Raw genomic sequence first — 96,614 nt, 5'->3', positions numbered from 1 at the left:
GAGTAGGGGGGGGTTGGTCTCCCTCGAGGGGGAGGACAGAGGGAAGAAAGGGGGGGTCTTGGGGGGGGGGGGGGGGGGGGGGGGGGGGGGGGGAACCCCCTCCCCCCCCCCCCCCGGCCGTCGGTGTCCTGCTCAGCGCCGTCCGGAACGCCGGTCCTTCGAGGCACCGTCGCCGCCACCGCCGGTCAGGCCGGCCCGGCGCAGCGCGTCCGCCATGGCGCTGTTGGCCAGCGGGGCGTTGCCACCGCCGGAGCCGGAGCCGCCGCCGCGCCGGTCCTGGCCGCCGCGGCCGCCCTGACCGCCCTGGCCTGCGCCCCGGTCGCCGCCCCGGTCGCCGCCCCGGCGCTCCTGGCGCGGCGGGCGGGCCTGCCGCTCGCCCCGGTCGCCACCGCGGTCACCACGGTCGCCGCCCCGCTCCCGGCCGACCTCGTCGTCCAGCCGCAGGGTCAGCCCGATCCGCTTGCGCGGCACGTCCACCGTGAGCACCCGGACCTTGACGATGTCGCCGGGCTTGACCACCTCGCGCGGGTCCTTGACGAAGTTCCTGGACAGCGCCGAGACGTGCACCAGCCCGTCCTGGTGGACGCCCACGTCGACGAAGGCGCCGAAGGCGGCCACATTGGTGACCACGCCCTCCAGCACCATGCCGACCTCCAGGTCGCCGATCTTGTCGACGCCCTCCTTGAACACCGCGGTGCGGAAGGCCGGGCGCGGGTCACGGCCCGGCTTGTCCAGCTCGCCCAGGATGTCGGTGACGGTCGGGACGCCGAAGGTGTCGTCGGCGAAGTCGGCCGGGCGCAGCGCCCGCAGCCGCTCCCCGTTGCCGATCAGCTCGCGCAGCTCGCCGCCGGTGGAGGCGAGGATCCGGCGCACCACCGGGTAGGCCTCGGGGTGCACGCTGGAGGCGTCCAGCGGGTCCTCGCCGCCGGGGATGCGCAGGAAGCCCGCGCACTGCTCGAAGGCCTTGGGGCCGAGCCGGGAGACGTCCTTGAGCTGCCTGCGGGTGCGGAACGGGCCGTTGGCGTCGCGGTGCGACACGATGTTGTCGGCCAGCGTGGCGGTGATGCCGGAGACCCGGGTGAGCAGCGGCGCTGAGGCGGTGTTGACATCCACGCCGACGGCGTTGACGCAGTCCTCGACCACGGCGTCCAGCGAGCGCGAGAGCTTCACCTCGCTCAGGTCGTGCTGGTACTGGCCGACGCCGATCGACTTGGGGTCGATCTTGACCAGTTCGGCCAGCGGGTCCTGGAGCCGGCGGGCGATCGACACCGCGCCGCGGATCGACACGTCGAGCTCCGGCAGCTCCTGCGAGGCGAACGCGGAGGCCGAGTAGACGGAGGCACCGGCCTCGCTGACCATCGCCTTGGTGAGCCCCAGCTCGGGGTGGCGCTTGAGCAGGTCCTCGGCGAGCTTGTCGGTCTCCCGGGAGGCGGTGCCGTTGCCGATCGCCACCAGGTCGACGTCGTGCTTCTTCGCCAGTGCGGCGAGGGTGTGCAGCGCCGCGTCCCACTTGTTGGCGGGCTGGTGCGGGTAGATGGTCTCGTACGCGACCACCTTGCCGGTGGCGTCGACCACGGCGACCTTCACCCCGGTGCGGAAGCCCGGGTCCAGGCCCATGGTGGCGCGGGTGCCGGCCGGGGCGGCGAGCAGCAGGTCGCGCAGGTTGGCGGCGAAGACCCGTACCGCCTCGTCCTCGGCCTCGGCGCGCAGCCGGCCCCGCAGGTCGATGCCGAGCCGCACCAGGATCCGGGTGCGCCAGGCCCAACGCACCGTGTCGCCCAGCCACTTGTCGGCCGGGCGGCCGCGGTCGGCGATGCCGAAGCGGGCCGCGATGCGCTGCTCGTAGTCGCTCTCGCCGGGCAGGTCGCCCTCGGACTCGCCGTTGTAGGGGGAGAGTTCGAGGTCCAGCACCTCCTCCTTCTCGCCGCGCAGCATCGCCAGGATGCGGTGCGAGGGGAGCTTGGTGTACGGCTCGGAGAAGTCGAAGTAGTCGGCGAACTTGGCGCCGTCGCCCTCCTTGCCGTCCCGGACCTTGGCGACCAGCCGGCCGCGGCCCCACATCCGCTCGCGCAGCGAGCCGACCAGGTCCGCGTCCTCGCCGAAGCGCTCGACCAGGATCGACCTGGCGCCCTCCAGCGCGGCCGCGCCGTCCGCCACCGACTCGTTCAGGTACTGCGCGGCGAGCGCGGCAGGGTCCTGCGTCGGGTCGGCGAGCAGGGTGTCGGCCAGCGGCTCCAGCCCGGCCTCCCGGGCGATCTGCGCCTTGGTGCGCCGCTTGGGCTTGAACGGCAGGTAGATGTCCTCCAGGCGTGCCTTGGAGTCGGCGGCCAGCACCTGGGTGCGCAGCGCGTCGTCCAGCTTGCCCTGGGAGTCGATCGACTCCAGGACGGCCGCCCGGCGCTCCTCCAGCTCCCGCAGGTAGCGCAGCCGCTCCTCCAGGGTGCGCAGCTGGGCGTCGTCCAGCGAGCCGGTGACCTCCTTGCGGTAGCGGGCCACGAACGGCACGGTCGCGCCGCCGTCGAGCAACTCGACCGCGGACGTCACCTGCCCCTCGCGAACGCCCAGTTCCTCGGCGATCTTGCGCTCGATCGCCTGCTGGGCCTGCCGGGCCACCTGTTCGACTGGCGTGGTCACGAAGCCGGTCACCTTCTCCTTCAGTGCTTTCGCCGTACCCCCCGCATTCTGGCAGGTGCCGGTGACACCGCACGGCCGCACCCGGGGCGGCGGGCGTGGCGTGCGCCCCGCCCGGGCCCAGGGCGGCTCGGGCGGCGCCCAGTTGGGGCCGACCGGACAGGCGAATGCGGCGGCCCGGCGGCGGCCCGGCGGTCGGACCGGCGTGCGGGTGGCGCCGGGGCGGCCGTCGGCGGCGCGCTCGACCACGGTGGTGCGGGCGCCGGAGCGCCGGCCGGCCGGCCCGGTCACGCCCAGCAGGGTGAGCAGGGCGAGTGCGCCCAGGGCCGCGCGCAGGGCCCGGCGTTCTCCGTCCGTCCGCCGACTGATCACCATCTCCTCACCTCGTCGGACCCGGCAGTTCTCCGATCCGCCGGTAGGGCGGCGGTCCGCGCTGTACGCTGCCGGGCATGTGCGCTGCCGCCCGGATGCACCCCGATGAACCGGTCGTCGACGCGGCCCTGGTACGGCGGTTGCTCTCCGCCCAGTTCCCGCAGTGGGTGGGGCTCCCGGTCACGCCCGTCGGGTCCGCCGGGACGGACAACGCCATGTTCCGGCTCGGGCCCGAACTCGCCGTCCGGCTGCCCCGGGTCGAGTGGGCCGCCGGGGACGTCCGGCGCGAGCACCAGTGGCTGCCCCGACTGGCACCGCAGTTGCCGTGGCCCGTCCCCGCCCCGCTGGCCGTCGGCCGCCCCGCCGCCGGCTACCCCTGGCAGTGGTCGGTGCTGCGCTGGCTCGACGGCGTCAACCCGGCGGTCGGCGTGCTCGCCGCCCCCGAGGGCCTCGCCCGCGACCTGGCCGGCTTCGTCAACGCCCTGCGCGACCTCAACCCGGCCGGCGCCCCGGCCGGCCACCGCAGCGTGCCGCTCGCCTCCCGGGACGGCGCCACCCGCGCGGCGATCGCCCAACTCACCGGCGCGATCGACACCGCCGCCGCAACCGCCCTGTGGGACAAGGCACTCCGCCTCCCCGAGTACGCCGGACCGCCGGCCTGGATGCACGGCGACCTCACTCCCGGAAACCTGCTGCTCGACCGCTCCGGCCGGCTCGCCGCCGTCATCGACTTCGCCCTGATGGGCGTCGGCGACCCCACCACCGACCTGATGCCCGCCTGGAACCTGCTGCCCGCCGCCGCCAGACCCGCCTTCCGCGCCGCCCTGCGCGCCGACGACGCGATGTGGGCCCGCGGCCGCGCCTGGGCCCTCTCCATAGCCCTGGTGACGATCCCCTACTACCGCCACACCGACCCGGCCCGGACCGCCAACGCCCGTCACATCGTCCGCGAGGTGCTCGCCGACCGCAGCGTCTGAGCCCGCCGCAGTGCCGGAGCCGCCGCAGCGCCCGAGCCGACCGCGGCGTCTACGGAGTGCCGTCCGACCCGGTGATCGCCAGCAGCCGGTGCACCAGCGGGCTGCGGTCGTCGGCCCGCCAGGCCACCGCGACCCGGGTGCGGGCCGCGCCGGGGTCGATCCGACGGAAGGCGACGCCGCGCAGCCGGATCCGCCGGATGCCGGCCGGGGCCAGCGAGACCCCGAGGCCCGCCCCCACCAGGGCGCACACCGTCTGCCACTCCACCGCCTGCTGCCCGATCCGCGGGGCGAAACCCGCCTCCGCGCACAGACCGGCGATCCGGTCGTACAGCTGCGGCCCCTCCTCCCGGGGCAGCAGCACGAACGGTTCCGCCGCCAACTGCCCGAGCCGGACGACCCGTTGGGCGGCGAGCGGATGGTCCGCCGGGAGCACGGCGACGAAGGGCTCGCTGAGCACCGTCCGGAACCGCAGCTCCGGATCGTCGGCGGGCGGCTCGCGCAGCAGGCCGACGTCGATGCCCCGGTCACGCAGGGCGGCGAGCTGGGGCGCACTGGTCATCTCCCGGACGTCCAGCCGCACCCCCGGGTGGCGCTCCCGGAAGGCGTGCAGCAGCCCGGGCAGGACGGTCAGGGCGAGCGAGGCGGAGAAGCCGATCCGCAGCCGCCCCGCCTCCCCGTCGCCCACCGCCCGGGCGGCCGCCAGCCCGTCCGCGAGCTCGGCCAGCACCCGGCGCGCCACCGGCAGCAGCTCCTGCCCGGCCGGGGTGAGGGTGACGCCGCCCGGCTCGCGCCGGAACAGCGGGTGGCCGACCTTCTCCTCCAGCCGGCGGATCTGCTGGGACAGCGGCGGCTGGGCGATGCCGAGGCGGGCGGCGGCCCGGCCGAAGTGCAGCTCCCCGGCGAGCACGGTGAAGGCGTGCAGCTGCGGGAGGGGGAGTTCGGGGCGGTGCTCCATACCTCCAGGGATATCAGATCGGCTCCCGAGCAGTATTGGACGTATCCCCGCAGGCCACCTAGCGTTCGGCGCATGACAGAGCGAACCGAGCGACGCGCCGTGCTCAGCGGCTCCACCTTCGAGGAACAGATCGGCTACGCCCGCGCCGTGGTGGACGGCGACTGGGTGCACGTGTCCGGGACGACCGGGTTCGACTACGCCACGATGACCATCTCCCCGGACGTGGTGGAGCAGGCCGAGCAGTGCCTGCGCAACATCGCGGCCGCCCTGGCCGAGGCCGGCTCCGGCTTCGCGGACGTGGTGCGGGTGCGCTACCTGCTGCCCGAGCGCGCGGACTTCGAACCCTGCTGGCCGGTGCTGCGGCGCTGCTTCGGCGAGGTCCGACCGGCCGCGACGATGCAGGTGTGCGGCCTGGCCGACCCCCGGATGCGGATCGAGATCGAGGTGACCGCCCGGCGCCGGGCCGGGTGAGCGGCAGCTGATTCACCGCCAGTGCCCCCGCTGTCCCCGGCCGTTGCTATGGTTCTCCCCGCACGAGCGGCAGGGGGAGCGGACTTGGCACGGAACGTGATCGACGTCAGGGTGAGCCGACGGGTGCTGTGGATCGGCGGCGACGCCTACCCGCTGCAGCACATCGCCCGGGCCCGGCAGTTGGTGTGGTGGCCGCCCAAGCGCTCGCGGACGATCATCAGGTTCGTCCGGCAGCTGCTCGGCCTGGTGTTCGCCGTGAGCTTCCTCGGCACACTCACCCACAACGCGACCGACCGGGCGCAGGCCGTCTCCGTGCCGAGCGTGCTGCTGCTGGCCGGCCTGGTGTTCATCGTCTACCGGCTCGTCACCCGGCTCCGGCAGAAGCCGCTGTACAAGCTGGTCCTCGAAACCTCGAACGCCGCCACCACGGCCGTGGTGAGCCACAACGAGTGGCAGATCACCAGCCTGATCCAGATGATCATGGAGGCGATCGACAACCCCCAGGCCGAGTTCGCCTTCCAGGTGGAGAACCTCCACGTCGGCGACAAGATCACCCAGTACGGCGACCACAACACCGGAAAGCGGGTCGGACTGTGAGCAACTCCTTCCACTTCGGCGACTCGGTCACCCAGCACGGTGACCACAACATCGGCATCGTCAAGAACCAGGGCCCGGTGGACCCCCAGGCAGCACTGCGCGAACTCGTCACCGCCGTCCAGCAGTTGCGCGACCACGTGCCGGCCGAGGACCGCGAGGTGCTGGACGAGTCGCTGGAGGCCATCGGCGACGGCGCCGGAGCCTCGCCGTCCGCCCTGCGCCGGGCGCTGCGCAACATCTCCGGGGTGGCCTCGCTGGTGCGGGCGGGCGCGCCGGTGGTGGAGTCGGTCCGCCGGATCCTGGACTCGCTCAGCTCCTGATCCGCGGCCCTGATCTTCCGGCCCCTGATCTTCCGGCCCCGATCTTCCGACCCTGATTTTCGTACCGGGTCAGAAAACTGCCCCGGTCAATCCCGGCTGCTAGCCTGGACCGCATGACTGGACTGCGGGAGCGCAAGAAGGAACGGACCCGGCGGGCCATCTCCGAGGCGGCCATCACGCTCTTCCTGGAGCACGGCTTCGACCAGGTCTCGGTGGCCGACGTCGCCGCCGCCGCCGAGGTCTCCAAGCCCACCCTGTTCAGCTACTTCGCCAGCAAGGAGGACCTGGTCGTCCACCGCTTCGCCGACCACCAGGAGCAGGCGGCGGACGTGGTCCGGAACCGGGCCGGGGACGAGACCGTGCTGGACGCCCTGCACCGGGACTTCCTGGACGGCCTCGCCCGGCACGACCCGGTCACCGGCCTCAACGACCACCCCCAGGTACTGGCCTTCACCGCCCTCGTCCACGGCACCCCCAGCCTGGCCGCCCGGGTCAGCGCGTACGTCGCCCGCGCCGAGCGGTCCCTCGCCGAGGCGCTGCGCGAGGCCCCCGACCTCGCCCCGCCGCACGCGCTCACCGCCCCCCTGCTCGCCGCCCAGGCCACCGCCACCCAGCGGGTCCTGGCCCTGCACAACTGGCAGCTCCTCCGGGACGGCGGCCGCACCGCCGACGACCTCCACCCCGAGGCCGTCGGCCACGCCGACCGCGCCTTCGAACTGCTCGCCCGGGGCTACTCCGACGCCTGACGCCGTGGTTGGATTGCCGCCCATGACGACCCGCCGCCTCGCCTTCGACGCCCTGCACAACTTCCGTGACCTGGGCGGCTATCCGGCCGCAGACGGACGGACCGTCCGGTGGGGCCTGCTCTACCGCTCCGACTCGCTCGGCAAGCTCTCCTCCCCCGCCGACCTGGAGCGGCTTCGGGCCCTCGGCGTCCGGACGGTGATCGACCTGCGCTACGACTGGGAGATCGCCGCCAAGGGCCGGGTCCGCGACTTCGACGGCCTGGACTTCCGCAACCACTCGATCGAGCACCGCCCGTACGACCAGGCCGCGATCGACCCGGAACTCGACCCGTGGCGCTACCTCGCCGACCGCTTCGCCGAGGTCGCCGAGGACGGCGTCAAGGAGATCCGCCAGACCCTGGACGCGATCACCGACGCCGAGGCCCCGGTGGTCTTCCACTGCATGTCCGGCAAGGACCGCACCGGCCTGATCGCCGCCCTGGTGCTCACCCTGCTCGGCGTCTCCGAGGACGACATCGCCGCCGACTTCGCCCTCACCGAGCTCGCCACCCCGCACCTGGTCGCCGAGTGGCACGCCGCCCACCCCGGCGAAACCCTCCGCTGGCCCGGCTACGGCCGCGCCCCGGAGACCGTCATCCGCCTCACCCTCGCCGACCTCGCCGACCGCTACGGCTCCGTCGAGGCCTACCTCACCGGCACCGTCGGCATCGACCGCGCCCGGATCGACGCCCTGCGGTCACGGTTGCTCACGCCCTGACCACCTGTGGCGGCGCGGGGAACTCGAGCGCCCCCGTGGCCTCCCCCCGTACGGATCGCCGCGGTCGCGCCCGAGGACGGGCGCCGCCGCTAGCGGCGGCGCGGCCGGCCGGAGCGGGTGCCGTTCTGCGGCCGGGAGCCGCCGCGGGGCTTGCGGTCGCCGGGGGCCGGGCCCGTCGGGGCGGTGGCGGGCCAGTGGGTGGGGCGGGTGAGGGTGGCCGGGAGGCGGGTGGTGGCGTCGCCGCGGGCGGCGTTGAGCTGGGCCTGGGTGAGGAAGAGGGCGGTGCTGAGGTCGGCGCCGGCGAGGTTGGCGTCGCGGAGGTCGGCGCCGATCAGGTCGGCGAGGCGCAGGTCGGCGCCGGAGAGGTCGGCGGCGACCAGGAGGGCGCCGCGCAGGTTGGCGCCCTGGAGGTCGGCGCCGCGCAGGCGGGCGCCGAAGAGGTCGGCGCCGCGGTGCTCGCGGCGGCGGGGGACGGCGGCACGGACGAGTTCACCGGCCCGCAGCAGGAGCTCGCTGATCCGCCCGCGGTGGGCCGCGACGTCGACGGCCATGAGTTCCTCGGGGGTACCGGCGGCGAGGCGGTCGGTCTCCTCCAGGGCCTGCCGCAGCTCGGCGTGGACGGGCCGGGCGGGGGCGAAGGTGAGCGCCTCGGTGAGGTACCAGAGCAGTTCGTGGAGCTGCCGGACGATCGGGAAGACGTCGAACATCGGCTTGGCGGTGGCGGGTTCCTCCCGCCAGCTGACTCCGCCGAAGGTGACCTGGGAGACCCGCTGACCGGCGCCGAAGCAGTCGTAGACGGTGCAGCCCTGGAAGCCGCTGTCGCGGAGCCGGGCGTGGATCCCGCAGGTGAAGTCCGTCTGCAGGTTGCGGCAGGGGGTGCCGGCGGCCTTGTCGACCGCGAAGTCGGCGGTGGCCGCGAAGGGCAGGGCGACGCAGCACAGCCCGAAGCAGCTGCCGCAGTCGGAGCGGAGCGGGGTCGGCACGGCCGCCGTGGGGTCCTGCGGCGACTCGGTCTCGCTCACGTCCGGGGTCCTTCCAGCTGTTGGGCACCGGCGGGAGCCGGCACGTCGAACCCGTCAAGATTACTGGGCAGGCCCCCCTTCCTCCGAGTAAGGTATGCAGGCAGGCAGAGACCATTACATACGGGGGATCCGAACGATGCCGGAGTCGAACGTGACCGAGCTGGTCCGGATGTGGATCAGCGGCTGGACCGTCTCCCGGGGCGCCGCCGACCCGGTGGAGCGGCCCTGGGGCTGGAGCATCGACGTCGGCGCGCCGGCCGGGGAGGTGGGGCGGTACGTGCTGCCCGAGCCGACCGAGGAGGCCGTCCGCGAGCTCGCCGGGGCGACCACCGCGCCGACCACCTGGCTCAAGCTGTTCGCCGAGGACGGGACGGTGCGGCCCTGGCTGGGCCCGCAGTGGCGGCTGGACCGTCCGGGCTTCCTGATGACCGCCCCGCTCACCCCCGAGCGGGCGCAGCCGCCGTCCGGCTACACCCTGACCACCTGGAGCAGGGGCGGTGTGCTGCGCGCCCTGGTGCGCAGCACGGACGGGCACCTCGCCGCCCGCGGCCAGGTGGGCCTGGCCGGACCGGTGGCCGTGCCGGACCAGATCGCCACCGCCCCCGAGCACCGCCGCCGGGGCCTGGGCTCGGTGGTGATGCGGGCCGTGCTGTCCGGCGCGTACGAGGCGGGCGCCCGCACCGGCGTCCTGGTCGGCACGGCGGACGGCCAGGGGCTCTACCGGGCCCTCGGCTGGACCACCCGCGCCCCGATGGCGAGCCTGGTCCTGGAGCCGGAGAAGCCCGGCCCCAGCTGGGTGGACTAGCCGGGACGTCCGGAACTAGGGGAACGGCAGCAGTTCCGGCCGCTTCGGCGGGCGGCCGTCGCCGGAGGAGCGGCCGGTGAGGCGGCGGCCGATCCAGGGGCCGAGGTGGGTGCCCAGCCAGCGGGCGTCGGAGCGCAGCCGCTCGGCGCGGCCGGGCGGGGCGACGGCGGGCAGCGGGGCGCGCCAGTCGAAGGCGGCCGGGCGCCCGAGGGCCTCCAGGACGCCTTCGGCGACCCGGCGGTGGCCCTCGGGCGACAGGTGCAGCCGGTCCTCGGCCCAGAGCCGGCGGTCGTCGAAGCAGGGCGCGGAGAACAGGTCGACGACGGCGTAGCCGTCCTGCCGCCCGAGCTCCTGGACGAAGGCCTTCATCCGCAGGATGGCGGGCAGCAGCCGGGCGCCGCCGGCCATCCGGCGGCTGGGGTCGGTGCTGGTGAACAGGACGACGGTGGCGCCGGTGGCGCGCAGCTCGGCGGCGCAGCGGCCGAGCTGCCGCTCGACCCGGTCGATGTCGCAGCCGGGGCGCAGCACGTCGTTGAGGCCGCCGGCCAGGGTGACGAGGTCGGCGCCCATCCCGGCGGCGGCGGGGAGCTGTTCGTCGTGGATCTGGCCGATGAGCTTGCCGCGGACGGCGAGGTTGGCGTACCGGAAGCCGTCGGCCCCGTCCTCGGCGGCGAGCGCGGAGGCGACCCGGTCGGCCCAGCCGCGGTAGTGGCCGTCGGGGTGGAGGTCGTCGCACATACCCTCGGTGAAGGAGTCCCCGACGGCGACGTAGCTGGTGTAACTGCGGCTGGTGGTGGGCACGGGCTGCTTCCGCTCTCCTGAGTTGGCTCCGCGATCCGACGATCGTACGTGTGCACTTGCCAACCAGTGTCGCGGGGGCCCGGCCGCTCATTCGGCGTCCAGTGTTCGTTTATCGCCCTGCGCCATCCTGGGTCCGCGGGGCGGCGGCCGGCGACGGGGGCCTTGCCGCCGCCCCCGCTCCGGCCCCGTGCGGCGAGGCACTCAGCCCCCGACGGCCGCTTCCGCCCCGACGGCCGCTTCCGCCGCGCCGCCCACGCCCCCGACGCCCACGCCCGCGCCCGCGCCCGGAGCCGTGAACCAGTGCTCGCGCACCGCGTCCGTGGGCCGCTGGTCGCCGAGGGCGCCGAGCCCCCACTCCCCCAGGGCCTCGATCACCGGTCGCAGTTCGCGCCCGCGGTCGGTCAGCTCGTACACCGTGGCATTGGCGGGCCGTTCCAGCCGCCGCCGTTCCGCGAGCCCTTCGCCCTCCAGCTGCTTGAGCCGGGCGGCCAGGATGTCGGTGGAGACGCCGGGCAGGTCGGCGTGCAGGTCGGTGTAGCGGCGCGGGCCGCGCAGGAGTTCACGGACGATCAGGAGGCTCCAGCGCTCCCCCACCGCGTCCAGGGCGCGGGCGACGGCGCAGTACTGGTCGTAGCTTCGGCGTGACATGTGGATCAGCATAGCCAAAAGGTTGGACTTTCCAAGTGCCTACTTGGTAGAACAAAGCGGAAGCAACGGCGCGGTGGTGACGGTCGGGAGGCCGCAGATGGAGTTTCGGCAGTCCAGCAAGCTGAACGACGTGTGCTACGAGATCCGGGGTCCGGTGGTCGACCAGGCCAACGCCCTGGAGGAGGCCGGGCACAGCGTGCTGCGGCTGAACACCGGCAACCCGGCGCCGTTCGGCTTCGAGGCGCCCGAGGAGATCATCCAGGACATCATCCGCAACCTGCCCTCGGCGCACGGCTACAGCGACTCGCGCGGCATCCTGCCGGCCCGCCGCGCCGTGGTGCAGTACTACCAGCAGCGCGGGGTCCAGGGCGTCGGCGTCAACGACGTCTACCTCGGCAACGGGGTCTCCGAGCTGATCCAGATGGCGGTCACCGCGCTGGTGGACGACGGCGACGAGGTGCTCGTCCCGATGCCGGACTACCCGCTGTGGACGGCCTCCGTCCGGCTGGCCGGCGGCAAGGCCGTGCACTACCTGTGCGACGAGGCCGCCGAGTGGTACCCGGACCTCGACGACATCGCCGCCAAGATCACCGCCCGCACCAAGGCGATCGTCGTCATCAACCCCAACAACCCGACCGGCGCGGTCTACCCGGAGGAGCTGCTGGAGGGGATCCTCGACCTGGCCCGCCGCCACCAGCTGATGGTGCTGGCCGACGAGATCTACGACAAGATCCTCTACGACGGCACCGAGCACCACTGCCTGGCCGCGCTCGCCGAGGACGTGCTCACCCTCACCTTCAACGGCCTCTCCAAGGCCTACCGGGTGGCCGGCTTCCGCAGCGGCTGGCTGGTCGTCTCCGGCCCCAAGCAGCACGCCACCGACTACCTGGAGGGCCTGACCATGCTCTCCGGGATGCGGCTGTGCCCCAACGTGCCCGCGCAGTACGCCGTCCAGGCCGCGCTCGGCGGCCACCAGTCCATCGACGACCTGGTCCTGCCGAACGGCCGGCTCACCGAGCAGCGCGACATCGCGGTCAAGGCGCTCAACGAGATCCCCGGGGTCAGCTGCGTCAAGCCCAAGGGCGCGCTGTACGCCTTCGCCAAGCTCGACCCGGCGGTGCACCGGATCGTCGACGACGAGCGCTTCGTGCTGGACCTGCTGCTGCGCGAGAAGATCCACGTCGTCCAGGGCACCGGCTTCAACTGGCCCCGCCCGGACCACTTCCGCTTCGTCACCCTGCCGCGCGCCGACGACCTGGAGACGGCGATCAACCGGATCGGGCGCTTCCTGGCCACGTACCGGCAGGTCTGAACCCGTACGCTCACGGACCATGACCGTTCTGCGCTCCGTCGTCCTGTTCGCCCTCGCGGCCGTCGCCGAGATCGGCGGCTGCTGGCTGGTCTGGCAGAGCGTGCGGGAGCAACGGCCGTGGTGGCTGGCCGGGTTGGGCGTGGTGGCGCTGGGCGTGTACGGCTTCGTGGCGGCACTGCAGCCGGACGCCGAGTTCGGCCGGGTGCTGGCCGCCTACGGCGGGGTGTTCGTGGCCGGCTCGCTGCTGTGGGGCATGGCCGTGGACGGCTTCCGGCCGACCCGCTACGACGTGCTGGGCGCGGTGATCTGCCTGGCCGGGGTCGGCGTGATCATGTACGGGCCCCGGCGCTGAGGTCCTCGCTCCTCGGCACCGGGGCCCGACACGGGGGTTCGGGGACTACCAGCCCCAGCCGCCGCCCTGGCCGTCGTCGTCGCTGTTGGAGTCCCAGCCCTCGCCGACGTTGCGCAGGATCGTGTAGTGGTCGATCTGGGTGCCGTTCTCGGCCAGCGCGGTGACCTTCATGGACGACTTCTGGCCCAGGTGGGCCGGGGTGACGTCGACCTTGATGAAGGAGTAGCCGGTGTAGCGGACCCGCGACCACTGGATGGTCTCGGGGGTCTTCACCCGGCCCTTGCTCCAGTAGTAGCTCTGCACCTCGTCCTGGTGGTTCTCGTGCCCCTCGTAGGTGTCCGGGGTCGCGAAGTTGTAGAGGCTGCGGCCGGCCGCGCCCGCGGTCACGTAGACCACGCCGTCCTTGGCCGGCTCGATGGTGGCGCCGCTCGGCACCTGCTTGGAGACCTTGTTGCCGAGGATGGCGTCGGTGCGCTCGTAGATGTGGTTGTGGCCGTTGATGACCAGGTCCACCCGGTACTTCTCGAACAGCGGCACCCAGGCCTCGCGCACGCCGCCCTCGGAGGCGTGGGCGACGGTGGTGGAGAAGGCGCAGTGGTGGAAGAAGACCACGACGAAGTCGACGGTCTCGTCGCCCCGCAGGTCCTTGAGGGTGCGCTCCAGCCACTTGGTCTGCTTGTTCGCCGAGACGCCCAGGTTGGCCGGGATCTCGTAGGAGACGTCGTTGGCGTCCAGCGAGATGACGCCGACGTTCTTGTACCGGAAGGTGTAGACGCCGGGGACCTGGCGCGGGTCCGGGCCGTTGTCCGGCAGGAAGAAGCGGGCGTTCTCGCCACCGTAGCCGTTCGGCGAGTACCAGGCCTCGATGTCGTGGTTGCCGTACGCGACCATCCACGGGATGTCGGCGGCGACCGTCTCGGTCTGGACCAGGAAGTCGTCCCAGGTCTTGGCGTTGAAGACGGACTTGTCCGGGTCGGTGCCGGAACCGGCCGGGTCGGCGTAGCAGATGTCGCCGGCGTGCAGGTGGAAGGCCGGCTTCTGGGCCTTGATGATGTTGTCGTTGCCGGCCGCGTGGGCGCTGACGCCCTGGTCGCCGAAGGCGGTGAAGGTGAACGGCTCGTACACCTTGCCCCAGCGGTGGTCGCGGGAGGGCGCCGTGCGGAAGGTGTGCAGGGTGGAGATCTGCTGCTGCGAGGCCGGGTCGAAGCCCTCGTGGCCGACGCCGTAGTAGTAGGTGGTGTCGGGCTGGAGGTCCTCCAGCGCCACGTGCAGGTAGTACTGGTCCACCGGCTTGCCGGTCGGGGTCAGCGCCGGGGTGTGCAGCGCGCGGACCTCGGCCTGGATCTTGTGGCTCAGCTCCCACGGGTGCTTGCCGAAGCGCAGGAACGGCTTCTTGACCGGCGCGGGCACCTGCCAGGAGATGCGGAACTGGGTGTCCGGCTCGGCGCCGAACTGGAGGTGACGCCCGACCGGCGCGACCAGCGCGCCGTCGATGCCGGCCGTCGTGGCACCCGTCAGGAGCTGGGGGCTCGCCGGGGCGGCGAAGGCCGGCGCACTGCCCAGTGCACCGCCGACGGCGACGGCGCCCACGGTGACGGCACCGGCGCGCAGCATCCGGCGGCGGGAGAAGCGGGCCCGCAGGTACTCGTGCTGCTCGGCCATGCTCATGCGGTCGGCAAGCTTGGCCGGCACGCCCATGTTGGGGATATCCATGCGCGGGACTCTGTCAGCGGCGCGTTGACCGCGCACGGACTTCCGGTGAACGGGGGTCAGCGCCTCGGCCACTCGAACACCAACGTTCGACCATGGTTGGGCAAAGAGCATGTCCACATCGAAGTGATGCCGGATCATCGGCCCCGGCCGGGCGGGCGGTTCGGGCGGAGTGGCTCAGGAGGACGGTTCGTCCCAGAGGTTCCCGGACCGGTTGCCGGTGCCGTCGCAGGTGCGGCAGATCTCGTCCCGGTATGCCTGCTTGGCGCCGGTCGCGTCCACCCGGTAGCGCACGTACACCCCGGTGCCGTCACAGAGGAAGCAGTTGCCGCCCCCGCCGCCCACCTCGGTGGTGCCGGTGCCCTGGCAGGTGCGGCAGTTGAGGCCGGCGGTCCGGCCGGTGCCCGCGCAGATGCGGCAGACCGTCGTCATCGTCTTCCTCCCGTTGCGCGGAACCGCTCGACGCCACCGGTCATGGTAGTGGGCCGATCCGGGAGCCGTGCCGGGTCGCCGATCTGACGGATCGTCAGCACTTCGTGGCCCCGGCGGTCCCGGCGGTCCCCGCGATCGCCGCGGTCCCCGCCGTCACTCCGGCAGGCCCTCGCGGACCCGGCGGGAGACCGAGATCAGCTGGAGGTCGAGCAGCCCCGGCGGATCGGCGAGACCCGGCCCGCCCGCCCGCACCCAGGCGGCTATGTCGTCGATCATCTCGTCCATCAGCACGAAGCCGAGCCAGACCGGGCGACCGCCCGCCGCCCGCCCCTCGCTGGACGGCCCGACCACCACCACATTGGACTGGGAGCAGACGTCCAGGCACTTGACCGCCCGGACCCGGCCCGCCGGACCGACCGCCGTCCGCAACCGCTCGTACTGCCCCGCGTGGTCCACCCCGGGGTGCTTCGCCTCGGTGCCGCAGCAGCAGCCCCGGCAGACGGTCACGGTCACCGGGGAACCGGCACCCCGCTTGCCGTCGCGGTCGCGGTCACGCTCTCGGCGGCTCATCCGCGCTGGTCCCCCTCCTGGTCGGCGGCCCGGTTCGCCGGCACGCTCTGCACCGGAACTGTACCTGTCAGGCCACCGGGCATCGAGGGCGGCCGGGGCCCGGAGGCGCCGGGCGGCCTGAACTAGGATCCGGCCGACCGGCGGGACGGCACCTGCGCCCACGACTTCGACGTCACCGTCGCCCCCGGCCGGGCCTTCCTGATGGGCGACCGGCGCGACACCGCGGTCAACTCCCGGCAGCACGTCGAGGACGACCGGCAGGGGACGGTCGACCTGGCCCGGCCGACCGGCCACCGGGTGGTCCGGCACTCCGGCGGGGACTCCCCCCTCCTGCCCGGCAAGCTGATCGGCGCCGCGGCGCTGATGGTGCCCGGGGCCCTGGTCACCGTGTTCGGGGTGCTCGCGGCGGTCGTCACCGCCTCCTTCGCCGCGGCCCGCCGGCGGACCCCGGCCACCCCCCGCCGAGTGAACCGAATTCCCTTCCCGCACGTATCGGCGGCAATTCCGAAACGCGGTGGAGCGGAATTCGAAATGGCACCCGGTGTCACCTGACGGGATTTCCGGAAATTCCGCCGTAACCTATGGACGGCCGCGAAACCTGGAAGTAACTTACCTGCGAGTAGTACGAGTAGCAGCTGTGGCCCGGCTCGGCACGACCCCCCACCCGTCGTTTCTCTCCCCCAGGAGGAACCGTGCTCCGCCCTGCCCGGAATTCCCGGCGACTCCGCAATTCCAGCGCCCTCGCGGCCGTCGCCGTCGGCGCCGCCCTCGCGCTCACCTCCACCACCGCCCAGGCGGCCACCCCCGCGCCGAAGCACTACGTGGCCCTCGGCGACTCCTACGCCGCCGGCGCCGGCGTCCCCGGCCAGTCGGCCGGCCTGTGCCTGCGCTCCGACCACAACTACGGCCACCTGGTCGCCGCCTCGCTCAAGGCCGGCGCGTACACCGACGTCACCTGCGCGGCCGCCAAGGTCAAGGCCATGACGCAGCCCCAGTACGACGCCTTCATCCGGGTCAACGACCCGCAACTGGACTCGGTGACCGCCGACACCGACCTGGTCACCCTCGGGATCGGCGGCAACGACCTCGCCAGCAGCGACCTCGGCCTCGGCGAACTCGTCGCCACCTGCATCGCCGGCGCGGTCGTCAACCCGCTCGGCACGCCCTGCAAGGACGTCTACCACCACGGCTACTTCGACTGGCGGACGTGGTCCTGGCAGTACGGCAACGACGACCTGGCCGAGCGGATCACCACCACCATCGGCCCGCAGATCGCCACCACCCTCCAGCAGATCCACGCCAAGGCCCCCAAGGCCCGGGTGCTGCTGGTCGGTTACCCGTCCGTGCTGCCCGCCGACGGCTCGACCTGCGTCCTGCGCCAGCCGGTGACCCCGGGCGACGTGGAGTACATGTACGGCGTGCTCAACACGCTGAACACCGCCCTCAAGTCCACCGCGGCCGCCAACGGCGCGACCTACGTGGACACCGCGACGCCGACCCGCGGGCACGACGTCTGCTCGGACGACCGCTGGATCGAGGGCGCCCTGCCCGGCTCGCCCGCCGTACCGTTCCACCCGAACGCGACCGGCGAGAAGGTGATGGCGGACGCGGTGCTCGCCGCGCTCAAGTAGCCGCCCGCACCGGGGGGTTCCCCACGCGCCCGCGCACCCGCGCACCCGCGCCCGCGCCCGCGCCCGCGTGCACCCGTGCCCGTGCCCGCGCGGCCGCGCGCCCGCTGCGGAGAACCACGAGGGGCCGGCGACCGTGCTCTGGTCACCGGCCCCTCGGCCGTCCTCGGTCCGCCTGCGGGCCGCGCTACTCCCCCTCGGTCGCGGAACCCGCCGCCAGCCCCGCCGACCACTTCTCCTCGACCCGGCCGAACTTCCAGAACGCGATCGCCCCGGCCCAGGTCAGCACGAACAGGCCGACGATCGCGTAACCGACGAAGTTGAGGTCCAGCCCGCCGATCCAGGCGATCGGCCCGCTGGTGATGTCCAGCTTCTCGCCGAGCAGGCCGATCAGCTCGACCAGGCCGATGACCAGCGCGACCAGCACCGACAGGCCGGTCACGGTCAGGTTGTAGTAGATCTTGCGGACCGGCTTGGAGAACGCCCACTCGTAGGCGAAGTTCATGAACGAGCCGTCGATGGTGTCCAGCAGGCTCATCCCGGCCGCGAACAGGATCGGCAGCGTCAGCAGCGCGTACCAGGGCAGCGAGAACGCCGCCGCGCCGCCGGCCAGCACCAGCAGCGACACCTCGGTCGCGGTGTCGAAGCCCAGCCCGAACAGCAGGCCCACCGGGTACATGTGCCAGGGCTTGGTGACCGCCCGGGTGACCTTGCCGAGGATCCGGTTCATCAGCCCGCGCCGCTCCAACTGGCGCTCCAGCTCAGCCTCGTCGTACTCGCCGACGCGCATCCGGCGGAACACCTTGAGGATGCCGTTGAAGGCGCCCAGGTTGATCAGGCCGAGCAGCAGCAGGAAGGTGCCGGAGACCGTGGTGCCGATCAGGCCGGTCATCCTGTGCAGGGCCGAGTCGTCCGCCTCGACCTGGTCCGCGAGCGTGCGGATGCCGAAGGCCAGCAGCGCGCAGAGGCCGAAGACGATCGAGGAGTGCCCGAGCGAGAACCAGAAGCCGACCGACAGCGGCCGCTTGCCCTGGCCCATCAGCTTGCGGGTGGTGTTGTCGATCGCCGCGATGTGGTCCGCGTCGAAGGCGTGCCGCATCCCGAGGGTGTAGGCGGTCAGGCCCATGCCCGCGCCGAAGACCTGGCCGCCGACGTCGTAGTGCTCGGGCGCCACCAGCGCGAGCAGGGTGAACCAGCCGATGACGTGCAGCGCGAGGATGAAGCCGCCCATCCCGGCCAGCCGGATCCACTCCTCGCGGGTGAGCCGGTCGCGCCATCTGACGGCTGGGGCACCTGCCGGGGCGGCTGTGGCGGCGCTGGGCATCGTGTGGTCCTTTCGAGGGTCGAGCTGGGCTGAGCCGGGCTGGGCTGGGCCGAGCTGGGGCGAAGCTGGGCCATCTTTCCCCCCTCGGGCGAGCAGTTGCAAGTCATGTGCAAATGCCGGACGACAGCGAACCGATCCACGACGGCGCAGGCAGAGGGCGCGCGGCACACCACCACACGCCTCCGCGGCGTCACCACTGCGGGGCCTTCATCAGGAAATCACCCGATTCCTCCCCTAGGGTCGGAGGGGCCGAGCCCGCGGCGCGGCCCCCGAACGCGCCGCGGGCCGCTCGGCGCTCACCGGCCCGGGACCCCGATGGGAGCGGCCATGCCGTCGTACCCCTTCCACACCACCCGCGAGGACCTGCGCATCCCGCTGCCCGACGGCACGGAACTCGCCGCCCGACTCTGGCGCCCGGTCAGCGACGAGCCCGTCCCCGTCCTGCTGGAGTACTCGGCCGACCGCCTCGGCGACCGCACCGCCGCCCAGGACGCCCGCCGCCACCCCTGGTACGCGGGCCACGGCTACGCCGCCGTCCGGGTCGACACCCGCGGCCACGGCAACTCCGGCGGCCTGCCCGGCGAACCCGGCGGCGAGCAGGAACTCACCGACGGCGCCGCCGCCGTCGACTGGCTCGCCCGCCGCCCCTGGGCGAACGGCCGGGTCGGCCTGCTCGGCGTCGGCGCGGCCGGCACCACCGCGCTGCGCCTGGCCGCCCGGGTGCCCGAGACCGTCGGCGCGGCCGTCACCGCCTGCCCCGAAGGCGGCCACCGGCTCGGCGGCGCCGTCCTCGCCGCCGACCTGCACACCCGGCTCACCACCCTGATCGCCGACGCCGCGCTCCCCCCGGACCCGCGCGGGCTCGGCGACGCCTGGCGGTCCGGCTGGCTGGCCCGGCTCGAATCCCTGGAACCCCCCGTCGACACCTGGCTCGCCGCCGGTGACACCACCGTGCCGGTGTCCGTCCCGGTCCTCGCCGTGGCCGGCTGGGGCGACCCGTCCTGCTCCTTCGTGCTGCGCCTGCTCGCCGAGTCCCCCACCGCACGCGCCCTGCTCGGCCCCTGGCCGCACGGCCTGCCCGAGGCCGCCCTGCCCGAGACCCTGCGCTGGTGGGACCACTGGCTGCGCGGCGTCGACACCGGCGCCGGCACGGAACCCGCCCTGCGCAGCTGGATCAGCACCCGCTGGACCGGCGAGGACGCCTGGCCCTCCCCCGACGTCCGGGAGATCCACTACGACCTCGACGGCCAGCTGCGCACCGCCGGCACCGCCTCCCACGACCGGTACGTCCCCGTCCGCTCCCCGCAGCACACCGGCCTCAACGCCGGCGCCTACGTCCCGCACGGCCGCCCCGCCGACCAGCCGCCGGACCAGCGCGAGGAGGACGGCCGCTCGGTCTGCTTCGACTCCCAACCGCTGCCCGAACCCGTCGAACTGCTCGGCGCACCCACCGCCCGGCTGCGGCTGCGCTCCGGCGGCGGCCCCGCCCAGGTGGTCGCCCGGCTGTGCGCGGTCGGCCCCGACGGCACCTCCGCCCTGCTCACCCGCGGCGTGCTGACCGCCGCCGGCCCGGACGTCGAGGTCGAACTCGCCGCCTGCGCGGCCACCGTCCCGGCCGGGCACCGGCTGCGGCTCGCACTCTCCTCCGTCTACTGGCCCTGGGTGTGGCCGAACGCGGACGACACCGGGTACGCCGTCGACCCGTCCCACTCCACCCTCGTCCTGCCCGTCCGCCACCTCGCCGCGGACGCCGGCGCCGCACCCGTCACCCTCGCGGCCCCCACCCTGCCCGACCCGCTGGACATCCACCTCACCGAACCGCTCACCGCCCGGCCCGAACACGTCACCGTGCACGACATCGGCCGCCACGAGTGGCGCACCGAACTCTCCCCCGCCACCGACGGCACCCGCACCCACCCCGACGGCCTGGTCCGCGACGAGCACACCGTCACCGCCTACCGCATCCTCACCGGCGCCCCGCTCAGCGCCCAGGCCCGCACCGACCGCACCGTACGGCTGGAACGGCCGGACATCGGCTGGGACGTGACCGTCCAGACCCGCACCCAACTGCGCTGCGACGCCGGGCACTTCCTCAGCGTGGTACAGGTGCGGGCACTGGAGGCGGGGTCGGTGGTGTTCGCCCGGGAATGGCAGCACCGGGTGGCCCGGGAGAGCTCCTCAAAGTAGTTCTTATACAATTGCCATTCTTACCCCTGCTGCCTTATAACTAGCCCCATGAAAACCCTCGGCCTGATCGGCGGCATGAGCTGGGAATCCACCGCCGAGTACTACCGCACCCTCAACGAACTCACCCGCGACCGGCTCGGCGGCCTCCACTCCGCCCGCCTGGTGCTCCACTCCGTCGACTTCGCCGACATCGAACGGCTCCAGGCGGCCGGGCAGTGGGAGGAGGCCGGGGCGATCCTCGCCGACGCCGCCCGCGGCCTGGAAGCCGCCGGCGCCGACCTGCTGCTGATCTGCACCAACACCATGCACAAGGTCGCCGACCAGGTCGCCGAGGCCGTCTCCATCCCCCTGCTGCACCTCGCCGACGCCACCGCCGACGCCGTCCACGCCGCCGGCCTGCGCCGGGTCGGCCTCCTGGGCACCGCCTTCACCATGGAACAGGACTTCTACCGCGGCCGCCTGACCGCCCGCGGCCTGGACGTCCTCGTCCCCGGGCCCGAATCCCGCGCCCTGGTCCACCGGGTGATCTACCAGGAACTGTGCCTCGGCCTCGCCCACGAGGAATCCCGCACCGCCTACCGCCGGATCATCGCCGACCTGGTCGCCGCAGGCGCCGAAGGCATCATCCTCGGCTGCACCGAGATCGAACTCCTCGTCCACCCCGAGGACAGCCCCGTCCCCCTCTTCCCCACCGCCCACCTCCACGCCGAGGCCGCCGTCACCGCCGCCCTGGCCGACGACTGACCCACCCCAGCAGACGGGTCCCTCACTTCGCCGACCAACACGGATATCCACACCCGAAGTCCGGCCTGCCCGTCCGCTCTGGCCCCCGGCCCGCAGGCCGAACGGGCCCCACCGCTCGCCGCCGTGGCGCTGAACACCCGCCAGGACAGCGGAAGTTCGAACCAGTGCACCGCCCGAAGCGGGCCACCTCCGCCTCCCCCACCGGCGGATCCGGCCCGTACCGGCGGCGACCCCGCGCCGAACCGCCCGCAGACCTCAGGCACCGCCCTGCGAGAACGCCCCCACCGCGGTCAACACACCCACCAACAGCGTCATCGCCACCGCGAACGCCCCACCACCGCGCAGCACCGACGCCCGCAGACTCGTCCCGTCGCCCCGCGCCAGCAACCCCGCCACGACGGCGACGAGGACGGAGACCAGCGCCGCGATGACCACCATCGCGATGCGCATCCCGAGTGTCAGGCCCACTGCGCCAACTCCTCTTCCCGGCCGGCCGGCTGTCCGGCGGTGTGTCCGATACCGCCGGACAGTAGGGGTCGGACGGAGGTACCGTCAAACTCGTCAACATGCCTGCTGCGGAGGCACTTTGACGGTTACGTGTTAGCTGGCCTATCCCGGCTTAAGCGGCACAAAGTGCTTAGTAAAAAGGAGTAAGCGACACTATGGGGCGTCATCTACCGCCGCTCTCTTCCGGCAGTCCGCTCAACGAGTTCGCAGCCGACCTCCGGGCTCTCCGCGACCGCGCGTCGGTCGCGGCGGCTTCGGTCGACGAACTGGTGACCTCCTACGGCGTCGCCGCCTCCACGGTCTACGCCGCCCTCAACGGCAAGCGCCTGCCGAGCCGCAAGACCCTGGCGAAGATCGTCACCGCCTGGGAAGGGGACCAGGCAGAATGGATGGCACACCGCAGCCGCACCGAGAGCGCGTTGCACACGAGGGCACACGTCAACAGCTCGACGGACGAGAGGCACGAGGACGTGGCCGTACGGCAGGCCCTCTACGAGCTCGAATCGATCACGCCCGCATACCCCGCAACCCCGTACCTCACGCGGCGAACCTGGAGCGCCCTGAGGTTCGCCGCCACCCTCAAGGTGCTGCGGACCAGCGCAGGGAACTCGTCGCTGCGCGAGCTCGCGATACGGAGCGGAGTCAGCCGATCATCACTGTCCGAGATCCTCTCCGGCCACCGGGTCCCCTCGGCTGAAACGGGGAACAGGATCATCACCGCGCTCGAATCGGAGGCTTCCAGCGGCCGTGCCGACTCCGATTCGATCGAGTACCTCGCCCGAACGGCCATGCGGTACTTGATCCACAGCCAGCAAGGACACCTCCCGCCCGAATGACAGGACAGGTCACTGACACGATGAACCCGTCGAGAGATCGCGGCGCCTCCATGCACGACGCGACCCCGTACTGGAACACCAATGTGGCGCGGCACCACGGGATCCTGCGGGCGGTGCCGCCCGGGTGCGGGGCGGCGCTGGATGTGGGGTGCGGGGACGGGTTGTTGGCGGCGAAGCTCGCGCGGCGGTGCGGGCGGGTGGTCGGGGTGGACAGCGATCCGGGGATGGTCGCGCGGGCGCGGGCGGCCTACGGTGAAGTCACTTTTCTGGAAGGGGACTTCCTCACGCTCGATCTACCGGACGGCGGCTTCGGCTTCGTCTGCTCGGTGACGGCCGTACACCACATGGACTTCACGGCCGCCCTCACCCGGATGCGGGAACTGCTGCGCCCCGGCGGGGTGTTGGTGGTGGTCGGCCTGGCCCGCGAGGAGACGGCGGCGGACTGGGCCCGGCGGATCGCAGCCGCGCCGCTGGTGCGCGCCGCGAAGGCGCTGCGCCGGGCGTCCGGCCCGGAGGGCATGCCGACGGCCGCGCCCGTGATGGGCTACCGGGAGGTGCGGGAGACCGCGGGCCGGATACTGCCCGGGGCGCGCTACCGGTGGCACGTCCTGCGGCGCTACTCGCTGACCTGGCAGAAGCCCTGAGGCCTCCGGGCCGTGCTGGACCTGCTGCGGTCGGCCGCCACCGACGGTGCCGGGCGCCGGTGGCCGAGCCCCGCGCCCAAGTCCCCTGCTGTGGTGGACGGGTCCTGCTGAGGCCCGACACCGGTCAGCGCTGGGCGAGCGCTGCGGCCAGCAGCATCGCGGCGGGGAGGGGCGCGATCGCGATGAGGAGGAGGCCGATCAGCCGGGCTCCGGAGGCGTACCACCGGGTCGGCTCGAGGCCCAGGAGCGCCTTGGCCCACGGTGAGATGTAGCCCGCGCCGTGGCGGCGCACCGCGTCGGTGATGAGGTGGCTGTGCTCGTCGGCGACGGTCAGGATCACCCACCCGCCGGAGCGGTCGGACAGGGAGACCAGGGTCGCCGAGCCGGTCCTCGACATCACCTCCCAGCCGCGCACCGTCCTGAGTTCCGTCAGGTCGACTTCCCGCGCACCCGACCAGGTACGGGCCCGGACCACCCCGCCGGCCACCCGCCACCCCGTCCGCCGCGCGGTGCCCGCGTCCGTCAGGATCGCGGGGCCGATCGTGGCGACCAGCCCGGGCACGATCAGCGCCGCCGAGCGGGCGAAGGCCGGCCCGACCACGAGCGGCGGCACGACGATCGCCAGCAGCAGCACGGCCCAGCCGACGGCGAAGAACACGCGCCGTCTTCGGACGGCTCCGGTCGAAGTACTCACCGCGCGACCATAGCCCCGTCAACTCCCCCGCCACCATGCCGTTTCCCGGCAACCTCACGCGGATCTCCCCGCACCCCGCACCTCCCCGCCGGGCTGGTCACCACCGGCGTCCGACCCGGGCTCCTGCCGCGCGGGCGTCGCCGTGGGCTCGATGGCGTTCTCCCCGCGCACCGTCCGAAGGACCTGGACGAGGCGCACCGCCTCGCTGAGGCCGAAGCGGTGCGCCAGCAGCAGGAAGGTGAGGAGCGGGACGGTGATCGCCGCCAGCGGCGCGGTGACGAGGGCGGGCAGGCCGAGCATCCCGGTCGTGACGGCCAGGGAGATGGTGACCAGCAGCGCCGTCACGGCCGCCACGGCCAGCCGTCGCCCGTCGGCGCGGTCTGGCGACTCGGGGGCGCTCGTCGGCAGGTCCGGTGGCTGCCCGTGCTCCCTGAGCAGGTTGGTGAACTGCCCGTCGGCGACCTGCTCGGCGATCACCGCCGCCAGTTCGGCCAGCTTCCGGGTAGCGCGGTCCCGGTCCGGCAGCAGCTCGTCGGCGGTCCGTTCCAGGAGGGCGGCGACCTGCCGGGCGTGTTGGCGCAACTGCTTGCGAGTGGTCGGCCGGGCTCCGTAGTCGGTCGCGACCGGGCCCGTCGCATCGACCAGGGCCTGCCCCAAGGCCTGTGCCATCTTGCTCAGTCGGGCGGCCTCCGGGTGCCCCGCACCTGGCTCAGCGGCCTGGGCGCACGCCCGCAGGAGGTCGAGCGCCGGGAGCACCGGTTTGCCGGCGGGCCTGACGGCGACAGCCCTCACCGCGCTGCGCAGCACGGCCGCCACCGTGAACGCGGCTGCCGAGGCGCCGATCACCTGCGCCACGGTCACCTTGTACCGGTGGGTCGGACAGGGGCTGAGCTCGGCACCTGGCCCGGGGAGCCATCCCCCAGGCGTGCAGTTCCCCTTCATCGCCGTGAAGAGGAATCCGGTCACCATCACCGCGAAGAAGCCGGTGGCGAAGATCCGGAACACGACCTGCCCGTCGGCCTGGTAGATCAGTGCGCGGCGCAGCAGTGCCACGTCGAGCGGCACTCCCAGGACGGCCCGGAGATCCTTCGCCCCGGTGGCCGCGCGCCGTTCCACCGTCCGATGGTGCAGGTGCCGCAGCGGGCGCCACCACGGCGGTGCCACAGGCGGCGCCACGGACTGTGCCACGGGCGCCAGAGACTGAGCGAGCGTCATGGCACACAGCTTGCCCGCCGCCTACGACAGTCGGCGGGCGGGGGAGAAATCCGCTTCGGCCCGGCCGGTGCACCGGGTACCGTTCGACGACGGTCGAGGAGGTGCGGGATGGTGCGGCCGGCGCTGCTGGTGGACGTGGACGGGCCGTTGAACCCCGATGCCGCGAAGCCGCACCGGCGGCCGGAGGGCTACCGGACCCACCGGCTGATGACCCCGCGTTGGGAGGCTGCCGAGCGGCGGCGGCTCGCGTGGTGGGGCACGCCCCACAAGGCGCCGAAGCCGCTGCGGGTGTGGCTCAACCCGGAGCACGGGCCGGCGCCGGCCGCGCTGCCCTTCGACCTGGTGTGGGCGACGACCTGGGAGGAGGAGGCGAACTCCTTCATCGGGCCCGTCCTGGGGCTGCCCGAACTGCCGTACGTCGCCTGGTCCGGTCCCCGGCCGGAGACGGCTGACGGGGTGTTCTGGAAGACCCCGGAGATCGTCGCCTGGGCGCAGGGCCGCCCCTTCGCCTGGGTCGACGACAACATCACGGACGCGGACCGCGCCTGGGTCCGGGCCCACCACGACGGCCCGGCGCTGCTCCACCACGTCGACCCGAAGGTCGGCCTGACGGCGGACGACTTCGCGCAGCTGGCGGCCTGGGCGGGCTCGCCGGCCTGACGGCTGACGGCTGACGGCATTGGAAGAGCGCACCGGAAGTCGGCTGGACCGACTTCCGGTGCGCTCCCGTCGTGGAGCGGGGGCGGCTCAGCTCTCGACGGCCGACACGTGCACCCCGTACGAGGTGGCGGCGGTGTGCTCGGCGAAACGTTCCTCCTGCATGTCCGTCACCGTCCGCACCACCAGGACGGCGAGGACGGCGGCGACCAGTTCGAGCGCGTCGGAGGCGATCAGCCAGGCCACGCCCTGCTGGTACTGGTCCGGGTGGCGCGCCGCGTCGGTCGACCGGCTTCCCAGCTCGTCCACCACGTTGGCCAGGCAGAAGCTGACCCACCAGACGTTGACGACCGTCGTCGGGAGCGGCGTCCGCACCCCGGACGCATCCGGCCGGACACCGGCCTGCCAGATGTCGCAGGCGATCCGCCAGGGGAACCAGAAGAAGATCACGGGCGTGAACCAGCCACCGATCGCCCAGCCCCGGCTGTGCCGGTGCCCGCGCGGGCTCAGCCACTCGGCGTTCACCCGCACCCGGTGGAACCAGCTGAGGAAGGTGACCATCGCCCCCATCAGGGTCAGGCTGTACAGCAGGGACGCGATCAGATAGAGCCAGTGCGAGAGACCGAACGCGCTGGCGTCGCCGAACCCGCTGTCGTCGAACTGGACGGTGCCCGGCAGCTCACCCGCCGCTTGGTACCGGAGGGCGTCGGCGACGAGTTGGACGAGCGTGACCGCACCGCAGACGACGAGCAGGACGGTGGCGGCGGTGGCGAGCGATCTCGGCGATCGGTACGCGGCGGGCGAAGGCATGGGCGAAGGGCTCCAGGTCCGGACCAAGGGTGACGGGGCGCCACTGTAGGGCTCCACCCCTTCGTGCACTAGCTGCTTTCGCGGGCCGGTATGGCGACGGGCTCTGACAGACCCGCGGCATCCACGGCATCCACGGGGCGGCGGTGCGGATTGAGCAGGGCGCTGAGTGCTACCGCCGCGCCGGGGGAAGGGCGGGTAGGCAGGATCGGCCTGCGTCCAGGGCCCGGCCGCACAGTGAGCACCAGTCGAACAGGGCGGTGGTGAGTCCGGGGACTGCGGCCCGCAGGGCGGAGGCGGCTCGGTCGAGAGCGGCATCGTCCAGTGCGAAGCAGCGCACTGTCCAGGTGTCACAGCCTGTCCGCGGTGTCCACCAGCTGTGGAGCTCCAGGTTGAAGGCCGACCTGCCGTCGAACCACCACTTGTCGGCGGGGCCGGTTGCCTCGTCCACGCGGGGTGGCAGATGTTCCTCGGCGACGGAAGGGTCCGCTCCAAGGCCAGTGGTTGTCCGCAGGGCGAGGTGCGGCCACCGGTACACGCTCGCCGACAACGCGTCGGCCTCCAGACGCTGATCGACGCTGCTGTTGATCAGCCGGTGCGCCGACCCCGGTACCGGTATCGCGGTGCGGCCGTCCGCCAGTACGTCCACCCGACAGGTCGCGTAACCGTCCAGGATTCCGGGGAAGGCCCAGCCGTAGGACGTCCAGTGGGCAGACGGATCCCCGTCCAGGCCGTACTCACTGGCGTTGCCGCCTCGCGGCGAGTAGAACAGGCCGCCGTATCGCCCCTCGAACCGGATCATCGCGTCCACGATCTCGGGTTCCGCGTCGACAGCCGTCGCGTACTGCCTGATCCGATCGGCAGATGTCGGTGCATATCGCCGCGTACGCGCCCCAAAGGAACTGCGGAGCCGGGGCGACACGGTGGGGTCATCAAGGATGTGTATGCCGCACAGGGTACGTCACGACAGGAAGTCGGCCGGGCCGACTTCCTGTGCAGGCGACCTCAGCTGACGGTCAGACCGGCCGGTGGGCGATCGCGGCGAACATCGTCACGGAGAAGTGGAAGGCGCCCCGCTCGGCCGCGGCCGTGAGTTCGGCGTACAGGTCGTCGCGTTGCGCCTCGGTGAGCAGCCCGCGGGCGACGGCCGCCGTGGCGAGGCCGCGCAGGAGCGGCCAGGGGACGGTGTCGGGGTCGTGCAGCAGGACGTCGGCACCGACGTGGTCGACGGTCAGGCCCGCCGCGGCCAGCCAGCCCGTCAGGTGGCGTCCGGCGTCCGGGGTACTGGCGGCGGCCCGGGCGACGGCGGCCAGCCCGGGGTGGGCCTCCGGGCCGGCCGGGTGGAGGAGGAGCGTGGCCCAGTCGGTGTCCAGCAGGGCGACCCGGCCACCCGGCCGCAGCACCCTGGCCATCTCCGCCACGGCCTGCGCCGGTTCGTCCAGGTGCTGGAGGACGCGCTCGCACCGGACCGCGTCCAACTCGCCGTCGGGCAGCGGCAGGGCAAGCGCGTCGCCGTCGAGGAAACGGGCGGAGCTGCCCGCCTCGGCGGCGCGGCGCTCGGCGACGGCGCGCAGGCCCGGGTTGGGTTCGAGCCCCGCCGCGGTACCGTCCGGGCCGACCGCCGCCGCGAGGACGAGGGCCTCCGAACCGGTGCCGGAGCCGATGTCCAGCACGCGCTCACCGGGGCGCGCCGCCAGGTGCGCGTGCGCCCACGCGCGCAGTCGCCGCACCCCGGGGTTGGCGGCCTGGACGTCCAGCGCGGTGACCAGCCGGTCGGTGGTCGCCGGGTCGGCGTTGGGGATGTGGAAGGCCGAGAAGGGCTGCGGGTCCGCCATGGCTGCCAGTGTAGGAGCGCAGGCCGTTCGCTAGGGTGACCGACCGTGCTGAACACGGACTGGGACCAGGTGGGGCAGCGGCTGCGCGCACTGCACGAGAGCCGGGCCGGGTACGGCGGCGGGGCGACCGGCGAAGCTCCGGCGCCACCGCTCACCGAGGCCCAGGTCGGCGGGGCGGAGCGCCAGTTCGGCATCACCTTCCCGGCCGACTACCGCGACTTCCTGCTCCGGGTCAGCGCCGGCGGCCACTTCCCCCGGGAACTGCGGCACGGGCCGGACGGCTGGCACTGGGCGGGCGACGAGTCCACCGAGCTGACCCGCCTCGGCACGCCGTTCCCCGACCACGACCGCGCGCTGGCGACGGCCGACGCGGTGTGGGACAGCCCCCCGCGCGAGGAGGACCACCAACGCCCCGAGGAGTGGCTCGCCGCCCGCACCGCCTGGGAGGAGGCGGCCGAGGCGGCGGAGCGCGACCGGGCCACCGGCGCCGTGTTCCTCAAGGGCCACGGCCACGGCTTCTCCGCCCTGCTCGTCGTCACCGGCCCGCACCGCGGCACCATGTGGTTCGACGGCCGCCCGACCTGCGACCGCCTCAACCCGCTGCTGACCGACGAGGGCCGCCCGGCCACCTTCGCCGAGTGGTACCTCGACTGGCTGGCCCGCGAGGAGCCTCAGATCACCCCGGAACAGCGCGAGGCCACCAGGAGGCAACACCACCACGGCAAGGACACGCCCATCTGGCTGCGCTGGTTCGACACCTGGGGCGAGGAGAACCTCGGGTAGCCGCCCGGCGGGTCCGGCCGGGCGGCGCACGAGGCCTTCATCACGGCCATCTCCGCCGGGGAGTTCGACTTCGGTCTCCTCTGAGTGACCACTTCGCGGTGCCTCGCCCACTCCCGGGCGAGGCACCGCCGTCCGTCACTCCCCCTCGGGGACCTCCACGATCAGCAACGTCCCGCGACTCCCCGCCCGCACCGCATGCCGTGCGCCCGCAGGCACCCGGCACAGCTCGCCGGTGCCGACTGTCACCGCCTCGCCCTCCAGATCCAGTTCCAGGACGCCGTCGGCGACGAACAGCACCTCGGCCGTCCCGTGCACCTCCTCCTCCAGCTCCCGGCCGTCCATCCGCAGCACCTTCACCGCCGCCGTACCGACCCGCTCCAGCACCACCGAGCGCCAGGCATCGGGCAGTTGGGCCGCTTCGTCGTTCACGTTCACTGAGCTCATGACCAGGGACGCTACCCGGGCCGGCCACCGCGTTGGTCGACCGTTTGGCAAAACCTGCCAGGATCACCGGGGTGAAAGCCCGAGCGCTGTACGAGGCGCTACTCGACACCGACGGCCCCTACGAGGACGTCATCGGCTCCTGGCTCGACCAGGCCGCCACCGACGGCTACCGCGCACGCCTGCGCATCGCCGCCACGCCACGCGACCGCTGGTGGGCCGATGACGCGGACCTCCTCGAGGAGCTCTACGCCCTCAGCCGGGTCAGTGACTTCCTCCTCCTCGACCCCCAACTCCCGCCCTACCTCGACCTCTTCACCACTCTCGGCATGACGCCGGTCGTCGAACAGCCCTCCTTCGACCCGTTCCTGCACGAGATCACCGAGGTCGAGCAGGACGAGGACCCGGACTCCCCCATCGAGATCCTGGACGTCCGCCACCCCGGCCTGATGCTCGGCGAGCTGCTGTTCAGCCGGGCCGGCATCCGGGTCCAGGCGGGCGCCGCGCACGCGGAACGCGGGGTGGCCGACCGCTGGCCGCTCTTCTGGACGCACCGCCGCGCCCACCGTCCCACCCGGGACCTCTCCCAGGGCTGGGGCGGCAACTCCCAGTGGCGCACCGACTTCCGTCTCGACTACCGCACCGCCGACGGCGACCTGCTCAACGCCGCCGAGGACGCCCCGATCGACGGCCGCCCCGGCCTCGACCCGAACGCCTACGGCAACCTCGGGCCGGACGAGCGCCTGCTCACCTCCGCCGAGCGCCGCGAACTCCTCCGCCACCGCACCTTCCTGCGCACCCCCGCGGCCCCCGCCGCAGCCGCCGTAGCCGACGCCGTCTGGGCGGCCGAGCTGTGGCCCTTCGAGTGGCGGCTGCCGCCGACCCCAGGTGGGGCCGGGTGAGTGCTGGATCACTGCACATGATCAAACCGCTTGATAGGTAAAGACGCATGGAAGAACTCATCCGTCTCGACGACGTCGAGGAAGCCGCAGCCGGAGACGGGCACCTGCTGTGGGCGGCCCAGGGGCAGCATGACGGCCGACTCGGCCCGGGAGTGCGGGCCTGGCGCCACGGGACGGCCCTCGCGGTGGCGAGCCCCGACCTCTCCGCGCGGGACCGGCTGGTGGTCAAGGGCAGTGCCGATGACGCCGCACGGCTGGTGCGGCACGTGCTGACCGAGGTCGGACCGACGTACCGCCCCGTCGGCCAGGCGTCGTTGATCGAGTCGCTGGCCGACGCGATCCCCGGTCTGTCGCTGTTCCCCCGGTTCTACTGGATGGAGACCTCGACCGCACCCGCCCCGCCCGCCATCGCGGTGGAGTGGCTGGACGAGGTGACGGTGAAGGAGGCGACCTCGCTGTTCGACCGCTTCTTCCCCGACTCGTTCGCACAGCCGGAGGACGGCGGTGCGCACCGTTGGGCCGGGATCGTCGACTCCCTCGACGGCCGCACCCCACCGGAGCCCCTGGCCGTGGCAGCGGACGTCTGGTCGGCGGACGGTTGCGGGTTCATGGCCGGCGTGTGCACGCACCCCGCCGCCCGTGGGCGCGGGCTGGCGCAGGCCGTCTGCGGTTTCGTCCTCGGGGAGTTGGTGCGCCGGCACGGGCGGGCCGCCCTCATGGTGCACGGAGGGAATCAGTCGGCGATAGCCGTGTACGAGCGCCTGGGTATGGCCAAGCGGCCCCTTGCGGGGGCCCAGGTCGTCGTCTCCTCGTAAGAGCCCGTCAGGCCGCCGCGCCGTGGTCGGCGAGCAGCTCGTCGACCACGTGCCGGGCGGTGCGCACCATCCGAGGGTTGCTGGCCCGGTAGTAGTCCAACTCCATCAGCGCCACGGACAACGCCCAGCCCCTCCCCCGCTCCCAGGCCGCGTCATCGGCGCCGACGACCCTTCGGAAGGAGTCACGGGCCGAAGCCGGAAGCACGTACCAGGCGGGGAGCAGGTCCACGGCCGGGTCGCCGAGGCCCGCGCAGCCGAAGTCGATGACGGCGCTGAGCCGGCCGGGCTCGTCGACCAGCAGGTTGCCGGGCTGGAGGTCGGCGTGGATCCAGACCGGCGGGCCGGGGTGCTCAAGCGCACCAAGTGCCTTCTTCCACTGCACGGTTACCGCCCACGTGTCCACCACGTCCGTCAGCGCCGCGATCGCCCGCCGGACCGCCGCGTCCCGCGCCGCCAGCGGCTCGCTGCGGTAGGAGGCCGGGGCGCCCGCCGGGTCGGCCCGGTGCAGCGCGGTCACGAACGCGGCCAAGTCCTGGGCCAGCTGCTCCGGTTGGCGTACGTCCCCGGCCACCGGGTTGGCCCCGTCCAGCCAGCGCAGCACCGACCACTCCCACGGGCAGCCGTCGAACGGCTCGCCCAGGGCCACCGGAACCGGCACGGCGACGGGGAGTTCGGGGGCGAGGCGGCGCAGCCAGGTGTGCTCCTTGCCGATGTCCTCGGCCGCCCCGGGGATGCGCGGGATCCGCACCACCAGCTCGGCGCCGAGCCGGTACATCGCGTTGCTGGTCCCGGCCGAGTCCACCAGCTCGACCGGCAGACCGGCCCAGCGCGGGAACCGCGCGGCCACCATCCGGCGGACCAGCGCCTCGTCGATGTCCAGTTCGTCCGCGTGCATCTTCTGGGGCATGGCGCCCGACCCTGCCAGCGCCGATCGCCCCCGGCAAGCGAATTACCAGGCCACGACCTGCCCCAGGTGGTCCACGAAGTGCAGGCCGCCCTTGCCCCGGTGCCGCTCGATGGTCTCCGCCACCCCGGGAACGCTCTCCTCCACGCTCAGTTCGGCCTCGAACCCGCCCAGCTCGGTGCGCACCCAGCCCGGGTCCATCAGCAGCAGCGTCCGCTCGTCCTCCGGGCCCCGGCGGGCCGCGTAGCAGCGCATCAGCTGGTTGAGCGCGGACTTGCTGGCCCGGTACAGGTCCTGCCCGCCGCGGGTGTTGCGGCTGATGCTGCCCTGGTCCGAGGACATCACGCCGATCGTCCCGGCGGGCGCGACGAGCGGGCCGAGCACCTCCACCACGCGCATCGGGCTGAGCGCGTTGGTCACCATCACCTCGGTGAACATGTCGGTCGGGACCTCGCCGATCGGCAGGTCGCCGCGGGTGACGGCGGCGTTGACGAACAGCAGGTCGAGAGGACGGTCGACAATCTGGTCGAGGGGCTGGCCGACAGGACGGTCGAGGGGCCGGTCGGGGGCGCGGCCCGCCAGTCGGTCGCGCAGGGCGGCGATCTGCCCGGCGTCGGTCATCTCCAGCGACTCCACGGTCAGCCGCCCGCCGGCGGAGTCCGCCAGGTCGTGCAGGCCGGTGCGCCGGCTGCCGCGGACGGTGCCGATGACATCCCAGTCGCGGCGCAGGAGTTCGGCGGCGAGCCCGAGTCCGAGGGTCCGGGAGGCGCCGATGATCAGGGCGGTGGAACGGGTGCGGTCGGTCATGATCCGAGTCTCCGGGCGGGCCGGACGCCACGTCCAATGCCCTTTCGGACGCATTGATACCGTGCGGGCATGGACCTGGACCTGCGCAAACTCCGCTACTTCGTCGCGGTCGCCGAGCACGGCCAGTTCGGCCGGGCGGCCGAGGCATTGTACATCACCCAGCCCGTCCTCAGCCGCCAGATCCGGGCGTTCGAGCGCGAACTGGGCTGCGAACTGCTCCACCGGTCCACCCGCAGCATCGAACTGACCGCCGCCGGAAGGACGTTGTACGAGGAGGCGCAGCGGATCGGCACCACCGTGGACACCGCCCTGGACCGCGTACGGGAAGCCGCGCGGGGCGAGCAGCTGCTGGTGGTCGCCTTCTCCCCCGGGCTGCGCGTCTCGGAGGCGATCCGGGCGTTCACCGCGCTCCACCCCGAGGTCGGGGTCGACGTGTTCCCGCTGCGCTGGTGGGAGCGCGACGCGACGCTGCGCGACGGCCGCGCCCATCTCGCCTTCCTGCGCCGCCCGTTCGACGACGAGGGGCTGCGGACCGTCCCGATCGGGCGGGAGCAGAAGGTCGCCTGCCTGCCCGTGTCGCATCCGCTGGCCGGCCGCCGCGCCCTCACCTCGGCCGACCTCGACGGCGAGCCGTTCCTCGCCACCCGGGGCCGACGGACCTACACGCTGGACGAGAAGTTCGAGCTGATCGCCTCCGGGCAGGGCGTCGCACTCGTCCCGCTGAGCGTCGCGGACTCGTACTCCCGCCCCGACCTGGCCTACCTCCCGGTCACCGACCTCCCGCCCGTCGAGACCTGCCTGGCCGTCCCGCAGGACCGCGACCTCCCGGGCCCCGTCCGCGACTTCCTCTCCCTGGCCGTCACCGTGCTGCGCGGCCGAACCACCGGGTAGCCGGCCCAGGCCCCGCCGCGCCCGCCCCGGCTCAGGCCACGCCCCGGCCGGCTCCGCCGCGCCAGGCGCCGGTGCGGATCCACCGCCGGCTGACGCCGCCGGCCACGAAGGGGCCGACCAGCATGGACAGCATCCACAGCCCCACGCTGGCGGGCGAGTAGATGTAGTAGTGCCACCGATCCGGAAGCAGCAACGGCAGCAGGAGCGACGTGACGAGCGCCCCCCAGGTCGCCATCCAGACGATCACCGCGCGCGCCACGATGTCCATGCGCCCGTACCCCCTTGCCCCTCCGATTACATTTGAACGCGTTCAATATAGCCGACGACGCGCCCGCTCAACCCCGCACCGCGAAGCTCAACCCCGCACCGCGAGGTCCTGACCGCCCAGCACCTTGAGCAGCCGCAGCGCCGAGTGCGAGGGCGTGCCGGGCGCGGCGGTGAAGAAGATCGTCCACTGGTCCCGGTGCGGGTCGTGCAGCGCCTCGCAGTCGAGGTCGAGCGGGCCGACCACCGGATGCAGGATGCGCTTGTGGGTCGAGCGGCGGATCTCGACGTCCTGCTGCGCCCACAGTTCGCGGAACTCGGCGCTGGCCGCGAGCAGCCGCTCGACCAGGCGGTGCAGGCCGCTGTCGGCGGGGTAGCGGGCGGCGGCGGCCCGCAGATCGGCGACCACCCGGCGGGCGAACCGGGCCGCGCCGTCCGGTTCGTGACGGGCACGGGACTCCGGGTCGGTGAAGAAGCGCCAGATGAGGTTGCGCTCGCCGGGCGGCTGGGCGGAGAAGTCGCCGAGCAGCGCGGCCGCCATGGCGTTCCAGGCGAGGACGTCGCGGGCGGCGCTGCAGACCATGGCCGGGGTGTCGTCCAGCCGGTCGAGCAGGTGCAGGATGCCGGGCCGCACGTCGCGGGACATGCCACTGGGCGGCAGCGGCGGTTCGCCGACCAGGTGGTGCAGGTGCGCCGTCTCGTCCTCGGACAGCCGCAGCGCCCGGCTGATCGCCCCGATCATCTGCCGGGACGGGCGCGGCCCCCGGCCCTGTTCGAGCCGGATGTAGTACTCCACCGACATGCCCGCCAGCTGCGCCACCTCCTGCCGGCGCAGGCCCGGGGTACGGCGCCGCCCGCCGGCCGGCAGGCCGACGTCGGCGGGCTGGATGCGGGCGCGCCAGCGCCGCAGGAAGGCGGCCAGCTCCGCCCGGTCCACGTGTTCCACGCCCCCAGTCTGGCCCGGCCCCCGCACACCGACCATGGCACTCCCGGTACCACCCTCGGCAGTGCTCTCCCGGCCCCGCCGCCGCCCGGCCAGAGTCGAGGCATGACCACGAACCGCATCGTCCTGATCACCGGCGCCAACAAGGGCATCGGCCTCGCCACCGCCACCGAACTCGCCCGCGCCGGGCACACCCTGCTGCTCGGCGCCCGCGACCCCGAGCGCGGCGCCGCGGCCGCCGCCACCCTCACCGCCCAGGGCCTGACCGCCCGCGCCGTCCGCCTGGACGTCACCGACCCGGCGACCGTCACCGCCGCGGCCGCACTGATCGACGCCGAGCACGGCCGGCTGGACACCCTCGTCAACAACGCCGGCATCACCCGGGACCTCGGCACCACCCCGGAGAACCTGCCCCTGGACGACCTGCGCGCGACCTACGAGACCAACGTGTTCGGCGCCGTCACCGTCATCAACGCCATGCTGCCGCTGCTGCGCCGCTCGCCGGCCGCGCTGATCGGCAACGTCTCCAGCGGCCTCGGCAGCTCCTCCGTCCTCGCCGACCCGGACACCCCGGCCGGCGAGTACGCGGCGCTGCTCGGCTACAACACCTCCAAGGCCGCGCTGAACGCCGTCACCCTGGTCTACGCCCGTACCCTGCGCGCCGAGGGGATCAAGGTCAGCGCCCTGGAACCGGGCCACTGCGCGACCGACCTCAACCACCACTCCGGCCCGTCCGACGTCCAGGAGGGCGGCCGCCGGATCGCCCACCAGCTCGGCGCGGCCCTGACCGGGCCGACCGGCCGGTTCTTCCACCCCGACGGCGGCACCTACCCCTGGTGAACCGCCCCGGCGGCGATCAGCGCGGGCAGCTCCCGCATGTCGTCGAACACCACCGTGCCCGGCCCGGCCAGCCGCTCCGCCGCCGTGACGCCGCCCGCGTAGCCGAGCGCCCGCATCCCGGCGGCACGGGCGGCCGTCACCCCGGGGCCGCTGTCCTCGACCACCACGCACGCCGCCGGGTCGACGCCCATGCCGCGCGCGGCGTGCAGGAACAGGTCGGGCGCGGGCTTGCCGCGCCCGACCTCGGTGGCACTGTAGATCCGGCCCTCGAAGCGCCCGTACAGCCCGGTCCGGCCCAGCGTGTGCCGCATCTTCTCGTGCGTGCCGCTGGACGCCACGCACATCGGCAGCCCGAGCCCCGCCAGGGCGTCCAGCGCCTCCGGCAGCCCGTCCACCGGCGTCAGCCCGGCGTCCACGGCCTCGGCGTGCAGCTCGCGGAACCGCTTGTCGAACAGCGTCGCGGCCTCCTCCCCGAACCGCTCCGCCACCATCGCGTGGTTGGCCGCCTCCGACCGCCCGACGAACCTCTCGACCACCTCGGCCCCGCTGAGCGGCCACCCGAGCTCGGCGGTGAGCTGCCCGACCACGCGTACGGCGATCACCTCGCTGTCCACCAGGACGCCGTCGCAGTCGAATATCACCAGTTCTATCGGCTCGATCATCCGATCAGCATAGGCCGGGCCCGATAACGGTCAGGGCCCGGCGGCCGTGGCCGCCGGGCCCGTCGTCCGACTGTGCGTCAGCTGGTCTGGACGGAGGTGTCGTCGATCACGAAGCTGGTCTGCAGCGAGGAGTCCTCGGTGCCGGTGAACTTCACGGTGACCGTCTGGCCCGCGTAGGCCGAGAGGTCGAAGGTGCGCTGCTGGTAGCCGGCCGCGGCGTCCACGTTCGAGTAGGTCTTGAGCGTGGTGCCGTTGACCGAGACGGCCAGCTTGTCGTACGCGGTGCTGCCGGTCTCGGCGGTGTCGACGTGCAGCCAGAAGCTCAGCGTCGCCTTGCAGCCCGCCGGGATGCTCACCGTCTGGGACAGCGTGTCGGTGTGGGTGCTCCCGTAGCCGTCCAGGTACGCCTTCCAGCTACCGCCGTGGGACGGCTCCGAGGAGCTGTTGTCGATCACGCCGCTGGACGCGGTCCACGGCGACGCCGTGCCGGTCTCGAAGCCCGGGTTGCCGAGCAGCTGGGCCGGGGTGCAGGAGCCGCCGCCACCACCGGTGACCGTCCAGGTGAAGCTGGTCGTACCGGACTTGCCGGCCGAGTCCTTCACCGTGACCGTCACGTTGGAGCTGCCCGCGGCGGTCGGCGAGCCGGTGATCACACCGGTCGAGGCGTTGATGGCCAGGCCGGCCGGCAGCCCCGTCGCCGAGTAGGACAGCGGCGCCGTCCCGCCCGAGGCCTTGATCTGCAGGTTGACCGAGCCGCCCACCGCGGTGGACTGGTCACCGGGGTTGCCCACCGAGACGGCGGCGCCGGCCGGCTTGGTGAGCAGGCAGCCGGGCACGGTGAGGTCGACGGTCCGGGCGGAGTTGACGCAGGTGGTGAACCAGTAGGTCTCCTCGCCGTAACTCTGGCCCTTGAAGGCCTTGGTGGAGCCGTCGGCGGCGACCTCACAGGGGTTGTTGAGGGTGCACATCTCACCGTCGTCGTTGCCGGTGTTGTTGATGCCGACGATCCGCCCGCTCGCGGAGTCGATGATCGGCGAACCGGAGGTGCCGTGGGTGGTGTTGCAGCCGGAGCTGTAGCGCAGCGAGTCGTGCCAGCTCCACTGGTCCTCGCGCAGGGTGGGCACGAACCCGTTGACGGAGCAGTTCCACACCTGCTTCCAGTACGAGGACGGGATGTACATCGAGGAGCCGTCGACCGGGTGGGCGTCGTTGATGGTGAGGGCGGTGGCGCCGTACCGGGAGCTGATCGAGGCGAAGGTGTCGGTGAGTTCGTAGAGGGCGACGTCGGTGCCGGTCATCGTCGCGTAGATCACCTTGTCGGCCTGGACGGTGCCGAGGCTGTTGCCCGCGCCGTCCAGCAGGGTGCCGCTGCGGCTGGCGCTGACGTTCTGGATGACCTGGCCGTAGGGGGGCATGGTCGGCAGGCAGTGCCCGTTGGTGAGCATCATGGCCCGGTCGCCGGAGGCCGAGGTGGGGAACCGGACCAGCGAGGCGGAGCAGTCATCCAGGGCGATGGTCGACGTCAGGTCGGCGGCCTGGACGGCGTGGGCGGGGGCGGCGGCGAGGACCAGCCCTCCGGCGACGACGGCGCTCGCACCGGCCATCGCGACAAGTCTCTTGAACATGGCTCTCCTTGTGGGGGATCGCGGGCCGCCCGGCTGGTCGCCGAGGCCCACGCCCGCACGAAAGTGCCATGGTCACTTCAAACGGTCAACAGTTCCCGCACAACTCGCCACTCCACGGGCCGGGTTGTGCCATCGATCGGCAACAACCCGTCCTGGTATGCCCGTTACGGGCGGAGACGGAGCGGGCTACGGCTGCGGCGCGGCGTCCGCGTTCTGGCTCTCGGTCTTGGCGTTGCCGTTGCCCTCCCGCGGCCGGATGGTGATCGTCCAGATCGTCCCGCCGCCGTCCCGCTCGAACTCGTGCTTCTCCTGGAACTTGACGAAGTCGCATTCCTGGGTGAACTGCCGCGCCTCGGAGTCCCAGTCCACCCCGGTGGTGTAGTAGAAGTCGTACGAGCCGTCCCGGATGCCGTCGAGCGTGACGTGCTGCCCCTTCGCCGCGTACACCGAGGCCACCGCGGTGCCGTTCCGGGCGATCGTGAAGACCAGGTCCTTCGCGGCGTTGTTGTCGACCTCCAGTGAGCCCCTTCCGCTGTTCTCCCCGTCGCGGACCATCGTGCCGTTCTCCAGGGTCCGCGGCTTCTCCTGCGGCTTGGGCAGCTCCGGGACGGTGAACGTGCCCTGGTAGCCCGCCGCCGTCAGCTCGGTGAGGGCGGTCGAGACGGCCGGCAGCCCCTGCTCGACGCCGAGCCGCGCCTTGCCGGTCTCCACGCCGCAGAGCTTGTTGCTCCTGAGGTCGGAGCGGAGGACCGATGCCTCGTGGGAGAGCGAGTCCAGGGCACTCACTAGGTCGGTGTGGGCGGATTCGGCGCCGGCGGGCGTTCCGACGCCCTTCAGGCTCCGGGAGGCGTGGTAGGAGTCGGACTCGACGGCGGCGAGCGCGATGTTGAGATCGGCCGTGGTCTTGGCCGCGGCGGCCTTGGTCAACCCGGTGCCGATCGGCTTGAGGGCCTGGTCGATCGTGGTGCCGTACGGCGTCGCGGTGGCCGTCGGCGTCGCACTCGGCGCGGCCGCCCCGCCCGGGCCTCCACCCCCGCCCGAGCACGACGCGAGCAGCAGCGCCGCACCGACGGCCAGAACGGACTTACCCGTGGACCCCATGAACTTCACAACCCCACCCCGAGGAAACCGTGCGCACACCCCGTACACACCCCGCGACATCGTGCCGACCACGAACCACCCCGGTCAACAGCTTTCGAACGGTCGCCCGCAGGGGCCGTCCCGGTCCGCCCACCGGGGTCAACTACGATCGGGCACGTGCTCAGCCTCACCGGACTCCCCCTCCAGGTCATCACGTCGGTCATCGCGATCGTCGTCTTCGCCGCCACCATGTGGTTCTGGCCCAAGTTCGGCGGCAGGGGCTGGAAGTCCTGGCTGGGCCGGATCGGCGCCTTCCTGGCCACCCAGCTGTCGGTGCTGGCCGCGATGGGCCTGATCGCCAACAGCTACTTCGGCTTCTACAGCTCCTGGACCGACCTGCTGGGCACGAGCGGCGGCCTCGGCACGGTGGTCGACCACCAGCCGAACGCCTCCGGGGTGTCCGTCACCGGCGAGCAGAAGTTCTACTCGTCCCAGGGTTCGGAGCCGGACCGCTCCGGGCTGATCCAGAAGGTCGACGTCAAAGGGGCCGGCACCGGTCTGAGCACCGAGGCGTACGTCTACCTGCCGCCGCAGTACTTCCAGCCGGGCTTCGCCAAGCAGCGCTTCCCGATGGCCGTGGTGCTGACCGGCTACCCGGGCATCCCGGAGAAGCTGATCTCGCTGATGCAGTACCCGGCGTCCGCCCTCGAGGCCATCGAGCAGAAGAAGCTGCCGCCGACCATCCTGGTGATGACCCGCCCGACCCTGGTCGACAACCGGGACACCGAGTGCGTCGACGTGCCGAACGGCCCCCAGGTCGAGACCTTCTTCACCAGCGACCTGCCCAAGGCCCTCGCCACCACCTACCGGATCGGCACCGACCCGGCCAACCGGGCCGTGATCGGCAACTCCACCGGCGGCTACTGCGCGCTCAAGTTCGCCCTGCGCAAGCCCGACTCCTACCCGGCCGCGGTCGCGCTCTCCGGCTACTACAGCGCCGCCCACGACCCGACCACCGGCGACCTGTTCGGCGGCAACGACAAGCTCAAGCAGGAGAACGACCTGCTGTGGCGGCTCAAGAACCAGCCGGCCGCGCCGGTCTCGCTGCTGCTGACGACCGCGTTCGACGAGAACAACTACGACGAGACCAAGGCCATGGTCGCCGCCTTCAAGGCGCCCACCAAGATGTCCACGATCACCCTGGACACGGCCGGCCACAACTTCCACACCTGGACCCGGGAGATCCCCCCGGCCCTGGAGTGGCTGGGCAAGCACATCACCATGCCGGCCGCCGCCTGAGCGACCCGACCGGATGAGAGCCCGCTGAACCCGTTGCCGGACGGGTGGAGACCGGGCAGATCACACCCGCCTCACAGCCGCATCTCACGGTTCTCTCAGCCACGCCACGCACGGTATGGCGCATGACCACGAGCAGCTACTCCCCTCCGGCCGGCGATCCGTGGCCCGAGGCCGCGAACTACCCGCCGCCGGAGGTGCCGCAGCCGGAGGCCGGACGGCCGGCCCCGGCGCCGCTCTTCCCCGAGCAGCCCCTGCCGCCGACCGGCCCCAAGGGCCCGGCCTCCTGGTCCGGACGGCTGCGCACCCTCCCGGCCCGCGCCTGGCGCGGGCGCGCGGACGACCCGCGCTGGGTGCGCCCGGCCCTGCTGGCGCTGATGGCCGCGACGGTCGTGCTCTACCTGTGGGGCCTGGGCGCCTCCGGCTGGGCCAACGCCTTCTACTCGGCGGCCGTGCAGGCCGGCAGCCAGAGCTGGAAGGCCTTCTTCTTCGGCTCCTCCGACGCCGGCAACTTCATCACCGTCGACAAGCCCCCGGCGTCCCTGTGGCCGATGGCACTGTCGGTGCGGCTGTTCGGCCTCTCCTCCTGGTCGATCCTGGCCCCGCAGGCGCTGATGGGCGCCGCCACCGTGGGCGCGCTGTACGCGACGGTGCGCCGCCGCTTCTCCCCGCTCGGCGGCCTGCTGGCGGGCGCGGCACTGGCGCTCACCCCGGTCGCGGCGCTGATGTTCCGCTTCAACAACCCGGACGCGCTGCTGGTGCTGCTGCTGACCCTGGCCGCGTACGGGATGGTGCGGGCGGTCGAGACGGCGAGCACCAGGTGGCTGCTGTTCACCGGCGCGATGTTCGGCTTCGCCTTCCTCACCAAGACGCTGGCGGCCTTCCTGATCCTGCCCGCGTTCGCGGTGATCTACCTGGTCGTGGCGCCCACCGGCTTCTGGCGGCGGCTGCGGCAGACCCTGCTCGCGGGCGTGGCCGTGCTGGTCGCCGGCGGCTGGTGGGTGGCGATCGTGGAGTTGTTGCCCGCCTCGGCCCGCCCGTACGTCGGCGGCTCGCAGGACAACGACTTCCTGTCGCTGACCTTCGGCTACAACGGCCTCGGCCGGGTCGACGGCAACGAGCGCGGCAGCGTGGGCGGCGGCGGCCGGATGCCCGCCGGGCTCGACCTGCCGGGCGGCGCCGGACACAACCGGGGCTGGGGCCAGACCGGCATCACCCGGCTGTTCGGCAGCGACATCGGCGGGCAGATCGCCTGGCTGCTGCCGGCCGCGCTGATCCTGCTGGTGGTCGGCCTCTGGGCGACCCGCCGCTACGCCCGTCCGGACACGGCCCGCGCGGCCTTCCTGGTCTGGGGCGGCTGGCTGGTCTCGACCGCGCTGGTTTTCAGCTTCATGTCCGGGATCTTCCACCAGTACTACACGGTGGCGCTGGCCCCGGCCGTCGCGGCCCTGTTCGGCATGGGCGTGGACGGCCTGTGGCGGGCCCGGCACCGGCTGCCGTACGCGCTGCTGCTGGCCGGCGTGCTCGCGGTGACGGCCGGGTGGGCGTTCGTCCTGCTCGGGCGCAGCTCCGACTTCCTGCCCTGGCTGCGCTGGGTGGTGCTGGTCGGCGGACTGGCGGCCGCGGGGGCGCTGGTCGCCGGGCAGGTGGCGGGCCGGGTCTCCGGACGGACGGGCGCGCGGATCGCCTCGGTGGCGGGCCTGGTGGGCCTGGCGGCGGCGCTCGGCGGGCCGGCCGCGTACGCGGTGGACACCGTGGGGACGGCGCACAACGGCTCGATCATCACGGCCGGTCCGTCCGTGAAGGGTGCGGGCTTCGGGCCGGGCTCCTTCGGCAAGGGCGGCAAGGGCGGCCGGGGCTTCCCGGGCGGCTTCGGCGGCGGCCAGGGCGGCCAGGGCGGTCAGGGCGGCTTCAACGGCAGCCAGGGCGGCCAAGGCGGTCAGGGCGGCTTCGGCGGGCGGGGTGGTCAGGGCGGCCACGGCTTCCCGGGCGGTCAGAACGGCCAGGGCGGCCAGGGCGGCCAGGGCGGTTTCAACGGCGGCTCCGGCCGGGGCGCCGACGGCGCCGCCCCCGGCGGCCGTCACGAGCGCGGCGCGGGCGGGTCCACCGGCTCCGGCGGCACCTCCGGTGCGCCCGGCTTCCCCGGGTTCCCGGGCGGCGGCCAGGCCCCCGAGGGCGCGGGCACCGGCGGCCCCGGCGGCTTCGGCGGCGGGATGGGCGGCCTGCTCGGCGGCACCAAGGTGAGCGACGAGGCGAAGTCCCTGCTCTCGCAGGACGCCGACCGGTACACCTGGGCGGCCGCCACCACCGGTTCGCAGAACGCCGCGAGCTACCAACTCGCCACCGGCAAGCCGGTGATGGCGCTCGGCGGCTTCAACGGCACGGACCCCTCGCTCAGCCTGGCGGGCTTCCAGAAGTACGTCCAGGAGGGCAAGGTGCACTGGTTCGTCGGCGGCGGCTCGCACCGCGGCTTCGGCGGCGCGGGCGGCGAGGACTCGGAGGGCGGCCAGCAGACCGAGGCGGCGCAGATCGAGGCCTGGGTGACCGGCCACTTCACCGCCCGGACGGTCGGCGGCACCACCTTCTACGACCTGACGGCCCCGAAGGCCTGATCCGGTCGGCCCGACCCGGGCTCCGGGAACCCTGATCCCGGAGCCCGAACTCCCCAGGGGGCGTGCCGCGTTCGCGCGGCACGCCCCCTGGCGCAGGCCCCGCCGCCGGAGCCGTCCCACGCCCCGTCAGTCGGAGCCGCAGCGTGCCTCGGCGGCCGGCAGCGCCCCGTTCACCAGGTAGGCCTCGGCGGCGTCGCGCGCGCAGGAGCTGTGGTACCAGGACATGTGCCCGTCGCCGTCGCGGGTGAGCAGCACGCCGTGCTGCAGCCCGGCCGCCATCCGCTGCGCCCACACGTACGGGGTGATCGGGTCCTCCGTACCGCCGATCACCAGGATCGGGGCGCTGCCGGGCGCCGTCACGGTGTGCGGCCGCTCGGTGGAGCGGTACGGCCAGGCGCGGCAGTCGGGTTCGAGCAGGGCGAGCCGGGTGTCGTGGCGGCTGGTGAGCGGGGCCCGGGCGTCGAGGTCGGCGAGGGCGGTGCGCAGGTCGGCGTCGCTGGGGGCGAGCGGGGCGTCGGCGCAGTGGATGGCCGCGAAGGCGTCCGCGGCGTTCTCGTAGTGGCCGTCGTCGTCGCGGCCGGCGTTGCCGTCGGAGAAGCGGAGCAGTTCGTCGCCCTCGCCGCGGCTGAGGGCGGGGTCGAGGGCGGAGCGCAGCCGGGACCAGCTGCCGTGGCCGTCGGCGAGCGTGTCGATGACGACGCCCCAGCCGAGGGAGGCGGTGACGGTGCGGCCGTCGCGGGTGGGCAGCGGGTGGTCCTTGAGGCCGTCGAGGAAGTCGGCGAGCCGCCCCGGGGCGGCGCCCGGGTCGGTGCCGAGCGGGCAGCCGGCGCCCTCGGCGGTGCAGGCGGTGGCGAAGGCGCGGAAGCCGGCCTCGGTGGCGGCGGCCTGTTCGAGGTCGAGGTGCATCAGGTCGGTACTGCGTTCGACGGCGCCGTCGAGGACGAGCCGACCGGTGCGGTCGGGGAACTCCTCGGCGTAGAGCACGCCGAGGTAGGTGCCGTAGGAGAGGCCGAGGAAGTCGAGCTTGCGTTCGCCGAGGGCGCTGCGCAGCACGTCCATGTCGCGGGCGCTGTCGCGGGTGCCGAGGAACGGCAGGACGTCGGCGTACTTGGCCCGGCAGGCGTCGGCGAGGACCCGGCCCCGGTCGTAGGCCGGGTCGTCGGTGCGCATCCACTGCTCGCGGGTGCGGTCGTCCAGGCAGTCGACGGGCAGCGTGGCGCCGGAGCCGCGCGGGTCGAAGCCGACCACGTCGAAGCGGTCGCGCATCGGGCCCTGGCCGTCCTTCCAGCCCCGGGCCATGTTGACACCGGAGTTGCCGGGCCCGCCGGGGTTGACCAGCAGGGAGCCGATTCGGTGGGCGGGGTCGGCGGCGGGCACCCGGACGACGGCGACGTCGATGCTGCGGCCGCCGGGGTCGGCGTAGTCCAGCGGGGCCTTGAGGGTGGCGCACTGGACGGCCGGTGCGGCCGCCTCCGCGCCGTCGGTGCCCGCGTCGGCGCCCGCGTCGGCACCCCCGCCGTCGCAGGGCGCCCAGGCGAGCCGCTGGTCGTAGTACGCCCGGAGGGCCGGGGAGGCGCCGGCGGGCACCTGCTCGGCGAGCGGCGGGCGGCCGGTCGGCGCGGCCGCGGGGCGTGCGCCGCCGGGGCCGGAGCAGCCGGCGGCCAGGGCGAGGAGCAGGGCGGCGAGGGCGGGCAGGGCGCGTCGCCGCAGGCGGGGGGTCATCGGGGGCACCGCCCACGAATACCATCCGGCGCACCGTCGGGGCATCTCGCCCTCCGTTCCCCGCTGTCTCCTTGTCACTTCCTCAGCGCGCGCCGCGTCACTCCTCGGCGCGGCCGCGCGGTCCGGCAGGCGCGGAAGGATCGTTTCCTCACCCGCCGCACTGCAGGAGCATCGCCTTCTTGTCCGCCTCGGTGACCGGCAGCTGGTACTTGAGCGAGACCTGGGCGAAGCGCACCGCGTACGAGCAGCGGATCTCGGTGTCGGCGGGCAGCCAGTCGGCCGGGCCGGAGTCGCCCTTGGAGGCGTTCTGCGAGCCGTCGGCGGGGATCAGGTTGAGCGGGTCGTTGGCGATCCGGACCCGCTTGGCCTTGTCCCACGTGGCGGCGCCCATCTGCCAGTCGTAGGAGAGCGGCATCACGTGGTCGATCTGGATCTTCGACGCCTGCTGCTTGGTCCACTCGACGGTCCGGCCGGTGTACGGGTCGTGGATGGTCATCGCGGTGACCACGCAGTCCGAGCCGTCCTTGCGCTCGACCCCGCTGCCGTCGCGGGCCAGCAGGTCGTTGCGGGTGTCGCACTTGTTGCCGCCGTACGGAACGCCGTCGACGCTGTCCGTCCAGGCGGGGCCGAACTCGTTGCGGTCGTAGCCGTCCTTGGGGCCGGTACGGGCGGTGGCCACCTTGGCGATCAGCTCCCGGCCCGCCTTCCGCTGCTCCGGGGTGGTCAGCGGCGCCAGTCCGGGCCTGGTGCCGTCCGGGTTCTCCAGCGGACTGGTGCCGCTACCGACGGCGGACGGTCCGGACCCGCCCGGCGACTTCCCGCCCCGGCCCTCGACCAGCCAGCCGACCAGGGCGAGCAGGCATATCAGGAACACGGTGGCGGCGGACAGCCAGGTACGGCGGGCGGGCACGGAGAACTCCCGGGGTCAGGGGCGGGTTGACGGCGCACCAGCAGACCAGCCGCCCCAAGAGGAGGTCAAGCCGACGCCACGGGGAGCCCAAGAGCATGTCGAAGCTCACACTCCGTCGACTCCTCGGCCTCCCCGCCCCTCCCGCCGGAAGCCCCGGAGTTCAGCCCCCGATCGCCGACATCGGCCGGTCCGGCCGGACGAACCCGGCGCTGCCGATGGCGTGTCCGGGCCCCTTGCCCATCACCGAGGCCCGCCAAGCCTCCTCGATCCGCCCGTCGTCCGCACCCCCGCGCAACAGCGCGCGCAGGTCCGACTCCTCCGTCGCGAACAGGCAGTTGCGCAGCTGCCCGTCGGCCGTCAGCCGGACCCGGTCGCAGCCCCCGCAGAACGGCCGGGTGACGGAGGCGATCACCCCGATCACCGTGTCCGTCCCGGCGACCCGCCACTCCTCCGCCGGGGCGTTGCCGCTGCGCCCGACCGGCACCAGGTCGAAGCGCTCGCCGAGCCGGGCCAGCACCTCCTCGGCCGTCACCATCGCGGCGCGGTCCCAACTCCCCTGCGCGTCCAGGGGCATGGACTCGATGAAGCGCATCCGGTAGCCGTGTTCGACGGCGAAAGCCGCCAACTCCGGTATCTCGTCGTCGTTCACGCCGCGCACCGGCACCGCGTTGACCTTCACCGGATCCAGCCCGGCCGCCTTCGCCGCCGCCAGGCCCGCGAACACGTCGGCGATCCGGTCCCGCCGGGTGAGCGCCGCGAACCGGTCCGCGCGCAGCGTGTCCAGGCTGACGTTCACCCGCCCCAGCCCGGCCTCCCGCAGCGCGACCGCGGTCCGCGCCAGGCCGATCCCGTTGGTGGTCAGCGACAGCTCCACGCCCAGCGCGGCCAGCCGCCCGACCAGGCCCGGCAGCCCCCGCCGCAGCAGCGGCTCCCCGCCGGTCAGCCGCACCGAGCGCACCCCCAGGCGCCGTGCCGCGATCCGCACCAGCCGCACCACCTCGTCGTCCCCGAGCGCGTCCGCCCGGGGCAGCCAGTCCAGCCCCTCCGCCGGCATGCAGTACGTGCAGCGCAGGTTGCAGCGATCGGTCAGGGAGACCCGCAGATCGGTGTGGACCCGTCCGAAGCGGTCCACCAGCGGGCGCGGTGCGGTGTTCATCGCCCCAGTACAGGGGCAAGCGGGCCGCGGGACCAGCGGCCGAACCGCCGGGGACCGCCCGCGACCTGCGCCTTCGTCTTGTGGATTCGTACAAGCGCCGAACCGCTGCGGGACCGGGCCCGGACCGGGCAGGCTGGGCGCATGCAGACCACGCCGCCCGCCGTCCCGGCCCTCGTCCTCGCCGCCGGGGGCGGGCGCCGGCTCGGCGGGCGGCCCAAGGCGCTGATCCGGTACGCGGGCCGGCCGCTGGTGGAACACGCGGTGGCCACCGTCCGGGCCGGCGGCTGTCCGGACGTCACCGTGGTGCTGGGCGCGGACCGCGAGCGGGTGCGCTCCACCGCGCACCTGCCGGGCTGCCGACTGGCCGCCAACCCGGACTGGGCCGAGGGCATGGGCTCCTCGCTGCGGGCCGGACTGGCCGCGCTGCCGCCGCGGGCCCCGGCGGTGCTGGTGATGCTGGTGGACACCCCCGGCGTCACCCCGGCCGCGGTCGCCCGGCTGCTGGCCGCGCACCGGGCCGGCGCCGACCTGGCCGCCGCGGCGTACGGCGGACGGCGCGGACACCCGGTGCTGATCGGCGCGCGGCACTTCACCGAGGCCGCCGAGGGCGCGGCCGGGGACGCCGGGGCCCGCGCCCTGCTGGCGGCGCACGCCGGGGAACTCGTCCTGGTCGAGTGCGCGGACATCGCCGTCCCCGACGACCTGGACACCCCCGCCGACCTGGCCCGCTGGTCCGCGGACCGACCACCCCGCGAACACCGGCCGCGCATCCTCCCCGCGGAGGGGCCCGGCCTCGCCCCTGGCGGCGACCGGCCCCTGAACCGTCCCTGATCCGTCCCTGAGGATTGCCCCATTCCGCGCCCGGAGCCGGACGTTTCGGGGAGCATGGGAACCATCCACCCCGACCCGACACCGACGGACGGAGCCCGCGATGGCAGGACTGCCCGACGACTTCACCGGACACGACCCCGCGCGGTCGGGGCCGGCGGCGGGCGGTGGCGCCCGGGCGATCCGCTGCCCCGCCTGCCGCCGCGAGCACCTGTACGAGCCGCCGTCGCTGCCGTGTCCGTGCGGCGCCTCGCTGAAGGTCCCGCTGCTGCGCGGCGGGGTGCCGGTGCAGGTGCGGTTCCGCTCCTGGGAGGATTCCTGGCTGAGCATGCGCTGCCCGCACTGCGGCCGCTCCGACCAGTGGCCGCAGCCCGAGTTCACCTGCAACTGCGGCGCCACCGTCCGGCTCCCGGTGGACCGCACCACCCGGCTGAGCGGCGGCACCGCCGGCCCGCTCGCCGCCCCCGGCCCGCAGGCCGCCCGCCCGTACCCGGCGCACCCGGTGAACGCCCCGGTGCCCGCCCCGCCCGCCCCGCCCGCGCCGAACGGCGGCTCCGCCGGCCGCCCCCGCCCGTTCCGCCACCGCGCCCCGTTCCGACCCCACCCGGTGCGCACCTCCCAGGACGCGGTGTTCACCGCCGCCCGCTACCTGGAGTGGCTCGGCTTCGACGACCTGGAGCTGACCGAGGCCCAGGAACGCGACGGGGTCACCCTGCTGGGCGGCCGGATGGTCGCCCAGGTCGACACCTGGACCGAGCCCGCCGACGTGAAGTCGGTCGAGTGCCTGTGGCTGCAGACCCTGCACGCCGAGGAGATGGCCGCCGCCATGTTCACCCTGGCCGGCTACTCCCACCAGGCCACCGTGCGCGGCGAACAACTGCTGGTCGCCCTGTTCAGCCTGGACCTGGCCGGCGTGCCCCAACCCGCCAACGGCGCCGCCGAGGCCCTGATGGAGACCGGCTGGACCTCCTGACCCGACCCACCCGTCCCCCGGCGCCCCGGCACCCCGCCCCGGGCGCCCCGCCCCTGCGGCCCACTAGATCATCTCCCCGGCAAAAGCAACAACCTCCGCTCGTGATCTGGTGCACAAGCTCACCCCCGTGTTGAATTGCCGCCACAGCGCGGGCCTTTCGCCGTGCCGTCCACCCTGCCGTCGCCATGCGAACGGGTCGTGGCGGCAGGGCTCCAAGGCAGGTCCGCGCCCTTGCTGGATGGCGCACACAAGGAGGTGGCGTTGTCGGAGCACGGATGGAGCCCGAGCGGCCCGGACGAACGGGGGCGGGCGGCAGCGGAGGAACCGGGCGACACCGTGTGGCGGCTGCGGTCCCGGGGGTGCTGGCAGGAGGCCGCCGAACTCCTGCGACCCGCCGCCGAACACGACCCGGCCGCGGCCCTCGCACGGGCCGAACTCCTCATCGAACAGTGCCTGTTCACCGCCGCGCACTGGACCCAGGCGGAACAGGCGCTACGACTGGCCGAAGCCCTGGCGGAGGGCACCGAGCAACGCGCGGCCGCCGGCTGCGCCCGCGGCTTCCTCGCCTACCTGGCCAGCGTGCTCGGCCCGCGCGACCGCCTCGACGAGGCCCAGGCCGCCCTCGGCCGCACCTCGGCGCTGCTGCCGCCGGACGCGCCGGGCCGCCCCCTGCTGGACTTCCGACGCGGACTGGTCGCCGAGAACCTGCTGGGCGACCGCAGCGCCGCCTGGATCGCCTACCGCCGGGCGCACGAGGGCGCCGGGGAACGCGGGGACGAACTGCTCCGCTCCTACACCTGGCGGCACCTGGCCGCGCTCGCGCTCTCCCGCGGCGACCGCGGCAACGCCCGGGAGGGCTTCGACGCCTCCCTGCGACTGCGCGAGCAACTCGGCTTCACGGTGGGGGTGGCGCCGGCGCTCGCGGCGCTCGCCGAGGTGTCCGAACCCGCCGAGGCGGTGCGGCTGCGCGCCGAGGCCACCCGCCTGGTGCACGCCCTGGGCGGGGTACCGGTCTGGCTCGCACGCCAGCTCGGACGTGCGCCGGGGCCTCCCCCGGACGGACGCATCACCAGCGAGACCCGGGGAACAATCAGCTAAGGTGAGCCTAACCTGTCCGGGGTGAGCAGCGCCCCGGACAGGTCGCCTTGCTGTTCCCCGGGCACCGCCGCGCCCCGGACCGGCCGGGCCCGGCCGCGGCGGACCGTCCGCGACCGGCCCCGCCGGGCGGACCACCGGCGGCCCCGGTCGACCCGATGGGGCCCGCCCATGACCGCGAGCAGCACCCGGCCCGGCCCCGCGCCGCGCACCCCCCGCACCACCCGGGCACACGACCACCCCCAGGCACACGACCACCCCCACGCGCCGGACACCCCCACCCCCTGCGCCCCCTCGTACCACCGGCTGACCGCGCTCGCCCCGATGCTCGACCTGCACTGCGCCCCGCCCCGGCACGGCGACGGCTGGCTGCCGGTCGACGCGCTCACCACCGACCCGGCGGCGCTGCGCGAACTGGTCGCCCACGACGCCCGGCAGGGCCTGACCCGCTACGGGCGGCCGCTGCGCCCCGACGTGGCGGCCGGCTTCGGACTGCACCGCTTCGTCTGGCCGGTCTCACTGCTGTTCACCGTGCCGTGGTTCCTGGAACGGCGCGTCCCGCTGCTCGACCCCGGCGACGTCTCGGTGCACCGCACCCCGGCCGCGATGGAACTGACGGTGCGCCCGGAGGCCTTCGTCTGCCTGCCGGACGACCCGGCGGCCCGCACGGCCGGGGCCCGTACGGTACCGGACGAGGACGCGCTCGCGGCCGAACTGCGGCGCGCCCTGGGCGAGTTCCTGACCCCGGTGCTGGCCGCCTTCGGGCCGGAGGCGCGGCGCGGGCCCCGGGTGCTGTGGGCGATGGCCACCGACGCGGTGGTGGAGGGGCTCTGGTACGCGGGCGGGCTGCTCGGGGAGCAGGAGCGGGCGCGCGCCGAGCTGTCCGCCCTGCTGGCACCCGGGGAGCCCGCCGCGCCGCCCTCCTCCGGACCGGCCCCCGCCGGGGCCTCCGCCTCCGGAGCATCCCCGTCCGGAGCGTCCCCGTCCGGAGCGTCCTCCCCCGGACCGGCGCGCACGCCCGGCGCGGACCGGGGCCCCGCTCCCGCCCCGGCCCCCTTCACCCCGGGCGCCGGTTTCGCACCCCCGGCGCCCGGCTGCGGCGGTGCTTCGGGTACGGACCGCGCCCGGGCCAGCTGTTGCCTCGTCTACACCGTGGAATCCGCGGAAATGTGCAACGGCTGCCCCCGTGTCACGCGACGTTGACGGAAATCCGTACGACCCGGGATTCGAAAAGCCCGTGATTCCGGGAATGTCCCGCACCGAATTCATATGACAATGAGATTGACAACGGGTCAGAAATCCCTCTCCTCAGCGCATTGACGGCGAATCCGCCTTTCCCCCGCCGGGCATCCGTCATGATGGTCCCCGCCGCGCTGCTGGAACGCAGTGGGCGGCGCAGGAACGCGACGCAGAAAGCGAGGCTGGTTCCGGCAATGAAATTGTCCGACATACCGCTCGGCTGGGCCGTCACCGGGGTCGTGGGGCTGCTGGTCAGCGCCCTCCTGGTGGCCCTGGCCCGGAGCCGGGGATCCGCCGCCGGCGCGGATTCCTGGGAGCGTTCCGAGGAACGGCGCCGCAACAAGGAATCCCTGTACGGCGCGGCCTCCTACACGCTGCTGTTCTGCTGCGCCGGCGTCGCGGCCGCGCTCTCCTTCCACGGCCTGGTCGGCTTCGGCGTGCAGAACCTCGGCCTGTCCGGCGGCTGGGAGTACCTCGTCCCGTTCGGCCTCGACGGCGCCGCGATGTTCTGCTCGGTGCTCGCCGTCCGCGAGGCCAGCCACGGCGACGCGGCGCTCGGCTCCCGCCTGCTGGTCTGGCTCTTCGCCGGAGCCTCGGCCTGGTTCAACTGGGTGCACGCCCCGCGCGGCTTCGGCCACGCCGGCGCCCCGCAGTTCTTCTCCGGCATGTCGCTGTCCGCCGCGGTCCTGTTCGACCGCGCGCTCAAGCAGACCCGCCGGGCCGCCCTGCGCGAACAGGGCCTGGTGCCCCGTCCGCTGCCGCAGATCCGCATCGTCCGCTGGCTGCGCGCCCCGCGCGAGACCTACGCGGCCTGGTCGCTGATGCTCCTGGAGGGCGTGCGCAGCCTGGACGAGGCAGTGGACGAGGTCCGCGACGAGAAGCGGGAGCGCGCCATGGAGAAGGAGCGCCGCAAGCTCGCCGGGCGACGCGAGCGGGCCGAGATCCGGGCGATCAACCGCGGCAGCGGCCACTGGCGCGGACGCGGCGGCGCCGCACGGCAGTTGGAGTCGGCCGGCCCGGAGTCCGCGATAACCGGCGGGCCCGGGGCGGAACTCCCGGCAGGCGCCCGGGAGGCCGGGGCCGTCGGCGCCGCCGAGACGGGCGCGCGCGAGGTCGAGGCGGCCGGGGGCGCCGTCGTCCAGCCGGGCCTGCCGGCCCGTCCGGAGCGGCGCACCATCGACCTCACCGCCGACGAGGACACCGTCACGCTCCCCCGGCTGGACTCGCTGGAACGCAAACTGAAGGACCTGGAGCAGCAGTTCGGCTGACCCGGCCCCGGGGCGGGGCCGCCGCCCCGGGGACCCGCGTTCGCCCGGGGTCCGCGTTCACCCGGGCCCCGGGCGGTCAGGCCCCGGGGGGCGGTCAGGCCGCGCTCGTCCCGCTGAGCTCGAACCACATCCGCTTGCCGGACCCGCGCGGCTCCACGCCCCAGGCGTCCGCCAGCGCCTCGACCAGCATCAGCCCGCGCCCGGAGGAGGCCTGCTCTCCCGGGGTCCGACGGGTCGGCCAGAGGTCCGATTCGTCCTCCACCTCGACCCGCAGCCGGGCCCGGCCGCCGTCCGAGACCGTCTCCCGGTAGAGCCGGGCGGTGAACATGGCGTCCCGGTCGGTGTGCCGGATCGCGTTGGTGACCAGCTCGGAGGAGAGCAGCTCGGCGGTGTCGATGAACTCGGCGACGCCCCAGCGGCGCAGCGCGTCGCGCAGCTCGGCCCGCACCTCGGCGACCCTGGCCAGGTCGGCCTGGCCGATCCGGCGGCGCAGCTGCTGGGCGGCCAGGCCGCCCTCCGGACCGTCCCAGCGCAGCAGCAGGAGCGCTATGTCGTCCTCGCGCTCGCTGGAGTCGGCGGCCTGGGAGGTGATCCGGTCGGCCAGCTCCTCCAGCGGGTCGCGGGCCGCCTCGCCGGCCGCCGGCAGCGGACGGGCCATGGCCTGGGTGAGCCGGCCGATGCCCTCGTCCAGGTCCGTACCGCGGGCCTCGACCAGGCCGTCCGTGCAGAGCAGCACCGTCTCGCCCGGGTCCAGGCTGAACCTGGTCACCCGGTAGTCCTGGTCCGGGTCGATGCCCAGCGGCAGCCCGCCGGCCACCGGCAGCACGGCGGCGGTGCCGTCCGCGCGGCGCACCACCGGGTCCAGGTGGCCGGCCCGGACGGCGTAGACCACGCCGTAGTCCACGTTGACCTCGGCGTAGGTGCAGGTCGCGAAGTGGTCGGTGTCCAGGTCGGCGAGGAAGCGGGAGGCCCGGGCCATCACCGCGGCCGGCGGGTGGCCCTCCGCGGCGTAGGCGCGCAGCGCGATCCGCAGCTGGCCCATGATCCCGGCCGCGTGCACGTCGTGGCCCTGGACGTCGCCGATCACCAGGCCGACGTGCCCGCCGGGCAGCGGCACCACGTCGTACCAGTCGCCGCCGATCTGCAGGCCGGAGCCGGCCGCCAGGTAGCGCACCGCGGTGGTCACCCCGGGCACGGACGGGACGGTCCGGGGCAGCATCACCCGCTGCAGGCCCGCCGCCAGCTCGTGCTCGGCGTCGTGCAGCCGGGCCCGGGCCAGCGACTGGGCCACCAGCCCGCCCAGGGTGGACAGCAGGGTGCGCTCGTCCGCGTCCAGCTCGCGCTCGTCGTCGAAGCTGACCACGCAGACGCCGATCGCCCGGCCACTGGCCACCAGCGGCAGGTACGCCCAGGAGCCGCGGCCGGTACGGCTGGTCTGCTCCCACACGTCGGGGTGGCGGTCCCGGAAGTCCTCCCGGCTGGAGATGAAGACCGGGGCGCGGTGCCTGAGCGCCTCGGCGGCCGGGTGGCCGGCGGGCAGCACCGCGCGGTCCCAGACGGCGAGGGCCTGCGAACGGTAGCCGGAGGCGCCGAGGATCCGGGCCCGGCCGGCCTCGAAGGAGGCCAGCACCAGACCGTCCGGCGGCAGTCCGGGCAGCGGCAGCTCGGTGAACACCCGGGCCACGTCACGCACGGTGACGGCCTCGGAGAGGGCGCGCGCGGCCTCCTTGATGAACCGGGAGCGCTCCTCGCGCAGCAGGGCCATCCGGTCGGCGTGGTCGCGCTTGTGCAGCTCGACGGTGGCGTCCCAGACGAAGCCCACCATCCGGGAGGCCCGGCCGAAGGCGTCCGCGAGCACCCGGCCGCGGAAGCGCACCGCGCGCATCGTGCCGTTCGGCCCGACGGTGCGGTAGTAGGCGCCGCACTGGCCCAGCTCGGCCACCGCGCGCTCGACCCGGCGGCGGACCACCGGCGCGTCCTCCGGGTGCAGCAGGGACAGGAAGGACGCGGCGGTGCGGTCGAAGCGGTCCCGCTCGACGGCGTCCAGGCCGATGATCGCGCAGGCCCGCTGGTCCCCCTCCAGGACGTCGCGGCGGATGTCCCAGTCGAAGGAGCCGATGCCGTTGGCGGCCATCGCGGGCTCCAGCCAGTCCGGCATGGAGTCGGCGGAGGAGGGCGGCAGGCCGCCGGACAGCACGGGCGCCAGCCGCCCGGAGGCGAGCACCGGCGGCGTGCGGACGGAGTTGCGGCGGGTGGCCTGCGCGGGCGGGCGGGGAGCGGGCGGGTGCGGCTCCACGACGGGCAGGTGCCGCTCCACGGCGGACGCGCCGGGAGGAAGCGCCGGCCCCGGCGACTCGGGCTCAGTGGGCATGCTGCTCCTGCCGCTGCCGTGGCGGACCGCGCCGACCGTCCGGACGGGCCGCGTGGCGGTGTGATGGGTCGTGCTGGATCGGGCGGTGTCGACGGGCGGTGGTCAGTCGAGGTTCGGTCTCCCCGCTGCTTCCCGCACGTGGACACACATTCCCACCATCCTGGCCAATGTTCGGCCGAGCGGCAATGGCAACGGGCCGGAAATCTTGCGCTCCGCCTTGTGTTCAGGGCTTGCTTCGGGAACGGATCAATCGGAGGCGAACAATCGTACGGGTGTCGGGTCCGAGTTCGGCGACCCGGTTCGGCGGCCCGGTTCGACAGGCGGCTTTGGCGGCCGGCTTCGGCAGGCGGCTTCGGCGGGGCCGGTGGATCGCGGCCCGTCGACGGTCGACGGTCGTCGGCTAGGGCATCGCGAGCTCGAACCAGGTGACCTTGCCGTCGCCGCGCAACTGCACGCCCCAGGAGTCCGCCAGCGCCTCCACCAGCAGCAGCCCGCGCCCCGAGGTCGCGTACTCGGCGTCCGGATCGCGCCGCCGCCCGGGCAGCCGGCTCGCGCCGTCCTGCACCTCGACCCGCAGCCGACTGTCCGTACCGAGCACCGCGTCGAAGACCGCACCCTTGCCGGTGTGCTGCAACGCGTTGGTGACCAGCTCGGAGGAGAGCAGCTCGGCGGTATCCGACAGCTCCGGCACCCCCCAGTGGCTCAGCGCGGTGCGCAGCCGGTGCCGCACCGCGCCCACCGCGACCAGGTCGGCCGGTTCGAGCGTCAGGTGCAGCCGGCGGTGCAGCGCGCACCCCGGGGCCGACGCACCCGGCAGGGCCGTTCCGGCGCCGACGACCGGGCCCTGGACCGGCCCGGACCGGTAGGCGTCACCCGAACTCGTCCGCTGCCGCGGGAATCGCGACTGACCGTCCATCAACAGATGCCCCCGCCCTCAAATCCGGGCCCCCGCCTCCGGATCCCCCGCCGGCCGGGTGGCCCCCTCGTACTGAACCACCATCCTCATGCCCAGTTGACGGCGTTTGCAACAGTGTGCGTCCGATCACGTGGGGTGAAAGGGGCACGGGGAGGTTCACGTGATCCAACTGCCCGCGCCGGACAGGTTTGCGAAGCGCAGAGGCTGTTTTCGAGACCGCCCCCACCCGATCCCGCGCACACCCGGCGCCCGTACGGACCGTGCGCGGGGCCGCGCGCCCCCACCCTCGCCACCTCCGTGCGCCACCTCCGTGCGCCGCCCCTGGGGCCGACTCCCCTGGCCCACCCGGCCCGCTCGCCACACCCGCCCGGCCCGCTCGCCCGCCCCGCTCGCCCCGCTGGCCCGCCCCGCCGCTCACCCCGTCGCCCGCCCGGGGAGCCGAAGGCCCGGGGAACAGCAACGCTGGACATGGAGCCCCGGTGCGGGTTCAATGAGCCGAGATGTTTGAACGCCGTTCTAACATCATCCGGAAGCCCAGGGCCCCGAACCCACCCCCTCCCCGGCGACCGCGAGCGAGGAACCGTGCGACTGACCCCCACCGAGCGGGACCGGCTGCTGATCTTCACAGCAGCCGAACTGGCCCGCGCCCGCCGCGCCCGGGGCGTGCGCCTCAACATCCCCGAGGCGACCGCCCTGATCGCGGACACCGTCTGCGAAGCCGCCCGCGACGGCCGCCGCCTCGCCGAGGCCGTCGAGGCCGGCCGCTCCGTCCTCACCGCCGACGACGTGCTCCCCGGAGTGCCCGACGTGGTCACCGTCGTCCAGGTCGAGGCCGTCTTCGAGGACGGCACCCGGCTCGCCGTCGTCAACGACCCCTTCCAGGGCGCCGGTTCGCTCGGCGACGAGGCCCCCGGCGGCGCGCTGACCGGCGACGCCGGCTACGACCCGGTCGAGGAGACCCTGCTCATCCCCGTCCACAACACCTCCCGGGTACCGATCTCGGTCACCTCCCACTTCCACTTCTTCGAGGCCAACCCGCGCCTGGCCTTCGACCGCGCCGCCGCCTACGGCACCCACCTGGCCGTCCCGGCCGGCTCCTCGGTGCGCTTCGACCCCGGCGCCACCGTCGAGGTCGGCCTCGTCCCGATCGGCGGCGCACGCGTCGCGATCGGCTTCGCCGGACTCGTCGACGGCCCCCTGGACGCCCCCGGCGCCAAGGACGCCGCCCTCGCCAAGGCCCGCGCCACCGGCTACCTGACCGACTTCGACGACCAGGAGGTGCCCTCGTGAACGCCATCTCCGCCCACGACTACATCTCCGTGCACGGCCCCCGGGCCGGCGACCGGGTCCGGCTCGGCGACAGCGGACTGATCGTCCGGGTCGAAGCCGACTCCCAGGCCCCCGGCGACGAATTCCTGGCCGGCTTCGGCAAGACCGCCCGCGACGGCCTCCACCTCAAGGCCGCCGCCGTCCGCGACACCTGCGACGTCGTGATCAGCAACGTGCTGGTGATCGACGCGGTCCAGGGCATCCGCAAGACGTCCATCGGCCTGATCGGCGGCCGGATCGCCGCCATTGGACGGGCCGGCAACCCGGACACCCTGGACGGCGTCGAGGTGGTCGTCGGCACCGGTACCACCATCGTCTCCGGCGAAGGCCTGATCGCCACCGCCGGCGCCGTCGACACCCACGTCCACCTGCTCTCGCCGCGGATCATGGAGGCCTCGCTCGCCTCCGGCGTCACCACCGTCATCGGCCAGGAGTTCGGCCCGGTCTGGGGCGTCGGCGTCAACTCGCCCTGGGCGCTGCGCCACGCCTTCAACGCCTTCGACGCCTGGCCCGTCAACATCGGCTTCCTGGGCCGCGGTTCGTCCTCCGACGAGGCCCCGCTGGTGGAGGCGCTCGCCGAGGGCGGCGCCTGCGGCTTCAAGGTGCACGAGGACCTGGGCGCGCACACCCGCGCCCTGGACACCGCGCTGCGCGTCGCCGACCAGTACGACGTCCAAGTCGCCCTGCACACCGACGGCTTGAACGAATGCCTGGCGGTCGAGGACACCCTGCGCGTGCTGGACGGCCGGACCGTCCACGCCTTCCACATCGAGGGCTGCGGCGGCGGACACGTCCCCAACGTGCTCAAGCTGGCCGGCGTGCCGAACGTCATCGGCTCCTCCACCAACCCCACCCTGCCCTTCGGCCGGGACGCCCTCGGCGAACACTTCGGCATGATCGTCTCCGCGCACGACCTCAAGACCGACCTGCCCGGCGACGCCGCCATGGCCCGCGACCGCATCCGGGCCGGCACCATGGGCGCCGAGGACGTGCTGCACGACCTCGGCGTCATCGGCATCACCTCCTCCGACGCCCAGGGCATGGGCCGAGCCGGCGAGACGGTGCGCCGCACCTTCGCGATGGCCGGCAAGATGAAGACCGAACGCGGCCCGCTGGACGGAACCGGCTCCTACGGGACCGCCGAGAGCGGCGACGACAACGAGCGTGTGCTGCGTTACATCGCCAAACTCACCATCAACCCCGCCATCGCCCACGGACTCGCCCACGAGGTCGGCTCGATCGAGACCGGCAAGCTCGCCGACATCGTGCTCTGGCGCCCCGACCACTTCGGCGCCAAGCCGCAACTCGTCCTCAAGGCCGGCTTCCCCGCGTACGGCGTCACCGGCGACCCCAACGCCTCCACCGACCGCTGCGAACCCCTCGTCCTGGGGCCCCAGTTCGGCGCCCACGGCGCCACCGCCGCCGACCTCTCGGTCGCCTTCGTCGCCCAGGCCGCCGCCGACGGCGCCCACCCCGACCGACCCGCCGACGGACTCCCGACCCGCCGCCGCCGGGTCGGCGTCCGCGGCACCCGCGGCATCGGGCCGCGCGACCTGGTCCGCAACGCCCGCACCGGCCACGTCGAGGTCACCGAGACCGGACTGGTCTCGCTTGACGGCGCACCCCTGCGCTCCGAACCGGCGGACAGCGTCTCACTCAGCCGCCTCTACTTCCTCTGACTCCTTCTTCCTCCCTTCCCCCCTTCCTCCCTCCTCCTTCTTTCCCTTCTGCTCTTCTTCCTCAAGGACCCGATGATGACCACCCCCACGCCCGCCTCCCTCGGCTACCGGATGCCCGCCGAGTGGCACCCCCACGAGCGCACCTGGATGGCCTTCCCCACCACCAATCCCACCTTCGAGACCCCCGAGCAGCTGCACGCCGGCCGCGAGGCCTGGGCCGCCGTCGCCGACACCATCGTCCGGTACGAGCCGGTCACGCTGATCGTCAACACCGGTGAGACGGCCGACGCCCGCCGCTACGTCTCCGAGGCCGTCGAAATCGTCGAACGCCCGCTCGACGACGCCTGGATGCGCGACATCGGCCCCTCGTTCGTGATCGACGGCAAGGGCTCGCTGGCCGCCACCGACTGGATCTTCAACGGCTGGGGCGCCCAGTCCTGGGCCCGCTGGGACAAGGACCAGCACGTCGCCGAACACATCAGCGAACTGACCGGCGTCCAGCGCTTCGCCTCCCGGCTGATCAACGAAGGCGGCGGCATCCACGTCGACGGCGAGGGCACCGTCCTGGTCACCGAGACCGTCCAGCTCGGCGAAGGCCGCAACGCCGACTGGACCAAGGAGGACGTCGAGGCCGAACTGCACGCCCACCTCGGCACCACCAAGGCCATCTGGCTGCCCCGCGGACTCACCCGCGACTACGACGAGTTCGGCACCCGCGGCCACATCGACATCGTCGCCTCCTTCGTCCGTCCCGGCGTCGTCGTCGCCCACGTCCAGCCCGACCCGGCCCACCCCGACCACGAGGTCTGCCAGGAGCTCGTCGCCGTACTGCGCGCCGCCACCGACGCGCAGGGCCGACAGCTGGAGGTCATCGAACTGCCCGCCCCCACCGTCCTGTTCGACGAGGACGACGAGCCGGTCGACTACTCCTACATCAACCACTACGTGGCCAACGGCGCCGTCGTCCTGTGCGCCTTCGACGACCCGCGCGACCAGGAGGCCGCCGACATCCTCGCCAAGGCCTACCCCGGCCGCACCGTCGAACTCGTCGACGCCCGCGAGATCTTCGCCAACGGCGGCGGCATCCACTGCATCACCCAGCAGCAGCCCAAGGCCTGACGCCGGGGGTACCGGAGCGGGGGCGGCTCCCCCGCTCCGGTACCGTTCCCCCGTCTCCCCCGCCCTGCCCGTCTCTCCCGTCCCGCCCGCCCCGCCCGTCAGGAAGCAGCCCCACCATGGCCGACCCCCGCCCGCGCCGCCCGGCGCGCCCCCGCGAGGAGGTCTACGCCACCGCCCGGGCCGCGATCGCCGAACACGGACTCGCCAAACTCACCATGGCCGGGCTCGGCAAACAGCTCCAGATGAGCGCCGGACACCTGCTCTACTACTTCGGCAGCAAGGACCAGCTGCTACTCGAAACCCTCCGCTGGAGCGAGGACCAGCTGGGGGCCCGCCGCCGCGAAGCCCTCACCGACCCGGCCCTCGACCCCTGGCAGCGCCTCGACGCCTACCTGCGGCTCTACCTGGCCGAAGGCCCCGGCGACCCGCGCTGGATCCTCTGGGTCGAAGTCTGGGGCCGCTCCCCCGCCAGCGCCGAACTCCGCCAGGGGCAGCAGGAGATCGAGGCGCCCTGGCAGGCCGACCTGGTCACCCTCATCGAGCAGGGCACCAGCACCGGCCACTTCACCCCCGGGCCGGCCGCCGACCGCGCCGGCCACCTCCGCGCCCTCCTCGACGGCCTGGCCGTCCCCATCGCCATCGGCCTCCCCGGCGCCGACCACCCCACCGCCCTCACCCAGGCCACCGCCGTCGCCACCATCCTGCTCCGCGCCTGAGCCAGACAGCCAGCGAGCCGGCCACTGGGGCCCGCCCGGCCCCCGGCACCAGAAGTCGGCCGGGCCGACTTCTGGTGCAGCACCGCCGCCCCTCCCGGGTAGCCCACCCCCGGGCCCCGCCCCCGGCGCGGCGCGCCCCTTGGGGGAAATATGCAGACCGATCTACTGCCTGGCCGCCCAGCCAAGTCCCGTTCTCGCGCAGTACACCCCCGGTGAATCTGCAGATCGGTCTACAGATTCACCGGGCCGCCAACCCCGCCCCCAACCTGCCCCCACCAAAAGTCGGCCCAGCCGACTTCTCATGCATCCCATCGATAAGTAGACCGACCGGTCTACAGATTCACGACCCCTATCCGCTCCGCTCCGCCACACCCCGCCCGCGCCAAAAGTCGGCCGGGCCGACTTCCTGTGCAGCGCGCTCAGGAGTAAACCGACCGGTCTATCGATTTTCTCCCAGCGCACTCGCCGCTCCTGCACCGGAAGTCGGCCCAGCCGACTTCCGGTACCCGGGGGAGCCGGGGCCGAGGCGAGCTGGGCTACGACCGGCGGCATGGTGCTCACCCCTCGTCCCTCGGCCCTAAGACTCGCCCCTCGGCCCTCGGCCCTCGGCCCTCGGCCTTTCGGCCCTTGCCCGACCTGACGTGAGACCGGCCGCGGCATCCGGTTCGGGCGGGACGAGCGCAGATCTGGGTTGCGCCAGAAGTCGGGCAGGCCGACTTCTGGTGCGGTGGAGGGCTTGGTCATTCGGTCCAGATGGCGGCGGCGGTGCGGTCGTCGGCGTAGCCCTTGGCGCGGACCTGGACCTGGCGGAGGAAGTCGACGGTGCCCGGGGGGTGGGGGTGGGCCCAGTGGGAGGAGAGGAAGTGGGCGACGGCCGGTTCGTCGGCGATCGGGCGGGACAGGCCCGGGGTGCAGAGGAGCAGGATGTCGCCCGGGGTGGCGGGGACGAGGCGGAAGCGGAACGGGCGCGGGTCCGGTACGGGGCCCTCCGGGACGGGCGGCTGGCCGTCGGGGTGGTGGAGCAGCCGGGCCGCGTAGGCGTCGATCCAGTGGCCCGAGCGCAGCAGGTAGAGCCCGCCGGGCCCGACGCCGAAGGCGGCGCGGTAGCCGGCCGCCGGGTCGAGCGACATCAGCAGGCAGTGCAGTGAGGCCGGGGACGGGCTGTCGTCCCCCTCGGCCCGGGGGGTGAGGGCCCGCAGTGGGGCGGCCGCGCCGGTGGCCAGGCGCTGGAGGCCGTAGCGCAGGCGGTCGCGGGCGCCGTCGCGCAGGTCGGCGGCGAGGCCGGTCCGGCTGCGTCCGATGGCGGTGGCGAGCTGGCGGCAGGCCTCGCCCGCCCCGGCGGCGACGGCCTGCGGGGTGAGTGACTCGTCCTCGGCCCCGCCGGTGCGCTCGTAGCCGGCGAGGACGGCGAGCAGCAGTCCGTCGGGGCCGTCGCCGAACCTGGTGACCAGCAGGCTGTCCCGGCGCGGTTCGCCGCGGTAGCGGGCGGAGTCGCCGCGGACGGAGACCGCGCGCAGCACGGTCGTCCCGTACTGGGCGCCTTCGAGCGCGGTGTCCGGCACGAGGGTGTCGAGGGTGTCGGGGTCGGCCTCCGGTACGGCGGTCGGCTCGGGACCGTAGGTCGGGGGGCGTTCGCCGACGTGGGGGACGGTGGGAGGGGTCTCGGCGAGCGGGGTGCGGATGGCGAGGCGCGGATCGGGGGCGGGGGCGGGGACGGGGGCCATGGGTTCGGCGTCAGGGCCGGGGCCGGGGTCGAGGTCGGGCTGCGGCGCATGGTCGGGTTCGGGCTCAGGGGCTGGGGCGGGGGTTGGGGCGGGGGCGGGTTCGGGGGTGGGTTCGGGGGTGGGCTTCTCCAGGGAGACCGGGGTGGGCGGCTCCTCGGGTTCCGGTTCGGGCTCGGGCTCAGGCTCGGGCTTGGGCTCGGGCTTGGGCTCGGGCTCGGGCTCGGGCTCCGCCGCGCTGGGCTCGTCGGCCGCGGAGGGGGGCTCGGGGGGCTGCCGGGTCTCGGTCGAGCCGCGCTGGCGCCCGATGCCGCCGGCGCCCTCGATGACGCCGAGCGCGTCGTCGAACCAGTCGTCGATGCTGTCCCGTTCGGCCGCGGGCTCCTCCACGGCTTCCACCCCGGCTTCCACCCCGGCTTCCACCCCGGCTTTCACTCCGGGTTCCGCCGCGGCGTCCGCCTCCGGTGGTGCGGTGCGCTGCGGCCCGATCAGTCCGGCCGCCGTGTCGAACCAGTCGTCGACGCTGCCGTCGCCGGGGTCGGCGTGCGGGGTGTCGGGGAGGGTGCCCGCCGGACCGTCGTAGACGGTGTCCCACCAGCCGTCGTCGGGCCGGGGCGGCTGTGCGGGTGCACCCTGCTTGCTCATCTGGCGGCTCCTGGTCGGTCCGTGGTCGCGCCGCCCCCGGCGGGGCCGGACTGGCGTCATTGTCTCCAAGTGCAACGACCGTGTCCGGGTTTCGGCGACAACCGGTCACCGATCGGATCTTCCCGGCCACCGCGCTCACCTGCCGGTTCGTGGCCGTCCGGGCGGCCGGGCGGGGCGGGTGTCACCGACTCGTTCGCTCCCGTTCCGTCCCTGCTTGCCGGATGTGCCCCGAGCAGGGCGTTTCCTGGACATTGCGGGGTGTTGGCGGTCGAAAATGAGGGCCGAGGAGGGGCATCGCTTCACCCGTTCGGCTGATTAAATGTGCGCATGACCGCGTCGGCCCCGAGCTCGCCCCGACCGGGGAGGGCCGCACCGGCGGGCCGCCCGGCGGGTGTGCTGTTGGTCCTGTTGCTGGTCGCGTTGTTGTCCGCGCTGCCGTGTTCGGGCCTGGCGAAGGCGGACGCCCCCGTCCGCCCGGGCCCGGTCCCGGTGAGCGCCGTGTCGGTGGTGAGTGCGGCGGACGCCGTCGCACCGGCGCCGCACGGCCGTGACGCCGTCCGGGCGTCCGACCACCACCGGTTCGGGGAACCGCAGGAGCACTGGATCCTGTGCACCGCCGACGGCCAGCCGCCGCGCAACAACGGCTGCTCCAGCCACCCGTTCTGCCCGCAGGACGCCCAGTTGCCAAACCCGCCGCCGCATCCGCAGCCCGCCGTGCTGCCGTTGGCGGTGCCGACGCCCGAGGCGCTGCCCCGGGCGGTGCCCGCGGGTCTGCTGGACGGTCCGCGTCCCGCGCCGGATCTGCACGAACTCCAGGTCCACCGGTCCTGAGCGGAACCCACCGCCGACGCTCCCGTCGGCGGACCCGCCCCTCCCCCACTACAGCCGACCGCCGCCACAGCCGTGCGCGGCGGGGACAAGGACGACCATCATGGGTTCCGCCTCCAAGCAGTCCAACAAGCCCGGCGCCAAGGGCAGTGCCGACCGCCGTACCCGGATCGCCGAGCTGCGCGCCGCCGAGCAGCGGCGCGACCGCCGCAACAAGGTGATCGCCTCGGTGGCCGCCGGTGTGCTGGTGGTCGGTGCGATCGGCACCGCCACCTGGTTCGTCATGGACCAGAACCAGAAGAAGAAGGACCGCGTGGCCGCCGCCAACGCGGACATCCCGGGCGTGAAGACCTTCGGCGACCTGAGCCGCAACCACGTCAAGGAGAAGGTCAACTACCCGATGACCCCGCCGGTCGGCGGCGACCACAACGCGGTCTGGCTGGACTGCATGGGCCACGTCTACGACCAGCCGGTCGAGAACGAGCGCGCCGTCCACTCGCTGGAGCACGGCGCGGTCTGGGTGACGTACAACGGCAAGGCCACGCCGGACGACATCAAGACCCTGTCCGACAAGGTCAAGAACACCCCGTACTCGCTGATGAGCCCGTACCCGGACGAGCAGGGCACCATCACCCTGAACGCCTGGAGCACCCAGCTGGTCGTGGACAGCGCCAGCGACCCGCGGGTCAGCCAGTTCTTCACCAAGTACGTCCAGGGCAAGCAGACCCAGGAGCCCGGCGCCTCCTGCACGATGGGGCAGATGTGACCGCCGAGGGGCCCCGCCCCGAGGACGTCCCGGTGGCGGAGGCCGCCCCGGCCGGGGCCGCGGACGCGGCCGGGGCGAAGGACGCGGTGACGGAGACGGCAGCCCGTCCGGGCCGTCGGCGGATGTGGTGGCCGGCCGCGCTGGCCGCCGCGGTGGCGCTGGCGCTCGGGGTGCCGGCTCTGGTGGCGGGTTCGACCACGGCCTCCGGCTCCTCCTCGGTGGCCGTGCCGGCCGACGACTCGCCCGAGGCCGGGTTCGCCCGCGACATGGCGACCCACCACCAGCAGGCGGTCGACCTGTCGTTCATCGTCCGGGACCGCACCGGCGACGAGCCGACCCGCACCCTGGCCTTCGACATCATCAACACCCAGGCCAACCAGCGCGGGATGATGATGGGCTGGATCGACCAGTGGGGGCTGTCGCAGCACTCGCCGGCCAAGCCGATGGCGTGGATGAAGATGGGCCACGACTACCCGGCCCACGACGGTTCGCTGATGCCCGGCATGGCCACCAACACCCAGATGGCGAAGCTGCGTTCGCTCAGCGGGCGGGACGCCGAGGTGTACTACCTGCAGCTGATGATCGAGCACCACAAGGGTGGTGTCGAGATGGCCCAGGGGTACGTCGACATGGCGAAGAACGACGTCGAGAAGCGGCTCGCCCAGTCGATGGTGGTCGCCCAGACGTCGGAGGTGGAGCTGATGACCGACATGCTCAAGGAGCGCGGCGCCGCCCCCGGCGTCCCCGCGTCCTGACACCTGCTGTTCCCGCTGTTCCGCCGCCGTTCCCTGCTGTTCCCCGCAGTTCGCCGCTGTCCCCCGTTGTCACGTTCCCACCGTTCTCCCGGACGGCCGGGGCGCGCGGGCGGTCCCGTACCGACCCGCACCGCGCCCCGGCCGTCCGCCGTTCCACAGCACCTGGAGTTCCCGCATGACCTCTCAAGCGCCCTGGCTGATCGTCGGGCTGGGCAACCCGGGCCCCTGGTTCCGGAGCACCCGGCACAACGCGGGCTTCCTGACCGTGGACCGGCTGGCCGAACGGCACGGCGCCCGGTTCCGGCGGCGCGGGATCGGCGGCACGGTCGCGGAGATCGAACTGGACGGGCGGCGGGTGCTGCTGGCCAAGCCGCAGTGGTTCATCAACCTGTCCGGCCGGCCGGTGTCCGGCCTGATGCGCCGGTACGGGGTGCCGGTGGAGCACCTGGTGATCGTCCAGGACGACCTGGACTTCGCCTACGGCTCCGGCAAGTTGAAGCGCGGCGGCGGGCCGGGCGGGCACAACGGGGTCCGTTCGGTGGGCGACGTGCTCGGCACCCGGGAGTTCATCCGGCTGCGCTTCGGCATCGGCCGCCCGCCGAAGGGGCAGAGCGTCGGCGACTACGTGCTCAAGAAGTTCACGGACGAGGAACTGGCCGCGCTGCCGGGGGTGTTGGAGCGCTGCGCGGACGCCCTGGAGACGCTGGTGCGGCTCGGCCTGAGCCGGGCCCAGGACGCCCTGAACGTCAGCGCGCCCTGAGGCCCTCCGGGCCGCCGGGGCCCGGTCGGCCGGGGCCGGTCCGGTCCGGGCCGTACGGGTCGAGGCCGGTCCGGTCGGGGCCCGTCCGGTCCGGGCCCGTCCGGTCCGGGCCGGACAGGCGCCCGGTCGGGCGGGTCAGGACGGCGGCCGCCACCGCGACCGCCGCGAGGGCGACCAGCACCGTCCGCCCACCGGACGCCGCGCCCGCCAGGTGGACACCCAGGACGGACAGCGCCATGCCGAGCGCCGTGCCGAGGCTGCGCGCCATGTTCACCATGCCGCCGCCGACGGCCGAGCACTCCGCCGGGACCGCCCGCATCACCAGGGCGTTGTTGGCCGGCAGCAGCAGCCCCAGCCCGTACCCGGCGACCAGCAGCGGGGCCGCCACCGCCGCGCCCGAGACCGGCAGTACGGCGAACAGCAGCAGTCCGGCGGCGGCGAGGCCGGCCCCGAAGCGGCACCGGGCGACGTCCGACCAGCCCCGGGGCAGCAGCCCGCCGCCGACCGTCGCGGCGACCGCGAACGCGGCGGGCAGCAGGGTGGTCACCAGGCCCGCCGCCGCCGTCGAGACGCCCGCGCCGGTGAGCAGCACCGGCCCCAGCACGAGCGGGCAGAACAGCAGCAGGTAGCCGATCAGCGCGACCACCAGCCCGGACCGCACGCCCGGGGTGTTGACCAGCCCGGGCGCCAGGACCGGCCGGGCCGCCCGCCGCTCCTGGCGCACCAGAGCCAGGGTGAGCGCGGCGGCGGCCGCCAGCAGCACGGCGACGGCCCAGCCGGGCAGCGGCAGGCCGGAGGCGGTGGAGAGGGCGAGTAGCAGCGCGGTGGTCGCGCCGGTGAGCAGCAGCATGCCGGGCAGGTCGAAGCGGGGCTCGGAGGGCGTGCGGCGCTCGGGCGTGCGGTGTGCGGAAGCGCGGGGTACGGAAGCGCGGTGTGCGGAAGCGCGGGGTACGGCGCCGTGGCGTGCGGAACGGCGAGGCGCGGGGACGGCAGCGGGAACGGTGGTCGGCCCGTCGACCCCGGTCCGGGTGCGGGGCAGCAGGTACCAGCCGGCCACGATGCCGAACACCGCGATCGGCACGTTGACCCAGAACACCCACTGCCAGGAGGCGTGCTCCACCAGCAGCCCGCCGAGGGTCGGCCCCAGCGCCAGCCCGAGCCCCTGGGCGGCGGCCTGGATGCCGAGCGCGCGCCGCATCGCGTGCTCGGGGACGCCACGGGCGACCAGGGCGACGCTGTTGGCCTGCATCATCGCGGCGCCGACGGCCTGCACGGCGCGGCAGCCGACCAGGATCCACAGGCCGCCGGCGAGTCCGGCGCCGAGGGAGGAGAGGCCGAAGACGGCGAAGCCGCCGATGTACATGGTCTTGCGGCCGACCAGGTCGGACAGCCAGCCGATCGGGGCCAGCAGGGCGACCAGGACGAGCAGGTAGGCGAGGGCGACCCATTCGACGGCGGCGAAGCCCGCACCGAAGTGGCGGCCGAGGGCGGGGAAGACCAGGGCGATGACGCTGGCGTCGAGCTGGCCGAGGAAGGCGCCGAGACAGACCGTGCCGACGGCCAGCCAGTGGGCGTGGTGCCAGCCGGCTATGCCGCGGGGCCGGGGCCGCTCGGTGAGCAGGCGCGCGGTGAGGGCGGTGGCGTTCATGCCACAAATATATCGGATGCAGACATGTTCTTTCTACGAGTTGCTCGCCCTGCGATACGAAACATCTCGCCGTGCGCCCACCCCGCGTCCGAGGACCGGACAGCGGCCCGGGAACGCCCCGTACCAGGCGATACGCTGTCCGCCATGCCGTCGTCACCACACGTTCCCGACCCCGCCACCGAAAGCCCCGACCCGGCGGTCGAGCACGCCCGGCGGCTGACCAACACCGTCACCCGGCTGCGCCGCGCCCTGCGCAGCAGCATCCGCACCGACTACCCCTGGGAGTCCCTGCCGATGGCGCAGGTCGAACTCCTCCAGACACTCGCCGCCGCCCCGCTCCGGGTCGGCGAACTCGCCGCCCGCCAGCGGCTCGCCCCCAACACCGTCAGCGGACTGGTCGGCAAGCTCCTGGAAGCCGGCTTCGTCGACCGTCAGGCCGACCCCGGCGACCGGCGCACCGCCCGCATCGCCCTCACCCCCGCCGGACGGCGCCAGCTCGACGACTGGCAGCACGCCCACGAACGCCGCATCGCCACCGCCCTCGGCACCCTCGACCCGGCCGACCGCGCGACCGTCGTCCACGCCCTGCCCGCGCTGGAACGGCTCGCCCGCGCCCTCGCCCAGCCCGGGGCGGTCGGCCCCGAGGGGCCCGTGAGCGGGTGAAAACCGCTGGTGGACGCGGGCCGGCGGGCGCTACCGTCCTCGGCATGACCACCACCGAGGTACAGCTCGAACCCTGGACGGACGCCGACCTCGCACTGCTTCGCCGGGTGAACACCCCGGAGATGAAGAAGCACGTCGGCGGACCGGAGACGGAGGAGCAACTGCTCGTCCGGCACGGGCGGTACCTGGACTTCGTCCCGTCCGGACTGGGCTGCATGTACCGGATCGTGCTGCTACCCGGGGGCGAGGCCGTCGGCACGGTCGGCTACGGCACCCGCAGCTGGGACGGCGGGACCGTGCACGAGATGGGGTGGAACGTACTGCCCGAGCACCAGGGGCGCGGCATCGCCGTGACCGCCACCCGGGCCGCCGTCGCCGCCGCCCGGCGCGAGGCCGCGCACCGCTTCCTGCACGCCTTCCCCTCGGTGGACAACCCCGCCTCCAACGCGGTCTGCGCGAAGGCCGGGTTCACGCTGCTCGGCGAGACGGAGTTCGAGTTCCCGCCCGGGCGGTTCATGCGCAGCAACAACTGGCGGGTGGACCTGCGGGATTGAGGCCCGCGACCGTCCGCACACGGGTGCCTCGGGCACGGGTGCCTCGGGCACGGGTGCCTCAGAAGAGGGTGCCGCTCTCCAGCTCCAGCAGCCAGCGCTTGCGGTCCACGCCCGCGGCGAAGCCGGTGAGCGCGCCGTTGGCGCCGAGCACCCGGTGGCAGGGGCGCACGATCAGCAGCGGGTTGGCCCCCACCGCGCCGCCGACCGCCCGGACCATCCGCGGCGACTGCCCGGCCAGTTCGGCGAGTTGGCCGTAGGTCACGGTCGTGCCATACGGGATCTCGTCCAGCGCGGCCCAGATCCGGCGGCGGAACTCGGTGCCCTCGGGGGCCAGCGGGAAGTCGAAGGTGGTGCGGTCGCCCTTGAAGTAGCCGGTCAGCTGGGCAACCGGCTCGGCCAGGGCCTCGGGGTCGTACTCCCAGCCGTCGGCGGGCTCGGCCAGCGCGTACTTCTGCCCGGGCGCGGTGACCGTGGCCAGGGCCGCGGGGCCGCCGTCCTCGGGCAGCACGCCGCTGAGCAGCAGCGGGCCGAACGGGCTCTCCATGGTGGTGTAGACGGTGGTGCTCATGCCGGGTCGTTCTCCGTTCCGGTGTTCGTGCTGGTGCTGAGGGTGGTGCTGGTGGTGAGGGTGGCGCTGCCGGTGCTCGCGGTGTCGGTGCTCGCGACGCCGGTGTCGGTGCTCGCGGGGCCTGCCCACAGGCGGTGGACGGCGTAGGAGCGCCACGGGGCCCAGGCCTCGGCCGCGTGGGCGGCGGCCTTGGCGTCCCCGGGGGCGCCGAGCCGGAGCAGGCCGTGCTTGACGCCGATGTCGGTCGGGAGGAAGACATCGGGGTCGGCGAGGGCGCGCATCCGCAGGTAGCCGACCGTCCAGGGGCCGATGCCGGGCAACGCCAGCAGCCGGGCGGCGGCCTCCTCCCGGTCGACACCGCCGTCCAGGCGCACCACGCCCTCCGCCAGCGCGGCGCACAGGCCGGTGAGCGCCCGGCGGCGGGCCGCGGGCATCGCGAAGTCCTCCGGGTCGGCGGTGGCCAGCACCGCCGCCGAGGGGAAGAGCAGCCGCAGTCCGCCGCTCGGCTCGGGCAGCGCGACGCCGTACTTCTCCGCGAGCCGGCCCGCCAGGGTACGGGCGGCGCCGACGGTGATCTGCTGGCCGAGCACGGCGCGGACGGCGAGCTCGTGCGGCTCCACGTGGCCGGGTGAGCGCAGACCGGGGCGCTCGCGGACCAGCGGGCCGAGCACCGGGTCGGCGCCGAGCTGCTCGTCCACGGTGTCCGGGTCGGCGTCCAGGTCGAAGAGGACGCGCAGGCGCTGGACGGCGGTCGGCAGGTCGCGCAGGTCGGCGAGCAGCAGACGGCAGTCGAGCCAGCCGCGAGTGCGCGGGTCCTGCGGGGCCAGACCGTCGACCTCGGCGATGCCGTGCCCGTACGGGAGCGCGAGGGTGCGCCGGTAGGTGCGCACGCCGGGGCGCGCGCCGGGCACCACCTCCTCCACGCCGGGGACGGCGCGCAGCTCCAGGAAGTCGATCAGGTGGTCACTGTCCAGCGCGCCGCGGTAGGCCAGGCGCAGCGTGAGCCCGCCGGCCGGGGTCGCCGTGCGGCGGCCGGACACCACCTCGGCACGCAGGCCGCTGGGGGTGCGGTCGTAGACCTCGCGCACGGTGTCGTTGAACTGGCGGACGGAGGCGAAGCCGGCCGCGAACGCGATGTCGGTCACGGGGAGTTCGGTGGTCTGGAGGAGCAGTCGGGCGGTCTGGGCGCGGCGGGCCCGGGCCAGCGCGATCGGGCCGGCGCCGAGCTCGGCGGTGAGCTGGCGCTGGAGCTGCCGGGCGCTGTAGCCGAGGCGGTCGGCCAGGCCGGCGACGCCCTCGCGGTCCACCACACCGTCGCCGATCAGGCGCATCGCTCGGCCGACCAGGTCGGCGCGGTGATTCCACTCCGGGGAGCCCGGCACCGAGTCCGGGCGGCAGCGGCGGCAGGCGCGGAAGCCGGCGCCCTGGGCGGCCGCGGCACTGGGGTAGAAGCGGCAGTTGACACGTTTGGGGGTCACGGCGGGGCAGCTCGGTCGGCAGTAGATGCCGGTCGAGGTGACCGCCGTGAAGAAGACGCCGTCGAAGCGGGCGTCGCGGCTGTCCACGGCTCGGTACCGGATGTCGTCGTCGATCACGTTGTCCAGTTTGCGGGATCGGACGAGGGGTGACTGGCGGGAATCGGACATTGCCATCGGGGGGCTTCCCCCTCCCCCCTCCCCTCCCCCCACCCTCCCGCCTCCACCACCCACCCGCCGCCGCGCTCGGCCTACCCCACCCACCCGCCCACCCGCTGGCCTTCTACGCCCACCCACCCACGCACCCACCGCACCCGCGGCACCTGCTGCACCCGTCGCACCTGCTGTTCGAGCTGCACCTGCTGGCTTGCCGCAGCCACCGGGCGCCTCGGCCCGCCCATCGGCCCGTCGGCCCCGCACTGGTCGGCCGCCGGCAGCCGGCCAGTGCGGGGCGTCACGCCCGGGCTCGCCGGGCGGACGCTGGGTCATCGAGCTGCTGAACCACTGCGCCGGGGACGGATCCGGTCAGCGCTTCACCGGACCGCCTGCCGCGCGCATCGACTTGGTGATCGCCTTCCACTTGTTCAGTCGGGCCTTGGCGACCCGGGCGTCGGTGCGCGAGGCGATCCACTCGTTCTCGCGCTGGAGCTTGAGGTAGCTGTCCATCCGGCGCTGCGGCAGGGTGCCGTCCTCCAGCGCCGCGCGGACCGCGCAGCCGGGCTCGGTGTGGTGGTTGCAGTCGTGGAAGCGGCAACCCTCGGCCAGCTCGGCTATGTCGGCGAAGGCCAGGTCCACCCCCTCGCCACCGTAGAGGCCGACCTCGCGCAGCCCGGGGGTGTCGATGAGGACGCCCCCGCCGGGCAGCGGTATCAGCTCGCGGGTGGTCGTGGTGTGGCGCCCCTTCTGGTCGACCTCGCGGGCTTCCTGGACGGTCATCACGTCGGCGCCGACCAGCGCATTGGTGAGTGTGGACTTGCCCACGCCGGACTGGCCGATCAGCACCGTGGTGCCGGGGGCGCAGGCGCGGAGCACGTCGATGCCCTCGCCCGTCTCCGCGCTCACCACCAGCACGGTGACGCCCGGGGCGACGGATTCGACGTCGGACCGGATGAACTCGGCGTCGTCGACCAGGTCGGCCTTGGTGAGGACGACCAGCGGTTCGGCGCCGGACTCCCAGGCCAGGGCCAGGAAGCGCTCGATCCGCCCGAGGTCGGGATCGGCCGCGAGCGAGGCGGCGATCAGCACGCTGTCGACGTTGGCCGCCAGCACCTGGCCGTCGGAGCGCTTGCCGGCCACCTTGCGGATGATCGCGGTGGAGCGTGGCAGCAGCGCGGAGACGGCGGCCATCGGCTGGGCGTGCAGGTCGACGGCGGCCCAGTCGCCCGTGCAGGGGCAGTTGATCATGTCGGCGTCGCCCACCGGCCGGGTGTCGAGCCGGACGGTGCGCAGCTCGCCCGTCTCCGGGTCGGCCAGGACGGCGTCGCACTGGCCGCGGTCGACTCGGGTGATGCGGGCGGGGAGCAGGCCGGCCTCGGCCAGCGGGACGAAGAGCTCATCGAGCTCGGGCGTCCAGCCGTAGCGGGCCAGCGGGGAGCCCTCGCTGGGGAGGGCGGAGGAGAACAGCGAAGTGGAGGCAGCGTTGGACAACGCAGTGGCCCTTCGGGAGGAGATGGTCCCGGCGGGCTACGGCTGGCGCGGAAGACTCAGCCGGCGGCCGGGAAGAGGAGGTGAACGCGCGTGCTGCCCAGGGCAGCTATCGGGGCGACAACGACCACGGGGTTCACCTCCTGCTCTCTACTCCTCGGGCGGCCCAATGGCCCCCGAACCGATGTGTCACACGCTAGCGGGGCGGGCGGTTGTGGCCAACCTATTTTTGACCTGCGGAAATGCGATCGGGAGGGGTCACAGCGGGCCAACATTGGCCCGCCTGACCCTGCCGTCCGACCGGACCGGCCACCCGACCCGGCCGTCCGCCCCGGCCGTGCCGCGCTGCGCGCCGCGCCGCGCCCGGGGCGACGGAGCCGCCCCTACCCCCCGTAGCGGTGCTTGAGGTTCGGGTCGTCCAGCCACCACGGCCGCATCCCGCCCTCGTCCTCCTCCGGGCGCCCCTCCGCCCTGGCCTCCGCGGCCTGCGCCTCGAAGCGGGCGTCCAGTTCGGCGTCCACGGCCTTGGTCTCCTCGCGCCCCTGCACCACCATCCGCCGCACCAGCGCGGCCAGGAACGGCAGGCCGACGAGGTCGCCCAGCACCCAGAAGGCGTTGCCGCCCCAGGTCTGGTCCTGCGCCAGGCTCGGCCCCCAGGGCCGCCCGAGCGCCAGGTAGTAGTGCTCGGCGACGAGGTGTCCGCCGTAGATCAGCACGATCCCGAGCCCCGCGTCGAAGATCACCTCGGCGAAGGTGATGAACAGCCCGACCAGGTGCGGGTACTCGTGGCCGACCGGGTCCAGTTGCAGCCGCGGCCAGAAGTAGGCGAGGCCCAGCAGCACCAGCGCCAGGTGCAGCACCAGGTTGCCGACGCCGCTGGAGACCGACCACTCGTACCAGGGCGTGAAGTAGAGGAGCCACGGCGGCGCCATCAGCAGCGCGGTGGAGATCGCGGGGAACATCAGCACCTTGGAGGGCCGGCTGCGCAGCGCCCGCAGGATCCGTTCCCGCCGGCGCTCCGGCGAGGACCGGACCAGCAGCGAGACGGGGGCGCCGAGGGCGAGCAGCAGCGGGACGACCATGAGCAGCAGCACGACCTGCACGGCCCGGTCGGTGAACAGGACGCGCTCGTACACCCCGAGGCCGGAGCAGGTGCACCAGATCCACAGCAGCAGCCCGCCGAGGAAGGCCGTGGTGCGGGTGGGCTGCCAGCGGGCGCCGTCGCCGCGGTTCACGGAGCGCACCGCGGCCAGGTACCAGCCGCCGAGCAGCAGCGACAGGGCGAGCACCACCGGTTCGAAGGTCCAGGAAGTGGCCAGTTCGGACCACTGCCACGCCGGCGGTCCGCTGTACGCGAGCACCCGGGCCGCGCCGTCCACCGCGCCGTTCATCCGTCCGCCCACCTCATCCGTGCCGCCGTACCGGCCGTACCTCCGCACGGGCCGTACCTCCGCACGAGCTGTACCGCCGTACGGGCCGTGCCGCCGTGACAGCCGTGCCCGCCGTGACAGCCGTGCCGCCGTCACAGCCGTGCCCGCCGGGCGCAGGGGCCGCGGCGCCCGGCCATGATGTCCTTCCCGACGCGGTCCGCCGCAGCCGGGGCCCACCTCTATACCCGGGTCTGAACAAAGCTTTGCCAAAGCCGAACAAAGCTTTGCCCAGGCAAAGTTCTGCCCTTGCCGACCCCGGAGGCGCAACCGGCGCGAGCCCGCTCTCGTCTGGCAGGATGCACCGTCGGCGATACCGGCCACGTGGGTGACAGCAAGGGGACGACAAGAGGTGCAAAGCACTGCACGCGGCGAGGGCCGGCGGCTGGCCGCGCGCCACCGCAACATCGAGCTGGGCCTGCTGGCGCTCGCGGTGGCCGTCTGCCTGGCCGGACACATCGACGCCTCGCTCACGATGACCGACAAGCTGCCGCCCGGGCTCCTCGTCCACGGCCTGTCCCTCGGGGCGCTGGTCGCGGTGGCACACCTGGCGGTGCGCCGGTTCGCGCCGTACGCGGACCCGCTGATCCTGCCGCTGGGCGTGTTCCTGACCGGCTTCGGGCTGGTGCTGCTGGACCGGCTGGACTTCAGCTACAAGGCCGCGCACGCCGCCAAGGGCGACTACCAGAAGCTCCCGGCCGCGCCGGGCCAGCTGATGTGGACGTTCATCGCGGTGGCGGCGGCGCTCGCGCTGATCGTCTTCGTCAAGCACCACCGCTTCTTCCAGCGCTATGTCTACGTGCTGATGGCGGGCGCGCTGATCCTGCTGACCGCCCCGATCTTCTCGCCGACCGACAGCTTCGGCGCCAAGCGCTGGATCAAGCTCCCCGGACTGCCCTCCTTCGAGCCGGACGAGTTCGTGAAGGTCGCGATCACGATCTTCTTCGCGGGCTACCTGATGGCCTCCCGGGACGCCCTGGCGCTGGCCGGGCGGAAGGTCTGGGGGATGACCCTCCCGCGCGGGCGGCACGCCGGGCCGGTGCTGGCGATCTGGGCGGTCAGCCTGATGGTGCTGATCTTCGAGCGCGACCTGGGCACCTCGCTGATCTTCTTCGGCGTCTTCGTCGTCATGCTGTACGTGGCGACCGAGCGCACCAGCTGGGTGGTGCTCGGCCTGCTGATGGCGGTCGGCGGCGCGGCCGTGGTCGGCACCGTGGAGCCGCACGTGCACGGGCGCGTCGAGGCCTGGCTGCACCCGCTCGACTACTTCCCTCCGGTCAACAACCAGGCGATCTCCGCGCAGCCCGCCGAGGCCCTGTTCAGCCTCGGCACCGGGCACATGACCGGGACCGGCCTGGGCTCCGGCCGGCCGTGGCTGATCGGCTTCGCCGGGCGCAGCGACTTCATCTTCACCACCATCGGCGAGGAACTGGGCCTGGCCGGGGTGACCGCGATCCTGCTGGTGTACGTGCTGCTGATCCAGCGCGGGCTGCGCACCGCGGTCGGCCTGACCGACCCGTTCGGCAAGCTGCTGGCCACCGGCCTGTCGGCGGCCCTCGCACTGCAGGTGTTCGTGGTGGTCGGCGGCGTGAGCGGGCTGGTCCCGCTGACCGGCAAGGCGCTGCCCTTCCTGGCGGCCGGCGGTTCCTCCCTGCTGGCGAACTGGCTGATGGTCGCCCTGCTGATCAAGCTGAGCGACTCCTCGGGGCGCACCGCCCTGGACCCGGCCCCGACCAGCCCGGAGCCGCTCCCGGCACAGGCCGGCCCGGCCGAGCGGTCGGCGGCCGGCGCCCCGGCCTCCCCCGGCCCGGGCCGGACCCTGGGGGCGGGCGAGCCGCTGGCCGCGGGCCTGGACCCGCTGCCGGGCGCCGGCCCCGACCCGGCGGGCCCGTCGTCCGCGTCGTCGACGCCGCCCGGCCCCGGCCACGCGGACCCGGGCGCCCCCACCGAGCTGCGCCCCTCCTTCGGGCACGCGCCCGGCGCGCCCCGGCCCGACGGACCGCTGCCCGGCGGTCCGCAGCACAGTGGCCCCCAGCACGGCGGAGCGCAGGCCTCGTACGGCTACCCGCCGATCAACGAACAGTCCACCCACCGCTACGGCCACCCGCAGCAGCCCCCGTACCCGCAGAACCCGACGACCGGCTGACCCCGCCGACCAGTCGTCAAGGCCCCGTCAAGGTGCCGTCACGGAGCCGCAGGCCCGCGCCGACCGGCCCGGACCGCCCTCGGCACGATTCGCACACAAGTCGAACACCGGCCGACCCGTCACCGGCACCGCAGAGGGCCTCCCTCCCACCCGCGAGGGAGGCCCGGCCCGTACGACGTCACCATCACCGCGCCACGACGGCGCCACGACGGCGCCACGACGGCGCCGCTACCGCCGCCACCCCGCTACCGCTGCTCCCACGGCGGCTGCGGCGGCTGCGGCGGCCTGGGCGGGTACCCCGGCACCTGCTGCCCCGGCCCCGCCCCGGCCCCCGGCCCCGCCCCCGGCCGCTCCGGCGGCGGCCCGGTCGGCCGGTCGCTGTCCGGCGGCGGCGGGGACGGCCGGTGGTGCGGCCCGGGCCGGGCGGTGAGCCGCGCGCGCACGTTGTCGGCGGCCAGCACGTCGGCCCACCGCTCGGGGTACTCGGCGGGCACGTCGACGTCGTCGGCGTCCTCCTCGCCCCACTCCTCCTCGACGCCCTCGGCCAGGCTCAGTTCGCGGGCGCGCCGGGCCCGTTCGACGGCCCGGCGGGCGGCGACCTCGCGGACCACCGCGGCGGCCGCCTCCTCGTGGGCGCGCTCGTTCTCGGCCCGGGCGTCGGCGGTCTCCAGGGTGGGCCAGCGGCGGTCTATGGCGGCGTTCATGGCGGCGCCGATGAGCACCGCGAGGGCCACCACGAAGATCCACAGCAGGACGGCCACCGGCGCGGCCAGCGAGCCGTACACCGAGGGGCCCTCGACCGAGCTGACCAGGTAGAGCCGCAGGCCGACGCTGCAGAAGACGAGCACCACCAGGGCGACCAGCGCGCCGGGGATGTCCTCGCGCCAGGGTGTGGAGACCGGCACGGCCAGGTGGTAGAGGGTGGTGAGGGAGACGATCAGCAGCAGGATGGCGACCGGCCAGTAGGCGGCGCCGACGAGTCCGGCGACGCCGGGGAGGGCGTTCTCGACCAGTCCGGGCCCGGCCATCAGCAGCGGCAGCACCAGCGAGCCGATCACCAGGGCGCCGAGGTAGAGGCCGAGCGACATCAGCCGGGTCTTGACGATGCCCCGCTTGCCGTCCAGCCCGTACATGACGGTGATGGTGTCGATGAAGATGTAGAGGGCTCTGGAGCCGGACCACAGCGACAGCAGGAAGCCGATCGAGATCAGGTCGGGCCGGGTGTGGTCGAAGACCTGGCTGAGCAGCGGTTTGACGACCTCGTTGACGGAGGAGTCGGACAGGACCGTTCCGGAGGCCGAGACGATGTCGTGCTTGAGCCGGTCGATGGTGCCCGCGCCGAGGAACTTGTCGAGGTAGCCGAGGGTCGCGGCGAGGCCGAGCAGCAGTGGCGGGATGGACAGCAGGGTGAAGAAGGCCGCCTCGGCGGCGAGGCCGGTGACCCGGTACTCGACGCAGGTGTTGGTGGTGTCCTTGACCAAGTCCCACGCCGTGCGGCGCCAGAGGGCCTGTTTGGCCGCGCGCCGGGAGCCCTTGCCCCGGCGCCGGGAGGGCCGTTCGGGGTTCGGTCTGCTCGTATCGCCTGCTGCTTGCACAGGGCTAACGGTATCGGGCCGGGTCGCTCCGGTTGATCTCCCCCGGGGTACGGGCGCGTGCGGACCGCCTCGCCGGCCGCTGCGCGGGGCCGCGCCCCGACCGCCCGTCAGGAGGCCTGGCCCGGAGCGGCGGGAACACCCGGGCGTCCCAGATGTCGAAACCCCAGCGTCCAGCATTCGGATGTTAGTGGACCGCGAGTCCCGCGCCGTGCGAATCTCTTGCCATGCCTAGCGCCGGAACCACCCTAGTAGGTCGACTCCACGTCGATCTCCTTCGCGTGTCCAGCGCCATCTGTCCGGTGACCTGAGCTCCCACCCCGCCGCACCACCGCACCCGGCGCCGTCCACCCCGCCATCCCCGCACGAGCGGATGCGCAGGCGCCCGCCCGGCCCGGTCAGCTGCTCTCCCGGCCCTGAGAAACCCGCAGGTCACAGCAGCGATCGCACGGCCGAGCACGCCCCGCGACCCACCCGGCGCCAGCGCCACCTGCCCAGAAGGACTTCACCATGGCCACCTCTCCCGAGACTGCCGAGCCCACGGCCGACCGCACGGTCGCGCCCCGCCCCGCCGCGGCTCGCAAGGTGACCCGCCACCGCGGCGAGGGCCAGTGGGGCATGGGGCACTTCACCCCGCTGAACGCCAACGAGCAGTTCAAGAAGGACGACGACGGTCTCAATGTGCGGACACGTATTGAGACGATCTACGCGCACCGGGGCTTCGACTCGATCGACCCCGCCGACCTGCGCGGCCGGATGCGCTGGTGGGGGCTCTACACCCAGCGCAAGGAGGGCATCGACGGCGGCAAGACCGCGATCCTGGACCCGCACGAGCTGGACGCCGAGTTCTTCATGCTCCGGGTGCGCATCGACGGCGGCCGGCTGACCGTCGCCCAGCTGCGCGCGATCGCCGAGGTCTCCGAGCAGTACGCGCGGGGCACCGCCGACCTGACCGACCGGCAGAACATCCAGTACCACTGGATCCGGATCGAGGACGTCCCGGCGATCTGGCAGAAGCTGGAGGCCGTCGGCCTGTCCACCACCGAGGCCTGCGGCGACACCCCGCGCGTCATCCTCGGCTCGCCGGTCGCCGGCATCGCCGAGGACGAGATCATCGACGGCACCCCGGCCATCGAGGAGATCCAGCGCCGGTTCATCGGCAACAAGGACTTCTCCAACCTGCCGCGCAAGTTCAAGAGCGCGGTCTCCGGCTCCCCGCAGCTGGACGTCGCCCACGAGATCAACGACGTCGCCTTCGTCGGCGTGGTCCACCCCGAGCACGGGCCCGGCTTCGACCTGTGGGTCGGCGGCGGCCTGTCCACCAACCCCAAGCTCGGCGTGCGCCTGGGCGCCTGGGTCCCGCTGGACGAGGTCGCCGACGTCTACGGCGGCGTCATCGGTATCTTCCGCGACTACGGCTACCGGCGCCTGCGCAACCGCGCCCGGCTCAAGTTCCTGGTCGCCGACTGGGGCGTGGAGAAGTTCCGCAAGGTCCTGGAGGAGGAGTACCTCGAGTACCGGCTGGTCGACGGGCCCGCGCCCGCCGAGCCCGCCGCCCGCTGGCGCGACCACGTCGGCGTGCACCGGCAGAAGGACGGCCGCTACTACATCGGCTTCGCCCCGCGCGTCGGCCGGGTCGACGGCAAGCTGCTCGGCCGGATCGCCGACCTCGCCGCCGCCCACGGCAGCGACCGGCTGCGCACCACCGCCGAGCAGAAGATGCTGGTCCTGGACATCGCCGAGGAGCACGTCGACGCGGTGGTGGCCGGCCTGGAGGAGCTCGACCTGCGGGTCACCCCCTCGCCGTTCCGCCGCGGCACCATGGCCTGCACCGGCATCGAGTACTGCAAGCTCGCCATCGTCGAGACCAAGGAGCGCGGCCGCACCCTGATCGACGAACTGGAGCAGCGCCTGCCGGAGTTCGCCGAGCCGCTGACCATCAACATCAACGGCTGCCCGAACGCCTGCGCCCGGATCCAGGTCGCCGACATCGGCCTCAAGGGCCAGCTGGTCACCGACGAGCACGGCAACCAGGTCGAGGGCTACCAGGTCCACCTGGGCGGCGCGCTCGGCCTGGAGGCCGGCTTCGGCCGCAAGGTCCGCGGCCTCAAGGTCACCAGCGCCGGCCTGCCCGACTACGTCGAGCGCGTGCTGACCCGCTACCAGGCCGACCGCACCGAGGGCGAGCGCTTCGCCCAGTGGACGGCCCGCGCCACCGAGGAGCAGCTGTCGTGAGCGAGCGCAGCGAGCGAACCAGAAGGCAGGGCGTTGTTCGCGCAGCGAACGCCGAGCGCAGCGAGGTGGGCGATGAGTGAGCGAGCCGCACCGTTCTTCTGCCCGTACTGCGGGGACGAGGACCTGCGCCCGTCCGAGGCCGGCCACGGCGCCTGGGAGTGCCACGGCTGCCGCCGCGCCTTCCAGTTGAAGTTCCTCGGCCTGCTGTCACCGACCAACGGGGGTGCGTCACATGAACAACCGCACCACGGCTGACCACGCGGAGCTCGCCGTCCGCGCCGGCCGCGAGCTGGAGGAGGCCACGCCGCAGGAGGTGCTGCGCTGGGCCGCCGACACCTTCGGCAAGCGGTTCTGCGTCACCTCCTCGATGGAGGACGCGGTGGTCGCCCACCTCGCCTCCTCGGTGTTCCCCGGGGTGGACGTGGTGTTCCTGGACACCGGCTACCACTTCCCGGAGACCATCGGGACGAGGGACGCGGTGGCCGCGACCATGCGGGTCAACGTCATCACGCTCACCCCGCTGAGGACGGTCGCCGAGCAGGACGCCGAGCACGGGCCGCGGCTGCACGACCGCGACCCGGACCTGTGCTGCGCGCTGCGCAAGGTCGAACCGCTCAACCGCGGCCTCGCCGGCTACGACGCGTGGGCCACCGGGCTGCGCCGGGACGAGTCCCCGACCCGGGCGAACACGCCGGTGGTCTCCTGGGACCCGAAGCGCCGCAAGGTGAAGATCGCCCCGATCGCCCGCTGGACGCAGGCGGACGTGGACGCCTACGTCGCCGCGAACGGCGTGCTGCTCAACCCGCTGCTGTGGGAGGGCTACCCGTCCATCGGCTGCTCGCCGCTGTCCTGCACCCGCAAGCCGGGCGAGGGCGAGGACGCCCGGGCCGGCCGCTGGTCCGGCTCCGGCAAGACCGAGTGCGGCATCCACCTCTGAGCCCGAGCGTTCCCCGACCGCTCGTCAACTACCGTGTAAGGAAAGAACCGTGACAGCTCACACCCCGGCCGCCGACGGAGCCGCAGAGGCGGCCCCCGCGGCCGCCCCCTGCGAGCGCGGCGCCACCGTGTGGCTGACCGGGCTGCCGAGCGCGGGCAAGACCACGCTGGCCTTCGCGCTGGCCGAGCGGCTGCGCGCCGAGGGCCACAAGGTCGAGGTGCTGGACGGCGACGAGATCCGCGAGTTCCTGTCCAAGGGCCTCGGCTTCTCCCGCGAGGACCGGCACACCAACGTCACCCGGATCGGCTTCGTCGCCGAGAAGCTCGCCGCCAACGGCGTCAAGGTGCTCGCCCCGGTGATCGCCCCGTTCGCCGACTCGCGCACCGCGGTGCGCGAGCGGCACGCCGCGGCCGGCACCGAGTTCCTGGAGATCCACGTCGCCACCCCGGTCGAGCTGTGCGCCGAACGGGACGTCAAGGGCCTGTACGCGAAGCAGGCGGCCGGCGAGCTGTCCGGCCTGACCGGTGTGGACGACCCGTACGAGGCCCCCGAGAAGCCCGAGCTGCGCCTCCAGACGCAGGGCCGCGCGGTCGCCGAGTCCGCCGCCGAGCTGCACGCCTTCCTGACCGAGAGGGGTCTCGCATGACCACCGCGACCGACAGCCCGGTCCGCACCCACGACGGCTCCCCCTTCGCGCTGTCCCACCTGGACGCGCTGGAGGCCGAGTCGGTGCACATCTTCCGCGAGGTCGCGGGGGAGTTCGAGCGCCCGGTGATCCTGTTCTCCGGCGGCAAGGACTCCATCCTGATGCTGCACCTGGCGCTCAAGGCCTTCGCGCCGGCCGCCGTGCCCTTCTCCCTCCTGCACGTCGACACCGGCCACAACTTCCCCGAGGTGCTGGCCTACCGCGACCGCGTCGTCGCCGAGCACTCCCTGCGCCTGCACGTCGCGCACGTCCAGGACTTCATCGACGACGGCCGGCTGCGCGAGCGCCCGGACGGCACCCGCAATCCGCTGCAGACCGTCCCGCTGCTCGACGCCATCGAGAAGGGCCGCTTCGACGCGGTCTTCGGCGGCGGCCGCCGGGACGAGGAGAAGGCCCGCGCCAAGGAGCGCGTCTTCTCGCTGCGCGACGAGTTCGGCGCCTGGGACCCGCGCCGCCAGCGCCCCGAGCTGTGGTCGCTGTACAACGGGCGGCACGCCGTCGGCGAGCACGTGCGGGTCTTCCCGCTGTCCAACTGGACCGAGCTGGACGTCTGGCAGTACATCGAGCGCGAGGGCATCGACCTGCCCGAGATCTACTACGCCCACGAGCGGGACGTCTTCGCCCGGGGCGGCATGTGGCTGACCGCCGGCGAGTGGGGCGGCCCCAAGGACAGCGAGCCGGTCGAGCGGCGCCTGGTGCGCTACCGCACCGTCGGCGACATGTCCTGCACCGGCGCCGTCGACTCCGACGCCACCACCATCGAGGCCGTGATCGCCGAGATCGCCGCCAGCCGCCTCACCGAGCGCGGCGCCACCCGCGCCGACGACAAGCTGTCCGAGGCCGCGATGGAAGACCGCAAGCGCGAGGGGTACTTCTAATGAGCACGACCGTCGAGACCAGCGCCACCTCCCTGCTGCGCTTCGCCACCGCCGGCTCCGTCGACGACGGCAAGTCCACCCTGGTCGGCCGCCTGCTGCACGACTCCAAGTCGGTGCTCGCCGACCAGCTGGAGGCCGTCGAACGCGTCTCCCTGGGCCGCGGCCAGGAGGCGCCCGACCTCGCGCTGCTCACCGACGGCCTGCGGGCCGAGCGCGAGCAGGGCATCACCATCGACGTCGCCTACCGCTACTTCGCCACCCCCCGGCGGCGGTTCATCCTCGCCGACACCCCCGGGCACGTGCAGTACACCCGCAACATGGTGACCGGCGCCTCCACCGCGGAGCTCGCCGTCGTGCTGGTCGACGCCCGCAACGGCGTGGTCGAGCAGACCCGCCGGCACGCGGCCGTCGCCGCCCTGCTGCGGGTGCCGCACGTGGTGCTGGCCGTCAACAAGATGGACCTGGTCGACTACGCCGAGCCGGTCTTCGCCGCGATCGCCGCCGAGTTCACCGCCTACGCCGCCTCCCTCGGCGTCACGGACGTCCTCGCCGTCCCGATCTCCGCCCTCGCCGGGGACAACGTCGTCGAGCCGTCCGCGCACATGGACTGGTACGGCGGCCCGACCCTGCTGGAGCACCTGGAGACCGTCCCGGTCGGCAGCGACCCCAGCGCGGAGCCCGCCCGCTTCCCGGTGCAGTACGTGATCCGCCCGCAGACCGAGGCCCACCCCGACTACCGCGGCTACGCCGGCCAGCTGGCCTCCGGCGTGCTGCGGGTCGGCGACCCCGTCACCGTGCTGCCCTCCGGCCTGACCACCACCGTCGCCGCCATCGACGCGCTCGGCCGCCCGGCCGACCTGGCCTGGGCCCCGCAGTCGGTCACCGTCCGGCTCGCCGACGACCTCGACATCTCCCGCGGCGACCTCATCGCCGCCGGGGCCTCCCCCGCCCCCACCAAGGACATCGAGGCCACCGTCAGCCACCTCAACGAGCGGCCGCTGCGCGCCGGGGACAAGGTGCTGCTCAAGCACACCACCCGCACCGTCCGCGCCCTCGTCAAGGAGATCTCCTACCGGATCGACATCGACAGCCTCGAACAGCGCTCCGGCGCCGAGGGGTTGAACGTCAACGACATCGGCCACGTGAAGCTGCGCACCGCCGAGCCGCTGGCCCTCGACGACTACACCGACAACCGCCGCACCGGGTCGTTCCTGCTGATCGACCCGGCCGACGGCACCACCCTCACCGCCGGCATGGCGGGCGAGGCCTTCGCCACCGTACGCACCGACGGCGCGCCCGGCGCGCCCGAAGAGGAGGACTGGGTCTGATGCCCAGCGAGGCGTTCTCGGGCATGGACAAGGAAGGCGGCCGCATCGGCAGCGGCGTCCTCGGCAGCGGCCAGGGCGGCTTGACCCGATGTGCGGGCCGACGGGGCTGAGAACGCCCCGTCACCGGGCCGCTCCCCACGGCCGCCCGGCTTGCCCGGCACACCCCCTGCCGCAAGCGCCACCTTCCAACCGTCCGCCCGGGACCGCTTCCTGACGGTCCGTCCGCGAACAGGACCCACCACCATGGCACCGCACCAGGCATCCTCGCACCGCACCCCCTCCGATCGGCCCACCCGCCCCAACGCCGGCCGGATCAGACGCTCGGCGGCGGCCGCCGCCGCCGGCCTGACCGCCGTCGCCCTGCTGTCGGCGTGCAGCTACGGCTCCAAGGCCGACAACAAGGCCGACACCGCGGCCACCGTGGGGAGCTCGGCGTCCGGCCCCAAGCTCACCGCGGACACGGTGAAGATCGGCTACTTCGCCAACCTGACCCACGGCACCCCGCTGGTCGGACTCCAGGAGGGCATATTCCAGAAGGAGTTGGGCGCGACCCAGGTGAAGACCCAGGTCTTCAACGCGGGCCCGGCGGAGATCGAGGCGCTCAACGCCGGATCGATCGACATCGGCTGGATCGGCCCCTCCCCGGCGATCAACGGCTACACCAAGTCCGACGGCAAGTCCTTGAAGATCATCGGCGGTTCGGCCTCCGGCGGGGTCAAGCTGGTGGTCAACCCCGACAAGATCGGCTCGCTGGACGACCTCAAGGGCAAGAAGATCGCCACCCCGCAGTTGGGCAACACCCAGGACGTGGCGCTGCTCAACTACCTGGCCGGCAAGGGCTACAAGGTCGACGCGGCGTCCGGCGCGGGCGACGTCTCGGTGGTGCGCACCGACAACAAGGTCACCCCCGACGCCTACAAGCAGGGCTCCATCGACGGCGCCTGGGTGCCCGAGCCCACCGCCTCCAAGCTGGTCACCCTCGGCGCGAAGGTCCTGCTCAACGAGAAGGACGTCTGGCCGGACAAGAAGTTCGTGATCACCAACATCATCGTCTCGCAGAAGTTCCTCAAGGAGCACCCGGACGTGGTGGAGGCCGTGCTGCGCGGCTCGGTGAACACCAACGCCTTCATCAAGGCCAACCCCGACAAGGCCAAGGCCGACGCCAACGAGGCGATCAAGAAGGAGGCCGGCAACTCCCTGGAGCCGGCCGTCCTCGACCCGGCCTGGTCCGACATCGACTTCCTGGACGACCCGCTGGCGAACACCCTGCAGGCCGAGGCCGACCACGCCGTCACCGCCGGGCTCCTCAAGAAGCCCAACCTGAACGGCATCTACGACCTCACCCTGCTGAACAAGGTCCTCGCGGCCAAGGGCCAGGCGCCCGTGGCGGACGCCGGACTCGGCGCCAAGTAGCCCGGCGCCACGCAGCTCCGCGGTCCGGCCCCCGCCCGCCCGGTCGATCCCCGATCGATGCCCACCGGGCCGGGCGGGGGCCGGACCCGGCCCCCGCTTCGCAGCCCTCGCCAGCCCCGCCAGACCACTCACGCAGGAGGTGCCCGGATGACCCCGGCACTGACCACCTCGGCGGACGCCCCCGGCGCCGACGCCGCCGGCGCGACGCCCGCCGTCCGGATCTCGCACGTGCACAAGTCCTTCGGCCGTCCGGGCGCCGCCACCCACGTGCTGGACGACATCACCCTCGACGTCGCGCCCGGCGAGTTCGTCACCCTGCTCGGCGCCTCGGGCTGCGGCAAGTCGACCCTGCTCAACCTGGTCGCCGGCCTGGACGCGCCCACCCGCGGCAGCATCGAGGTGTCCGGCGGCCGCCCCGCCCTGATGTTCCAGGAGCACGCCCTGTTCCCCTGGCTCACCGCCGGCCGGAACATCGAACTGGCCCTCAAGCTGGCCGGCGTCCCCCGCCCCGAGCGGCGCGCCGAGGCCGAGCGCCTGCTCGAACTCGTCCGCCTGAACGGCGCGTACGGCAAGCGGGTGCACGAGCTGTCCGGCGGCATGCGCCAGCGCGTGGCGATGGCCCGTGCCCTCGCCCAGGGCAGCAAGGTGCTGCTGATGGACGAGCCGTTCGCCGCCCTCGACGCCATCACCCGGGACGTCCTGCACGACGAGATCACCCGGATCTGGGCCGAACGCCAGCTGTCCGTCCTGTTCGTCACCCACAACGTGCGCGAGGCCGTACGCCTGGCCCAGCGCGTCGTCCTGCTCTCCTCCCGCCCCGGCCGGGTCGCCCGGGAGTGGCGGATCGACCTGCCGCAGCCGCGCCGGATCGAGTCCTCGGGCGTCGCCGACCTGTCCATCGAGATCACCGAAGAACTGCGTGGGGAGATCCGTCGCCATGGCCAGCACTGACACCGCTCCCGTCGTCCTGGACAAGGACCCCGCCTCCGACGGCGCCGCCGACAGCGCCGGCGTCGGCGCCGGCCTGGACGCCCTCGACTCCGTCGCCGCCCCGCGCAGCTCGCTCGGCGAGGTGCTGCGCTCCAAGGCCCTGCCGCCGCTGATCGGCGTGCTGGTGGTGCTGGCGCTGTGGCAGGGCGCGTACAGCCTGCACGTCACCTCCTCGTACAAGCTGCCCAGCCCCACGGACGTGTGGCACTCCCTCCAGGACCTCTGGTACCAGGGCACGCTGTTCTCGATCATCTGGACCAGCGTCTGGCGCGGCCTGTCGGGCTTCCTGCTCGCCGTCGTCATCGGCACCCCGATCGGCCTGGTCGTCGCCCGGGTCAGGCCGGTGCGCACCGCGATCGGCCCGGTCCTCCAGGGCCTCCAGTCGCTGCCCTCGGTCGCCTGGGTGCCGGCCGCGGTCATCTGGCTCGGCATCAACGACCAGATGATGTACGCGGTGATCCTGCTGGGCGCCGTCCCGTCCATCGCCAACGGGCTGGTGGCCGGCATCGACCAGGTCCCGCCGCTGTTCCTGCGGGCCGGGCGCACCATCGGCGCCACCGGCCTGACCGGCGCCCGGCACGTGCTCATCCCCGCCGCGCTGCCCGGCTACCTGGCCGGCCTCAAGCAGGGCTGGGCGTTCTCCTGGCGCTCCCTGATGGCCGCCGAGCTGGTCGCCTCCTCCCCCGACCTCGGCCGGGGCCTGGGCCGGTTCCTGGAGGACCAGCGCGAGTTCTCCGACATGTCCGGGGTGCTGCTCGGCATCATCCTGATCCTGTTCGTCGGCATCGCCATCGAACTGCTCGTCTTCACCCCGGTCGAGCGCCGGGTGCTGCGCAACCGCGGCCTGCTGGCCTCCGGCAAGTGAGGCAGCCGCCGGTGCCCGCCCTCCTGCTCATCGCCCACGGCAGCCGCGACCCGCGGCACGCCGCGACCGTGGCCGCGCTGGTCCGGGAGGTGCGGGCCCAGCGGCCCGCCCTGGAGGTCGCCACCGCCTACCTGGACCACTGCGCGCCGCGGATCCCCCAGGTGGTCGGCCGGTCCGGACGGTTCGGACGGCCGGCGGACGCGGTGGCCGTGCCGCTGCTGCTCAACCGGGCCTTCCACGCCAAGCACGACATCCCCGCGGCGCTGCGCGCCACCGGCGCGGGCCTGCCGGTGGCGGAGGTGCTCGGCCCCTCCCCGCTGCTGCTCGCGGCCCTGGACCGCCGGCTGGCCGGGGCCGGGCTCGACGTCGGCTCGGCGGCGGTCCGCGCCCGCACCGGCGTGGTGCTGGCCGCGGCCGGCTCCTCCGACCCGGCCGCCGACGCCGCCACCCGCCGGGTCGCCGCCGAGTGGCGCCGCACCCGCGGCTGGGCCGCCGTCGAGGTCGCGTACGCCTCGGCGGCCGGCCCGCGCGTGCCCGACGCCCTCGCCGCCCTGCGCGCGGCCGGGGCCGAGCGGACCGCCGTCGCCCCCTACCTGCTGGCCCCGGGCCTGCTGCCGGACCGCATCGCGGCGGCCTCGCAGGGCGCGGACCTCGTCGCCGAGGTCCTCGGCGCGGCCCCGGAGCTGGCGGCGCTGCTGCTCGAACGCTACGACCGGGCCCGCCGGACGGCGGCAGCCGTTCCGGCCCTGAGCGCCTGAGCCGTCACGGGGCCTTGCGGTGCTGGTACTCGGCCACCGCTGCGGTGATCACGCCGACCGGCACCGAATCGTCCACGGTGGCAACGGCAGCCTCGATCCACTCGCGCATGATCGCGGTCGGCTTCACCCCTCGCTCCCGCGCGCGACGTCGGGCGGGCTGCGGACCGGCCGGCACGCGCTGCCGGCCACCGAGGGGCCGCAGTCGACCGTGATGGCGCCGAAGGAGGCGCGGACCGCGGAGCGACTGCGCCGCCGCCCGGCCCCGCCGGGGGAGGTCCGCCGCCCGACGGGGGTGCGGGCGGCGGCCCTGGCTCCGGTGGTGGTGCGTCAGGCCGGGAGGTTCCACTTCTGGTTGGCGGCGCCGTTGCAGTCCCAGATGCCGAGCTGGTTGCCGTTGTTGGTGGCGAAGCCGAGGTCGTCCAGGCAGCGGCCGGACTGCGGGTTGTAGAGCGAGCCGTCGGAGCGGGCCTGCCACTGCTGGGCACCAGTGCCGTTGCAGTCGTAGAGCTGGACCAGGGTGTGGTTGGCGGTGCCGCCGCCGGCGACGTCCATGCACTTGCCGAGGGCGCGGACGGTTCCGTCGACGCCTATCCGCCACTTCTGCGCGACGGAGCCGTTGCAGTCGTAGATCTGCACGGGGGTGCCGTTGCCGAGGTTGGCGCCCTTCACGTCGACGCACTTGCCGGCGTAGCCGGTGATCTGGCCGGTCGGACCGGCCGGCGGGGTGGCGCCCAGGATGACCCGCGGGAACATGACGCTGTCGCCGACGCCGCAGGCCGCGGAGATGCTGCCGTCCCCGATCGCCAGGCCGCCGATCGCGGGGCGGGTGAACTGCACGGTGTGGGTGGAGTTCCAGTAGTAGCAGGTGGCGGTGACGGTCCAGGTCTGCATCGGGTCGAGGCCGCTGCAGCTGCCGATCGCGCTCCAGCCCGCGACGTAGGCACCGCAGGAGGGCGCGGCCTGGGCGGAGGTGGCGGGTGCGGCCAGAGCGGCGGCCCCGGCGAGCAGGGCGGTGGTCAGCAGGGCGGAGGTTCGGCGCATCGGGACGGTGGTCCTTCCGGTCGGCGGATCGCGTCAACTCGACGTCTGCGCACTGGTGGTGACTGTGCGGCAGTTGTGTGGGCCGTGTAGAAGAATCGGGGTTCGCCGGGCCACCGTCAAGCTCTCGTTCAAGGCGAGCTTCGACGGATTCACGCCAGCTGTTCGGGTCGGCGGTCGCTCGGACGTCCCGGGAACGCGGAACGGGCCCCGCACTCCCCCTCACGGGGAGTACGGGGCCCGTCCGGTGGAACCGGGGCCGGGACGGCCGTCAGTCGAACTTGCGGCGCTGGCGCCCGGTCCCGTAGTTGCCGCCGGACTGGGAGCCGCTGCCCGGCCGGGCCCGGCCGGAGGAGCGCCCGATGAACCCGGCGGCCTGCGGCCGCTCGCCCTGCTGGGCGGCGGCACCGAGGCGCTGCTTGGGGCGCGGGCGGCGCGGGTTGCCGTTCATGTCGACGTCGGCGGGCAGCCCGGAGCGCTTGGCGGGGCGGCGGCGCGGGTTGCCGGACTTGCCGCCGGCGCCCTTGCCGTCGGCGGCGGCCGGGGCCGCGGGCTGGGCGGCGGCCGGGACGACCAGCGCGACCGCGACGCCGCTGGGGGTGCGGGCACCGGTGATCCGGGCCAGCTCGGCGTCGCCGGGGCGGATCTTGGTGACGGTCGGGCGGATCCCGGCGACGGTCATCAGCCGGTTGACCTCGCGGCGCTGCTCGGGCAGCACCAGGGTGACGACGGTGCCGGACTCGCCGGCCCGGGCGGTGCGGCCGCCGCGGTGCAGGTAGTCCTTGTGGTCGATCGGCGGGTCGACGTTGACGACCAGGTCGAGGCCGTCGATGTGGATGCCGCGGGCGGCCACGTTGGTGGCGATCAGCGCGGTGACCTCGCCCTCGCGGAACTGGTCCAGGACCCGGTTGCGCTGCGGCTGGGACTTGCCGCCGTGCAGGGCGGCGGCCATCACGCCGGTGGCGCGCAGCTGCTTGGCGAGCCGGTCGGCGCCGTGCTTGGTGTGCACGAACATGATCACCCGGCCGTCGCGGGAGGCGATGTGCGCGGTGGCGGAGGCCTTGTCGGTGGGCTCCAGCTGCAGGACGTGGTGGTCCATGGTGGTGACCGCGCCGGCCGAGGGGTCGACCGAGTGGGTGACCGGGTCGGTCAGGAAGCGCTTGACCAGCCGGTCCACGTTGCGGTCCAGGGTGGCGGAGAACAGCATCCGCTGCCCGCCCTCGGCGACCTGCTCCAGCAGTCGGCTGACCTGCGGGAGGAAGCCCATGTCGGCCATCTGGTCGGCCTCGTCGAGGACCGTGATGGCGACGTCGGAGAGGTTGACGTCACCGCGGCCGATCAGGTCGTCCAGTCGGCCGGGGGTGGCGACCAGGACCTCGGTGCCGCGGCGCACCGCGTTGGCCTGCCGGCTGATGCCCATGCCGCCGACGACGGTGGTGATCCGCAGGTTGACGGCGGTGGCGTACGGGGTGAGCGCGTCGGTGACCTGCTGGGCGAGCTCGCGGGTGGGCACCAGGACGAGCGCCAGCGGGTGCCGGGAGTCGGCGCGGCGCCCGGCGGTGCGGGCGAGCAGCGGCAGGCCGAAGGCGAGGGTCTTGCCGGAGCCGGTGCGGCCGCGGCCGAGGACGTCGCGCCCGGCGATCGAGTCGGGCAGGGTGGCGGCCTGGATCGGGAACGGCTCGGTGACGCCCTCGCGGGTGAGCGCGGAGAGGATCGCCTTGGGCAGTTCGAGCTCGCCGAAGGAGGCCGCCGGGGGCCGGGCCGGGGTGCCCTCGACGACGGTGAAGTCGGCGGGCTCCGCCACGGCGGCGCGGGTGGCCTTGGAGGCGCCGGTGCGGCCCCGCGGCTTGCGGGCGCGGTCGGCGCCCTCCCCGGTGCGGCGGGCGCGCTCGGGGTTGTCGCCGGTGCGGCGGGGGCGGCCGGTGCGGCCTTCGGCCGTGCGGTCGCCGGTGCGCGCGGCGGAACGGTCGGTGTTGCGGTCGCCTCGGTCGCGGGGCGTGCGGGCAGGGGTGGTCACGGGTTCTCCGTCCGTCGGTCGGCAGCCCGCGGTCGCGGACTGGTCGGCCGTCTGAGTGGAGTGCGCCGCCCCGGCCGTACTGCGGCATGCACGAGGGCCCGCACCGTCGAGCGGTGCGGGCCCCCGCTTCACGAGATCACAGGGGATCGCGCATCAGCACAGAGGCTGACGTCAGGCGATGACCTGGATGTTCTCGCCCTGCGGGCCCTTCTGGCCCTGGGTGACGTCGAACTCGACGCGCTGACCCTCGACGAGCTCACGGAAGCCCTGGGCCTGGATGTTCGAGTAGTGGGCGAAGACGTCCGGGCCGCCGCCGTCCTGCTCGATGAAGCCGAAGCCCTTTTCGCTGTTGAACCACTTCACGGTGCCGGTAGCCATAACCGTCTCCTCATACTTGGGGCATCAGGGATTCACACCTCGTGAATCCCCAAGTAGCCGCGATCCCCATCCGGAGACTGAAACACCGGACAAAACAAATGCGCCTGTTGGTTGGTACCAGCAGGCGCACACACACGTTCATGGGAACCAAAACTGCAACTGCCTCGACTGTAGCACGGCCGCACCCCGATTGACCGGGGACTTTTCTGCCCGACAGATCACGTTTGGCCCCCCTGGAAAGAGGGGACGGCGCCCCGCCGGAGCGGGGCGCCGCCTGGTGTCCGGCCCGTCACCGGGCCCTCGGGTCAGTGCCGGCCGACCGGCTCCGGCGGCATGGCGGCGCCGACCAGCGGGGCGTGGCCCTCACCCGGACGGGCGTCACCGCCGTGGCCGGGCCACCAGGCCTTGTTGCCGATCAGCGCGGTGAGCGCCGGGGTGAAGAACATCGCCATCACGAAGGCCGCCAGCACGATGCCGAAGGCCATGGCGAAGCCGAACTCCAGCATGAAGGTGTTGCCCGCGAGCATGAAGGTCCCGAACGAGGCCGCCAGGATGAAGCCCGCCGCCGCGACGGTCGGACCGGCGTGGCGCAGCGCCTCCCGGGCCGCCTCGCGCGGGGAGCGGCCCGCGCGGGCCTCCTCGCGCAGGCGGGCGATGATCAGGATGTTGTAGTCGGTCCCGATCGCCACTACGAAGAGGTAGATCAGGATCGGCATCATGAACATCAGGCCGGTCTCGTGGCCGATCTTCTGGAAGAGCAGCGTGGCGGCGCCGAGGGTGGCGCCGAAGCCGAGGCCGACCGAGGCCATCAGGTACCAGGGGGCGACCACGCTGCGCAGCTGGAGCGCCAGGATGAGCAGGATGAGCAGTCCGGCGATCGGGAAGACCAGCTTGTAGTCGTGGGTCATCGCCAGGTTGATGTCCTTGAACACCGAGCTGAGGCCGCCGACCTTGGCCTCGGTGCCGGCCGGGGCCTGGGCGTGGGCGACCGCGCGGAGTTCGGTGACGGTGGTGATGGCCTCGTTGCTGGAGGGCTCGTCCGTGAGCATCACGGTGAACTGGGCCGTGGTGCCGTCGTCGCTGATGGTCTTGTTCCGGTTCGCGGCGGTGGTGGGGGCGGGCGGGAAGACCTGGGCGACGCCGGCGACGTGGAGCTTGTCCGCGTAGGCCTGGAAGGAGGCCGGGTCGAGCTTCTTGCCGTCGGTGCTGCTCAGGAAGACCTGGCTGGGGGAGGCGGCGCCCTTGGAGAAGGCGGTGGACATCTTGTCCTGGACGACCATCGACTCCTTCTCCTTGGGCATGGAGCCGCTGGTCATGTCGAAGAGGCCGTTGTAGCCCAGGGCGCCGAGGGTCAGGGCGACCAGGACGCCGCCGGAGGCGAGGGCGGTGAGCGCCGGGCGCTTCTCGACGACCCGGCCGAGCGCGGTGAAGCGCGCGTCGCTGGGCTCGCGCATCCACTTCTTGCCGGGCCAGAAGACGGCCCGGGCGGGGATGACGGCGAGCAGGGCCGGGGCCAGGGTGACGGAGGCGAGGGCGGTGACGACGACCGCGATGGCCAGCGCCGGGCCGAGGGCCTGGAACATGCCGAGGCTGGAGAGGATCAGCGCGGCGAAGGCGATGGTGACGGCGCCGGCGGCGGAGGCGATCGCCTCGCCGACCCGGCCGACGGCGTTGACGACGGCGGCCTTGCGTTCCTCGCCGGCCCGCAGTCGCTCGCGGTAGCGGAAGGCGAGGAAGAGGAAGTAGTCGGTGCCGACACCGAGCACGACGACGATCAGGATCGGCGTGAGGATCGCCGTGCTCTTGAGGTCGAAGGCCTTGGTGGCGTAGTTGATCAGCCCCATGGAGGTCGGCAGGGCGATGATCAGCGAGACCAGGATGGGCAGCAGGCCGGCCAGGACGCTGCGGAAGATGATGCCGACGATCACGATGACCAGCACCAGGGTGGCCATGGTGATGAGGCCCTCGGTGTCGCTGGAGGACTCCTGCTGGTCCAGGGTCTGGGCGGCGGAGCCGCCGAGCCGGAACGTGAGGCCGGTGGGGCCCGCCAGGTCCTTGCCGTCGTTGCGCAGCGCCTTGGCGACGTCCGCGATCGCCTTCGGGTCCTGCTGCTTGTCCTTGGCGATGGCGACGGTGCCCATCGCGTACTTGTGGTCCTCGGAGTAGCCGAGCTTCTCGGCCGGCGGGTTGACCGCCTCGACGCCGTCGATCTTCTTGCCCGCCAGGTCCTGGGTCAGCTTGCCCATGGCCTTGGTGTCGGCGTCGGTGAGCGCGGCGCCGTCGTTGCGCTCGAAGAGGATGAGGGCGTCCGGGGTGAAGGCGGCCGGGAAGGCCTTGGCCTGCACCTCGGCGGCCTGGATGGACTCGTAGTGCTTGGGCAGGAACGACGCCTCGTCCGTCTGGGAGGTCACCTTGGGCGCGGATATGAAGATCGCGACCATGGCGACGAGCCACGCGGCGATCACCCACCACGCGCGGCGTACGGCGAATTGTCCTAGTCGGTGGAACATGCTCGATGCCTCCTGGGCATGGTTCACCGCAGCCCTTGGGGGACGGGACGCTGGGCGACGGCAGGACCGGGCCGGACGCGCACGGGGCGTCCACTAGCCGGTCGGCAGGTAAGTAGGTCTGGGCGTCAGCCTACGAGTACGCGCTCGCCGTGCGGCAAGGAGCCCCCCGCGGTCCAACCCCCGTTGCGGGGCCACCCCGAACCGGCCCCGCCCCAGTCTCCCCCGGCCGCAGTGCCGTCGGCCTCGTGCTCCGGGTGGAGTCTTCTCCCCCTCAGGGTGGAGACCACCCCCTACCTCGGAGGAGGAGGCCTAGGGGTAGGGAGCCAGGGAAAACCCGCACGACGCCCGCGCGGCCGACCCCGGGGCCCGCTCGCCCGGCCACCGCGGGGCGCGCCGCTCCGTGCGTCATGATGATCACCGTCCGGAATCCCCCGGATGAACACCGGCGGAACGGAGCCCAGCCATGATCACCTTCGACGAGGCCCGCGCCCGGCTGCTGCTCGCCGGGGCCTGCGCCGCCGCCGGACTGCCCGCCCCCGACGGGGCACGGCTGCTCGCGCTCGGCGAGAACGCCGTCTTCGACCTCGGCGACCCGGCCGTGGTCGCCAAGGTCGGCCGCGGCCCCGGACTGTACGACCGGGCCCGGCGCGAACTGACCGTCGCGCACTGGCTGGCCGGGCAGGGCATCCCGGTGGTCCGCCCGTACGAGCGGGTCGAGGCCGGACCGCACCGGGCCGACGGGCACCCGGTCACCTTCTGGCACCGGCTCGCCCCCGCCGTCCGGCCGGCCCGCCCGGCCGACCTCGCCCCGCTTCTGCGCGCCCTGCACGCCCTGCCGCTGCCGCCCTTCCCGCTCGACGGGCGCGACCTGCTGGCGCCGGTGGAGCGCTGGCTGGCCTCCGCCGAGGGGCAGGTCGACCCGGCGGACGTCGCCTTCCTGCGCGAGCGCCGGGACGCCTTCGCGGCCGCCCTGCCCGGTCTGGTGCCGGAGCTCGCGCCCGGGGTGATCCACGGCGACGCGCTGCCGCGCAACGTCCACGTCGGACCGGACGGGCCGGTGCTGCTCGACCTGGAGACCTTCTCCCGGGACCTGCGCGAGCACGACCTGGTGGTCCTCGCGCTCGCCCACGACCGCTACGGGGTGCCCGAGGAGGACTACCTGGCGTTCACCGGGGCCTACGGCCGGGACGTGCGCGACTGGTCCGGCTTCGCGGTGCTGCGCGGGGCCCGGGAGACCGCCAGCGCCTCGTGGGTCGCCCAGCAGGCGGCCGGGAACCCGGCGGCGCTCGCGGAGTTCCGGCGCCGGGTCGACTCACTCCGGGAGGGGGCCACCGGGGTGCGCTGGTACCCGTTCTGACGGCGGGCGGCTACCTCCTGGGAGCGACGGACGTCGAACCGGGCGAGTGTGAGAAGACTCTTGGAGCGCAACGGTCCGGCGCGCAACCGGGACACGTACGATCGGCGTCCTATCGCACAGTCATCCTGACCGAGGGATCGGCCCCCTTCTCGCCCCTCAGGAGCCGCCGCCATGCACCGGACCCCCACCCGTCGCAGCCCCCTCCCCGACTCCCGCACCGCCGCCGGCCGCCGCCGGCTCCTCGCGGGCTGCGTCGCCGTGGCCGCCGTGCTGGGACTGTCCGCGTGCGGCACCGCCAGCGGGGCGCTGCAGCCCACCGCGACCACCACCACCCCGGGCACCGCCACCGCGCGGCAGCCGACCGGCACCCCGGCCGCCACCATCGCCCCCACCCCCGGCTCCGACGCCGCCGGCCCCGGCCAGGGCGCCCCGCCGGCCGGCACCGAGGCGCGCACCCCCACCACCGCGGCCACCCCCGGCCACGCCCCGACCGCCGGAACCCCCACCGGCACCCCCGCCGGCTGGCCCGCCGGAACCCCCACCGGCACCCCCGCCGCGCCGCCCGCGCACCCCGGCCAGGGCACCAAGGTGATCGGCTCCACCGCCTCCGGCGGCCGCACCGTCGCCCTGACCTTCGACGACGGCCCCGGCCCGGCCACCGGCCAGGTCCTCGACCTGCTCGCCCAGTACCACGTCAAGGCCACCTTCTGCGAGATCGGCCAGAACGCCGCCGCCAACCCGGCCCTGGTCAAGCGGGTGCTGGCCGAGGGCCACCGGCTCTGCGACCACAGCGTCCACCACCCCCAGCCGTTCGAGAAGCTCCCGCACGACAAGGCGGTGTACGAGATCTCCGCCGCCCGCGACATGATCGTCAAGGCCGGCGGGCCGGGCACCCGGATCAGCTGGTTCCGCGCGCCGGGCGGCGGCTTCAACGCCGACAACGAGCACATCGCCGCCGGGCTCGGGATGGACTCGCTCGGCTGGTCCGTCGACCCCCGCGACTGGTCCCGCCCGGGCGTGGCCGCGATCGTCGCCACCGTGCAGAGCCAGCTCAAGCCCGGCGGCGTGATCCTGATGCACGACGGCGGCGGCGACCGCAGCCAGACCGTGGCCGCGCTCAAGCAGCTGCTGCCCTGGCTGGTCGCCCAGGGGTACACCTTCGACTTCCCCGCCGCCTAGGGCGTGTCTGACAATTCGCGTCGGATCAGCGTGCGGCGTTGGGGTGCGTGCATCGCAAGGCGGAGGAGGGAGTCCATGCGGTGGGGGCACC

Annotated in this window: 90 protein-coding genes and 3 pseudogenes; 52 read left to right on the top strand and 41 right to left on the bottom strand. The window is 73.7% G+C overall.

Features of this window, described 5'->3' with window-relative positions; all coding sequences use genetic code 11:
* Window positions 1-132: 132 nt before the first annotated feature.
* On the bottom strand, window positions 133-3,006 hold the full coding sequence (locus ACZ58X_RS34315) for a Tex family protein (RefSeq protein WP_470337479.1): 2,874 nt from the start codon (window positions 3,004-3,006) through the stop codon (window positions 133-135).
* 74 nt (window positions 3,007-3,080) lie between these two features.
* On the opposite strand from ACZ58X_RS34315, the gene ACZ58X_RS34310 reads away from it, so the two are divergent.
* Window positions 3,081-3,980 carry an aminoglycoside phosphotransferase family protein gene (locus ACZ58X_RS34310; protein ID WP_470337478.1) on the top strand — a complete coding sequence of 300 codons (900 nt, stop codon included), beginning with the start codon at window positions 3,081-3,083 and terminating at the stop codon, window positions 3,978-3,980.
* 49 nt (window positions 3,981-4,029) lie between these two features.
* On the opposite strand, the gene ACZ58X_RS34305 is transcribed toward ACZ58X_RS34310, so the two are convergent.
* Entirely contained in the window at window positions 4,030-4,935 is a 906-nt protein-coding gene (locus ACZ58X_RS34305; RefSeq protein ID WP_470337477.1) for a LysR family transcriptional regulator, read from the bottom strand.
* Between the two features lie 72 nt (window positions 4,936-5,007).
* On the opposite strand from ACZ58X_RS34305, the gene ACZ58X_RS34300 reads away from it, so the two are divergent.
* The 5 genes from ACZ58X_RS34300 (at window position 5,008) to ACZ58X_RS34280 (ending at window position 7,826) form a co-directional block, all read left to right on the top strand.
* The gene (locus ACZ58X_RS34300) at window positions 5,008-5,406 is read left to right on the top strand and encodes a RidA family protein (protein ID WP_470337476.1); all 399 of its coding nucleotides are present in this window, start codon (window positions 5,008-5,010) and stop codon (window positions 5,404-5,406) included.
* Window positions 5,407-5,490: 84 nt separating this feature from the next.
* On the top strand, window positions 5,491-6,003 hold the full coding sequence (locus ACZ58X_RS34295; RefSeq protein ID WP_470337475.1) for a DUF6232 family protein: 513 nt from the start codon (window positions 5,491-5,493) through the stop codon (window positions 6,001-6,003).
* Window positions 6,000-6,323 carry a hypothetical protein gene (locus tag ACZ58X_RS34290; protein ID WP_470337474.1) on the top strand — a complete coding sequence of 108 codons (324 nt, stop codon included), beginning with the start codon at window positions 6,000-6,002 and terminating at the stop codon, window positions 6,321-6,323. Before ACZ58X_RS34295 ends, ACZ58X_RS34290 begins: the two co-directional genes overlap by 4 nt.
* Before the next feature lie 113 nt (window positions 6,324-6,436).
* Complete coding sequence (locus ACZ58X_RS34285) at window positions 6,437-7,069, top strand: TetR/AcrR family transcriptional regulator (protein WP_470337473.1); 633 nt, start codon at window positions 6,437-6,439, stop codon at window positions 7,067-7,069.
* Window positions 7,070-7,091: 22 nt separating this feature from the next.
* Window positions 7,092-7,826 (top strand): tyrosine-protein phosphatase, encoded by a 735-nt coding sequence (locus ACZ58X_RS34280; protein ID WP_470337472.1) that lies wholly within the window; start codon window positions 7,092-7,094, stop codon window positions 7,824-7,826.
* An 89-nt stretch (window positions 7,827-7,915) separates the two neighbouring features.
* Here ACZ58X_RS34280 and ACZ58X_RS34275 read toward each other — a convergent pair whose 3' ends face one another.
* Window positions 7,916-8,848, bottom strand: a complete 933-nt coding sequence (locus ACZ58X_RS34275) for a pentapeptide repeat-containing protein (protein ID WP_470337471.1) — start codon at window positions 8,846-8,848, stop codon at window positions 7,916-7,918.
* Window positions 8,849-8,984: 136 nt separating this feature from the next.
* On the opposite strand from ACZ58X_RS34275, the gene ACZ58X_RS34270 reads away from it, so the two are divergent.
* Entirely contained in the window at window positions 8,985-9,653 is a 669-nt protein-coding gene (locus ACZ58X_RS34270; protein WP_470337470.1) for a GNAT family N-acetyltransferase, read from the top strand.
* Window positions 9,654-9,668: 15 nt separating this feature from the next.
* Here the strand turns inward: ACZ58X_RS34270 and ACZ58X_RS34265 are convergent, their stop codons facing one another.
* Window positions 9,669-10,454, bottom strand: a complete 786-nt coding sequence (locus tag ACZ58X_RS34265) for an SGNH/GDSL hydrolase family protein (protein ID WP_470337469.1) — start codon at window positions 10,452-10,454, stop codon at window positions 9,669-9,671.
* 219 nt (window positions 10,455-10,673) lie between these two features.
* Window positions 10,674-11,102: pseudogene (locus tag ACZ58X_RS34260) on the bottom strand (winged helix-turn-helix transcriptional regulator); the annotation flags it as partial.
* Between the two features lie 97 nt (window positions 11,103-11,199).
* Between ACZ58X_RS34260 and ACZ58X_RS34255 the strand changes: the two are divergent.
* Window positions 11,200-12,414 carry a pyridoxal phosphate-dependent aminotransferase gene (locus tag ACZ58X_RS34255; protein WP_470337468.1) on the top strand — a complete coding sequence of 405 codons (1,215 nt, stop codon included), beginning with the start codon at window positions 11,200-11,202 and terminating at the stop codon, window positions 12,412-12,414.
* A gap of 19 nt (window positions 12,415-12,433) precedes the next feature.
* The gene (locus ACZ58X_RS34250) at window positions 12,434-12,766 is read left to right on the top strand and encodes a YnfA family protein (RefSeq protein WP_470337467.1); all 333 of its coding nucleotides are present in this window, start codon (window positions 12,434-12,436) and stop codon (window positions 12,764-12,766) included.
* 45 nt (window positions 12,767-12,811) lie between these two features.
* On the opposite strand, the gene ACZ58X_RS34245 is transcribed toward ACZ58X_RS34250, so the two are convergent.
* From ACZ58X_RS34245 to ACZ58X_RS34235, 3 genes are all read right to left on the bottom strand, one after another.
* A complete protein-coding gene (locus ACZ58X_RS34245; protein ID WP_470337466.1) occupies window positions 12,812-14,479 on the bottom strand; it encodes a purple acid phosphatase family protein in 1,668 nt (555 codons plus the stop codon).
* A 174-nt stretch (window positions 14,480-14,653) separates the two neighbouring features.
* Window positions 14,654-14,908, bottom strand: coding sequence for a hypothetical protein (locus ACZ58X_RS34240; RefSeq protein WP_470337465.1), 255 nt, complete (start codon window positions 14,906-14,908; stop codon window positions 14,654-14,656).
* Between the two features lie 153 nt (window positions 14,909-15,061).
* Window positions 15,062-15,478: a (2Fe-2S) ferredoxin domain-containing protein gene (locus ACZ58X_RS34235; RefSeq protein WP_470337464.1), complete on the bottom strand. Its 417-nt coding sequence runs from the start codon at window positions 15,476-15,478 to the stop codon at window positions 15,062-15,064.
* Window positions 15,479-15,679: 201 nt separating this feature from the next.
* Between ACZ58X_RS34235 and ACZ58X_RS34230 the strand changes: the two genes are divergently transcribed.
* Window positions 15,680-16,030 carry a hypothetical protein gene (locus tag ACZ58X_RS34230; RefSeq protein WP_470337463.1) on the top strand — a complete coding sequence of 117 codons (351 nt, stop codon included), beginning with the start codon at window positions 15,680-15,682 and terminating at the stop codon, window positions 16,028-16,030.
* A 140-nt stretch (window positions 16,031-16,170) separates the two neighbouring features.
* On the top strand, window positions 16,171-17,109 hold the full coding sequence (locus ACZ58X_RS34225; RefSeq protein ID WP_470337462.1) for an SGNH/GDSL hydrolase family protein: 939 nt from the start codon (window positions 16,171-16,173) through the stop codon (window positions 17,107-17,109).
* A 184-nt stretch (window positions 17,110-17,293) separates the two neighbouring features.
* Here ACZ58X_RS34225 and nicT read toward each other — a convergent pair whose 3' ends face one another.
* A complete protein-coding gene (gene nicT / locus ACZ58X_RS34220; protein ID WP_470337461.1) occupies window positions 17,294-18,430 on the bottom strand; it encodes a Nickel transporter NicT in 1,137 nt (378 codons plus the stop codon).
* A gap of 327 nt (window positions 18,431-18,757) precedes the next feature.
* On the opposite strand from nicT, the gene ACZ58X_RS34215 reads away from it, so the two are divergent.
* Both ACZ58X_RS34215 and ACZ58X_RS34210 read left to right on the top strand, forming a co-directional pair.
* Window positions 18,758-20,617, top strand: coding sequence for a CocE/NonD family hydrolase (locus tag ACZ58X_RS34215; protein ID WP_470337460.1), 1,860 nt, complete (start codon window positions 18,758-18,760; stop codon window positions 20,615-20,617).
* 48 nt (window positions 20,618-20,665) lie between these two features.
* Window positions 20,666-21,361: an aspartate/glutamate racemase family protein gene (locus ACZ58X_RS34210; protein ID WP_470337459.1), complete on the top strand. Its 696-nt coding sequence runs from the start codon at window positions 20,666-20,668 to the stop codon at window positions 21,359-21,361.
* Window positions 21,362-21,616: 255 nt separating this feature from the next.
* Here the strand turns inward: ACZ58X_RS34210 and ACZ58X_RS34205 are convergent, their stop codons facing one another.
* The gene (locus ACZ58X_RS34205) at window positions 21,617-21,829 is read right to left on the bottom strand and encodes a hypothetical protein (protein ID WP_470337458.1); all 213 of its coding nucleotides are present in this window, start codon (window positions 21,827-21,829) and stop codon (window positions 21,617-21,619) included.
* Between the two features lie 194 nt (window positions 21,830-22,023).
* Here ACZ58X_RS34205 and ACZ58X_RS34200 point away from each other — a divergent pair, with 194 nt between their 5' ends.
* Together ACZ58X_RS34200 and ACZ58X_RS34195 are read left to right on the top strand one after the other, a co-directional pair.
* On the top strand, window positions 22,024-22,704 hold the full coding sequence (locus ACZ58X_RS34200; RefSeq protein WP_470337457.1) for a helix-turn-helix domain-containing protein: 681 nt from the start codon (window positions 22,024-22,026) through the stop codon (window positions 22,702-22,704).
* A 50-nt stretch (window positions 22,705-22,754) separates the two neighbouring features.
* On the top strand, window positions 22,755-23,348 hold the full coding sequence (locus tag ACZ58X_RS34195; RefSeq protein ID WP_470337456.1) for a class I SAM-dependent methyltransferase: 594 nt from the start codon (window positions 22,755-22,757) through the stop codon (window positions 23,346-23,348).
* Window positions 23,349-23,472: 124 nt separating this feature from the next.
* On the opposite strand, the gene ACZ58X_RS34190 is transcribed toward ACZ58X_RS34195, so the two are convergent.
* Together ACZ58X_RS34190 and ACZ58X_RS34185 are read right to left on the bottom strand one after the other, a co-directional pair.
* Complete coding sequence (locus tag ACZ58X_RS34190; protein ID WP_470337455.1) at window positions 23,473-24,006, bottom strand: hypothetical protein; 534 nt, start codon at window positions 24,004-24,006, stop codon at window positions 23,473-23,475.
* A 90-nt stretch (window positions 24,007-24,096) separates the two neighbouring features.
* Complete coding sequence (locus ACZ58X_RS34185) at window positions 24,097-25,158, bottom strand: hypothetical protein (RefSeq protein WP_470337454.1); 1,062 nt, start codon at window positions 25,156-25,158, stop codon at window positions 24,097-24,099.
* A gap of 207 nt (window positions 25,159-25,365) precedes the next feature.
* Here ACZ58X_RS34185 and ACZ58X_RS34180 point away from each other — a divergent pair, with 207 nt between their 5' ends.
* On the top strand, window positions 25,366-25,917 hold the full coding sequence (locus ACZ58X_RS34180) for an HAD domain-containing protein (RefSeq protein WP_470337453.1): 552 nt from the start codon (window positions 25,366-25,368) through the stop codon (window positions 25,915-25,917).
* An 87-nt stretch (window positions 25,918-26,004) separates the two neighbouring features.
* Here the strand turns inward: ACZ58X_RS34180 and ACZ58X_RS34175 are convergent, their stop codons facing one another.
* The 3 genes from ACZ58X_RS34175 to ACZ58X_RS34165 all read right to left on the bottom strand — a co-directional run bounded on the left by ACZ58X_RS34175 (window position 26,005) and on the right by ACZ58X_RS34165 (window position 28,556).
* Window positions 26,005-26,724 carry a DUF4328 domain-containing protein gene (locus ACZ58X_RS34175; RefSeq protein WP_470337452.1) on the bottom strand — a complete coding sequence of 240 codons (720 nt, stop codon included), beginning with the start codon at window positions 26,722-26,724 and terminating at the stop codon, window positions 26,005-26,007.
* A 169-nt stretch (window positions 26,725-26,893) separates the two neighbouring features.
* Window positions 26,894-27,523, bottom strand: a complete 630-nt coding sequence (locus tag ACZ58X_RS34170) for a hypothetical protein (RefSeq protein WP_470337451.1) — start codon at window positions 27,521-27,523, stop codon at window positions 26,894-26,896.
* A 214-nt stretch (window positions 27,524-27,737) separates the two neighbouring features.
* Window positions 27,738-28,556 carry a methyltransferase domain-containing protein gene (locus ACZ58X_RS34165; RefSeq protein WP_470337450.1) on the bottom strand — a complete coding sequence of 273 codons (819 nt, stop codon included), beginning with the start codon at window positions 28,554-28,556 and terminating at the stop codon, window positions 27,738-27,740.
* A 45-nt stretch (window positions 28,557-28,601) separates the two neighbouring features.
* Between ACZ58X_RS34165 and ACZ58X_RS34160 the strand changes: the two genes are divergently transcribed.
* Window positions 28,602-29,339, top strand: a complete 738-nt coding sequence (locus ACZ58X_RS34160; protein WP_470337449.1) for an SMI1/KNR4 family protein — start codon at window positions 28,602-28,604, stop codon at window positions 29,337-29,339.
* Window positions 29,340-29,474: 135 nt separating this feature from the next.
* Here the strand turns inward: ACZ58X_RS34160 and ACZ58X_RS34155 are convergent, their stop codons facing one another.
* Complete coding sequence (locus tag ACZ58X_RS34155) at window positions 29,475-29,783, bottom strand: cupin domain-containing protein (protein ID WP_470337448.1); 309 nt, start codon at window positions 29,781-29,783, stop codon at window positions 29,475-29,477.
* 71 nt (window positions 29,784-29,854) lie between these two features.
* Between ACZ58X_RS34155 and ACZ58X_RS34150 the strand changes: the two genes are divergently transcribed.
* Together ACZ58X_RS34150 and ACZ58X_RS34145 are read left to right on the top strand one after the other, a co-directional pair.
* Complete coding sequence (locus ACZ58X_RS34150) at window positions 29,855-30,682, top strand: hypothetical protein (RefSeq protein WP_470337447.1); 828 nt, start codon at window positions 29,855-29,857, stop codon at window positions 30,680-30,682.
* Window positions 30,683-30,729: 47 nt separating this feature from the next.
* Window positions 30,730-31,497, top strand: coding sequence for a GNAT family N-acetyltransferase (locus tag ACZ58X_RS34145; RefSeq protein WP_470337446.1), 768 nt, complete (start codon window positions 30,730-30,732; stop codon window positions 31,495-31,497).
* A gap of 7 nt (window positions 31,498-31,504) precedes the next feature.
* Here the strand turns inward: ACZ58X_RS34145 and ACZ58X_RS34140 are convergent, their stop codons facing one another.
* Both ACZ58X_RS34140 and ACZ58X_RS34135 read right to left on the bottom strand, forming a co-directional pair.
* Window positions 31,505-32,404: an aminoglycoside phosphotransferase family protein gene (locus tag ACZ58X_RS34140; RefSeq protein WP_470337445.1), complete on the bottom strand. Its 900-nt coding sequence runs from the start codon at window positions 32,402-32,404 to the stop codon at window positions 31,505-31,507.
* Between the two features lie 42 nt (window positions 32,405-32,446).
* Window positions 32,447-33,208 (bottom strand): SDR family oxidoreductase, encoded by a 762-nt coding sequence (locus tag ACZ58X_RS34135; protein ID WP_470337444.1) that lies wholly within the window; start codon window positions 33,206-33,208, stop codon window positions 32,447-32,449.
* Between the two features lie 69 nt (window positions 33,209-33,277).
* On the opposite strand from ACZ58X_RS34135, the gene ACZ58X_RS34130 reads away from it, so the two are divergent.
* Window positions 33,278-34,099, top strand: coding sequence for a LysR family transcriptional regulator (locus ACZ58X_RS34130; RefSeq protein WP_470337443.1), 822 nt, complete (start codon window positions 33,278-33,280; stop codon window positions 34,097-34,099).
* A 31-nt stretch (window positions 34,100-34,130) separates the two neighbouring features.
* On the opposite strand, the gene ACZ58X_RS34125 is transcribed toward ACZ58X_RS34130, so the two are convergent.
* Entirely contained in the window at window positions 34,131-34,367 is a 237-nt protein-coding gene (locus tag ACZ58X_RS34125; protein WP_470337442.1) for a hypothetical protein, read from the bottom strand.
* An 87-nt stretch (window positions 34,368-34,454) separates the two neighbouring features.
* On the bottom strand, window positions 34,455-35,309 hold the full coding sequence (locus ACZ58X_RS34120; protein ID WP_470337441.1) for a helix-turn-helix transcriptional regulator: 855 nt from the start codon (window positions 35,307-35,309) through the stop codon (window positions 34,455-34,457).
* Between the two features lie 102 nt (window positions 35,310-35,411).
* On the opposite strand from ACZ58X_RS34120, the gene ACZ58X_RS34115 reads away from it, so the two are divergent.
* Window positions 35,412-36,146, top strand: coding sequence for an SDR family NAD(P)-dependent oxidoreductase (locus ACZ58X_RS34115; RefSeq protein WP_470337440.1), 735 nt, complete (start codon window positions 35,412-35,414; stop codon window positions 36,144-36,146).
* On the opposite strand, the gene ACZ58X_RS34110 is transcribed toward ACZ58X_RS34115, so the two are convergent.
* The 4 genes and pseudogenes from ACZ58X_RS34110 to ACZ58X_RS34095 form a co-directional block, all read right to left on the bottom strand.
* Window positions 36,134-36,808 carry an HAD family hydrolase gene (locus ACZ58X_RS34110; RefSeq protein ID WP_470337439.1) on the bottom strand — a complete coding sequence of 225 codons (675 nt, stop codon included), beginning with the start codon at window positions 36,806-36,808 and terminating at the stop codon, window positions 36,134-36,136. The two genes, ACZ58X_RS34115 and ACZ58X_RS34110, sit on opposite strands and share 13 nt — an antisense overlap.
* A gap of 77 nt (window positions 36,809-36,885) precedes the next feature.
* Window positions 36,886-37,614, bottom strand: a pseudogene (locus tag ACZ58X_RS34105) (Ig domain-containing protein); the annotation flags it as partial.
* Window positions 37,615-37,815: 201 nt separating this feature from the next.
* Window positions 37,816-38,253: pseudogene (locus tag ACZ58X_RS34100) on the bottom strand (trypsin-like peptidase domain-containing protein); the annotation flags it as partial.
* A 366-nt stretch (window positions 38,254-38,619) separates the two neighbouring features.
* Window positions 38,620-39,534, bottom strand: a complete 915-nt coding sequence (locus ACZ58X_RS34095; RefSeq protein WP_470337438.1) for a hypothetical protein — start codon at window positions 39,532-39,534, stop codon at window positions 38,620-38,622.
* Between the two features lie 156 nt (window positions 39,535-39,690).
* On the opposite strand from ACZ58X_RS34095, the gene ACZ58X_RS34090 reads away from it, so the two are divergent.
* A complete protein-coding gene (locus ACZ58X_RS34090; RefSeq protein WP_470337437.1) occupies window positions 39,691-40,812 on the top strand; it encodes an alpha/beta hydrolase in 1,122 nt (373 codons plus the stop codon).
* A gap of 122 nt (window positions 40,813-40,934) precedes the next feature.
* Window positions 40,935-43,421, top strand: coding sequence for a glycosyltransferase family 39 protein (locus ACZ58X_RS34085; protein WP_470337436.1), 2,487 nt, complete (start codon window positions 40,935-40,937; stop codon window positions 43,419-43,421).
* A gap of 126 nt (window positions 43,422-43,547) precedes the next feature.
* On the opposite strand, the gene ACZ58X_RS34080 is transcribed toward ACZ58X_RS34085, so the two are convergent.
* The 3 genes from ACZ58X_RS34080 to moaA all read right to left on the bottom strand — a co-directional run bounded on the left by ACZ58X_RS34080 (window position 43,548) and on the right by moaA (window position 47,209).
* Complete coding sequence (locus ACZ58X_RS34080; protein WP_470337435.1) at window positions 43,548-45,143, bottom strand: alpha/beta hydrolase; 1,596 nt, start codon at window positions 45,141-45,143, stop codon at window positions 43,548-43,550.
* Between the two features lie 148 nt (window positions 45,144-45,291).
* Complete coding sequence (locus ACZ58X_RS34075; protein ID WP_470337482.1) at window positions 45,292-46,008, bottom strand: HNH endonuclease family protein; 717 nt, start codon at window positions 46,006-46,008, stop codon at window positions 45,292-45,294.
* A gap of 205 nt (window positions 46,009-46,213) precedes the next feature.
* Entirely contained in the window at window positions 46,214-47,209 is a 996-nt protein-coding gene (gene moaA / locus ACZ58X_RS34070) for a GTP 3',8-cyclase MoaA (protein ID WP_470337434.1), read from the bottom strand.
* A 141-nt stretch (window positions 47,210-47,350) separates the two neighbouring features.
* Here moaA and ACZ58X_RS34065 point away from each other — a divergent pair, with 141 nt between their 5' ends.
* The 5 genes from ACZ58X_RS34065 (at window position 47,351) to ACZ58X_RS34045 (ending at window position 52,612) form a co-directional block, all read left to right on the top strand.
* Entirely contained in the window at window positions 47,351-48,040 is a 690-nt protein-coding gene (locus ACZ58X_RS34065; RefSeq protein WP_470337433.1) for a nucleotidyltransferase family protein, read from the top strand.
* Window positions 48,041-48,140: 100 nt separating this feature from the next.
* Complete coding sequence (locus ACZ58X_RS34060; protein ID WP_470337432.1) at window positions 48,141-49,010, top strand: hypothetical protein; 870 nt, start codon at window positions 48,141-48,143, stop codon at window positions 49,008-49,010.
* 261 nt (window positions 49,011-49,271) lie between these two features.
* Complete coding sequence (locus tag ACZ58X_RS34055; protein ID WP_470337431.1) at window positions 49,272-50,108, top strand: hypothetical protein; 837 nt, start codon at window positions 49,272-49,274, stop codon at window positions 50,106-50,108.
* A 168-nt stretch (window positions 50,109-50,276) separates the two neighbouring features.
* On the top strand, window positions 50,277-51,308 hold the full coding sequence (locus ACZ58X_RS34050; RefSeq protein ID WP_470337430.1) for a (2Fe-2S)-binding protein: 1,032 nt from the start codon (window positions 50,277-50,279) through the stop codon (window positions 51,306-51,308).
* Between the two features lie 230 nt (window positions 51,309-51,538).
* A complete protein-coding gene (locus ACZ58X_RS34045; protein WP_470337429.1) occupies window positions 51,539-52,612 on the top strand; it encodes a DUF2637 domain-containing protein in 1,074 nt (357 codons plus the stop codon).
* 94 nt (window positions 52,613-52,706) lie between these two features.
* Here the strand turns inward: ACZ58X_RS34045 and ACZ58X_RS34040 are convergent, their stop codons facing one another.
* Both ACZ58X_RS34040 and ACZ58X_RS34035 read right to left on the bottom strand, forming a co-directional pair.
* Window positions 52,707-54,983: a SpoIIE family protein phosphatase gene (locus ACZ58X_RS34040; RefSeq protein WP_470337428.1), complete on the bottom strand. Its 2,277-nt coding sequence runs from the start codon at window positions 54,981-54,983 to the stop codon at window positions 52,707-52,709.
* Between the two features lie 400 nt (window positions 54,984-55,383).
* On the bottom strand, window positions 55,384-55,899 hold the full coding sequence (locus tag ACZ58X_RS34035; RefSeq protein WP_470337427.1) for an ATP-binding protein: 516 nt from the start codon (window positions 55,897-55,899) through the stop codon (window positions 55,384-55,386).
* 582 nt (window positions 55,900-56,481) lie between these two features.
* Here ACZ58X_RS34035 and ACZ58X_RS34030 point away from each other — a divergent pair.
* The 4 genes from ACZ58X_RS34030 to ACZ58X_RS34015 all read left to right on the top strand — a co-directional run bounded on the left by ACZ58X_RS34030 (window position 56,482) and on the right by ACZ58X_RS34015 (window position 60,742).
* Window positions 56,482-57,189, top strand: a complete 708-nt coding sequence (locus ACZ58X_RS34030) for an urease subunit gamma (RefSeq protein WP_470337426.1) — start codon at window positions 56,482-56,484, stop codon at window positions 57,187-57,189.
* Window positions 57,186-58,907, top strand: coding sequence for an urease subunit alpha (locus ACZ58X_RS34025; protein ID WP_470337425.1), 1,722 nt, complete (start codon window positions 57,186-57,188; stop codon window positions 58,905-58,907). Before ACZ58X_RS34030 ends, ACZ58X_RS34025 begins: the two co-directional genes overlap by 4 nt.
* Window positions 58,908-58,979: 72 nt before the next feature.
* Window positions 58,980-60,026 carry an agmatine deiminase family protein gene (locus ACZ58X_RS34020; RefSeq protein WP_470337424.1) on the top strand — a complete coding sequence of 349 codons (1,047 nt, stop codon included), beginning with the start codon at window positions 58,980-58,982 and terminating at the stop codon, window positions 60,024-60,026.
* 116 nt (window positions 60,027-60,142) lie between these two features.
* Entirely contained in the window at window positions 60,143-60,742 is a 600-nt protein-coding gene (locus tag ACZ58X_RS34015) for a TetR/AcrR family transcriptional regulator (RefSeq protein ID WP_470337423.1), read from the top strand.
* 740 nt (window positions 60,743-61,482) lie between these two features.
* Here ACZ58X_RS34015 and ACZ58X_RS34010 read toward each other — a convergent pair.
* Window positions 61,483-63,108: a PP2C family serine/threonine-protein phosphatase gene (locus ACZ58X_RS34010; RefSeq protein ID WP_470337422.1), complete on the bottom strand. Its 1,626-nt coding sequence runs from the start codon at window positions 63,106-63,108 to the stop codon at window positions 61,483-61,485.
* 327 nt (window positions 63,109-63,435) lie between these two features.
* Here ACZ58X_RS34010 and ACZ58X_RS34005 point away from each other — a divergent pair, with 327 nt between their 5' ends.
* The 4 genes from ACZ58X_RS34005 (at window position 63,436) to pth (ending at window position 66,217) form a co-directional block, all read left to right on the top strand.
* Complete coding sequence (locus ACZ58X_RS34005; protein ID WP_470337421.1) at window positions 63,436-63,939, top strand: hypothetical protein; 504 nt, start codon at window positions 63,436-63,438, stop codon at window positions 63,937-63,939.
* A 100-nt stretch (window positions 63,940-64,039) separates the two neighbouring features.
* Window positions 64,040-64,702, top strand: coding sequence for a DUF3105 domain-containing protein (locus ACZ58X_RS34000; protein ID WP_470337420.1), 663 nt, complete (start codon window positions 64,040-64,042; stop codon window positions 64,700-64,702).
* A 122-nt stretch (window positions 64,703-64,824) separates the two neighbouring features.
* Window positions 64,825-65,457, top strand: a complete 633-nt coding sequence (locus ACZ58X_RS33995; RefSeq protein ID WP_470337481.1) for a DUF305 domain-containing protein — start codon at window positions 64,825-64,827, stop codon at window positions 65,455-65,457.
* Window positions 65,458-65,632: 175 nt separating this feature from the next.
* A complete protein-coding gene (gene pth / locus ACZ58X_RS33990; RefSeq protein WP_470337419.1) occupies window positions 65,633-66,217 on the top strand; it encodes an aminoacyl-tRNA hydrolase in 585 nt (194 codons plus the stop codon).
* Here pth and ACZ58X_RS33985 read toward each other — a convergent pair.
* Window positions 66,204-67,865 (bottom strand): MFS transporter, encoded by a 1,662-nt coding sequence (locus ACZ58X_RS33985; protein WP_470337418.1) that lies wholly within the window; start codon window positions 67,863-67,865, stop codon window positions 66,204-66,206. The two genes, pth and ACZ58X_RS33985, sit on opposite strands and share 14 nt — an antisense overlap.
* Window positions 67,866-68,009: 144 nt before the next feature.
* Between ACZ58X_RS33985 and ACZ58X_RS33980 the strand changes: the two genes are divergently transcribed.
* Both ACZ58X_RS33980 and ACZ58X_RS33975 read left to right on the top strand, forming a co-directional pair.
* The gene (locus ACZ58X_RS33980) at window positions 68,010-68,528 is read left to right on the top strand and encodes a MarR family winged helix-turn-helix transcriptional regulator (RefSeq protein WP_470337417.1); all 519 of its coding nucleotides are present in this window, start codon (window positions 68,010-68,012) and stop codon (window positions 68,526-68,528) included.
* 44 nt (window positions 68,529-68,572) lie between these two features.
* The gene (locus ACZ58X_RS33975; protein ID WP_470337416.1) at window positions 68,573-69,082 is read left to right on the top strand and encodes a GNAT family N-acetyltransferase; all 510 of its coding nucleotides are present in this window, start codon (window positions 68,573-68,575) and stop codon (window positions 69,080-69,082) included.
* A gap of 58 nt (window positions 69,083-69,140) precedes the next feature.
* Here ACZ58X_RS33975 and ACZ58X_RS33970 read toward each other — a convergent pair whose 3' ends face one another.
* The 4 genes from ACZ58X_RS33970 to ACZ58X_RS33955 all read right to left on the bottom strand — a co-directional run bounded on the left by ACZ58X_RS33970 (window position 69,141) and on the right by ACZ58X_RS33955 (window position 74,160).
* Window positions 69,141-69,650, bottom strand: a complete 510-nt coding sequence (locus ACZ58X_RS33970) for a methylated-DNA--[protein]-cysteine S-methyltransferase (RefSeq protein ID WP_470337415.1) — start codon at window positions 69,648-69,650, stop codon at window positions 69,141-69,143.
* Complete coding sequence (locus ACZ58X_RS33965; RefSeq protein WP_470337480.1) at window positions 69,647-71,296, bottom strand: DNA-3-methyladenine glycosylase 2 family protein; 1,650 nt, start codon at window positions 71,294-71,296, stop codon at window positions 69,647-69,649. Before ACZ58X_RS33965 ends, ACZ58X_RS33970 begins: the two co-directional genes overlap by 4 nt.
* 354 nt (window positions 71,297-71,650) lie before the next feature.
* Window positions 71,651-72,772, bottom strand: a complete 1,122-nt coding sequence (rsgA, locus tag ACZ58X_RS33960; RefSeq protein ID WP_470337414.1) for a ribosome small subunit-dependent GTPase A — start codon at window positions 72,770-72,772, stop codon at window positions 71,651-71,653.
* Window positions 72,773-73,152: 380 nt separating this feature from the next.
* Complete coding sequence (locus ACZ58X_RS33955; protein WP_470337413.1) at window positions 73,153-74,160, bottom strand: cytochrome c oxidase assembly protein; 1,008 nt, start codon at window positions 74,158-74,160, stop codon at window positions 73,153-73,155.
* Between the two features lie 388 nt (window positions 74,161-74,548).
* Between ACZ58X_RS33955 and ACZ58X_RS33950 the strand changes: the two genes are divergently transcribed.
* A complete protein-coding gene (locus ACZ58X_RS33950; RefSeq protein WP_470337412.1) occupies window positions 74,549-76,342 on the top strand; it encodes an FtsW/RodA/SpoVE family cell cycle protein in 1,794 nt (597 codons plus the stop codon).
* Between the two features lie 245 nt (window positions 76,343-76,587).
* Here the strand turns inward: ACZ58X_RS33950 and ACZ58X_RS33945 are convergent, their stop codons facing one another.
* Window positions 76,588-77,937, bottom strand: coding sequence for a YihY/virulence factor BrkB family protein (locus ACZ58X_RS33945; protein WP_470337411.1), 1,350 nt, complete (start codon window positions 77,935-77,937; stop codon window positions 76,588-76,590).
* A gap of 224 nt (window positions 77,938-78,161) precedes the next feature.
* Between ACZ58X_RS33945 and ACZ58X_RS33940 the strand changes: the two genes are divergently transcribed.
* From ACZ58X_RS33940 to ACZ58X_RS33890, 11 genes are all read left to right on the top strand, one after another.
* Window positions 78,162-78,245 carry a putative leader peptide gene (locus ACZ58X_RS33940; RefSeq protein WP_310593185.1) on the top strand — a complete coding sequence of 28 codons (84 nt, stop codon included), beginning with the start codon at window positions 78,162-78,164 and terminating at the stop codon, window positions 78,243-78,245.
* A gap of 199 nt (window positions 78,246-78,444) precedes the next feature.
* The gene (locus ACZ58X_RS33935) at window positions 78,445-80,169 is read left to right on the top strand and encodes a nitrite/sulfite reductase (protein WP_470337410.1); all 1,725 of its coding nucleotides are present in this window, start codon (window positions 78,445-78,447) and stop codon (window positions 80,167-80,169) included.
* Window positions 80,170-80,241: 72 nt separating this feature from the next.
* A complete protein-coding gene (locus ACZ58X_RS33930) occupies window positions 80,242-80,424 on the top strand; it encodes a hypothetical protein (protein WP_470337409.1) in 183 nt (60 codons plus the stop codon).
* Window positions 80,402-81,106 (top strand): phosphoadenylyl-sulfate reductase, encoded by a 705-nt coding sequence (locus ACZ58X_RS33925; RefSeq protein WP_470337408.1) that lies wholly within the window; start codon window positions 80,402-80,404, stop codon window positions 81,104-81,106. The genes ACZ58X_RS33930 and ACZ58X_RS33925 overlap by 23 nt, the downstream gene beginning before the upstream one ends.
* 49 nt (window positions 81,107-81,155) lie before the next feature.
* Entirely contained in the window at window positions 81,156-81,752 is a 597-nt protein-coding gene (gene cysC, locus ACZ58X_RS33920; protein ID WP_360234755.1) for an adenylyl-sulfate kinase, read from the top strand.
* Entirely contained in the window at window positions 81,749-82,690 is a 942-nt protein-coding gene (gene cysD / locus ACZ58X_RS33915) for a sulfate adenylyltransferase subunit CysD (RefSeq protein WP_470337407.1), read from the top strand. Before cysC ends, cysD begins: the two co-directional genes overlap by 4 nt.
* On the top strand, window positions 82,690-84,018 hold the full coding sequence (locus ACZ58X_RS33910; RefSeq protein WP_470337406.1) for a sulfate adenylyltransferase subunit 1: 1,329 nt from the start codon (window positions 82,690-82,692) through the stop codon (window positions 84,016-84,018). The genes cysD and ACZ58X_RS33910 overlap by 1 nt, the downstream gene beginning before the upstream one ends.
* A gap of 243 nt (window positions 84,019-84,261) precedes the next feature.
* The gene (locus tag ACZ58X_RS33905) at window positions 84,262-85,431 is read left to right on the top strand and encodes an aliphatic sulfonate ABC transporter substrate-binding protein (RefSeq protein ID WP_470337405.1); all 1,170 of its coding nucleotides are present in this window, start codon (window positions 84,262-84,264) and stop codon (window positions 85,429-85,431) included.
* Window positions 85,432-85,578: 147 nt separating this feature from the next.
* The gene (locus ACZ58X_RS33900) at window positions 85,579-86,382 is read left to right on the top strand and encodes an ABC transporter ATP-binding protein (protein ID WP_470337404.1); all 804 of its coding nucleotides are present in this window, start codon (window positions 85,579-85,581) and stop codon (window positions 86,380-86,382) included.
* Window positions 86,369-87,286 carry an ABC transporter permease gene (locus tag ACZ58X_RS33895; protein WP_470337403.1) on the top strand — a complete coding sequence of 306 codons (918 nt, stop codon included), beginning with the start codon at window positions 86,369-86,371 and terminating at the stop codon, window positions 87,284-87,286. Before ACZ58X_RS33900 ends, ACZ58X_RS33895 begins: the two co-directional genes overlap by 14 nt.
* Complete coding sequence (locus ACZ58X_RS33890) at window positions 87,283-88,044, top strand: sirohydrochlorin chelatase (protein ID WP_470337402.1); 762 nt, start codon at window positions 87,283-87,285, stop codon at window positions 88,042-88,044. The genes ACZ58X_RS33895 and ACZ58X_RS33890 overlap by 4 nt, the downstream gene beginning before the upstream one ends.
* Window positions 88,045-88,048: 4 nt before the next feature.
* Here ACZ58X_RS33890 and ACZ58X_RS33885 read toward each other — a convergent pair whose 3' ends face one another.
* From ACZ58X_RS33885 to ACZ58X_RS33865, 5 genes are all read right to left on the bottom strand, one after another.
* Window positions 88,049-88,171 carry a hypothetical protein gene (locus ACZ58X_RS33885; protein WP_470337401.1) on the bottom strand — a complete coding sequence of 41 codons (123 nt, stop codon included), beginning with the start codon at window positions 88,169-88,171 and terminating at the stop codon, window positions 88,049-88,051.
* 200 nt (window positions 88,172-88,371) lie between these two features.
* Window positions 88,372-89,085 carry a ricin-type beta-trefoil lectin domain protein gene (locus tag ACZ58X_RS33880; RefSeq protein ID WP_470337400.1) on the bottom strand — a complete coding sequence of 238 codons (714 nt, stop codon included), beginning with the start codon at window positions 89,083-89,085 and terminating at the stop codon, window positions 88,372-88,374.
* Window positions 89,086-89,353: 268 nt separating this feature from the next.
* Window positions 89,354-91,099, bottom strand: coding sequence for a DEAD/DEAH box helicase (locus tag ACZ58X_RS33875; protein WP_470337399.1), 1,746 nt, complete (start codon window positions 91,097-91,099; stop codon window positions 89,354-89,356).
* Between the two features lie 171 nt (window positions 91,100-91,270).
* Window positions 91,271-91,477, bottom strand: coding sequence for a cold-shock protein (locus tag ACZ58X_RS33870; RefSeq protein ID WP_360234731.1), 207 nt, complete (start codon window positions 91,475-91,477; stop codon window positions 91,271-91,273).
* 305 nt (window positions 91,478-91,782) lie between these two features.
* Window positions 91,783-93,918, bottom strand: coding sequence for an MMPL family transporter (locus tag ACZ58X_RS33865; protein WP_470337398.1), 2,136 nt, complete (start codon window positions 93,916-93,918; stop codon window positions 91,783-91,785).
* A gap of 532 nt (window positions 93,919-94,450) precedes the next feature.
* Here ACZ58X_RS33865 and ACZ58X_RS33860 point away from each other — a divergent pair.
* Window positions 94,451-95,344, top strand: coding sequence for a phosphotransferase enzyme family protein (locus tag ACZ58X_RS33860; RefSeq protein ID WP_470337397.1), 894 nt, complete (start codon window positions 94,451-94,453; stop codon window positions 95,342-95,344).
* 171 nt (window positions 95,345-95,515) lie between these two features.
* The gene (locus ACZ58X_RS33855) at window positions 95,516-96,523 is read left to right on the top strand and encodes a polysaccharide deacetylase family protein (protein WP_470337396.1); all 1,008 of its coding nucleotides are present in this window, start codon (window positions 95,516-95,518) and stop codon (window positions 96,521-96,523) included.
* The last annotated feature ends 91 nt before the right edge of the window (window positions 96,524-96,614 follow it).

It is taken from the genome of Kitasatospora sp. NPDC040550, from assembly GCF_055594965.1.
The sequence above is the reverse complement of the archived record's forward strand: the minus strand, read 5'-3'. Positions and strand labels throughout refer to the sequence as shown.

Bases quoted from the DNA above. Each gene is read 5' to 3' on its own strand.
- ACZ58X_RS34315 (WP_470337479.1), bottom strand. From the start codon at position 3,006: ATGGTGATCAGTCGGCGGACGGACGGAGAACGCCGGGCCCTGCGCGCG.
- ACZ58X_RS34310 (WP_470337478.1), top strand. From the start codon at position 3,081: ATGTGCGCTGCCGCCCGGATGCACCCCGATGAACCGGTCGTCGACGCG.
- ACZ58X_RS34305 (WP_470337477.1), bottom strand. From the start codon at position 4,935: ATGGAGCACCGCCCCGAACTCCCCCTCCCGCAGCTGCACGCCTTCACC.
- ACZ58X_RS34300 (WP_470337476.1), top strand. From the start codon at position 5,008: ATGACAGAGCGAACCGAGCGACGCGCCGTGCTCAGCGGCTCCACCTTC.
- ACZ58X_RS34285 (WP_470337473.1), top strand. From the start codon at position 6,437: ATGACTGGACTGCGGGAGCGCAAGAAGGAACGGACCCGGCGGGCCATC.
- ACZ58X_RS34280 (WP_470337472.1), top strand. From the start codon at position 7,092: ATGACGACCCGCCGCCTCGCCTTCGACGCCCTGCACAACTTCCGTGAC.
- ACZ58X_RS34270 (WP_470337470.1), top strand. From the start codon at position 8,985: ATGCCGGAGTCGAACGTGACCGAGCTGGTCCGGATGTGGATCAGCGGC.
- ACZ58X_RS34255 (WP_470337468.1), top strand. From the start codon at position 11,200: ATGGAGTTTCGGCAGTCCAGCAAGCTGAACGACGTGTGCTACGAGATC.
- ACZ58X_RS34250 (WP_470337467.1), top strand. From the start codon at position 12,434: ATGACCGTTCTGCGCTCCGTCGTCCTGTTCGCCCTCGCGGCCGTCGCC.
- ACZ58X_RS34245 (WP_470337466.1), bottom strand. From the start codon at position 14,479: ATGGATATCCCCAACATGGGCGTGCCGGCCAAGCTTGCCGACCGCATG.
- ACZ58X_RS34240 (WP_470337465.1), bottom strand. From the start codon at position 14,908: ATGACGACGGTCTGCCGCATCTGCGCGGGCACCGGCCGGACCGCCGGC.
- ACZ58X_RS34235 (WP_470337464.1), bottom strand. From the start codon at position 15,478: ATGAGCCGCCGAGAGCGTGACCGCGACCGCGACGGCAAGCGGGGTGCC.
- ACZ58X_RS34230 (WP_470337463.1), top strand. From the start codon at position 15,680: ATGGGCGACCGGCGCGACACCGCGGTCAACTCCCGGCAGCACGTCGAG.
- nicT (WP_470337461.1), bottom strand. From the start codon at position 18,430: ATGCCCAGCGCCGCCACAGCCGCCCCGGCAGGTGCCCCAGCCGTCAGA.
- ACZ58X_RS34215 (WP_470337460.1), top strand. From the start codon at position 18,758: ATGCCGTCGTACCCCTTCCACACCACCCGCGAGGACCTGCGCATCCCG.
- ACZ58X_RS34210 (WP_470337459.1), top strand. From the start codon at position 20,666: ATGAAAACCCTCGGCCTGATCGGCGGCATGAGCTGGGAATCCACCGCC.
- ACZ58X_RS34200 (WP_470337457.1), top strand. From the start codon at position 22,024: ATGGGGCGTCATCTACCGCCGCTCTCTTCCGGCAGTCCGCTCAACGAG.
- ACZ58X_RS34195 (WP_470337456.1), top strand. From the start codon at position 22,755: ATGCACGACGCGACCCCGTACTGGAACACCAATGTGGCGCGGCACCAC.
- ACZ58X_RS34180 (WP_470337453.1), top strand. From the start codon at position 25,366: ATGGTGCGGCCGGCGCTGCTGGTGGACGTGGACGGGCCGTTGAACCCC.
- ACZ58X_RS34175 (WP_470337452.1), bottom strand. From the start codon at position 26,724: ATGCCTTCGCCCGCCGCGTACCGATCGCCGAGATCGCTCGCCACCGCC.
- ACZ58X_RS34170 (WP_470337451.1), bottom strand. From the start codon at position 27,523: ATGATCCGGTTCGAGGGGCGATACGGCGGCCTGTTCTACTCGCCGCGA.
- ACZ58X_RS34165 (WP_470337450.1), bottom strand. From the start codon at position 28,556: ATGGCGGACCCGCAGCCCTTCTCGGCCTTCCACATCCCCAACGCCGAC.
- ACZ58X_RS34155 (WP_470337448.1), bottom strand. From the start codon at position 29,783: ATGAGCTCAGTGAACGTGAACGACGAAGCGGCCCAACTGCCCGATGCC.
- ACZ58X_RS34145 (WP_470337446.1), top strand. From the start codon at position 30,730: ATGGAAGAACTCATCCGTCTCGACGACGTCGAGGAAGCCGCAGCCGGA.
- ACZ58X_RS34140 (WP_470337445.1), bottom strand. From the start codon at position 32,404: ATGCCCCAGAAGATGCACGCGGACGAACTGGACATCGACGAGGCGCTG.
- ACZ58X_RS34135 (WP_470337444.1), bottom strand. From the start codon at position 33,208: ATGACCGACCGCACCCGTTCCACCGCCCTGATCATCGGCGCCTCCCGG.
- ACZ58X_RS34130 (WP_470337443.1), top strand. From the start codon at position 33,278: ATGGACCTGGACCTGCGCAAACTCCGCTACTTCGTCGCGGTCGCCGAG.
- ACZ58X_RS34125 (WP_470337442.1), bottom strand. From the start codon at position 34,367: ATGGACATCGTGGCGCGCGCGGTGATCGTCTGGATGGCGACCTGGGGG.
- ACZ58X_RS34115 (WP_470337440.1), top strand. From the start codon at position 35,412: ATGACCACGAACCGCATCGTCCTGATCACCGGCGCCAACAAGGGCATC.
- ACZ58X_RS34110 (WP_470337439.1), bottom strand. From the start codon at position 36,808: ATGATCGAGCCGATAGAACTGGTGATATTCGACTGCGACGGCGTCCTG.
- ACZ58X_RS34095 (WP_470337438.1), bottom strand. From the start codon at position 39,534: ATGGGGTCCACGGGTAAGTCCGTTCTGGCCGTCGGTGCGGCGCTGCTG.
- ACZ58X_RS34085 (WP_470337436.1), top strand. From the start codon at position 40,935: ATGACCACGAGCAGCTACTCCCCTCCGGCCGGCGATCCGTGGCCCGAG.
- ACZ58X_RS34080 (WP_470337435.1), bottom strand. From the start codon at position 45,143: ATGACCCCCCGCCTGCGGCGACGCGCCCTGCCCGCCCTCGCCGCCCTG.
- moaA (WP_470337434.1), bottom strand. From the start codon at position 47,209: ATGAACACCGCACCGCGCCCGCTGGTGGACCGCTTCGGACGGGTCCAC.
- ACZ58X_RS34065 (WP_470337433.1), top strand. From the start codon at position 47,351: ATGCAGACCACGCCGCCCGCCGTCCCGGCCCTCGTCCTCGCCGCCGGG.
- ACZ58X_RS34060 (WP_470337432.1), top strand. From the start codon at position 48,141: ATGGCAGGACTGCCCGACGACTTCACCGGACACGACCCCGCGCGGTCG.
- ACZ58X_RS34050 (WP_470337430.1), top strand. From the start codon at position 50,277: ATGACCGCGAGCAGCACCCGGCCCGGCCCCGCGCCGCGCACCCCCCGC.
- ACZ58X_RS34045 (WP_470337429.1), top strand. From the start codon at position 51,539: ATGAAATTGTCCGACATACCGCTCGGCTGGGCCGTCACCGGGGTCGTG.
- ACZ58X_RS34040 (WP_470337428.1), bottom strand. From the start codon at position 54,983: ATGCCCACTGAGCCCGAGTCGCCGGGGCCGGCGCTTCCTCCCGGCGCG.
- ACZ58X_RS34035 (WP_470337427.1), bottom strand. From the start codon at position 55,899: ATGGACGGTCAGTCGCGATTCCCGCGGCAGCGGACGAGTTCGGGTGAC.
- ACZ58X_RS34020 (WP_470337424.1), top strand. From the start codon at position 58,980: ATGATGACCACCCCCACGCCCGCCTCCCTCGGCTACCGGATGCCCGCC.
- ACZ58X_RS34015 (WP_470337423.1), top strand. From the start codon at position 60,143: ATGGCCGACCCCCGCCCGCGCCGCCCGGCGCGCCCCCGCGAGGAGGTC.
- ACZ58X_RS34010 (WP_470337422.1), bottom strand. From the start codon at position 63,108: ATGAGCAAGCAGGGTGCACCCGCACAGCCGCCCCGGCCCGACGACGGC.
- ACZ58X_RS34005 (WP_470337421.1), top strand. From the start codon at position 63,436: ATGACCGCGTCGGCCCCGAGCTCGCCCCGACCGGGGAGGGCCGCACCG.
- ACZ58X_RS34000 (WP_470337420.1), top strand. From the start codon at position 64,040: ATGGGTTCCGCCTCCAAGCAGTCCAACAAGCCCGGCGCCAAGGGCAGT.
- ACZ58X_RS33995 (WP_470337481.1), top strand. From the start codon at position 64,825: ATGTGGTGGCCGGCCGCGCTGGCCGCCGCGGTGGCGCTGGCGCTCGGG.
- pth (WP_470337419.1), top strand. From the start codon at position 65,633: ATGACCTCTCAAGCGCCCTGGCTGATCGTCGGGCTGGGCAACCCGGGC.
- ACZ58X_RS33985 (WP_470337418.1), bottom strand. From the start codon at position 67,865: ATGAACGCCACCGCCCTCACCGCGCGCCTGCTCACCGAGCGGCCCCGG.
- ACZ58X_RS33980 (WP_470337417.1), top strand. From the start codon at position 68,010: ATGCCGTCGTCACCACACGTTCCCGACCCCGCCACCGAAAGCCCCGAC.
- ACZ58X_RS33975 (WP_470337416.1), top strand. From the start codon at position 68,573: ATGACCACCACCGAGGTACAGCTCGAACCCTGGACGGACGCCGACCTC.
- ACZ58X_RS33970 (WP_470337415.1), bottom strand. From the start codon at position 69,650: ATGAGCACCACCGTCTACACCACCATGGAGAGCCCGTTCGGCCCGCTG.
- ACZ58X_RS33965 (WP_470337480.1), bottom strand. From the start codon at position 71,296: ATGTCCGATTCCCGCCAGTCACCCCTCGTCCGATCCCGCAAACTGGAC.
- ACZ58X_RS33955 (WP_470337413.1), bottom strand. From the start codon at position 74,160: ATGAACGGCGCGGTGGACGGCGCGGCCCGGGTGCTCGCGTACAGCGGA.
- ACZ58X_RS33940 (WP_310593185.1), top strand. From the start codon at position 78,162: ATGCCTAGCGCCGGAACCACCCTAGTAGGTCGACTCCACGTCGATCTC.
- ACZ58X_RS33935 (WP_470337410.1), top strand. From the start codon at position 78,445: ATGGCCACCTCTCCCGAGACTGCCGAGCCCACGGCCGACCGCACGGTC.
- ACZ58X_RS33930 (WP_470337409.1), top strand. From the start codon at position 80,242: ATGAGTGAGCGAGCCGCACCGTTCTTCTGCCCGTACTGCGGGGACGAG.
- ACZ58X_RS33925 (WP_470337408.1), top strand. From the start codon at position 80,402: ATGAACAACCGCACCACGGCTGACCACGCGGAGCTCGCCGTCCGCGCC.
- cysD (WP_470337407.1), top strand. From the start codon at position 81,749: ATGACCACCGCGACCGACAGCCCGGTCCGCACCCACGACGGCTCCCCC.
- ACZ58X_RS33910 (WP_470337406.1), top strand. From the start codon at position 82,690: ATGAGCACGACCGTCGAGACCAGCGCCACCTCCCTGCTGCGCTTCGCC.
- ACZ58X_RS33905 (WP_470337405.1), top strand. From the start codon at position 84,262: ATGGCACCGCACCAGGCATCCTCGCACCGCACCCCCTCCGATCGGCCC.
- ACZ58X_RS33900 (WP_470337404.1), top strand. From the start codon at position 85,579: ATGACCCCGGCACTGACCACCTCGGCGGACGCCCCCGGCGCCGACGCC.
- ACZ58X_RS33895 (WP_470337403.1), top strand. From the start codon at position 86,369: ATGGCCAGCACTGACACCGCTCCCGTCGTCCTGGACAAGGACCCCGCC.
- ACZ58X_RS33880 (WP_470337400.1), bottom strand. From the start codon at position 89,085: ATGCGCCGAACCTCCGCCCTGCTGACCACCGCCCTGCTCGCCGGGGCC.
- ACZ58X_RS33870 (WP_360234731.1), bottom strand. From the start codon at position 91,477: ATGGCTACCGGCACCGTGAAGTGGTTCAACAGCGAAAAGGGCTTCGGC.
- ACZ58X_RS33865 (WP_470337398.1), bottom strand. From the start codon at position 93,918: ATGGTCGCGATCTTCATATCCGCGCCCAAGGTGACCTCCCAGACGGAC.
- ACZ58X_RS33860 (WP_470337397.1), top strand. From the start codon at position 94,451: ATGATCACCTTCGACGAGGCCCGCGCCCGGCTGCTGCTCGCCGGGGCC.
- ACZ58X_RS33855 (WP_470337396.1), top strand. From the start codon at position 95,516: ATGCACCGGACCCCCACCCGTCGCAGCCCCCTCCCCGACTCCCGCACC.